This is a genomic window from Serratia odorifera (assembly GCF_041448735.1).
GTDB classification, from domain to species: Bacteria; Pseudomonadota; Gammaproteobacteria; order Enterobacterales; family Enterobacteriaceae; genus Serratia_F; species Serratia_F odorifera.
Map to the genome: position 1 here is coordinate 227423 of NZ_JBGMUT010000005.1, position 82678 is coordinate 310100.

Below are 82678 nucleotides of genomic sequence, written 5' to 3' on the forward strand. Positions count from 1 at the left end.
TAGCATTTTGTTTAGTATTTAGATCCGCATAGCATAGCTGATAAGGCCTGCCGGCAACAACTCCAAGCGCCCCTGTGCCGGCGTATTTAAATTTATGCCCACCATGATGCGCTTCACAACCTGGCAATCCCATTGCTTGCCACATGACATCAGTAATTTACGGCTAAAATGAGAACAGGTAGTTTAAAACGGCTTCTGTCGCAGACGTTCATCGAGGAGAGAATATGAACAAGGTTGCTCAGTACTATCACGAATTGCTGACATCACTGACCGAGCGTTTAAAGAACGGTGAGCGTGACATTGACCAGCTGGTCGCCAGCGCCGAACGACGGCTCAATGCGGTTGGCGAGCTAAGCCGTAGCGAGGTGGAGCAGGCAAAACAGGCGGTTCGACGCGATCTGGAAGAGTTTGCCCGCAGCTATGAAGAGAATCGCGACGATTTTACCGACAGCGTCTTCATGCGGGTGATTAAAGAAAGTCTGTGGCAGGAGCTGGCGGATATCACCGACAAAACTCAACTGGAATGGCGTGAAGTGTTTAAAGACGTTAGCCACCATGGGGTGTACCACAGCGGAGAAGTGGTGGGGCTGGGGAATCTGGTGTGTGAAAAGTGCCATCATCATCAGGCATTTTACACACCGGAAGTGCTGCCAAAATGCCCGAAGTGCGGGCACGATCAATTTCAGCGTCGGCCGTTTGAGCCGTAATCCGCACAACGGCCTGCACGCCGCCTGCGCCGGGATGACGCCGGCGGTTAACCTTGCACTGCCCGCCATCGGCGCCGCTCGGTAACTTAATAGCGGCGCAGGCAGCTTAGCAGCAGTTCGACGAAACCCTGGCGATCAATGCCGGTCAACAGCTGTACGTTGGCCGCGTTGCCGCTTTGCTGGAACTCATCCACCACGGTTTGACCAAGGGTATATGTACCTTGGGTTTCCACCCCCACCCAGCATTCGCGACTGTCGAACAGCTGCGGCGCCAGCAGCCAGGCAATGGCGCAGGGGTCATGCATCGCCGCACCCGGCAGCCCGCGCGCATGGCGCAGATAGACGGGCAGATAAAAATCGAGCATTTCACCCACCGCCTTGGCCACCGGATTGTCGATCGCTTTAACGCGTTCGACGTCTTGCGGCAGCATCAGCGCCTGATGAGTCACGTTCAAACCGGCCATGGTCAGGGGTACGCCGGATTGCAGCACCATCTCCGCCGCTTCGGGATCGACATAAATATTGAACTCGGCCACCGGCGTGGCGTTGCCGCCGTGCAGCGCGCCGCCCATAAACACGATGCGTTCGATGTTGGCCTTCAGTTGCGGATACTGAGCCAAAAGCAGCGCGATATTGGTCATCGGCCCGGTGACTACCAGCGTGATGGGCCGTGGGCTGGCGCGCAGCAGATCGGCGATCAGCGTCACGGCACTGGCCGCCGCTGGCTGGATGCGCGGCGTTGGCAGGCGGGTGTTGCCCATACCGGTTTTACCGTGTACCTGTTCGGCAATCACCAGCGGGCGCAACAGCGGCTTGGCGGCGCCGCCGGCGACCGGGATATCCTCGCGTTGCATCAGCGTCAGCAGGGCGAGGGCGTTATGCAGGGTCTTGTCCGGCGTCTGGTTGCCGGCTGAGGTGGTGATGGCTTTTACGTCCAGGTCGGGCGCTCGCAGCGCCATTGCCAGGGCTATGGCGTCGTCGAGGCCGGGATCGCAATCAATAATTATTGGGCGTGGCATGGCGTTATGTCCTCTGCGCGTCGGTTTTACCCTGAGCATCGGATCAAACTTGCCGATAAACAAGCGTTTTTAATGCGCCCACCGCGGGCGCATTGGCAGGGATCAATGCAGGATTTTCGCCAGGAAGTCTTTGGCGCGTTCGGATTGCGGGTTATTGAAGAAATCGTCTTTATTACGATCTTCAACGATTTTCCCCTCGTCCATAAAGATCACCCGGTGTGCCACCTTGCGCGCGAAGCCCATTTCGTGCGTGACCACCATCATGGTCATGCCTTCGTGAGCCAGTTCGACCATCACGTCCAGCACTTCATTGATCATTTCCGGGTCGAGCGCCGAAGTCGGTTCGTCGAACAGCATGGCGATGGGATCCATACACAGCGCACGGGCAATGGCCACACGCTGTTGCTGGCCGCCGGAAAGCTGCGCCGGGTATTTGTCAGCGTGGGCGGTCAATCCGACGCGCTTGAGCAGTTTCAGGCCTTTTTCGCGCGCCGCGGCCTTATCACGCTTGAGCACTTTGACCTGGGCGAGGATCAGGTTTTCAATGATCGACAAATGCGGGAACAGTTCGAAATGCTGGAACACCATGCCGACTTTGGAACGCAGCTGCGCCAGGTTGGTTTTCTTGTCGTTGACCGGGGTATCGTTGACCAGGATCTGGCCTTGCTGGATCGGCTCCAGGCCATTGACGGTCTTGATCAAGGTCGATTTGCCCGAGCCTGAAGGACCACAGACCACGACTACCTCACCTTTTTTTACCTCTGTGGAGCAGTCGGTCAGCACCTGAAAGTGACCGTACCACTTCGAAACATTTTTCAGGGAAATCATCAAACAGTCCTTTTCTTCAAATAGCTGACCAGCGCCGAGGCGGCGATGCTGATCACAAAGTAGACAAAGCCGGCGAACAGGATCATTTCGACCTGCGTACCGTCACGCTCGCCGATGCTAGAGGCCGTACGGAAGAAATCAGCCAGGCTCAGCACGTAAACCAGCGACGTATCCTGGAACAGCACGATGCCCTGCGTCAGCAGCAGCGGCACCATGGCGCGGAACGCCTGCGGCAGAATCACCAGCTTCATTGATTGCCAGTGGGTCATGCCCAGCGCCAGCGCCGCGGAGGATTGGCCGCGCGACACGCTTTGAATGCCGGCGCGGATGATTTCCGAGTAGTAGGCGGCTTCAAACAGCGAAAAGGCTACCATAGCCGAGATCAGGCGAATATCGGTTTTCGGCGAGATGCCTAGAACCTGTTGTAATAAGCTTGGCACCACCAGATAGAACCACAACAGCACCATCACCAGCGGTACCGAGCGGAACAGGTTGACGTACAGCGTGGCGAACCAGCTGATCGGCTTGAGCGGCGACAGGCGCATCACTGCCAGAATGGTGCCCCAAACGATGCCGAAGACCACTGCGGTGACGGTGATCTTGAGCGTAACTATCATGCCCTGCATCAGATATGGGAGGCTTGGGACTATCGATCCCCAGTCAAACTCGTACATTATTTACTCCCCATATTGCCAGGCAACTGCACTTTTCGTTCAACGACACGCATCACCAGCATAATCACGGCGTTGATGCCGATATAGGCCAGGGTAATGGCAGTGAAGGACTCATAGGCATGCGCGGAGTAATCCAGCAGTTTGCCGGCCTGAGCGGCCATGTCCACCAGCCCGATGGTCGAGGCGATGGCGGAGTTTTTCACCAGGTTGAGCATTTCCGAGGTCATCGGCGGTACAATCACCCGGTAGGCGTTCGGCAACAGCACATAGCGGTAGGTTTGCGGCAGCGTCAGGCCCATCGCCAGGCCAGCGGCCTGTTGGCCACGCGGCAGCGACTGAATGGCGGCACGTACCTGCTCGCACACTCGGGCGGCGGTAAACAGGCCAAGACAGATGGTGGACGACACGAAGAACTGCACGTTGGGATCGAGCTCGGCCTTGAACCACATGCCGATGTCTGGCGGCAGCAGTTCGGGGATCACCAGATACCAGGTAAAGAACTGCACGATCAGCGGCACGTTACGGAACAGTTCGACGTAGGCGGTGCCGATGGCAGCCAGAAAACGGTTCGGTACGGTACGTAAAATCCCGAACAGCGAGCCGACAAAGAAAGCGATAATCCATGCACAGACGGAGAGGGCAATCGTCACCTGAAAGCCGGACCAGATCCAGCCAAGATAGGTGGTGTTGCCAAACGGGGCCTGCTGCAAGAAGATACCCCAGTTCCAATCTATTGACATAACAAACTCCGATAAACACGCGTCGGGCGCGCTAAATATTGATGGTTGCATGACGCAAAACGCCGCAGCGCCAGTCGGGCTGGCTTGGATGTGCGGTGACTGCGTTGGGAAATGCGGCAGGGGAACGGCCTGCCGCATCGGTTACCTGTCTGTCGCGACCATCAAAGGGCGGGGCGGCGTTCAGCGCACCCGCTCTATTGTTATTAGTTCAGTGCCTTGTCGTTTGGTTCTTTGAACAGTTGCTTCATGTCATCAGACAGATCGAAGTTCATGTTCAGGTTTTTTGGTGGGATAGGCTGTTTGAACCACTTGTCAAACCATTTGGCGGCCTCGCCAGAGGTTTGCGCTTGTGCGATGGTGTCATCAACCAGTTTCTTGAATTGCGGATCGTCTTTGCGCAGCATACAGCCATAGGCTTCCTTGGACTGTGCAGTACCGATGATTTGCCATTGATCCGGTTTTTTGGCCTTGGCGCGTTCACCGGCCAACAGCGCGTCATCCATCATGAACGCCACCGCACGGCCGCTTTCCAACGTGCGGAACGAGTCGCCGTGGTCTTTGGCGCTGATGATGCGCATGTTCATTTTGTCTTTGTCGTTCAGCTTGTTGAGCAGCACCTCAGAGGTGGTGCCCGAGGTGACGACCACCGCTTTACCGGCCAGATCCTTGAAGTCCTTGACCTCAGACCCCTTTTTCACCAGCAAACGGGTACCCACCACGAAGATGGTGTCAGAGAAGGCGGCCTGTTTCTGACGCTCGATGTTGTTGGTAGTGGAACCGCATTCGAAGTCAAAGGTACCGTTTTGCAGCAAAGGGATACGGTTTTGCGAAGTGATCGGCATCATTTTGACCTGCAGATCGGGCGCATTGAGCTGCTTTTTGATCGCTTCAACGATCTGGTTTGAATAATCCTGGGAATACCCCACCACTTTCCGCTGGTTGTCGTAGTAGGAGAACGGCACGGAGGATTCGCGGTGGCCGACAACGATCACGCCGTTGTCTTTGATTTTCTTCAGCGTACCGGTCAACTCTTCCGCATGGGCTACGCTACTTGCCATTCCGATCAGCAGTAACGATAACGCCAGTTTACGCATTTGCATGGTCCAACTCCTTGCTGTTGTGGTGGCTCTGACTAAAGAGCGTCAGGGTAAAAATGGCTATCTGTTGCTCACATTATAAAGATAGTCTTGGTACAGATTACCGTTAGAAAATAGCCGATTGTGAACAGGTTGAAACTAAAATGTTTCATAATTTGAGACATCACGCGCACCAAATGAATGCAATAAAACGCCGGTGCACCATTAAGGTGCTGCTGATGCACGCAGGTTGTGCGCAGGTGCGAGCAAAGGTCTCTAAAAGTAAATCAGCGATTGATTACAGGGGGATTAAAGCAAGGAGTGTGCCAAAAACGTTGATTTGCCGGCGCTTGAGCAACCGGAAGCGGGGCGCAGCGGGCTGCGCCCCGGTGGGTTATTTGCGACGCAGACTGCACACCAGTGCCAGACCACCGAACAGCGCGGTGATGATCCACCACGGCAGCGAACCGAAGCGGGCATACGGCGTGACCCCGGTGGTCGGCGTCACTTTCACTTCCAGCACCTGACGGGTGAACTGCGGGATCTCGGCAATCACCTCGCCGGTCGGGCCGACCGCGGCGGTAACGCCGTTATTGGTACTGCGCAGCAACGGGCGTCCCAGTTCCAACGCCCGCATACGCGCCATTTGGAAATGCTGCCACGGGCCGATGGAATGGCCGAACCAGGCGTCATTGGAAATGGTCAGCAGGAAGTTGGTGTCCGGGCGGAAATTGTCGCGCACCTGCTGGCCGAGCACGATTTCATAGCAGATCGCCGCCGTCAGGTTGAAACCGTGCACCTTCAGCTGTGGCTGCACATAGTCGCCGCGACTGAATGACGACATTGGTAGATCAAAGAACGGCGCCAGCGGTCGCAGCAGGGTTTCCAATGGCACGAATTCGCCGAACGGCACCAGGTGATGCTTGTTGTAGCGATCGGCAGCCGGATAACGGTAAGGCTGTTGCTCGCCCAGCACGATCACGCTGTTATAAAACTCGGTGCCCCGTCCGGTGGCGCGTGCGTCAACGATACCGGTAATCAGGCTACTGTTCTTGGCGCGCATCAGCTCGTCCATCATGGTCAGGAATCCGTTCTGGTTGCTTTCCACGTCGGGAATGGCGGACTCGGGCCAGATAATGATTGGTGCTTTGCCGACGTAAGGGCGGCTGGCGTCCAGATAGGTTTGCAGCGTACCGATCAGCGCTTGTGGATCCCACTTCATCGACTGCGCGATATTGCCTTGCACCATGGCGACGTTGACCGCGCGTGCTGGCTGTGGGGTAAACCAGTGCAGCTGGCGCAGTGGCCACGGCAACAACAGCATCGCTATCGCGATCGCCGCCGGCACGATACGCCGCTGATTGAGGGCGTAAACCAGCAGGCCACTCAGCGACATTAGAATAAAGGTAATGGCGTCAACGCCGAACAGGGGCGCGAGGCCTTTCAATGGGCCGTCGATCTGGCTGTAGCCGAATTGTAGCCATGGGAAGCCGGTCAGCACCCAACCGCGCAGAAACTCGGTGACCTGCCACAGCGCCGGCGCGGCAATGGCCAGCCGCAGCCAGCCGGTTTTCGGCCACAGTCGCGTCAGCACGCCGGCAAACAGACCGGTGTAGAGCGACAGATAGGCGGCCAGCAGGATCACCAAAAAGATGTTGACCGCGAACGGCATGCCACCGAAATCAGCGATGCTGACATACACCCAGTTGACGCCGCTGCCAAACAGACCCATCCCCCAGGCAAAGCCGAGCAGGGCGGACTGTCTGACGCTGCGATTCAAGGTGACGGCCAGCAGGCCGAACAGGGAAACAATGGCCGCAGGCCAGAGATCGTAAGGGGAAAAGGCCAGCGTTCCGCTGGCACCGAACAACAGCGCCAGCAGGGTTCGGACCCACTGGCGTTCAAGTAAAGAGGCTTTGACCATGTGAAGTTTAGTCTTCCAGTTTCGGTTGCGGAGCGTCGTCCGGAATTTTTACATGAACCTGGATGATACGTCGACTGTCGGCCATGGCAACTTTAAACAGGTAACCTTCGATTTCAATGGTTTCCCCGCGTGCCGGCAGATGGCCGAAGGCTTGCATGATCAGGCCGCCAATGGTGTCGACCTCGTCATCGCTGAAGTGGGTATCGAAGGCATCGTTGAAGTCTTCGATCGGCGTCAGGGCGCGCACGGTGTACATGTGGCGGCTGAGCTGGCGGATATCACGATCTTCCTCATCGTCATATTCGTCTTCGATTTCACCGACAATCAGTTCCAGAATGTCTTCGATGGTAACCAGGCCCGACACGCCGCCGAACTCGTCAATGACGATAGCCATATGATAACGCTGGGAGCGGAACTCCTTCAGCATGCGGTCAACCCGTTTGCTCTCCGGGACCACCACCGCGGTACGCAGCACCTTGTCGATGCTGAACGGCTCGGACTCGGTGCGCATAAACGGCAGCAGGTCCTTGGCCATCAAAATGCCTTCGATATGATCTTTATCTTCGCTGATCACCGGGAAACGTGAGTGGGCGGATTCGATGATCACGTCCAGGCACTCTTCCAGCGTCTGGTTACGCTTAAGCGTCACCATCTGCGAACGCGGGATCATGATATCGCGCACGCGCTGCTCGGCGATATCCATCACGCCTTCCAGCATGTCTCGGGTATCGGGATCGATCAGATCGTTTTGCTCGGAATCACGGATCAGCTCTACCAGATCGCCACGGTTTTTGGGTTCGCCGTGGAACAGCTGGTTAAGGATAAGAGTAAAGAACCCCTTTTTGGGACTGGGGCTGTCATTGCTTGATGAATGGTCGTCGCTCATGGCGTTTTAGTTAATATCACTCATGTCAGAGTAAAGAAGTTAGCGACAGCCCGTTGCCGGGCTGCGGGGGACTCAGCTAACGCGTTTAGGCGGGGTCTTTTTCCGCAAGGTACGGGTCCTGGTAGCCAAGGCCCTGCATAATTTCGGTTTCCAAAGACTCCATTTCTTCGGCTTCATCGTCTTCGATGTGGTCATACCCTAGCAGATGTAAGCTGCCGTGAACAACCATATGCGCCCAGTGGGCTTCCAGCGCCTTGCCTTGCTCAACCGCTTCCTGTTCAACCACCTGCCGACAAATGATCAAATCGCCCAACAACGGCAGTTCGATGCCCGGCGGGGCTTCGAACGGGAACGACAGCACGTTGGTCGGTTTGTCCTTGCCGCGATAGGTCAGGTTCAGCTGATGGCTTTCCGCTTCGTCCACCAGGCGAATCGTGACTTCGGCCTCGGCCTGAAACTGTGGCAGCACACCCTCCAGCCAACGCTGGAAGGCGGCTTCGTCAGGCAGGCCGTTGGCGTGTTCACAGGCAATTTGCAAATCCAGAATCACCTGGCTCATGGTGTCTCCTGCTCAGAGGCGATCTGCGCCTCGCGTTTGCGCTGTTCGGCGACGGCATCCTTGCGTTTTTGTTCAGCCGCTTCCCAGGCTTCATAGGCAATAACCACGCGTGCGACCACCGGGTGGCGCACCACGTCTTCGCTATGGAAGAAGTTGAAACTGATTTCTTCCACTTCCGACAGCACTTCTACCGCATGACGCAGGCCGGACTTCTGGTTGCGCGGCAGGTCAATCTGCGTCACGTCGCCGGTGATCACCGCCTTGGAGTTAAAACCGATGCGCGTCAGGAACATCTTCATCTGTTCGATGGTGGTGTTCTGGCTTTCATCAAGAATGATAAAGGCGTCGTTCAGCGTGCGGCCGCGCATATAGGCCAGCGGTGCGACTTCGATCACGTTGCGTTCGATCAGCTTTTCTACCCGTTCAAAACCGAGCATTTCAAACAGTGCGTCGTACAGCGGACGCAGATATGGGTCGACCTTCTGGCTGAGATCGCCCGGTAGAAAGCCCAGTTTTTCGCCGGCTTCCACCGCAGGGCGGGTCAGCAGGATACGGCGGATCTCCTGGCGCTCCAGCGCGTCGACCGCGGCGGCAACCGCCAGATAGGTCTTGCCGGTACCGGCCGGGCCGATGCCAAAGGTAATGTCGTGATCGAGAATATTGGCGATATATTGCGCCTGATTAGGCGTGCGCGGTTTCACCATGCCACGCTTGGTCTTGATGTTTACCGCTTTACCGTAATCCGGCACGCTGTCGGCCACCTGCTCCAGCACCCGGCTCTCTTTGATCGCCAGATGAATCTGTTCCGGATCGATATCCGGGACTATGCCGCGGATTGGCGCGGTATCGACATACAGATGGCGCAGGATATCGGCGGCAGCCACCACGCAGGGGTTCTTGCCGACCAGCTTGAAACGGTTGTCACGGCGGTTGATTTCGATGCCCAACCGGCGCTCCAGCTGTTTGATGTTGTCATCAAACGGGCCGCACAGGCTCAGCAAGCGCTTGTTGTCTGCGGGCTCTAACAGAATTTCTTGTGTTGCGACGTTCAAACGATTCCTCAAGGCTCGCACAGGGCCTGGTTGATGGTTCACGGTATAGGTCACCGACGGGCGCTTGCGGGGCAATCCCGCGCGCCAATACAACGCAGCAGGTTTGCGTTGCAGCGCGGTGACCGGCGCTGCGCCCCGACAGCCTGGACCATCGGGCTGGGGGAGCGCGAGCGGCTAACGCACCAGCGACTCGCCGCATGACGGCTATAAAGTGAATTATTCATGGTGCGCGGCCGACGCGCAAGTTTACCCCTGATCTATCTGTGCGCCAGCGGTGGAATTCAAGGCCTGATGGCTAAAAAATGCACGTTGGGCCCACCTGACTATCGGCCCAACCGCCAGCGGCTCAGTTTTTCTTCACAAATTCCGATTTCAGCTTCATCGGGCCGAAACCGTCGATTTTGCAGTCGATATTGTGGTCGCCTTCCACCAGACGAATGTTCTTCACCTTGGTGCCGATCTTCAGCATCGATGAGCTGCCCTTGACCTTGAGATCCTTGACCACGGTGACCGAGTCGCCGTCTGCCAGCAGGTTGCCGTTGGCGTCTTTTACCGTCAGTGTTTCATCGTCCTGCGCGGCGCTGCTGTCGTTCCATTCGTTGGCGCACTCCGGGCAAACGTACATGTCGCCGTCCTGGTAGGTGTATTCGGAGTTGCACTTCGGGCAGTGTGGGAGTTGCATGATGCTGTAGCCTCTTGATAAAAAATAAAAAACATCGCCGGACGCGGACGCCCGGCGGCGAAATAAAGGGGAGTAATCCCCGAAGGGCGCCAGAATGCCTGGCGTTACCTCGGGGGTTCAGCGATGGAGGGAGGGCTGGTAGCTGCCGACACCCAGGGCATCTTCCTTGCGGGTACGGGCAATCACCGACTGTGGGGATTCATGTACGCGCAGATCCATCTGCTGTTCGGTACGTATCACCAGGCCACGCAGCGAATTGGTCAGCACCTCGGTAATTTCCACATCGACAAACTGGCCGATCATGTCCGGCGTGCCTTCGAAGTTTACCATCCGGTTGCACTCGGTGCGTCCGGCCAGTTCCATCACGCTTTTGCGCGAGGTGCCTTCGACCAGAATGCGTTGCACCGTGCCGAGCATCTGGCGGCTGAAGCGCATTGCCTGCTGCAGGATGCGCTCCTGCAAAATGTACAGCCGCTGCTTTTTCTCGTCTTCGCTGACGTCATCGACCATGTCTGCCGCCGGCGTGCCGGGGCGTGAAGAGTAGATGAAGCTGAAGCTGGTATCGAAATTGACCTCGGCAATCAGATTCATGGTCTGCTCGAAGTCAGCCTGGGACTCTCCCGGGAAACCAATGATAAAATCGGAGCTTATCTGGATATTCGGCCGTGCCTTGCGCAGTTTGCGAATGATGGCCTTGTATTCCAGCGCGGTGTGGGCGCGTTTCATCATGGTCAGAATGCGGTCGGAACCGCTCTGAACCGGCAAATGCAGGAAACTGACCAGCTCCGGCGTATCTTCATACACGGCGATGATGTCATCGGTGAATTCAATCGGGTGGCTGGTGGTGAAGCGAATACGGTCGATACCGTCAATCGCCGCCACCAGGCGCAGCAGTTCGGCAAACGAACAGACGCCGCCATCGTAGGTGGCGCCGCGATAGGCATTGACGTTCTGGCCGAGCAGGTTGACTTCACGCACGCCCTGTGCGGCCAACTGGGCTATTTCGAACAGCACGTCGTCGCTCGGCCGACTGACTTCTTCGCCACGGGTGTACGGCACTACGCAGAAGGTACAATATTTGTTGCAGCCTTCCATGATCGACACATAGGCGGTCGGCCCTTCGGCGCGAGGTTCCGGCAGACGATCGAATTTTTCGATTTCCGGGAAGCTGATGTCGACGATCGGGCTGTGAGTGCCCTGCACGTGGTTGATCATTTCCGGCAGGCGGTGCAGGGTTTGCGGCCCGAAAATAACGTCGACGCACGGTGCGCGCTGGCGAATGTGCTCACCTTCCTGCGAGGCGACGCAGCCGCCGACGCCGATAATCAGGTTCGGGTTTTTTTCCTTCAGCAGCTTCCAGCGGCCCAACATAGCGAAAACTTTTTCCTGCGCTTTTTCACGGATCGAGCAGGTATTCAGCAGCAACACATCCGCCTCTTCGGCGTTGTCGGTCCATTGGTAACCGTGCGTGCTTCCCAGTAAGTCGGCCATTTTCGATGAATCGTATTCGTTCATCTGGCAACCCCAGGTTTTGATATGTAGTTTCTTGGTCATTGAATAGCCATTAATCAGTGCGGAGCGAAAAAAGGTGCATTAGCGCCATTGCAGGGCGCTTATTGTAAACACTTGATGCGGTTGTGACCAGCATCAGGAAAACGCCCTGTGACCTGAAGCCGGAGAAAAAATCCGGTACACTGACACAAAACGCCGTTAGCGGTTGAACGGCGGCAATCAACCAACAAGCATAGTCAAACATGAAGACATCTCAAACACGGGTTGACGTCGTTGTCGTGGGCGGCGGAATGGTCGGCGCAGCAGCGGCGTTGGGACTGGCACAGGCGGGTTTTGACGTGGCGTTGCTGGAGCACCAGCCGCCGCAGGCGTTCGAGCCGCACAGCCCGCCGGATTTGCGTATTTCCGCGATCGGTTGCACCTCGGTCGGCTTATTGAAACAGCTTGGCGCCTGGCCGGCGGTTGAGCAGATGCGCTCGGCGCCGTATCGCCGGTTGGAAACCTGGGAGTGGCAGTCTGCGCGGGTGGCGTTTGACGCTGCGGCGCTTGGCCTGCCTGAGCTGGGTTTTATGGTGGAAAACCGTATTCTGCAGCTGGCGCTATGGCAACAGCTGTCGCACTGTAACAACCTGACGCTGCATTGTCCGGCCAGACTGCAGCATCTGCAACGCGACGCCGAAGGCTGGCTGGTGACGCTGGACAGCGGCGAAGTGCTGGCGACGCGGCTGGTGATCGGTGCCGACGGTGCACATTCGCAGGTGCGCCAACGGGCGGCGATCGGCACCAGTGGTTGGCAATATCGCCAGTCCTGTATGCTGATTACCATACAGACCGGTGCCGCTCAGCAGGACGTTACTTGGCAGCAGTTCTTCCCGTCCGGACCGCGGGCCTTTTTACCGTTGTATGAGGACTGGGCTTCGTTGGTGTGGTACGACAGCCCACAGCGGATCCGCCAGTTACAGGCGATGCCGATGGCTCAGTTGCAGCGTGAGATTGTCGATGCCTTCCCGGCGCGACTTGGCGCGGTCAGCGCGCATGCTGCCGGCGCCTTTCCGCTGGTGCGTCGACATGCGCAGCGTTATGTGCTGCCGGGACTGGCGCTGATCGGTGATGCGGCGCATACCATCAACCCGCTGGCGGGGCAGGGCGTCAACCTCGGCTACCGTGACGTGGATGCGTTGCTGGCGGTGTTGAGCGCGGCGCGTGAACAGGGTGACGACTGGGCCAGCGAGGCTGTACTGTTACGCTATCAGCGCCAGCGGCGTACCGATAACCTGCTGATGCAAAGCGGCATGGACCTGTTCTATACCGCGTTCAGTAATAATCTGGCTCCGCTCAGCGTGGCGCGCAATCTGGCGCTGATGGCGGCCGAACGCGCCGGCGTATTGAAACAGAAGGCGTTGAAATACGCTCTGGGACTGTAGCGCAGACGTGCAGATACGGGTCGGTTACAAACCGGCCCGTTATTTTTGCAGGCGCAGAAAAGCGAAAAGCCCACCGAAGTGGGCTGTTCTGAAGATGGCTGGGGTGCCAGGATTCGAACCTGGGTATGCTGGTATCAGAAACCAGAGCCTTACCGCTTGGCGACACCCCAATAGTATGTCAGTAAAAATGGTGGCTACGACGGGATTTGAACCTGTGACCCCATCATTATGAGTGATGTGCTCTAACCAGCTGAGCTACGTAGCCATGCTAATTTTTACTGCGTTGATTTGCAAGTTGTTTGTATGGCTGGGGTACCTGGATTCGAACCAGGGAATGCCGGTATCAAAAACCGGTGCCTTACCGCTTGGCGATACCCCAACAACTTAACAAATCTTCTGCCTTGACCCCTTCCCGAAGGAAAATGGCTGGGGTACCTGGATTCGAACCAGGGAATGCCGGTATCAAAAACCGGTGCCTTACCGCTTGGCGATACCCCATCAGCAGAGTTAACTCAGATGAAGAGAGTGGTGCGGGAGGCGAGACTTGAACTCGCACACCTTGCGGCGCCAGAACCTAAATCTGGTGCGTCTACCAATTTCGCCACTCCCGCAAAAAAAAGATGGTGGCTACGACGGGATTCGAACCTGTGACCCCATCATTATGAGTGATGTGCTCTAACCAACTGAGCTACGTAGCCATCTTTTTGCGCGCTGCCTTCATCTGCGTTGCGGGGCGCATTATGCGTATATGGCCGTTTTGCGTCAACAAGTTTTTTGCCGAAAAACCCCAGCGATGTGCCGTTTGTCTGGGTTGTGAACAGGTTGGCGATAAAATCGACAATTCATGCAATTAATGGTTGAAAACATCAACAAAAAGGCGAGCCCGGAGGCTCGCCAATCAGCAAAAAGCGGCGCTTATTGATATGCGGATTGATGCACGCCGACGGCACGGCCGGAGGGATCGTCCATTTTCTTGAATGACTCGTCCCATTCGACGGCCTTGGCTGACGAGCAGGCGACGGAAGGGCCGCCCGGTACGCATTCGGCCGCGCTTGGCAGCGGGAACAGCTGTTCGAAGATTTCGCGGTACAGGTAGCCTTCTTTTGACGTTGGCGTATTGTACGGGAAGCGGAAACGGGCGGTTTCGAGCTGTTGATCGCTAACCTGCTGCGCAGCGACTTCTTTCAAGGTATCGATCCAGCTATAACCCACGCCGTCGGAGAACTGCTCTTTCTGGCGCCAGGCCACGCTGGCCGGCAGATAGGATTCGAAACATTCACGAATGATATGTTTCTCCATTTTGCCATTGCCGCACATTTTGTCTTGCGGGTTGATGCGCATTGCGACGTCGAGGAAGTTTTTATCCAGGAACGGTACGCGGGCTTCAACGCCCCAGGCCGACATCGCCTTGTTGGCGCGAGCGCAGTCGTACATATGCAGTGCCAGCAGTTTGCGCACGGTTTCTTCGTGGAACTCTTTGGCGTTTGGCGCTTTGTGGAAGTACAGATAGCCGCCGAACACTTCATCGGCACCTTCACCAGACAGCACCATCTTGATGCCCATCGCCTTGATTTTTCGTGACATCAGATACATCGGCGTTGAGGCGCGAATGGTGGTGACGTCATAGGTTTCGATGTGGTAAATCACATCGCGAATGGCGTCCAGCCCTTCCTGTACGGTGAAATGAATCTCATGGTGCACGGTGCCCAGATGGTTGGCCACTTCCTGCGCGGCGCGCAGATCCGGCGAACCTTGCAGACCGACGGCGAAGGAGTGCAGCTGCGGCCACCAGGCTTCGCTGCGCTCGTCGTCTTCAACGCGGCGTGCGGCGTATTTCTTGGTAATGGCGGAGATCACCGAGGAGTCCAGCCCGCCAGACAGCAGTACCCCATAAGGCACGTCGGACATCAGATGGCTTTTTACCGCGTCTTCCAGCGCGTTGCGCAGGGCGTTGGCGTCGGTAACGTTATCCTGCACGTTGGTGTAATCGAACCAGTCGCGTTGATAATAGCTGCGGATCTCGCCGTCCTGGCTAGACAGATAGTTGCCGGCCGGGAATTCTTTAATGGTACGGCACACCGGCACCAGCGCTTTCATTTCCGAGGCGACGAACAGGTTGCCATGCTCGTCGTGGCCCATATACAGCGGGATAATACCCAAATGGTCGCGGCCAATCAGGTAGGCGTCCTTTTCTGCGTCATACAGCGCAAAGGCGAACATGCCTTGCAGATCGTCGAGGAAGTCTGCGCCTTTCTCCTGATACAGCGCCAGGATCACTTCACAGTCGGAACCGGTCTGGAATTGGTAGCGGTCGCTCAGTTTCTGACGCAGCGCCTGGTGGTTGTAAATCTCACCGTTGACCGCCAGAACGTGGGTGTGCGCAGCGTTGTACAGCGGTTGAGCGCCATTGTTGACGTCGACGATCGACAAACGCTCATGGGCCAGAATGGCTTTATCGCTGGCATAAACGCCAGACCAGTCCGGCCCGCGATGGCGCATCAGGCGCGACATCTCCAGCGCTTTCTTGCGCAGCTCTGTCGGATCGGACTTCAGGTCGAGCACACCAAAAATAGAACACATACAAACTCTCCTAAACGACTTTTATTAGACTGTGATGTTGTCTTGCTGTTATGGGCAGCGTGGCCGGCGGGGCAATGCCGACGCGGCTTTGCTGCGCTGTTGATTATGAAAATGCGTCAAAAGCGCAGGCAGATGCAAGCGTTTTAACGCCAGGCTGAAAAATAGTTGTTTGTCGAGGTTGGAAACTTAACGGATGTTCAGTTTTAGCGTCATAAAATTATGGAATATTCAAAAAATGGGCCTTGCCGTCTGTTTTATAAACGACAAAGCCCGTCTGCATTACATTTATCGTTGCTGGTGCCAATTACGACATTGGCAGCCATAAGGCGAGGGTGGTATCCGGCGTCCAGCCGATGTTGGAAGTGTGCGTCTGGCGGCAGGTGTATAGCTTGCCTTGGTAGCTCACCCGCTCGCCTTCCTGATAGGCATGGTTGACCTCCCATTCACCCACTACCGGATCCGGCGGCGTGGTGCCATCCGCGGCGGTGGTGATCGCTAACGCCACGCTTGGCGCAGAGGCGTTGTTTTTGCTGTCGATGGCGATAACGGTGTAGCTGTAACGACTGTCTGGCGTCAGGCCACTGTCATGCAACAACGGCGCATCAGGTTGAGCAATGACGCTGCCATTGCGCAATACGCGGTAGCTGACGATCGGGTTGGGGCCGGTGGCTGGTGCCCAGCCGAGCGTCAACGAGGTGGCGGTGAGTTCGCTAACGTTCAACGCCTTGGGGGGCTGTGGATTTTCTACCGGTGGCGTAACCTCGCCCTCGATCAGCGCGGCATAACGTGTGCTGAACTCCCCGTTGTACGGCACGCCGTTTTTGTTGTTGCCGTTATCCCAGTTCACCGACCAGGTCATCAGGCCCTTGATCGACAATCCCTTGGCATCCAGGCGTTTGAACGCGTTGTACACCGCCTGTGGATCGACGACATAACCGGTGGCCGCCGCATCGACGTTGCTCGGCAGGCCAATGGCGAATTTTGCGGCAGGAATGCGAGCGTAGTCGCGGGTGCCGCTGACCAGGCTTTCGGTCAGGTAGTACAGGAAATCCTCTTTCATGGCGTCGTTGTTTTGCGAGATCCACGCACCGGCACCGCCGTTGGCCTCATCCACCCAAATGCCGTCGCCACCCTGGTTATAATATTGCGGCGCAATAAAATCGTAATAACCTTCGAGAGCGGAAATATATTCCAGGTAGCTGCCTGAAGTGCGCAAATAAGGGAACTCCGGCGCCATACTGATAATAAAGTTTTTACCCTGCTCGGCATAATGCTGTTTTACGCTCTTCAGCGCGGCGGGCAATACCGTTTTATTATTGGCGGCGTCAATAGCGGTCTGTTCCAGATCGATATCCAAACCGTCAAAGCCGTAGGTTTCCACCAGACGGATAATTTCGTCTTTCAGTCTTCCTTCGTCGCCGGTTGTTAGTTCGATATGGGCATCGGCGCCACCGAGCGAGATGAGCACCGCGCGCCCCTGGGCGTTCAGCACGCCGACCTGACGGCGGAACTCGGTGTCGCTCAGGTTGTAGGGCTTGAAGGTCGGAATGCCGGCGCCTTTCATAAAGGCCACCGCCACCACGTTGTAGGCCGGCGGGATATCCGTCAGGTTCATATTGGCGAACTGGCCATGCTGGTAACCGTCGCTGGTGCCGGCCTGCCAGTTGTGCCAAAAGCCCATCATGATTTTTTTGCCGGACATATCCGGCATTGCCGATGCGTCATCATTGGCGGCGGTGGTAACTGTGTTTGAATTTAATGAATTCATTATGGCCTCGTCATCGCGTAATAGAAATAGAGTGTTGCTTACCGGCAATATTTGTTGCCGGTGAGAATCATTCTGCGCGAATTAATGCCGGGTATAATGAAAGTTTAGCCGGGCATAAATAAATTAAATTCATCAACAGCGCGGCTCGGCGTTTTATTGGCGTGGCGAAGTAAAAAATGGCGGCATTAACGGCCGCCAGCGTGAACTAGAACAGGTTGATATCGGCAACGGAGGGGAAGATATAACTCGGTCGGAACGGCATGGTTTCAATATCGTTGAGGGTCGATACCCCGGACAGTACCAGAATGGTTTCCAGCCCGGCCTGGAAGCCAGCCAGTATGTCGGTGCGCAGGTTATCGCCGACGATCACCGTTTCTTCCGAATGCGCCTGCATTTTGTTCAGGGCGGCGCGGATGATCCACGGGCTGGGTTTGCCGACGTAAAACGGTTTGCGGCCGGTTATTTTTTCGATCGGCGCACAGAGCGCGCCGCAGGCCGGCACGTAGCCGTGGCCATGGGTGTCAGGATTGGTGGCGATAAAGCGTGCGCCGTTGTTCACGAAATACGCGGCCTTATGCATCATATCCCAGTTGTAGGAGCGTGTTTCACCAACGATAACAAAATCAGGGTTGATATCGGTGATGGTGAAACCGGCTTTATACAGTTCGTGAATCAATGCGCCTTCGCCGACCACGTAGGCTTTTTTACCTTCCTGGCGCCGCAGAAAATCGGCGGTGGCCATTGCCGAGGTGTAAAAGGCGCTTTCCGGTACCTCGAGACCGGCCGCAGCAAAGCGGTTGGCCAGATCCTGCGCGGTTTGCGACGGGTAGTTGGTCAGCATCACCAGCGGCATGCCCTGCTGCTGAATCCGTGCCAGAAACAGATCGGCGCCGGGAACGGCGGTGTTGTCATGCATCAGCACGCCGTCGATATCACAGATAACGTTTTTAATGGTCATTGGTGCAGTGTCTCATGATGGCGGCGAGCAAAAGCGACAGCGGCCTGCTCGCCGAAATGCGTTTTAGCTTTCCAGCAAACGCTGTAACAGAACGCCGTTGAGCATTGCGCGTTTCGCCAACGCAAACGCCCCGATCGCCGAGCGATGATTCAGTTCGGAGGTGACAATCGGCAGGTTCTTGCGGAAGTCCTTCAGTACCTGATTATTGATGCAGCTCTGGATGGCCGGCAACAGCACTTTTTCGGCTTCGGTAATTTCGCCAGCGATCACCACTTTTTGCGGATTAAACAGGTTGATGGCGATGGCGACGGCCTTGCCGAGATAACGACCAACGTGCTCGAGCACCTCGCTGGCCAGCAAATCGCCACGGTTGGCGGCTTTGCAAATGGCGTTGATGCTGCAGTCATCGAGCGTCAACTTGCTGGGATAGCCCTGGGTCAGTAACTGGCGCACGCGCTGTTCAATGGCGGCGTTGGCGGCCACGGTTTCCAGACAGCCGAAGTTGCCGCAGTGGCAGCGCTCGCCGAGCGGGTCAATCTGGATATGGCCAATTTCGCCGACGTTGCCGTTGTTGCCAAGAAAAATCTGGCCGTTAACGATAATGCCGGCGCCGGTGCCGCGGTGCAGTCGAACCAGAATGGAGTCTTCGCAGTCGCGTGTGGCGCCGAAATAATGCTCGGCCAGCGCCAGGCTGCGAATATCGTGGCCGACAAAACTGGTGACGTTAAAACGCTGCTGCAGGTTATCGACCAGCGCCCAGTGATTGACGCTGATGTGCGGCATATAGCGCACCACGCCCAATGCCGGATCGACCAGGCCAGGCAAAATCACGGAAATGGCGATCAGCTCGCGCAGTTTGCGTTGATAGCTCTCGATAAACTGGGCAATGGCGTTGAACAGTGCATTTTCCAATGTCTCCTGGGTACGCTCCGGCAAAGGGTAGTGCTCTTCGCCGAGTGATTTGCCGCTCATGTCATACAGCGTGATGGTGGCGTCGTGCCGGCCAAGACGCACGGCCACGGTATGAAAATGACGGGTTTCGGTGACAATGGAAATGGCACGGCGACCGCCGGTGGAGGCTTGCTGATCGACTTCCTTGATCAGCCCGCGCTCCAACAGCTGGCGAGTAATTTTGGTGACGCTGGCGGGAGCTAACTGGCTCAGTTCGGCAATTTGAATGCGCGAAATCGGACCCTGTTGGTCGATAAGGCGATACACTGCTGCTCCATTTAGTTGCTTGACTAAATCAACGTTGCCAATCTGTGCCTGCCCGCCAGTGCTCATCAATAAATTTACTCGCTGTTTGATTAAACCTCGTTGCCGTTAACGAGAGTTTTGGTGATGTTGAATTCTCGGTCAAAGGCGGTGAGGTTCGCCACCTTACCGGCTTCAATACTGCCCAAATGCTGGTCGACGCCGATGGCGCGCGCCGGATACAAGGTTGCCATACGCAGCGCTTCATCCAGGGCGATACCTACATGTTCGACGCTGTTCTGCACCGCTTCGATCATGGTCAGCGCAGAACCGCTCAGGGTGCCGTTTTCATCAACGCACAGCCCGTCACGATAGTATATTGTTTTACCAGCGAAAATAAATTGGTCAATATCTGCACCTGCCGGCGCCGTGGCGTCGGTGACCAGCACCAATTTATCACCTTTAAGGCGTTTGGCGTTACGGATACTCGCCCAGGCGACGTGATGACCGTCGGCGATGATACCGGTATAGACTTCCGGCGTATCGAAAATCGCGCCCATCAGGCCCGGTTCGCGACCGGTGATGTACGGCATGGCGTTATACAGGTGAGTGGCAAAACTGATGCCGGCGGCGAAACCGATGCGCGCCTGATCGTAGCTGGCATTGGAGTGGCCAGCGGAAACCACGATGCCTGCGTCACGCAGCTGCTTGATAAAGTGCGGTTCGACCATTTCCGGTGCCAGCGTCACCTTGGTGATCACATCGGCGTTGGCGCACATGTAATCGACCATTTCACGGTCTGCTTTTCGGATAAATGCCGGGTTATGGGTGCCTTTTTTGGCCGGGCTCAGGTAAGGCCCTTCCAGATGCAGACCAAGTGCCTGATTGGCGTGTTTTTTCAGATAAGCGCGCATCACTTCGATGCTGTGCTTCATAAATTCATCGCTGCTGGTGATAAGCGTCGGCAGGTAACTGGTACAGCCCGACTTTTCATTGGCGCGCTGCATGATATCCAGCGTTTCCTGCGAAATGGCTTCCAACGAATCGTTGAACTGTACGCCACCGCAGCCGTTAAGCTGAACATCGATAAAACCTGGGGCTAGCATGGCACCACCCAGATCGCGCGTTTCGATACCGGCAGGCAACTCGGCCAGCGGGCAAACTCGTTCAATCAGACCATCGGCAATGATTACGGCGTGGTCATCAAGCACGTCGTGGCCGGTATAAATCCGACCGTGGGTTAAAGCGAACATGTAGCCCCCTACAAAAAATTAAATATTCTTCATGCTTTCCGCTTCTAACTCGCGGAAGTACTTAACGGTTTTGACTTTCAGTTCCATGGTGGACGGCTCATCGCACACGACCACGGCCTTGGCATGCAGTTGCAGACAGCTGATGGTCCACATGTGGTTGATATTGCCTTCAACCGCGGCTTCCAGCGCCTGCGCCTTGCCGTGACCGGTCACCAGGATCATCACTTCTTCCGCGTCCAGCAAAGTGCCTACCCCAACGGTCAGCGCATATTTAGGCACCTGATCGACATCGCCTCCAAAGAAACGGGAGTTGGCGATACGGGTATCTTCGGTCAGCGTTTTGATGCGGGTACGCGAAGCCAGGGACGATGCCGGTTCGTTAAACGCGATGTGGCCGTCAACGCCTACGCCGCCCATAAACAGGTGGATTTTACCGTAAGATTTGATTTTCTCTTCGTACTGACGGCATTCGGCATCGACATCTGCGGCATTACCATTCAGCAAGTTGATATTTTCACGCGGAATATCAACATGATCAAAGAAATTACGGTACATAAAGGTATGATAGCTTTCCGGGTGTTCCTGCGGCAGGCCAACGTATTCATCCATGTTGAAAGTCACCACATGCTTAAAGCTTACTTCACCTGCTTTGTGCATCGCAATCAGATGTTTGTACGCTTCGAGCGGCGTGCCGCCGGTTGGCAGACCCAGCACAAACGGACGATCGGCCGTTGGCTTGAACGCATTGATGCGCTGCACGATATGGCGCGCCGCCCATTTGCCAACTTGTTGGGTATCTTTCAGTGGGATAAGTCTCATCATACACCTCTTGGGTAAGTAAACTATGGCTATACTGTACGGGCTTTGGCAGACGCCTTAAGCGTAACTCAGCTTTGTGCTTTGCGTGTGAAAGGCCATCCGCTTTGATTTTTTGAATGATAAAATAAGTTTTGTGTGATGGCTAGCAATGTGACAGATAAAGGCACATTTTTGGTGATATAAATCACAAAAAATGAGGTTTTAATTTGCGATACGAAATAATTTTTTTACACTCCGCATGAACAGACTGCATCCCACCATTACAGCTGGGAGTGGCTGGTGGTGATTTGAGCGCACTGCAAGACGTGAACCATGAAATCTGCGGGGTCAAACCCGCGGTCAGGTACGCACCGAGGTGTTCAAATGAACCAACCCGCAGGGGCGCGCACCCCAAGAGTCCGGCGGTCATGGTGGGATACAGTCAGTCAAGTGTCATACGTTATTTCTAAAAGGTAGTGAGCTGGTCTCAATAAACTACCAATAGGGTCCGTCCGCGGACGAATAGGGGGAAAAGGTGAACATTCTTAGTTACTTGCAAAAAGTGGGGCGGGCCTTGATGGTTCCGGTCGCCACGCTGCCTGCCGCCGCCATCTTGATGGGCGTCGGGTATTGGATTGACCCTGTTGGTTGGGGCGGTGACAACGCTCTCGCTGCTTTCTTTATCAAATCTGGCTCAGCCATCATCGACAATATGTCGGTGCTGTTTGCCATTGGTGTGGCTTACGGGATGTCAAAAGACAAGGACGGTGCCGCGGCATTGACCGGCTTTGTCGGCTTCCTGGTGTTGACTACGCTCTGTTCACCGGCCGCGGTGTCGATGATTCAAAAAATCCCCCTCGATCAGGTGCCAGCTGCGTTCGGTAAAATTCAGAACCAGTTCGTGGGTATCCTGGTCGGTATCATTTCCGCCGAGATTTACAACCGCTTTAGCAGCGTGGAGCTGCCGAAGGCGCTGTCATTCTTCAGCGGCCGCCGTCTGGTGCCGATCCTCATTTCCTTCCTGATGATCCTGGTGGCCTTCATTCTGATGTACATCTGGCCGGTGATTTTCAACGGTCTGGTGAACTTCGGTGAACATATTCAGAAAATGGGCTCGACCGGCGCGGGTATTTACGCATTCTTCAACCGTCTGCTGATTCCGGTTGGTCTGCACCATGCGCTCAACTCGGTGTTCTGGTTCGACGTGGCCGGCATTAACGACATCCCTAACTTCCTTGGCGGCCAGCAGTCTATCGAAGCCGGTAAAGCGGTGGTGGGCATCACCGGTCGTTATCAGGCGGGCTTCTTCCCGATCATGATGTTCGGCCTGCCGGGCGCGGCGCTGGCGATTTACCACTGCGCACGCCCAGAGAACAAAGCCAAGGTCGCCGGTATCATGATGGCAGCCGCCTTTGCCGCCTTCTTTACCGGCATCACCGAACCGCTGGAATTCTCCTTCATGTTCGTGGCTCCGGTGCTGTACGTGATCCACGCGGTACTGACCGGCATTTCGGTATTTATCGCAGCCAGCATGCATTGGATCGCCGGCTTCGGCTTCAGCGCCGGCCTGGTGGATATGGTGCTGTCGTCACGTAACCCGCTGGCGACGCACTGGTACATGCTGATCCCGCAAGGGCTGGTGTTCTTCGTTATTTACTATGTGGTGTTCCGTTTCACCATCAACAAGTTCAACCTGATGACCCCAGGCCGTGAGCTGGCAGTTGCCGGTGATGAAAGCGACGGTTATGACGTCAACGTTGATGCCTCTGCTGGCAAAGACGAAAACGAAACCACCACTATCGCTCGCCGTTACGTCAGTGCGATTGGCGGCTCCGACAACCTGACTGGCATCGACGCCTGCATTACCCGCCTGCGTCTGAACGTGAAAGACTCGGCGCTGGTCAATGATGCACTGGCGAAGCGCCTCGGTGCATCCGGTGTCATTCGTCTTAACAAGCAAAGCGTGCAGGTTATCGTTGGTACCCGTGCCGAACTTATCGCCAGCGCCATGCGCAGCGTGGTGGCTGCCGGTCCAGTGCCTGCCGCTGCCGCCGCGACCGCCGTGCCGGCAAGCGAAGCCAAGCCGCAGGCGGTGCCAAACGCGCCGAAAGCGGTACTGGAAGCGCTGGTCGCACCGGTCACCGGTGAAGTGATCGCGCTGGATCAGGTGCCGGATGAAGCCTTCGCCAGCAAAGCGGTAGGTGACGGCGTGGCGATTCGCCCGACCGACAAAACCGTTGTGGCGCCGGCTGACGGCACCGTGGTCAAGATCTTTAACACCAACCACGCTTTCTGCCTGGAAACGGCCAACGGTGCGGAAATCGTGGTGCATATGGGCATCGATACCGTAGCGCTGAACGGCCAGGGCTTTACACGACTGGTGGAAGAGGGGGCCGACGTCAAAGCTGGGCAACCGATTCTGGAACTGGATCTGGCGTTCCTCAATGCCAATGCCCGTTCGATGATCAGCCCGGTGGTGGTCAGCAACGCCGACGATTATGCCGGTTTGAGCGCGCTGGCCAGCGGCACTGTGGTTGCCGGCCAGACCATCCTGTTCGAGATTCAAAAATAAGACAGTTTTTCCTGAGTAGTACCTTGGGGGCCAGCGAGTCATGACGTGACGCTCCCAGACGTTGGCGGGAGGAGAGCAATCTCTTCCCGCTTTTTTTTGGCCACTCGCCGCCGCCCGCTGGCGACAGGGTGGAGCGCGCTGGGGCATAGCCTTATACTTTTTGATGAAACTAACGGTTGTTTCCGCGCGTGGGTTGTTGGATCATAGGCGGTTATGTGAAGCACTCTGGCATTTGAGGAATAGTGAAATGAGTGAGGCTGAAGCCCGCCCAACCAATTTTATCCGTCAAATCATCGACGAAGATCTGGCATCAGGGAAGCATTCAACGGTTCATACCCGTTTCCCGCCTGAACCTAATGGCTATCTGCACATTGGCCATGCGAAATCCATTTGTCTGAACTTTGGCATTGCCAAGGATTATCAAGGCGAGTGCAACCTGCGTTTTGACGATACCAACCCGGTAAAAGAAGACATCGAGTTCGTTGAGTCGATCAAGCGCGACGTTGAGTGGCTGGGTTTCCATTGGAGCGGCAATGTCCGTTATTCCTCTGACTATTTCGATCAACTGCACCAGTATGCGGTTGAGTTGATCAACAAGGGCCTGGCCTACGTTGACGAACTGACGCCGGAACAGATCCGCGAATACCGCGGCACCCTGACTGCGCCGGGTAAAAACAGCCCGTACCGCGATCGTACGGTGGAAGAAAACCTGGCGCTGTTTGAAAAAATGCGTAACGGCGAATTTGCCGAAGGTACGGCGTGCCTGCGCGCCAAGATCGATATGGCTTCGCCGTTCATCGTGATGCGCGATCCGGTTCTGTACCGGGTTAAATTTGCCGAACACCACCAGACCGGCAAAAAATGGTGCATCTATCCGATGTACGATTTCACCCACTGCATTTCCGATGCGCTGGAAGGCATTACCCATTCGCTGTGTACGCTGGAGTTTCAGGACAACCGTCGCCTGTATGACTGGGTGCTGGATAACATCAGCATTCCATGCCATCCGCGTCAGTATGAGTTCTCACGTCTCAATCTCGAATACGCCATCATGTCCAAGCGCAAGCTGAACCTGCTGGTGACCGAGAATATCGTTGAAGGCTGGGATGACCCGCGTATGCCGACCGTCTCCGGCCTGCGTCGCCGTGGTTATACCGCAGCGTCAATTCGCGAATTCTGCCAGCGTATCGGCGTGACCAAGCAGGATAACAACGTTGAAATGATGGCGCTGGAATCCTGCATTCGCGACGATCTGAACGAAAATGCCCCGCGAGCCATGGCGGTTCTGGATCCGGTCAAGGTGGTGATTGAAAATCTGCCGGCAGACGCGGTGGAAATGGTCACCATGCCCAATCATCCGAATAAACCGGAAATGGGCGACCGTCAGGTGCCGTTCAGCCGCGAAGTGTACATTGACCGCGCTGACTTCCGTGAAGAAGCCAACAAGCAGTACAAGCGCCTGGTGTTGGGTAAGGAAGTTCGCCTGCGCAATGCCTATGTCATCAAGGCCGAGCGCGTGGAAAAAGACGCGGACGGTGAGATCACCACCATTTTCTGCAGCTACGATGCGGACACCTTAAGCAAGGATCCGGCCGATGGCCGCAAGGTGAAGGGCGTGATCCATTGGGTTTCCGCGGCGCATGCGCTGCCGGCGGAAATTCGCCTGTACGATCGTCTGTTCAGCGTGGCGAACCCGGGTGCGGCAGAGGACTTCCTGGCGACCGTCAACCCTGAATCGCTGGTGATCAAGCACGGCTTTGTCGAACCAAGCCTGGCGGCGGCACAGCCTGAGCACGCCTACCAGTTCGAGCGCGAAGGCTATTTCTGCGCCGACAGCCGCTATTCTTCGGCTGAACATCTGGTGTTTAACCGCACCGTCGGCCTGCGTGATACCTGGGCCAAAGCGGGCGTCTAAAGCGCGCGAGCCGATCTGAACAACAAGCGCAACGTCGGTTGCGCTTTTTTTTTGCTGCTTTCCCGCAGACCATTGCCGGCTGTTTTCTTCCGCGCCGATCAATCCGCAAACCGCCTGCCCGCTGTATATTCGCGTTGCGAATTAATGTCATTTGGAGAGCGCTCTCTAAACTGGTGATAATTCACGGCTTTACCCGCGCTGAATCCATTCAATTAAGATTCTTAAAACTGATTTATCAATAATTATTCTGATTTAATTGAATTTTTTATTCAAAATGACCGAATTCTGACGATGTAATAATTTCTCATCAATATGTGCTCTTTGTCATACTTTGACAAACCTATGGTAATTTTCAATTGATAATTCGCGTCGCGAAAAATAGTCTATCAGTAGCAATAAATGCTGTGGGGTTTTTCCCCCATGGCGAAAAACTTTTACCCGATTGGGTTTTTATTAGCGGCCGTGCAGGGCAGTGGTGAACACGGCGGCCGCACTTTTACGTTACGTCAAAGAGGAATTTTATTATGGCTACGCACGGTGCACAGCGTAAATCGCTGGCGCTCGCAGTCGCGGGTGCACTGTTGGGAACGGGTTTTACTATCGCCCCCGAGGCGAAAGCGGCAGGGTTTATTGATGACTCCACGCTGACCGGCGGTATTTATTACTGGCAACGTGAACGCGACCGTAAAGACGTAACGGACGGCGACAAATACAAGACCAACCTGTCGCATTCCACCTGGAATGCCAACCTGGATTTCTCCTCCGGCTATGCCGCGGATATGTTCGGTATCGATCTGGCGGCCTTTACCGCCATCGAAATGGCGGAATCCTCCGAAAGTGGTCACCCGAACGAAATTGCCTTCTCCAACTCCAACCATGCCTACGATGAAGACTGGTCCGGCGACAAGAGCGGTATCAGCGTTTACAAAGCGGCGGGTAAATTCAAATACGGTCCGGTCTGGGCGCGAGCCGGCTGGATCCAGCCGACCGGCCAAACGCTGCTGGCGCCGCACTGGAGCTTTATGCCCGGCACCTATCAGGGTGCTGAAGCCGGAGCCAACTTTGATTACGGCGATGCCGGTGCCCTGAGTTTCTCCTACATGTGGACCGACAAATACAAATCCCCATGGAACCTGGAAATGGACAAGTTCCGCCAGGGTGACAAGAAAACCGGTGTGTCTTATCTGCACTCGCTGGGCGCCAAGTATGACTTCAAGAACGATCTGGTATTGGAAGCGGCATTTGGCCAGTCGCAAGGCTATATGGACCAATACTTTGCCAAAGGCTCTTACAAATTTGACGTTGCCGGCAATCCGTTGAGTGCCAGCTACCAATTCTACGGCGCGCGCGACCGCATCCATGATGCCAAGGACGTCAATCCGGCAAGTACCAGCGATCTGTATGACGGCATGGCCTGGCTGCAAGCGCTGACGTTTGGCTACAAAATCGGCCAGGTCGATTTGCGGCTGGAAGGCACCTGGGTGAAGGCGGAAGGTAATCAGGGGTTCTTTTTACAGCGTATGACGCCAACCTACGCCTCCTCCAATGGCCGGCTGGATATCTGGTGGGATAACCGTTCCGACTTCAATGCCAATGGCGAAAAAGCGGTGTTCGCCGGCGCGATGTATGACCTTAGCAACTGGAATCTTCCGGGCTGGGCGGTGGGCGCATCCTACGTTTACGGCTGGGACGCCAAGCCGAGCACCAACCCGATGTATGACCAAAGCCAGCGTTTGAAGGAAAGTGCCTACAGCCTGGATGCACTGTACACCGTGCAGGAAGGGCGGGCGAAAGGCACCTTGTTCAAGCTGCACTTTACTCAATACGACAACCATACCGACATCCCAAGCTACGGTGGCGGCTACGGCAACATCTTCCAGGATGAGCGCGACGTGAAATTTATCGTGATTGCGCCATTTACTCTCTTCTAATGCTCCTTGCCCGGTGGTGACACCGGGCAAGCATGCTCAAGGAACAGCGATGAAAAACCTATTGTTGTTGGTGGCTGCGGTACTCGGGCTTAGCGCCTGCGTTCAGCCGCAAACCCCGCCGGAAGACGCCAAACTGCGTCAGGCCTACAGTGCCTGCATCAATACGGCGGAAGGTTCGCCAGAGAAACTGCAGTCCTGTCAGGCGGTATTGAACGTATTGAAACAAGAGAAACAGCATCAACAGTTCGCCGAACAGGAGACGGTCCGCGTACTGGATTATCAGAGCTGCATTCAGGCTGTACACACCGGCAATGGCCAGGCGTATGACAGCCAGTGCGGCAAGATCTGGCAAGAAATTCGCGCAAATAATCACTGATTACGGATGAGGTCGAAGATGAACATATTCAAATTGAGTGCCCTTGCCGCATTAACGGCCAGCGTTGGCATGTTCGGCAATATCGGCAGCGCCATGGCCGATCAACAGCTGGTGGATCAACTGAGCCAGTTGAAACTGAATATCAAGATGGTTGACAATCGCGCGGCTGAACATGGCGTTGATTGCGCCAAGCTGGGCGCAGACTGGGCATCGTGCAACAAGGTCCTGATTACGCTGGCCAACGACGGCCAAGATATCACCGGCAAGGACTGGGTTATCTACTTCCACAGCCCACGCCAGACGCTGCAGGTCGACAACGATCAGTTCACCATCTCTCACCTGACCGGCGATCTGTATAAATTGGTGCCAAGCGAAACCTTCAGCGGTTTCCCGGCTGGCAAAGCGGTGGAAATTCCGATCGTGACGGAATATTGGCAACTGTTCAAAACCGACTTCCTGCCGCGCTGGTATGCGACCTCTGGTGACGCCAAACCGAAAATGCTGGCCAATACCGATACCGAAGATCTGGATCAGTTTGTGGCACCGTTTACCGGCGATCAATGGAAACGTACCAAGGACGATAAAAACGTTCTGATGACGCCGGCCTCGCGCTTTGTCAAAAACGCCGAGTTGAAAACCCTGCCGACGGCGTCGTTGCGCGGGCAAATCATCCCGACGCCAATGGACGTCAAGGTTCATGCCCAGGACGTGGATCTGAGCAACGGCGTGGCGCTGGACCTGAGTGCGCTGGCCAAACCGTCGGCGGATGTGGTCAGTGAGCGTTTTACCCTGCTGGGGGTGGCACCGACACGCAGCGGTTATCCGATTAAAACCGACATCAAGCCGAACGCCTTCAAGGGCGACCTGGCGGTGGCAGGCGCCTATCAGTTGCAGATCGGCGCCAAACAGGCGGTGGTGACCGGCTTCGATCAGGCTGGGGTGTTCCATGGCCTGCAATCGATTCTGTCGCTGATCCCGACCACAGGCGACAAGAAAATCGCCACGCTGGATGTTAAAGATGCGCCGCGCTTTGAATACCGTGGCCTGTTCCTCGACGTTGCGCGCAACTTCCACCACAAGGATGCGGTGCTGCGTCTGCTGGATCAGATGGCGGCCTATAAGCTGAACAAGTTCCACTTCCACCTGACCGATGATGAAGGCTGGCGCATCGAGATCCCCGGCCTGCCGGAGCTGACCGAGATCGGCGGCCAACGCTGCCATGACCTGAGCGAAACAACCTGCCTGTTGCCGCAGTACGGTCAGGGGCCAGAGGTTTACGGTGGTTTCTTCAGCCGTCAGGACTATATCGACATCATCAAATACGCCCAGGCACGCCAGATTGAAGTGATCCCGGAGGTCGATATGCCGGCGCACGCGCGTGCGGCGGTGATATCCATGGAAGCGCGTTATAAGAAACTGCTTGCCGAAGGTAAGCAAAAAGAGGCCGAGGAGTTCCGTCTGCTGGATCCTACCGACAGCTCCAATACTACCTCGGTGCAATTCTTCAATCGCCAGAGCTATCTGAACCCGTGCCTGGATTCATCAACCCGCTTTGTCGACAAGGTGATCGGTGAAATTGCCCAAATGCATAAGGAAGCCGGTCAACCGCTGAAAACCTGGCACTTTGGCGGCGATGAAGCCAAGAACATCCGTCTGGGCGCCGGTTATACCGACATCAAACAGCCAGAACCGGGCAAAGGCATGCTCGATCTGAGCAAAGAAGACAAACCGTGGGCCAAGTCGCAGGTTTGCCAACAGATGATCAAGCAGGGCAAGGTTGCCGACATGGAACACTTGCCGAGCTACTTCGGTCAGGAAGTCAGCAAACTGGTTAAAGCGCACGGCATCGACAGAATGCAGGCCTGGCAGGATGGCTTGAAGGATGCCAAAGACGCCAAGGCGTTTGCCACGGCGCGCGTTGGCGTCAACTTCTGGGATACCCTGTACTGGGGCGGGTTCGATTCGGTAAATGACTGGGCCAACAAGGGTTACGAAGTGGTGGTTTCCAACCCCGACTACGTCTATCTGGACTTCCCGTATGAGGTCAATCCAAACGAAAGCGGCTATTACTGGGGCACCCGCTTCAGTGATGAGCGCAAAATATTCAGCTTTGCACCGGATAACATGCCGCAGAACGCTGAAACGTCGGTGGATCGCGATGGCAACTATTTCACCGCCAAGAGCGATAAACCGTGGCCGGGCGCCTATGGCCTTTCCGCCCAGCTGTGGAGTGAAGTGGTGCGCACCGATCCGCAAATGGAATATATGATGTTCCCGCGCTCGCTGTCGGTGGCGGAACGAGCCTGGCACCGTGCCAGCTGGGAACAGGACTATAAGGCAGGTCGAGAATACAAGGGCGGGGAAACCCACTTGGTCGATGACAAAAAGTTGCAGCAGGACTGGCTGCGGTTTGCCAACCTGCTGGGGCAGCGCGAGTTGGGCAAGCTGGATAAAGGCGGGATAAAATACCGCCTGCCGGTGCCAGGTGCGCGGATCGTCAACGGCAAGCTGGAGGCCAATATTGCTTTGCCGGGACTGGCTATCGAGTATTCCACCGACGGTGGCAAACAGTGGCAACGCTATGATGACAGCGCCAAGCCGGCAGTAGCCGGCGAGGTGCAAATTCGCGCGGTCAGCCCTGACGGCAAGCGCTTTAGCCGTGCGGAACCGGTGCAGGCGTAGTGACCAATGCCTCGCTGCGTGTCGGCGGCGGGGCGTTTGGGGTGTGGAGGGGGTAATACCCTGATGAAAGAGGTGGTTTGCCGCTGCATTGTTATCTTTTGTGACATGATTTCCCCGGCGCGTCCGGGGATTTTTTTGCCTGTCTGACAGGCATAAAAAAACCGCCGTCTGGCGGTTCCTTGCTTATTAATGCATCAGCATTATTTTTTGTCGTGCAGCGTATCGTCTTCGCGGCAATCACCGATGGCGCAATGACCGTACAGGTACAGGCTGTGGTTGGTGAGTTTGATGCCGTGCTGTTTGGCAATGTCACGCTGACGCGCTTCGATGGATTCATCGCTGAATTCGATCACTTTGCCGCAGTCCAGGCAAATCAGGTGATCGTGATGGTGCTGCTGAGTCAGTTCGAATACTGATTTGCCGCCTTCGAAATTATGACGGGTGACAATCCCGGCGTCGTCAAATTGGTTCAGTACGCGGTAAACCGTCGCCAGACCAATTTCTTCGCCCATATCAATCAGTTTCTTGTACAAATCTTCCGCACTGACGTGATGGCAAGCCGGATCTTGCAGTACTTCCAGGATTTTGAGTCGCGGAAGCGTGACTTTTAAGCCGGCCTTCTTTAATGCGGTATTGTTGTCAGTCATGCGGATTCAGTCCTGTTACTATGCTAATCAAGTTGAGGCATTTTTGCCTATGGCATCGGTCGGCACAAAGAATTTATTGCGTCTCATTATAGAACCGGTTGACCTAAATGGAAACCGCCGGTTGTTAACAAAGATATATTCGCACCGTTACATGTCACACATGTAACATCTTGATGGGTGGGATAAACCGAACCGCAGTCTACCGTGACGAGGGGGGAAGTTACAATTTTGTAGCTTCTATCGCTTCAATCCGTGATGTCGATAACGGCCCTGCGTTAATCATGCGTCTCGCAGGGCCTTGAACGGCGGGGAAATAACCGCTGCTTAACCTACGATGTCTGCCAGGCTCAGCTCTGCGCTGATTTGCGCCACCCAGCCCTGCACGCGTTCGTCGGTCAGTTCGGGTTGGCGATCTTCGTCAATCGCCAGGCCGATAAAGTGATCGTCGTCTGCCAGACCCTTGGAGGCTTCGAAATGATAGCCTTTGGTTGGCCAGTGGCCGACAATCGCTGCGCCGCGAGGTTCGATGATGTCACGAATGGTCCCCATCGCATCACAGAAATATTCCGCGTAATCTTCCTGATCGCCGCAGCCGAACAGCGCGACCAGTTTGCCATTGAAGTCTATTTCTTCCAGCGTAGGGAAAAAGTCGTCCCAGTCACATTGTGCTTCACCGTAATACCAGGTTGGGATACCGAGCAGCAGAATGTCGAATGCGTCCAGATCTTCTTTGCTGCTTTTGGCAATGTCATGCACCTCAGCCACATCGTCGCCAAAGCTCTGACGAAGAAGTTTTTGGATCATCTTGGCAATGTTTTCGGTATTGCCGGTGTCGCTGCCAAAGAAAATGCCTACGTTAGCCATATCGCGTATAACCTTTAAATTCAATTAATTACAATACTCGACGCCCGGCTTTCGCACCGGTATCGTTTAAAATATCGCCATGGTGAGGAGCCAGCTCCCACCGCTAAACGCGTATCATGCCAGAAATTTGCCCCGGGGTTTTATCGCGTTTATGCGATGCCCGAAGAATAAAATGCGGAGTTGATCCGGCGTCATCCTTAACGCCGCGCCGCGCGTGCGGCTGATAAGATCATTGTTCTGGCTGTTCTTCCGCCAGTTGCGCCAGCAGCATTTGCTCAATGAGCTCGCTGCGACTGATATTACGCTGTTCCGCCAGTTTGTTCAGAGCGTCCACCGCATCCGCGTTGATTTTCAGCTCCACACGCCGCAAACCACGTACTTTATCGCGCCGTAGCTGATTCCGCTTATTGATTCTAAGCTGTTCATCACGGGATAGCGGGTTGGTTTTCGGGCGCCCCGGACGGCGTTCATCTGCGAACAGATCCAGCGTCGTGCGATCCGTTTGTTCTTTTGCCATAGGTAGCGGTACTGCAAGGGAGTTTGCATCAAAAAGCGTTTCACGCTTCCGGACGGTTCGGTTAATACAGTTCAGGTCGATAAAACCTAACCCAAATTTGCCCCCATTCCGGCGTTTTACACCACGCTGGCGACGGCGGCAAAATTATAGCGCGCCATATTACCCCAGCAGATGGAGCAACGACAATGCTTTACTGCGTTGCAAACGCGCTAAGCCGTTATCTTTAGCGCGTTTTTTCGCCAACTGGCCGTCAGGCCTGGTCGATGAAGCGATGAATGGCACGCAGTACCGCATCCGGTTTCTCGGCGTGTACCCAGTGGCCACTGCCAGCCACTTCATACGCCCGTGCCTGCGGGAACTGGCGGGCGATGTCGTCGCGGTAGTCGTTTTTTACGTAAGGCGACAGCCCGCCACGAATAAACAGAATCGGCTGCGGCCAGGCCGGCACCGGTTGCCAGCCAATGATGGTTTCATATTGCTCGATCAGCACCGGCAGGTTGAAACGCCATTCGCCCTGATGGAACGATTTCAGCAGAAACTGAATCACCCCTTCTTCATCCAGCATGGTGCGCATCAGCGCCGCCGCCTGCTGACGCTGAGTCATGCCGGCGGCGCTCACTGCCTGCAAGGCGGCGAAGATTTCATCATGGTGTCGGGTCTGATAAGCCACCGGTGCGATATCGATAACCACCAGTTTGGCAATACGCTCGGGAGCAATCGCCGTCAAGGCCATTGCTGCCTTGCCCCCCATGGAATGGCCGATGACGATGGCACGCTCGATATTCAGGCTGTCCAGCAGCGTAAGCAAATCCTGCGCCATCACCGGATAGTTCATTTCGGCGGCGTGCGGCGAAAGCCCATGGTTGCGTAAATCGACTTTCACCACTGGATGCTGGCGGTGCAAATCGCGCGCCAGTACGCCGAGGTTGTCAAGGTTGCCGAAAAGCCCGTGTATCAGCACAATCGGCAGCGCGTTTGTCTGTTCGGCCTGGGCGGCCAATAATTGATAGTGTAATTTCATGGCGAAGTTCATGACCTGAAAACATTCTGTTAGGGTATCATACCCATCAGCAAAGAGGTGGGCGGGTGATGCCGGCTATAGGTAATAGTCTGCTTTTGCCCCCAGAGGGCACTTTGTTATGTTTGCTCTCGTGCTTTTAACCTTATAATCCCATAGCTTGAATGCAGAACCCGGTTTCGGATTCTACGTAGAAAAATACAGTACTGGATAAAGATGAAAACTATTGAAGTCGACGAAGAACTTTACCGCTATATTGCCAGCCACACGCAACATATTGGGGAAAGTGCGTCTGATATTTTACGGCGTATGTTGAAGTTTACCGCAGGGCAGCCAGTGCGCCCCGTGTCTACCGCTGCGAGTGGCAGCGCGGAGCCGGAAAAAGCCACCGCGTCGCGCCCACGGGATCGCGTCCGCGCCATGCGTGAACTGCTGCTGTCGGATGAATACGCCGAGCAGAACAAGGCCGTAAATCGTTTTATGCTGGTACTGTCAACGCTGTACACCCTCGATGCGGCCGGCTTCGCTGCCGCGACCGACGCATTGCATGGCCGTACACGCACCTATTTTGCCGGCGATCAGCAAACGCTGCTGGCAAACGGAACGCATACCAAACCGAAACACGTTCCCGGCACCCCTTATTGGGTGATCACCAATACCAATACCGGCCGCAAGCGCAGCATGATTGAACATATCATGCTGGCGATGCAGTTCCCGGCGGAACTGACAGAAAAAGTGTGCGGCACGATCTGATTTAGCGAACCGCCCGTCATAGTGGTCGCGCAACCTTTCGCCCGGCCGCTGGACAGAGGAAAGGGAGAAAAGTTGATGGCGAACAATCCACGCGCCGGGCAACCGGCTCAGCAAAGCGATTTGATCAATGTGGCTCAGCTGACGTCGCAGTACTACGTGCTGCAACCGGAAGCGGGCAACGCCGCCCATGCGGTGAAATTCGGTACCTCGGGTCACCGTGGCAGCGCGTTGCGCCACAGTTTCAATGAAGCGCATATTCTCGCCATCGCGCAGGCGATTGCCGAAGTACGCCGCCAGCAGGGCGTCAGCGGTCCGTGTTACGTCGGCAAGGACACCCACGCGCTGTCTGAGCCAGCGTTTATTTCGGTGCTGGAAGTGTTAACGGCCAACGGCGTCGACGTGGTGGTACAGGAAAACAACGGCTTCACGCCGACGCCGGCGGTTTCCCATGCCATCCTCAGCCATAACCGCTCGGGCGGCGCGCTGGCTGACGGTATTGTCATTACGCCGTCGCACAACCCGCCGGAGGACGGCGGTATCAAATACAACCCGCCGAACGGCGGTCCGGCTGACACCAACCTGACCTCAGTGATTGAAAAACGCGCCAATGAACTGCTGGTGCAAGGGCTGAAGGGCGTACAGCGCCAGTCGCTGGACCAGGCCTGGCGCAGCGGCCACCTGCACGCGCAGGATTTGGTGCAACCGTATGTCGAAGGGCTGGCGGATATCGTTGACATGCCGGCTATCCAACGTGCCGGCATGAAGCTTGGGGTCGATCCGCTCGGTGGTTCCGGTATCGCCTACTGGCAGCGTATTGCCGAGCATTACGCGCTGGATCTGACGCTGGTTAACGATTCCATCGATCAGACCTTCCGCTTTATGCACCTTGACCACGACGGCATTATCCGTATGGACTGCTCGTCCGAGTCGGCGATGGCCGGCTTGCTGGCATTGCGCGACAAGTTTGATCTGGCGTTTGCCAACGATCCGGATTATGACCGTCACGGTATCGTGACGCCTGCCGGTCTGATGAACCCGAACCATTATCTGGCGGTGGCGATCAACTACCTGTTCCAACATCGTCCGCAGTGGGGCGCCGACGTTGCCGTGGGCAAAACGCTGGTTTCCAGCGCGATGATTGACCGGGTAGTGGCCGATTTGGGTCGCAAGCTGGTGGAAGTGCCGGTCGGTTTCAAATGGTTCGTTGATGGCCTGTTCGACGGCAGCCTGGGGTTCGGCGGCGAAGAAAGCGCGGGAGCGTCGTTCCTGCGTTTCAACGGCACGCCGTGGTCTACCGATAAAGACGGCATCATCATGTGCCTGCTGGCGGCGGAAATCACCGCAGTGACCGGCGACAATCCGCAGCACCATTACGACCATCTTGCCAAGCGTTTCGGTGCGCCAAGCTACAACCGCATTCAGGCACCGGCCAGTCACGCGCAGAAAGCCGCGCTGGCCAAGCTGTCGCCGGAAATGGTCAACGCCAGTACGCTGGCTGGCGACGCGATTACCGCGCGCTTGACCGCCGCACCGGGCAACGGCGCGTCGATCGGCGGCCTGAAGGTGATGACCGATAACGGTTGGTTCGCTGCGCGTCCATCCGGCACCGAAGAAGCCTACAAAATATACTGCGAAAGCTTCCTGGGGGCGGAACACCGCGCCAAGATCGAACAGGAAGCGGTAGAGATCGTCAGCGAAGTGCTGGCTTCTGCCAAGTAATCTCCCTGTCTCCAAACAAAGCGCTGTTTTTACAGCGCTTTTTTTATGCCTGCAATTTAGATATATCTAAATTTGTTTTTCCGCTTGCTCATTTCGATATATCGATCTAGATTAGATATATCGAACCAGATTCGATATATCTAAAACTGAGCATGAGGTAGACATTATGTTTCATCGTTTTCGCGCCAGTCGTTGTAGCGATCGCTACGCCGATCACGGCGAAGATCATCATCGCTGTCATCACCAGCGCGCCGGCCGCCATCATTTTGGCGCGCACGGCGAAGAGCACGGGCGTGGCCGCGGCCGCGGCAATAAACTGCACCGCCTGTTTGAACACGGCGATTTGCGCATGGTGCTACTGGCACTGGTCGAACGCAAACCGAGCCATGGTTACGAACTGATCAAGGCGATAGAAGAGGCCTCCTCCGGCCTGTATGTGCCGAGCCCGGGGGTAATTTATCCCACCTTGACGCTGCTGGAAGAGCAGGACTTTCTTGACGCTACCACCACCGGCAAGGGCCGCAAGAGCTATCACATCACCGATGCCGGCAAGGCAGAACTGGCGCAGCACCAGCCGGCAGTGGACGTGATCTTTGCGCGTCTGGCGGACGTGAGCCGTCGCCGCGAAGGCAATCTGGCCGAAGGTATCGCGGAAACCATGCAGCGACTGAAACGTGTACTGCGTGGCAACATGATGCGTGCTGACTTGAGCCAGCAGCAGGTGGAACAGATCAATCAGGCGCTATTGACCGCGGTGGAAAGCATCGAAACCACCGTGGCGCAGGCGGAACAGCCAGAGGAGAACCGCTGATGCCGGGACACCGTTTTCGTATTACCGTTGAAGCGCTGACCGATCGCCAGGGTAAGCCGGTAGAAAAAACGCCGCTGGTGTTTGAAGTGGAAAACCATGATGACATCCTCGGCATCGTTGAACGGATCCAGCCGCGCCAGGATCTGAACTTTGGTGAGGAAAAAAGTGCGGCGTTCGCCGTTGGGTTAAAGCTGTTTTCTGAAGTGATGATTGAAAACCGCAAACATCCGCTATTTTTGCCGCTGCGTGACGCGTTCAAGGATTTCATGATCGGTCTGAAGAAAGGCCCCGATGCGCCGTAATGCCCGCGGCCTGCAGCAAACGGTTGATAGCCAATGAGCCTCATAGGCGAGGCTCATTGTATCGCATTGCCTAGAAGGTATAGCCTAACCCGACGCGAAAACGCGTTTGGCGTTCATCGGTGGTGCTGCGTACCGAAACGTTGCCGATTTCGATAAACGGCGACCAGGCGTCGATGTGATAAGCCGTTCTAAAATTGTATTCATAGTTATAGGTGTGGTTATCATATAAATTATATTTTTCCGCTTTTTTATAGATACCTTCCACAGAAAAATCCCAACTATTAACCTTATAACCAGCCCATAAATCAATACGGTTTATTTTATCATCTTCGCGCTGATCGGAAGAACGGCGGAAATACTCAAAACGATAGCGTCCCGCAATCCACCAGGACTCATTCAATACCTTGGTGGCACGAATATACGGTTTGTAAACCGAATAACCATTGCCGGTTTCCAATACCAGGCCAGGTTGAATATCAACGCCGTGGTATTTAAACTGGTAATTGGCCGTGTATTCATTTCCCTGGCTTTCCATATCGTTGAATGGCTTATTGGTGTCGTCGCCGCCAGACTTTGAGATGGCTTCCAAGGCGAAACCAAAACCGCTGTCAAAACGGTGCGAGATATAGACACGATCGTAGTTGGCTTTGCTGTCATCTAAATATTCATGTCGAATATCCACATAGGTTGCGAATGCAGAGGACGAGAAAAAAGGCAATAGCAGTACCGAGAATTTCTTCATGTAAAATTCCTTTCAATAATTATCATTGTTTATTTTTATTGAACCCAGAGGGAAGTGCCTGTTTAAAATGGGCGCTACATCACGCCCAGTATTCTTGGTAAAAATAACGTGAGCTCAGGAATATAGGTAATCAACAACAGCATACTGACGATGGCGACATAGAAGGGCATCAGCGGACGGACCAGTCCCTCGACCTTTACATTACCGACGCTGGCACCAACGTAAAGGCCGCTACCGACCGGCGGAGTGATGGTGCCAAATGCCAGGTTATACACCATAATAATGCCGAAATGGACCGGATCGACGCCGACCTTGACCAATATTGGCAGCAGAATAGGCGTGAATATCAGAATGGCGGGCCCAATATCCATAAATGCGCCGATAATCAGCAGAAAAACGGTGATGATTAACAAGATAACCAGCTTGTTTTCCGAAATACCCAATATCATATTGCTGAGCGCTTCCGGGATACTGGTGATCGCCATGGCAAATGACATTGCCGACGATGTGGCAAGCAAAAACATGATGATGCCGGTCATTAATGCCGTCTGAACCAAAATGGCGGGAATATTTTTCAGCTTTAGCGTCTTGTAAACCAGCATGGTTAAAAACAGGGTATATACCACCGCAACCGCCGAGGCCTCAATGGCGGTAAAAATACCCAATACGATCCCGCCAATGATAATGACGATCAGCAACAGGCTGGGTAACGCTTCCCAGGTGACTTTCCAGAGCAGTCCCTTTTGTACGGTGAAGAAATTAATATAATTATGGCGTTTGGCGACAAACCAGGTCACCAGCATGCAGCTGATGCCCCAGAGCAGCCCGGCGACCAGACCGCCGGCAAACAGAGCTGCAACCGAAGTGCCGCCGCTGGCCAGGGCATACAGGATAAAAGCCGTGGTTGGCGGGATCAGCATGCCGGTCGGCGCCGAGGCAATATTCACCGCGGCGGCAAATTCGCGGTTATAGCCTTCCCGCGCGCTCATCGGCACCAATACGCCGCCGATTGAGGTTGAAGCGGCAATCGCCGAGCCGGAAATGGCGCCAAACATCATATTGCCGGCAATATTGGTATAAGACAGCGAGCCCGGCAATTTACCGGTAAACAGCTTGGCAAAATTGACCAGCCGAGCCGCGATGCCGCCACCGTTCATAATCACGCCGGAAAGAATGAAAAAGGGCACCGCCAACAGTGAAAAACTGTCGAGGCTGGAAAACATTTTTTGCGCCGTCGCGAACATCGAAATGTCAAAAGGCAATACCAGCAGCATGGTACAGCAGGACGCCACGACAATACATAAGCCTATTGGCGCGCTCATTGCCAGTAACACCATGAAAACACAGACCATTACGCCAGAGGCCAATACCGGGTCAATCATAATGCCTCTCCGTTGCTGTTATTGTGTGACACAGTGACTCGACGCTTTTCATGCATCAGATCATAAATATTGAGTACGCTATAGACGATGATCAGCAGCCCGCTAATTGGCAAGGCGTAATAAACCCTGCCCATCGGAATATTGAGCGCTGGCGATAATTGCTGCATGGAAATAGATGATATTTTTAACCCGCCAATAATCAGTATGTATATTGCCAGCAGCGCAAAGCATACCTGCAATAACGACACCCATAAAAAATGCAGCGAGCCCGGGATCTTGTCGAGGAAGAACGTCAGGCTGATGTGCTGCTGTTTGCCCGCGGCGTAAGCCATGCCGAACATCGACAGCCACACCAGTGAAAAACGCAATAGCTCCTCGCTAAAGGTACTGGGCTGTCCCAGTGCATAACGGCTAATCACCTGCCAGCATGAAACGATCACCATCATGGTGAGCAATAAACAGCAGATGGCTTCAAGTAATTTATCAAGTCCTTGTCGGATGGCGTGCATAATATGCCTCTGAGTTAATTTTTTGCTGCTTCGATCGTCTGGTAAAGCTGATAAAGCACCGGAGTGCTTTTCAGGCTGTCATAGATAGGCTGGACGGCGTCTTGAAACGGCTTTTTATCGATGTCAAAGAATTCGACGTTGAACTGTTTGATTGCCAGCGCTCTGGTTTTTTCTATTTCTTTATCCCAGGCGGCTTTTTCAAAAGCAATTGACGCCTTCACTGCATCACTGACGATACGCTGCTGCTCGGGCGTCAGTTTTTCCAGCGTCAAGGCGCTCATCAATAAGATATCCGGAATACGCGTATGCATATCATAGGTATAATAACGGGCTACCTCGCCATGACGGGCAATGGTCAAGGCAAACTCGTTATTTTCCGCGCCGTCTAAAATACCTTGCTGCAACGAGGTATAAACTTCCGCCTGCCCCATGGCAATTGGCGACGCGCCGAGCAGTTTCATGGTGCGTATTGCGGTAACGCTCTGCATGACACGAATCTTTTTGCCCTTCAGATCGTCAATGGTGCGGACAGGCCCTTTGGACATGTAAAAGTTACGCGATCCGGAATCATACCAACCGATGCCGATAAAGCCTTGCGCTGCGGTAGATTGATATACCGTATCCATAACATCAGGATTATCCATCACACGATAAAATTCTTCTTTCGATGAAAAAAGATAGGGCAGGGAGAATACGCCGTATAAAGGTGAAAAACTCTCCATTAACCCGGAAGAGACCTTGGTGATATCTACCACTCCGGTCTGAGTGAGTTCCACCAGTTCGCGTTCGCCGCCTAACTGACCGTCCGGGAAATAGGTAACCTTGACTTGGCCCTGGGTTTTTTCCTCGATTTCCCTGCCGAGAAAATGTAAGGCATCTTTTATCGGTTGGCTATTTTCAGCATACGCCAGCCGTAAAACGGTTTGCGCCTGACCGCCAAGCGATAAGCTAAAAAATAATGCGATGGCGAGCGTGGTTTTTATTATTGTCTGCGGTTTCATAAGCACTCGTATGTACTTTATTCCAGAGGGAGTATCATACGAGCGCCCGAGGGGGCAAACCTTTTGGATTTTGCCTTTAAACGCCTTTTATTGGCTCTGGCAGAAAGGTTTTACCAACCAAGATCACATATTTATCATTGTGACGACGGAGGGGAGTGATGCCAATAGCACACCGTATCAGGGCATAAAACGATAGCCGACGCCGGTTTCGGTCAGGAGGTGCCTAGGTCGCGCCGGGTCGCTTTCCAGTTTTTGGCGCAAGTGTCCCATATAGATACGCAGATAATGGCTGTGTTCGACGTAATTCGGCCCCCAGACGTGGTTCAACAATTGGCGTTGCGTCAGCACTTTGCCGGCGTTGGCCAGCAGCTCGGTGAGTAGGCGAAACTCAATCGGCGTCAGATGCAGTTCTTCACCGCTGCGCAGCACCCGGCGGTTGATCAGATCGACGGTGATCTCCGAAAAGGTGACCAGCGGATTTTCTTGCTGGCTGCTGGCGTGGCGGCGCAGCGCCACTCGCACGCGAGCAAGCAGTTCGCCGATGCCAAACGGTTTGCTGAGATAATCGTCGGCACCGGCATCCAGCGCCGAAACCTTGTCTTCTTCCGCATTGCGTGCCGACAGCACGATCACCGGAATGGCGCTCCACTGGCGCAGATCGCGGATAAAACTTAAACCGTCACCGTCCGGCAACCCCAAATCGAGAATGATCAAATCCGGTTTGCGGGTGCCGGCCTCAATCAGCCCGCGTTGCAGCGTTTCGCTTTCAAACACCCGCAACCCTTCGCTTTCCAGCGCGGTACGCACAAAACGACGAATTTCTTTTTCATCTTCAACGATCAGGATGTTGGTTGGCGTAGTGGTCACATTACCTCAATATTGTTTTGGCAGATCAAAAGCATCGCTGTCCATCTCCGGCATTTTTTCCAGCGGTAGCAGGAACTTGAAACTGGCTCCGCCCTGGCTGGCATCATCGGACCAGATACGGCCGCCGTGCACTTCAATAATGGCACGGCAAATTGCCAACCCCAAACCGACGCCGGGAATCGGTGATTCTTTATTGCCGCGAGCAAACTTGTCAAAAATGCGCTGTTTCTGTTCTTGTGGAATGCCCGGGCCGTTATCCCAGACTTCAACTTCCAGCCAGTCCGGCAAGGTGCGAGCACGAATGCCGATAATAGCATCGTGCCCGGCATATTTATTGGCATTTTCCAACAGGTTGGTGAATACGCGTTCCAACAGGCTGCCGTCACAATTGATCAATACCATGTCGTCGGGCAGCTCGACCCTGATGTCATGCTGGCTGAGGATCGGCTCGAGCATATGCAGCGACGCGCCAACGATCTCCTCCAATGATTGCCACTCTTTACGCAGGCTGAAACCGCCCGACTGAATGCGCGCCATGTCCAGCAGGTTGTTCACCAGCCGGGTAGTGCTCAGCACCTGCTGACGGATCTGGCTGGCCTGCTGCGCATGTTGGGAACCTTCGCTGGCCAGATCCAGCGTGAGGATTTCCGCCTGGCCGAACAGCACCGTCAGCGGGGTACGCAAATCATGGGACAGGGCGGCCAGCAGCGAATTGCGCAGCTGTTCGCGTTCAGCGTCCAGTTTGGCTTCGGCGGCACTGCGCGCCAGTTGCAAACGCTCGAGGGCGCTGGCGATCAGCACGGTGAAGGTTTGCAACAGGCGTTGTTGCTCCGGTACCATCAGTTGCCGCAGGTTATTCGGCTCAATCGCCAACAGGCCAAAGGTCTGCTGTGAGGCGGTCAGCGGCAGCAGTTGGTAGGGTACACCGGGCAGCGTATCGGTGCCGGCACCGGCAGGTAGGCCTTTGTCGTAACTCCAACGAGCGATGGCGTCGTCCACCGTCAACAGGCCACCTTCTTCACCGACCATCTGCCTGAGATGGCCGTCGTCCTGTGGCAGCAGCAGAACCGCTTTCGCCTGGAAACTGCTGGCAAGAAAATGACGACTGGCGCTGGCGATGTCCTCGATAGTCAGCGACTGGCTCAGACCTCGCGACATTTCATACAGATGACGCGCCCGCTGCTCGCGATAGCGCGCCACCCGCGCCTGATAACGCACGCCGGCGGTCAGGTTACCGACGGTGATGCCGACGATCAGCATCACCGCAAACGTCAGCAGATACTGCACGTCGCTTACCGCGAATGACCAGTGCGGCTGGACGAAGAACAAATCGAAGCTGGCGACATTGATCACCGCCGCCAGCACCGACGGCCAGCGGCCGTAAAACAGCGCCACGATCACCACGCCCAGCAAATAGACCATCACCAGGTTGGCCTGATCGAAGCCCGGCAGCAACCATTGCGAAAGCAGCGTAATTGCCGCACACAGCGCAAAGGCCACCGCACAGCCACGTAGCTGGATGCGCCATTTGTCACTGAAATTGCGGCCGTCGGCCTCTTTGGCGAGGGGCGACGGCGGTTCATGTTCCAACGCCACGATCACCAGATCGAGATCCGGCCCCAGTTGTCCCAGCCGATCGGCAAAGCTGCTGCGCCATTTCCAGCGCTGTTCGCCGTGGCGACCAATGATGATTTTGCCGAGGTTATGCTCGCGCGCGTAGCGCAAAATGGCACGCTCCTCACTCGGATCGGACAGCGTAGCGGTTTCCGCTCCCAGTTCCTGCGCCAGACGCAGCGCGCGTAAAATGGCGCGTCGCCGATTTTCCGGCAGCCGGTGCAGCGTTGGCGTTTCGACATACACCGCGTGCCAATCACATCCAAGGCGTGCCGCCAGCCGTGCGGCGATGCGCACCAGTTTTTCGTTGCCGCTGTGATGGCCAACGCACAGTAGGATGCTGTCGCGCGTATGCCAGACTTTTTCGCGCCCTTGGGTATCGCGAAAGGCGCGCATTTGATCGTCCACCCGGTCTGCGGTGCGGCGCAAGGCCAATTCGCGCAGGGCAATCAGATTGCCTTTGCGGAAAAAGTGCTCGATAGCGCGTTCAGCCTGGCCGGGAATATACACCTTGCCTTCGTGCAGCCGCTGGCGCAGGTCATCCGGCGGCAGATCCACCAGCACCACTTCGGTCGCTTCGTCAAATACGTGATCGGGCACGGTTTCACGTACGCGCACGCCGGTTACGCCGCCAACGATGTCGTTCAGGCTTTCCAGATGCTGCACGTTGACGGTGGTCAGTACGTCGATACCGGCGTCCAGCAGTTCTTCCACGTCTTGCCAACGTTTGGGGTGACGTGAACCGTGGGCATTGCTGTGCGCCAGCTCGTCCATCAGCACCAGCGCCGGGTGGCGCGCCAGCGCGGCGTCCAGATCGAACTCATGCACGGCCCGCCCGCGGTGCTGGATACGTTTTTGCGGCAGTATTGGCAGGCCGGCCAACAAAGCGGCCGTTTCGCTACGGCCGTGGGTTTCGACCACGCCGATCAGCACGTCCAGCCCCTGGGCGCGCTGGCGCTGCGCCTCCTGCAGCATGGCGTAGGTTTTGCCGACGCCGGCGCAGGCGCCAAAAAACACCTTCAGCCGGCCGCGAGGCTTTTCGTTGGCGGCGGCCAGCAGGCTATCGGGGTCGGGGCGCTGTTGTTCATCAACCATGTCGGATCCTTGTCACTCAACGCAAAACGGGTCCGGCACGCCGGACCCTTGATGTTATCGCGTAACCTGCGATTACTTTAGCGCATCCAGCGCCATATTCAGTTTCAGCACGTTAACCACCGGTTCACCGATAAAATTCGGCATCGGGCGCTCGCTATTTTGTTCGATCAAATCGGCGAGCCGTTGCGGCGGCAAGTGGCGCGCTGCCGCCACCCGCGCCAGCTGATAGTGCGCCGCTGCCGGGGAAATCTGCGGATCAAGCCCGCTGCCTGAGGCGGTCAGCAGATCGACCGGGATCGGCCCGTGCATGGTAGGATTGGCCTGGCGCAACTGTGCGGCGCGTTCGGCGATGGCCTTATCCAGTGCCGGATTGGAAACCGCCAGATTGCTGCCGGCAGAGGCTTCGGCATTATAAGCCGAATCAGCGGTGGCAGAAGGGCGTCCCCAAAAATACTGCGGCTGGCTGAAGTTCTGGCCGATCAGCGCGGAGCCAACCAGCTTGTCCCCTTGATATAAGAGTGAACCCGCGGCGCGCTCGGCAAACAGCAGCTGTGCCAGTCCGGTGGTCAGCAGCGGATAGGCAATACCGGTGAGCAGCGCCAGTAACAAAAGCATCACCAATGATGGGCGTAAATAAGACATAACTATCTCCTCTCGAGCTTAGCCGGCAACGTGCAGCACGGTGAGCAGCAGGTCGATCAGCTTGATGCCGACAAACGGCACCAGCAGACCGCCGACGCCATACAGCCACAGGTTGCGGCGCAACAGAGCCGCCGCGCTCAGCGCCTTGTAACTGACGCCCTTCAGCGCCAGCGGGATCAGAAACACAATCACCAGCGCGTTAAAAATCACCGCCGACAAAATGGCCGAAGCGGGTGAATGCAGATGCATCACGTTAAGCGCATTCAACTGCGGATAGGTGGCGGCGAACGCTGCCGGAATAATGGCGAAGTATTTCGCCACGTCGTTGGCGATACTGAAGGTCGTCAGCGAACCGCGCGTCATCAGCATCTGTTTGCCGATATGCACCACTTCGATCAATTTGGTCGGGTTGGAGTCCAGATCGACCATATTGCCGGCCTCTTTGGCCGCCTGGGTGCCGGAGTTCATCGCCACCGCGACGTCAGCCTGCGCCAGCGCCGGGGCGTCGTTGGTACCATCGCCGGTCATTGCCACCAGTCGGCCTTCAGCCTGATACTGGCGAATCAAGGCCAGCTTGGCTTCCGGCGTCGCTTCCGACAGAAAATCGTCTACCCCGGCCTCGGCAGCAATGGCGGCGGCGGTCAAGCGGTTGTCACCGGTGATCATCACCGTTTTGATGCCCATTTTGCGCAATTCGGCAAAACGTTCCTTGATGCCGCCTTTGACAATGTCCTTCAGCGCGACCACGCCCAGCACTCTGGGGCCTTCCGCCACCACCAGCGGCGTACCGCCGGTACGCGCCACGCTTTCCACCAGCGCATCTACCGCCGCCGGGAAGTGGCCGCCGTTGGACTCCACGTGGCGACGAATTGCGTCCACCGCACCTTTACGGATCATGCGGTCCTGCACGTTGACGCCGCTCATCCGCGTTTGCGCCGAAAACGGCACAAAGGTGGCATTCAAGGTCTGCAGGTCGCGTTCGCGCAGATTAAAGCGCTGTTTTGCCAGCACCACGATGCTGCGACCTTCCGGCGTTTCATCCGCCAGTGAAGACAGCTGCGCGGCATCGGCCAGTTCCTGTTCTTTTACGCCGGGAGCCGGCAGGAACTCCGAAGCCTGTCGATTGCCAAGGGTGATGGTGCCGGTCTTATCCAGCAGCAGCACGTCGACGTCGCCGGCCGCCTCAACGGCGCGGCCGCTGGTGGCGATGACGTTGGCGCCGAGCATGCGGCTCATGCCGGCGACGCCGATGGCTGACAGCAACCCGCCGATGGTGGTCGGGATCAGACACACCAGCAGCGCCACCAATACGGTCACGCTGACGACCGAGCCGCTGCCGGCGGCATTGACGCTATATTGCGAGAACGGCAACAGCGTGGCCACCGCCAGCACGAACACGATGGTCAGTGCCACCAGTAAAATGGTCAGCGCCACTTCATTCGGCGTTTTACGGCGTTTGGCGCCTTCGACCATGGCAATCATGCGATCGAGGAAGGTCTCGCCGGGGTTGACGCTGCATTGCACCACCAGCCAGTCGGACAGCACGCGCGTCCCGCCGGTAACCGAGGAGAAGTCACCACCGGATTCGCGGATCACCGGCGCCGATTCGCCGGTAATGGCGCTTTCATCCACCGACGCGCCGCCTTCCAGCACTTCGCCATCGCAAGGCAGGGTATCACCGGCTTCCACCAGCACGATGTCGCCTTTGCGCAAGCTGTCTGCGGCGACCTTTTCCGTCGCGCCATCGCGTTTCGCCGCGGCCAGCTTTTTAGCCCAAATGGTTTTCCTGGTGCCCTTCAGACTGGCAGCCTGTGCCTTGCTGCGGCCTTCGGCCAGCGCTTCGGCAACGTTGGCGAACAGCACGGTAAACCACAGCCACAGGGCGATACTGCCGGTAAACGCGGCGCTGCCGTCAGTTTTACCGGCCAGCAGACTGAGCCAGATCAGGGTGGTCAGCACGCTGCCGATATACACCACGAACATCACCGGATTGCGCCACTGGACGCGAGGATCCAGCTTCTTCACCGCGTCGAGCAGCGCGGCCCGTACCAGAGCCGGTTCAAAAAGCGCACGTTGTTTGCGAGTCATACGATTTCTCTCTTTATGCCGGTTAGTGTGCCAGCCAGACCTGTAAATGCTCGGCCACCGGGCCTAGCGCCAGCGCCGGAACGAAAGTCAATGCGCCAATCAGCAGTACGGTGCCGATCAACAAGCCGATAAACAGCGGCCCGGTGGTCGGCAGCGTGCCGTTGCCCGCCGGTTGGCGCTTCTTCACGCACAGCGAACCGGCGATGGCCAGCACCGGCAGGATCACGCCAAAACGGCCGACAAACATGGCAAATGCCAGTAACAGGTTGTAGAACGGGGTGTTGACGCTCAGCCCGCCAAATGCGCTGCCGTTGTTGTTGGCGGCGGAGGAGAGGGCGTATAGCACTTCGCTAAAACCGTGTGCGCCAGGGTTAAGGATCCCGGCGCGGCCGGCGGCGGTGCCGATGGCCAGCGCGCTGCCCAGCAGCACCAGCGTTGGCGTCACCAGAATCGCCAACGCGGTCATCTTCATATCGTAAACGTCAATTTTCTTGCCGAGGTATTCCGGCGTGCGGCCGATCATCAACCCGGCGATAAACACCGTCAGCAACACGAACAGCAGCATGCCGTACAGGCCGGAACCGACGCCGCCGAACACCACCTCGCCGATCTGCATCAGCCACAGCGGTACCATGCCGCCGAGGGCGGTGAACGAATCATGCATGGCGTTAACCGCGCCACAGGAGGCGGCGGTGGTCACCACCGAAAACAGGCTGCTGGCGAGAATGCCAAAGCGCGACTCTTTACCTTCCATATTGGCGTTGCTGGCGCCACCCAGGGCGCTCAGATGCGGGTTGCCTGCCAGTTCGGCATACATCACCACCACTACCGCCACCACGAAAATCAGCCCCATTGCCCAGATCAGCGCATGGCCCTGACGGTTTTCGCCCGCCACCTGGCCAAAGGCAAAGCACAGCGCGCATGGGATCAGGAAGATCGCCAGCATCTGTACGAAATTGCTCAATGCGGTCGGGTTTTCAAACGGGTGCGCCGAATTGACACCAAAGAAGCCGCCACCGTTGGTACCGAGCATTTTTATCGCCTCTTGCGACGCTACCGGCCCCATGGGCAGGATCTGCTGCGCGCCTTCCAGCGTGTGCAGGTGCAGGTATGGCGACAGGTTCTGCAGCACGCCCTGGCTTACCAGCAACAGCGCGATAATCAGCGATAGCGGCAGCAATACATACAGCGTGATACGCAGCAGATCTACCCAGGCGTTGCCAATGGTGGCGCTTGAACGGCGAGCGAAGGCGCGAATCAGCGCGAACGCGACGGCGATGCCGGTGGCGGCGGACAAGAAGTTTTGCACCGCCAGACCTGCCATCTGGCTCAGATAGCTCAGGGTGCTTTCACCACTGTATGCCTGCCAGTTGGTATTGGTGACGAAGCTGACGGCGGTATTCAGCGCCAGATGCCACGACAATCCCGGAAAGCCTTGCGGATTGAGCGGCAGCGCGCCTTGCCCCATCAGCAGGGCAAACAGCAGTACGATACCCAGCAGGTTGAACATCACGATCGCCAGGGCATATTGCCGCCAGTGCATTTCTGCGCCGTTGTTGCCGCAGCAGCGCCAGACGCCGGCTTCGAAGCGGCGTAATATCGGCAGTGGTTCGCCTTCTATAAGACGGGCCAAAACGCTGCCCAGCGGGCGGGACAGCACCAGAAGAACCAGCATGAAGCTGGCGATAAGTAGAAAGGCCGACGCAGCCATCAGAAATCCTCCGCATTAAACAGCGCGTAAACCAGATAGCCCAACAGCAGCAGAACCAACAGCGCACCACTTATGACGCTGAAACTCACGGGACACCTCCACAGGTGTAGGTTTGGATAGCGGGAGTGTAGAGAGGGCGGTAGAAAGAAGATGAAAAAATAGGGTGGGCCGGTGTAAAAAAAGTATAAAAACGCCGACGTGCGCGGCAAAAAAAGAGGGCGATGCGTTACGCAAGGTAAACTTGCCATTAACGTAGCCTTGGTTGTTAGTTAACCTTTATGTAACAAACTTTCAGTATAAGCAGTAAATGAGTGATTTTTTGTGCGATCTGGTGGTCGGATGAGTAGTAAACTTTCAGCCGATGCGCTAAAATTTTGTCCAGTTAACACATTATCCCGTTTTCTTTTACGCTGAGCTGTTCCTGACCGTTGTGCCCCGCAGCCGGCGTTATATTAACCCCGCAATTTGTTGGCATCGTATCAAGCCGGCCATTCGGTAAACGCGGGTTTACCGGCTGAGGCCGTGCGGCAGCGATGTTAAACAATAGGGTCAAAGGAGGTTCGCATGTCCCTGTATCACGCTTATCCATTGCATCGGATTCTCCTGCGCCGCAGCGCAGTAGTCCTGCTCGGCATATTGGCTTTGCCGATCATGCTGTTCCGCGCCGATCGCGCACGGTTCTACAGCTATTTGCACCGCGTCTGGTCCAAGACCAGCGATAAACCGGTGTGGCTGCAACAGGCGGAGCTGGCGTCTGGCGATTTTTACTAAACCGCGCTGCCGTGTCTGCAACCCTCGCATTGACATGCGGGGGTTTTTTTTCGCCATTTTTTAGCGTATTACCTTCGGTAGGTCGTATTAACTCACGAATTATTCTACACTTTTAGCATAATCCATCCTGCAGGGAACCAACATGAGCGATAAAATTCCGATCGGTATCAGCGCTTGCCTGTTAGGGGGCGCAGTGCGTTTCGACGGCGGCCATAAACGGCTGGCCTTTGCGGTGGAACAGCTGGCGCCGTTCGTGCAATTTGAGGCTATCTGCCCAGAAATGGCGATGGGATTGCCAGTCCCTCGTCCAGCGTTGCGGCTGGTCAAAAAGGGCCAGCAAACGGCGTTGTGCAACAGTAATGACAGCACGGTGGATGTTACCGATGATATGCAGCAGTTTTCCGCCCAACGGGTCGCGGCGCTGCAGCATTTATGTGGTTACATCGTCTGCGCCAAGTCGCCGAGCTGCGGCATGGAACGGGTCAGGGTGTATGGCGAACACGGCGAGGGCGCACGCAAAAGCGGCGTTGGGCTGTTTACCGCCGAACTGATGCGGCAGATGCCCTGGCTGCCGGTAGAAGAGGACGGCCGACTGAATGATGCGCAGCTGCGGGAGAATTTTGTCGAACGCGTCTACACGCTGTACGAACTGAATATGCTGTGGCAGCAGGGTTTGACGCGTGGCGCGCTGATGGCTTTTCACAGCCGTTACAAACTGTCGCTGCTGGCGCATTCACAGATGGAATATCGCCAGTTGGGGCGCTTTGTGGCCGCCATCGACCAATGGTCGTCGCTGGACGCCTTTGCACAGGAATACCGCAGCCGGTTGATGAAATTGCTGGCGCATAAGGCCACGCGGCGTAACCACACCAACGTACTGATGCACGTGCAAGGCTACTTCCGTCGTCAGCTCAGTGCGGCACAACGGCAAGAACTGGCGCAACTGATTGACCGTTATCGTCAGGGAATGCAACCGCTGTTGGCACCGATCACCCTGTTAAAACATTATATGGCGGAATATCCCGACAGCTATCTGGCGCAGCAACGTTATTTTGAGCCCTATCCGGAAGCGCTGCGGCTGCGTTACGGCCATTGAGCGCTCGGCGATGGCCGGGATCTGCCAGCCGATATTATCAACCCGCAAAGGGATAGCTCACCATAAAGGAGTGTTATGACCACCCATCTGGTCTGGTTGCGTAACGATTTGCGTGTCACCGACAACCAGGCGCTGTATGCCGCCTGTCGCGATCCCCAGGCCACGGTGATGGCGGTATTTATCGCCACGCCGCAGCAATGGCGGCAACATCATATGGCTGCGCGTCAGGCGGCGTTTATTCACGCCACGCTGCGGCAGCTGCAACAGGCGTTGGCGCAGCGCGGCATCCCGCTGGTCACCCAGCAATGTGACGATTTTGCCGCCGCCGTCGATTGGCTGGTTGATTTCTGTCAGGCTTCGCACGTTGATGCGCTGTTTTACAATCGCCAATACGAATTGAATGAACGACGGCGCGACCGCCAGCTGGAACAGCGTCTGAACGGCATGGTGAACTGCCAGGCGTTTGATGACAGTCTGTTGCTACCACCCGGCAGCGTACTGAGCGGTAACGGCGAAATGTATAAAATGTATACGCCGTTTCGCCGGGCGTTTCTGGCGCGTTTGGCGGAGTCTGACATTGCCAGTCTGCCGGCGCCCGCGCAGCGGTCCTGCGGTCAGTGGCAGGCCATCACGCCGCCGGCGCCGTTCGATTATCCTGCCGCTGAGCTTGACGACGGGTTCCCGGCGGGAGAGGAGGCGGCGCTGCGCCGGCTGCGCCATTTTTGCCGGCAGCAGGTGCAGGACTACCATCATCAACGCGATATTCCTGCGGTTGATGGCACCAGCGTTCTGTCACCCTATTTGGCGGTCGGCGCGCTGTCACCACGGCAATGTGTCAATCGTCTGCGTGCCGAATGTCCAGATATGCTGGCCAATCCGCACGGCGGTGCTTTCTGCTGGTTGAACGAGCTGATTTGGCGCGAATTTTACCGTCATTTGCTGGTGGCGAATCCGGCGTTGTGCCGCCACCGTCCCTTTATTGCCTGGACAGACCGGGTACGCTGGAACCCGGCGGCTGACAATTTCCTCGCCTGGCAGCAGGGGCGCACCGGTTATCCGATCGTCGATGCCGCCATGCGTCAGCTCAACCAGACCGGCTGGATGCATAATCGTCTGCGGATGATCGCCGCCAGTTTTTTGGTGAAAGATTTGCTGATCGACTGGCGTGCCGGCGAACGCTACTTCATGTCGCAACTGCTGGACGGCGATCTGGCCGCCAACAACGGTGGTTGGCAATGGGCAGCATCGACGGGCACTGACGCCGCACCGTATTTTCGCATTTTCAATCCCACCACCCAGGGCAAACGTTTTGATCCACAAGGCAGTTTTATTCGCAAGTGGTTGCCCGAACTGGCGGATGTGCCCGACAATGAACTCCATCAGCCCCACCGTTGGGCGGAAAAACAGCAACGAGTGCTGGATTATCCGTTGCCGATTGTCGATCACCCACAGGCCCGGCTGGCCACGCTGGCAGCGTTTGACGCGGCGAAGCGAGGAGCAGGGTAACGCGAGCAAGGAGCGAAGTATGTTGAAGAAGGTGTTGGCCGTTTGTCTGAGCGGTTACTCGGCGCTGGCGATGGCCGGTTTTGACGTGGTCGCACTGGGGGTAAACGGTGGCATCAGCGACGGCAATCTGACGTCCTACCTGATCCGCAGCGACGGACAGACACAGTATGTGGCGCTGGACGCCGGCTCATTGCTGCCCGGCATCGCCAAAGGGCTTGAAAAGGGCAGTTTCCCCCAGGTCACATCTCAACTGGCTGCGCCCTATACGCCGCAGGGGTACGTGTTTCGTCAATTGATTGGCGGCTATTTTATCAGTCACGCGCATCTCGACCACCTGGCGGGCCTGGTGCTGGCGGCGCCGGAAGATAACAAGAAAACCCTTTATGCCTCTTCAGATACCGTACTGACGTTGCGTAATCACTACTTCAACTGGAAGGTCTGGCCCAACTTCACCGATTCCGGCAACGGCGCCCGGCTGGGAACCTACCGTTTGCAGCCGGTGCGGGAGCAGCAGCGTTTCACCTTCGGCACTACCGGGCTGAGTGGCGTACTTTACCCCCTCAGTCACGATCGTTACCCTTCGTCGATGGTGTTGCTGTCCGATCGCAGCGGCGCATTTGCCTACTTCGGCGATACCGGGCCGGACGCGGTGGAGCAGTCGCGTCATCTGGATACCGTCTGGCGTGCGTTAGGTCCGCTGATCCAGCAAAAAAAGCTGAAGGGGATGATTATCGAAACCTCTTACCCAAACGGGGTGGCGGACAATCAGCTGTATGGTCATTTGACGCCGGACTGGCTGCTAAAAGAGCTGCATAACCTGCAAAAGTACAGCGGCGGCGACGGTTCGCTGCAAGACCTGCCGGTAGTGATAAGCCACGTCAAGCCGAGCATCAGGCAAGGTGACGATGTGCGCACCACCATTAAACGACAGTTGGATCAGGGGAACGATCTCGGCGTGAAATTTATCATGATGGAACAGGGCGATCGGCAGACGTTTTAATTTTAAAGAGAGAAATCCATGCATAACCTCGATCTGGAAAAACTGATCAACAACGAACTTAACTGCGCGGCGTTCCAGGACTATGCGCCCAACGGCCTGCAGGTGGAAGGGCGGCCACAGGTGCAGCGCATCGTCACCGGGGTAACTGCCTGTCAGGCGTTGTTGGACGCGGCGGTTGAACAGCAGGCCGACGCCATTGTGGTGCACCATGGCTACTTCTGGAAAAACGAAGCGCCGGCGGTGCGGGGCATGAAACGCAACCGCTTGAAGACGCTGCTCTGCAATGATATCAATTTGTACGGCTATCATCTGCCGCTGGATGCGCATCCGGTATTGGGCAACAACGCACAGTTGGCGCAGATGCTGGACATTGGTGCGATCGGTGAAGTGGAGCCGTTGGTGCCGTACGGGGAGCTGACTCAGCCATTGAGCGGTGAGCAATTGCAGCAGCGGATAGAAAGCCGCCTTGGGCGTACGGTGTTGCACTGCGGTGACAACGCCCCGGCGCAAATCCGTCGGGTGGCCTGGTGTACCGGCGGCGGACAGGGCTTTATCGACAGCGCGGCGCGCTTCGGCGTTGACGCCTTTATCAGTGGCGAAGTGTCTGAACAAACCATTCACAGCGCACGGGAAATGGGCGTGCACTTCTTTGCTGCCGGCCACCATGCCACCGAGCGTGGTGGCGTCAAGGCGTTGGGAGAATGGCTGGCGCAGCAGCATGGTTTTGACGTGACCTTTATCGATATCCCTAATCCCGCCTGATTTTTTCTCTTCAGGATCAGCCCGGCCACCGCGCCGGCTGAATCCTTTTACCGGCCTATCTCCTTATTTTCTCAATGGTTGCGTTCTATTGACAGCCAGAGCCCTGTCGAGCATAACTGATACGCAGACAAATAATAAATCCCCTGATGGGTTTCAAACGGCAGCCGTGCTGCGGTTTGCAATACTACGGGTACAAGGAGCATAAGGGTGCAACGAGCACGTTATTACCTACTGGGTGAAAGAGCGGTAGTGCTTGAACTGGCGCCACCGGTGACGCTGACCAGCCAGCAGCGCATCTGGGCGCTGGCGGAAAAACTCAACCACCATCCTCAGGTTCGCGAAGTGGTGCCAGGCATGAATAATCTGACCTTGATGCTGGATACGCCGCAGGCCGATGCCGAAGCGATGCTGGCATTATTGCAACAGGGGTGGGAAAGCAATGAAACGCTGGTACCGGAATCACGCCAGGTGGATATTCCGGTGGTTTACGGTGGCGAACAGGGGCCGGATCTGGCCGACGTGGCGCGCCATACCGGCATGACGATACAGCAGGTGGTCGAATGCCATGCCTCGGCAGACTATATCGTGTATTTCCTGGGATTTCAGCCGGGGTTCTCCTACCTTGGCGGCATGCCGGAACGCCTTGCCACGCCGCGTCGTGCCGAGCCGCGTCTGTCGGTACCCGCCGGTTCGGTGGGCATCGGCGGCAGCCAGACCGGCATTTATCCGCTGGCGACGCCGGGCGGCTGGCAACTGATTGGCCGTACGCCGTTGGCGCTGTTCAATCCGCTTGAAATGCCGCCTACGCTGCTGCGCCCCGGCGACAACGTGCGCTTTGTGCCGCAAAAGGAGGGCGTATGTTGAATATTTTACGCGCCGGCATTTACACCACGGTGCAGGATCTGGGCCGTAATGGCTTTCGTCGTTTGGGTATCAGCCAGGGCGGGGCGTTGGATACACCCGCGCTTAAAATTGCCAACCTGCTGGTGGGCAACGCGCCTGACGCCGCCGGCCTGGAAATCACCCTGGGCCAGTTCAGCGCCGAATTCACCCGCAGCGGCTGGATAGCGCTGACCGGGGCGGGTTGCGATGCGCAACTGGATGGCAAACCGCTGTGGACCGGATGGCGTTATGCGGTCAAAAAGGGTCAGAAGCTGGTATTGAGTCAGCCCAAACGCGGCATGCGCAGCTACCTGGCGCTGGCCGGTGGCATTGCGGTTGCAGAAATGCTCGGTTCACGCAGCACCGATCTGAAAGCCGCCTTTGGCGGGCTGGAGGGACGGCTGTTGAAAGATGGCGATCGCCTGCCGTTAGGCAAAAGTGCCTCGTTGCCGGCCACGTCGGTTGGGGTGAAGCAACTGCTGTTCAACAACCGCATTCGCGCCATGCCGGGGCCGGAATACGACGAGTTTACGCCGGAGGCACAGGAGGAATTTTGGCGTACCGCCTGGCAGCTCAGTCCACAGAGCAACCGCATGGGCTATCGACTGCATGGCAGCGGGATGCTGGCGCGTACCACCGATCGCGAAATGCTGTCGCACGGCCTGCTGCCGGGCGTGGTGCAGGTGCCGCACAACGGGCAGCCGATCGTATTGATGGCCGATGCGCAAACCACCGGTGGCTATCCGCGGATTGCCTGCGTGATCGAAGCCGATCTCTACCATTTGGCGCAGATCCGCCTGGGCGAACCGATCCATTTCATTCCTTGCAGCGTGGCGCAGGCGCAGCGCGCCAAAGCCGAGCAGGATCATTTTATCCAACAAATTGCCTGGGGGTTGAATGTTCGTTGATTTAAACGCCGATCTCGGTGAAGGCTGCGCCAATGACCAGGCGCTGCTGCAATTGGTCAGCTCCGCCAATATTGCCTGCGGCTTCCATGCTGGCGATGCGCAAACCATGCGGCAGTCGGTACGTTGGGCGCAGCAATACGGCGTAGCCATCGGCGCGCACCCGAGTTTCCCCGATCGCGAAAACTTTGGTCGCACGCGTATGCAACTGCCGCCGGAAACGGTGTTTGCACAGGTGGTGTATCAGTTGGGGGCGCTGGCCGCCATTGCTCGGGCGGAAGGCGCAGTGATGGTACATGTGAAGCCACACGGCATGTTGTACAACCAGGCGGCGGTCGAACCTGCACTGGCGGAGGCGATAGCCCGCGCGGTGCAGGCGGTTGACCCGGCGCTGCGGCTGGTAGGCCTGGCCGGCAGCGAGCTTATCCGCGCCGGGGAACGACTCGGGCTGGCAACGCGGCAGGAGGTGTTTGCCGATCGTGGATATCTGGCTGACGGCACGCTGGTGCCGCGTGGTCAACCGGGGGCGCTGATCGATAACGATGAGCACGCGTTGCAACAAACGCTGGAAATGGTGCGCCATCATCGCGTGCGCAGCGTGGAGGGTAAGTGGGCCGCCGTTCAGGCCGAAACCGTCTGCCTGCACGGTGACGGCGAACATGCGTTGGAATATGCAAGAAAATTGCGTGAAAGCTTTAAAAAACATAATATTAGCGTTAGCGCAGAATAATAATAACGCCAGATTGATGACCAGGTTGCCGTCGGGTACGACAGCCTGGCGGCTGGCGTAGCGAAAGCTGCTACCGGTGATTATCCTGCGGGGCAGGCCAGGGGATGCCAGGGGAACATTTGATTTGTCGGCGCTTTATGCCGCCACTTCAACGGCATGTTTTCGCTACGTTCTGCCGTTGTCAGCAGTCAGCACACAACATTACTAACATCATAAAAGGGAAACACTATGGAACAGGTGGTTAATCTCTGGCCACTGATCGGCATTGCCGTCATCGTGGTTGGCTTTGTTTTACGCTTTAATCCGGTATTGGTGGTGATCGCCGCCGGTATCGTCACCGGACTGGCGGCATTTATGCCGCTGGCGCAGATTCTGGAAAAGCTGGGGGAGGGGTTTCTCAATACCCGCAACCTGCCGCTGATATTGCTGTTGCCGCTGGCGGTTATCGGTTTGCTGGAACGCCATGGACTGAAAGAACGCGCACAGGCATGGATCGCCAAGATCAAAAGTGCCACCGCCGGTCGTTTGCTGATCGTCTATCTGTTTGTACGTGAAATTACCGCGGCGATGGGGCTGACCAGCCTGGGCGGGCACCCGCAAATGGTGCGTCCACTGCTGGCGCCGATGGCAGAAGGTGCGTCGGAGAACCGTTACGGCGAACTGCCTGAGCGCGTGCGACATCGCCTGCGTGCCATGTCGGCGGCAACCGACAACGTCGGGCTGTTCTTTGGCGAAGATATTTTTGTGGCGTTCGGCGCCATCATCTTTATGCACAATTTTATGCTGGAATCGGGGGGGATTCAGACCGAGCCGCTGCATATCGCTTTGTGGGGGATTCCGACGGCGATTTTTGCCTTCCTGATCCATTCCTTCCGTCTGTATCGCATGGACCGGCAGCTCAGCGCCGAACTGGCGCAGCTTAATCAGGCGGCGCTGCAGAGCAAGGGAGACGCATGATGCATTTTCAGCAGCAATATCTGTATTGGTTGGCCGGCGTGGTACTGGTGATTATCGCCGCGATGTCGCTGCGCGATCGCGCCAATCCGCGGCGTGTGACTACCGCACTGTTCTGGGGGCTTTATGGCCTGGTGTTCCTGGTGGGCGACTGGACTTACGCGCTGTTCGGCAGCGGGGCAGAGGCCAAGCGTTATCTGCATATCGCCATCGGCGGCCTGGTGGTGGTGATGGCATTGATTGCCGGCTTCGGCGGTGTGCGCCTTGGCAGTTATCATCAGCGTACGCCGCAGGAGCGTGAGGTTAGCGCCAAGCGGCTCGGTAACCGATTGTTTATTCCCGCGCTGGCGATACCGGTGGTGACGGTCGTCGGCGTACTGCTGTTCAATAATATTCCGGCGTTGCAAATGGCGGTGTTTGGCCCGGGCAATCACTCCACCCTGATTACGCTGTTTTCCATGGCATTGGGGGTAGTGCTCGGCGGTATCATTGCGGTGAGGATGACCCGTGAAAGCGCGACGCAGCCGTTGCAGGAGGCGCGACGTCTGCTGGATTCGATCGGTTGGGCGTTTATCCTGCCGCAGATCCTGGCCACGCTCGGTCTGCTGTTTACCGTGGCGGGCGTCGGCACGGCGATTTCACACCTGACGCAGGAGTATCTGGCGGTGGATAACCGCTTTATTGCGGTAGCGGTATACGCTATTGGCATGGCGGTGCTGACCATGGTAATGGGCAACGCCTTTGCCGCTTTCCCGATTGTCACCGCCGGTATCGGTATTCCCATCTTAGTGTTGCAGCACGGCGGTAATCCGGCGGTGATGGCGGCAATTGGCATGTTTTCAGGCTATTGCGGTACGCTAATGACGCCAATGGCGGCTAACTTTAATATTGTGCCGGCAGCACTGCTGGAGTTGCCGGACAAAAATGCGGTGATCAAGGCGCAGATCCCGACCGGTGCCTTGCTGTTGCTGGTCAACGTATTCCTGCTGTATTTCTTGATGTTCCTGTAGGAGAGCGCATGCAAAAAGTATTGATAACCGGCTTTGAACCGTTTGACGGCGAGCGTGTGAATCCTTCATGGGAAGTGGTCAGGCAACTGAACGATATGCAACTGGCCGGCATACGGGTAGTGGCGCGTCAGTTGCCGTGCGTGTTTGGCGCGGCGCGTGAGGCGCTGAACGCGGCGATTGACGAGGTCGAGCCGCTGCTGGTGCTGGCGATCGGTCAGGCCGGCGGCCGCAGCGATATTTCGCTGGAACGGGTGGCGATCAACGTCGACGATGCGCGCATCCCGGATAACCAGGGGCAGCAACCGATCGATGAGCCGATTGTCGCCGACGGCCCGGCGGCCTACTTCAGCAGTCTGCCGATCAAGGCAATGGCAACGGCAATGCGCGAGGCGGGTATTCCGGCGTCGGTATCGCAGACCGCCGGTACCTTTGTCTGCAACCATGTGATGTACGGTCTGCTGCACCATTTGCACCATCGGCCACACATCAAGGGCGGGTTCATTCATATTCCCTACCTGCCGGAACAGGCGGCGGCGCATCCCGGTGCGCCAAGCATGGCTGCCGGCACCGTGCTGTTTGCCCTGGAGCTGGCGATTTCCATCGCCCTGCAGGTGGAGCATGATTTGAAAATCGGCGGGGGCGCTACGCATTAACCCCCGTATCAGGAGACGTTAGCATGCCGGAAGGACCGGAAATTCGCCGGGCGGCAGATAGCTTGGCGGCGGCGGTGCTGGAGCAGCCGCTGACCGAGGTTTGGTTCGCCTTTGCGCAGTTAAGGCACTACCAGCCAGAGCTGATCGGTCAGCGGATCGTGGCGATTGAACCGCGCGGCAAGGCGCTATTGACGCATTTTTCCAATGGGTTAACGCTGTACAGCCATAACCAGCTGTATGGCGTATGGAAAGTGGCGAAGGCCGGGGAAACCCCGACGACCAAGCGCGATCTGCGGGTGAGGTTGCAAACGGCGCAGCAGGCGATTCTGCTGTACAGCGCGTCGGATATCACCCTCGGCCCGCGGGAAGAGATAGCCATGCATCCGTTTTTACAGCGCATCGGCCCGGATGTGCTGGATATGGCCTTGACGCAACGGCAGGTTACACAACGTTTGCTTGCGCCAGCATTTTGCCGGCGGCAGTTGGGCGGGCTGTTGCTCGATCAGGCATTTTTGGCGGGGCTGGGTAACTACCTGCGGGCGGAAATCCTGTGGCTGGCGCAGTTGGCGCCGCAACACCGGCCGCGGGATTTGTCTGCCGATGCGCTGCAACGTCTGGCGCAGGCAATATTGGCATTACCGCGATTATCTTATCAGACGCGTGGTCAGGCCAATGACGATGTGCATCATGGGGCGTTGTTCAGCTTTAAGGTGTTTCATCGCAGCGGCGAGCCGTGCCTGCGCTGCGGAGCGATGATCGTGAAAACCACGCTGTCGTCGCGGCCGTTTTACTGGTGCCCAAATTGCCAGCATTAACCGCTGGTGGCGGGTGTTGATAATGACTGTCTTGCTTGACGGTGGCCCAAATTGCCAGCATTAACCGCTGGTGGCGGGTGTTGATAATGCCTGTCTTGTTTGACGGTGGCCCAAATTGCCAGCATTAACCGCTGGTAGTGGTTAATAAAAAAACGCCGCCCTGATGGGCGGCGTTGTCAGATTCAATCTGGGTCAATGCGGCGTTATTTCTTCAACTGGGAATTGAAATCACGCTCGGCGTAGCCGGTATACAGCTGGCGCGGACGGGCGATCTTGATGCCTTCGTCGTGCATTTCGTTCCAGTGGGCGATCCAGCCTATGGTACGCGCGATGGCGAAGATCACGGTGAACATCGAGGACGGAATGCCCATTGCCTTCAGAATAATGCCTGAATAGAAGTCGACGTTCGGGTACAGTTTCTTCTCGATGAAGTACGGGTCGTTCAGCGCGATGTGTTCCAGCTCCATCGCCACGGCCAGCAGGTTATCGTCTTTCTTGTTCAGTTCTTTCAGCACTTCGTGACAGGTTTCACGCATCACCGTGGCGCGCGGATCGTAATTTTTGTACACCCGGTGGCCGAAGCCCATCAGACGGAACGAATCGTTCTTGTCTTTGGCGCGCTTGATGAACTCTGGAATGTGTTCAACGGTTTTGATTTCTTCCAGCATCTTCAGTGCGGCTTCGTTGGCGCCACCGTGCGCCGGCCCCCACAGGGAAGCAATACCGGCCGCGATGCAGGCAAACGGGTTGGCGCCTGAGGAACCGGCGGTACGCACGGTAGAGGTGGACGCGTTCTGCTCGTGATCGGCATGCAGGATCAGGATGCGATCCATGGCGCGTTCCAGCACCGGGTTCACCACGTACTCTTCACACGGGGTGGCGAACATCATGTGCAGGAAGTTACCGGCGTAAGACAGATCGTTGCGCGGATACACGAACGGCTGGCCAAGAGAGTATTTGTAACACATCGCCGCCACGGTCGGCATTTTGGACAGCAGGCGGAATGCGGTAATTTCACGGTGGCGTTCATTGTTGACGTCGAGCGCATCGTGGTAGAACGCCGCCAGCGCGCCGGTTACGCCACACAGCACCGCCATGGGGTGCGAGTCGCGACGGAAGCCACGGAACAGATGGGTGATCTGATCGTGGATCATGGTGTGGCGGGTGACGGTGGTCTTGAAGGTTTCGAACTCTTCCGGCGTTGGAGTTTCGCCGTACAGCAGGATGTAACACACTTCCAGATAAGAAGATTGTTTCGCCAGCTGCTCGATCGGGAAGCCACGGTGCAGAAGAACACCTTTGTCACCGTCAATGAAGGTGATTTTGGATTCGCAAGAAGCGGTGGAGGTAAAGCCGGGATCGAATGTGAAATAACCTTTGGAACCCAGGGCGCGGACGTCGAGGACATCGGGACCCAGCGTTGGGGTTAGTACGCCCAGTTCGATCGGAGCTTCGCCGCCATTGATGGTTAGCGTCGCTTTCTTATCAGTCATTTACAGTCTCCTTAGCGCCTTATTTTAAAAACCTCTAACAACTGAAATACCTTAAATCTCCGCCAGTTGCCCACAAATGAGCAAAACCGGCGCCAACTCTGTGAGCGACTGCGCAATTGCGCTGGTAGGGTACAGAGTGTCAAACCGTTCGTCATTCATGTCGCAGCGGTGTGGCCGCGTGCCGACCCCGATGGTGTATGCCGTTCAGGCAGTCGGGGACATACGCTTGCCTCCTGGCTACAATGTGACATCCATTGGGTTTGACCAGGCGAACGAGACGGGTGACCAGTTGTTAACGATTCGTTGAATTCGTTATTTTCTGTTAATCATTACCTACGACGTGTTCGGGGGTTTTAACCAAATACACTGTTGCATAACTTGTGCGTAGGGGGAAGTGTATCTGCTGACCTATAGCGCATCATAGGACCGTTTGTGCCCCTATATGTAATGGAAATGTTGATCTCTTGTCAAATCAGATAATTAATTTTGTACCAATTGTGAAAATCGTGATCTAAATCACTGTTCGGGGGAAATGTTATCAAAGGGATTGTACGGGAATTGTAATCAGAATGTGATCCTCCTATACTGCCGCCAGGTCTCCGGATTACCCTGAAGTAGGAGCACCCAGCGTTATAACTACGCGCCGTTTAAGCACAGAGGATGTTGATGTTTGAGCGCGTGACGTGTAAGGGTTTTGGCTCTTAACGCTGTCTGATCCCCACCCAGGCCCGGAGGAAGGAAAATAATAAGAGCTGTGTGGGCAAAACCGTGAAAAAACAAAGACCTGTCAACCTGGATCTGCAAACGATCCGGTTTCCCGTAACTGCGATAGCGTCCATCTTACACCGAGTCTCTGGCGTAATTACCTTCGTTGCCGTGGGTATCCTCCTCTGGCTGCTGGGCATGTCACTCTCCTCCCAAGAGGGTTTCCTGCAGGCTGCCGCCATCATGAATAGCTTCTTCGTCAAATTCATCTTCTGGGGGATCCTCACTGCGTTGGCCTATCACATTTGCGGTGGCATTCGTCACTTGTTAATGGATTTTGGCTATATCGAAGAGAGTTTAGCCGCTGGCCAGCGTTCTGCCCAGGTGGCGTTCGTTCTGACCGCCGTGCTGTCAATTCTGGCTGGAGTCCTCGTATGGTAAGCAATGTTTCTGCATTAGGACGTAACGGCGTACACGACTGGTTGTTACTGCGTGCTTCCGCCATCGTCATCACCCTGTATGTTCTCTATATCCTGGGCTTTGTTGCCACGGCTCCGGACATGACCTATGAAATCTGGCGCGGTTTCTTCGCAACCAGCATTACGAAAGTATTCACCCTGTTAACGCTGTTGTCGATTCTGGTGCACGCCTGGATCGGTATGTGGCAGGTGCTGACGGACTATATCAAGCCACTGGCGTTACGCCTGATGCTGCAACTGGCGATTGTCGTCGCGTTGCTGGTCTATTTACTGTACGGAACAATCGTAGTGTGGGGTGCGTAAACAATGAAACTGCCAGTCAGAGAGTTTGATGCAGTGGTTATCGGTGCAGGCGGCGCAGGTATGCGCGCGGCACTGCAAATTTCCCAAGCGGGCTCAACCTGTGCCCTGCTGTCAAAAGTATTCCCGACCCGTTCCCATACCGTGTCTGCCCAGGGCGGTATCACCGTTGCGCTGGGTAACAGCCACGAGGACAACTGGGAATGGCATATGTACGATACGGTGAAAGGCTCCGATTACATCGGTGACCAGGACGCCATTGAATATATGTGTAAAACCGGCCCGGAAGCGATTCTGGAACTGGAACACATGGGCTTGCCGTTTTCCCGCCTGGACGATGGCCGCATTTACCAACGTCCATTCGGTGGCCAGTCGCTGAACTTCGGCGGCGAGCAGGCGGCACGTACCGCGGCGGCGGCTGACCGTACCGGTCATGCGCTGCTCCACACCCTGTATCAACAGAACCTGAAGAATCACACCACCATCTTTTCCGAGTGGTACGCGCTTGATCTGGTCAAAAACCAGGATGGCGCGGTGGTGGGCACTACCGCCATCTGTATTGAAACCGGCGAAGTGGTGTACTTCAAGGCCAAGGCGACCGTGCTGGCCACCGGCGGTGCGGGCCGTATTTACCAGTCCACTACCAACGCCCACATCAATACCGGCGATGGTGTCGGCATGGCTATTCGTGCCGGCGTGCCAGTGCAGGATATGGAAATGTGGCAGTTCCACCCAACCGGCATCGCCGGAGCCGGGGTACTGGTTACCGAAGGTTGCCGCGGCGAAGGTGGCTACCTGCTGAACAAGCACGGCGAGCGCTTTATGGAGCGTTATGCGCCAAACGCCAAGGATCTGGCGGGTCGCGACGTGGTTGCCCGTTCGATCATGATCGAAATCCGCGAAGGCCGCGGCTGCGAGGGTCCATGGGGTCCGCATGCCAAGCTGAAACTGGATCACCTCGGTAAGGACGTGCTGGAATCTCGCCTGCCGGGCATTCTCGAGCTGTCGCGTACCTTTGCTCACGTCGATCCGGTTAAAGAACCGATCCCGGTTATCCCGACCTGCCACTATATGATGGGCGGTATTCCGACCAAAGTGACCGGTCAGGCGCTGACGGTGAACGAAAAAGGTGAAGACGTCGTGATTCCGGGGCTGTTCGCGGTGGGTGAAATCGCCTGCGTATCGGTACACGGCGCCAACCGTCTGGGCGGTAACTCGCTGCTGGATCTGGTGGTGTTCGGCCGTTCCGCCGGCATGCACCTGCAGGAATCGTTGGCAGAGCAGGGTGAAAGCCGTGACGCCAGCGACTCTGACGTCGAAGCTTCGCTGGACCGCCTCAATCGCTGGAACAATACCCGCTCCGGTGAAGATCCGGTCGAAATCCGCAAGGCACTGCAATCCTGTATGCAGCACAACTTCTCGGTGTTCCGCGAAGGTGATGCGATGGCGAAAGGATTGGAAGAGCTGAAAGTGATCCGTGAACGCCTGAAGAACGCCCGTCTGGACGATACCTCCAGCGAATTCAACACCCAGCGTATTGAATGCCTGGAGTTGGATAACCTGATGGAGACTGCGTTTTCCACCGCCGTTTCGGCCAACTTCCGTACCGAGAGCCGTGGCGCGCACAGCCGCTTCGACTATCCGGAACGTGACGATGCCAACTGGCTGTGCCATTCGCTGTATCTGCCGCAGTCGGAAAGCATGACGCGTCGTGAAGTGAACATGCAACCGACACTGCGCCCGGCATTCCCGCCGAAAGTGCGTTCTTACTAATTTCGCGGAGATCGATTGATGAAACTCGAATTCTCAATATATCGCTATAACCCGGATGTCGACGACGCTCCGCACATGCAGGATTACCAGCTTGAGGCGGAAGAAGGGCGCGACATGATGCTGCTGGACGCGCTGATTCTGCTGAAGGAAAAGGATCCGACGCTGTCGTTCCGTCGCTCATGCCGTGAAGGCGTGTGCGGTTCCGACGGTCTGAACATGAACGGTAAAAATGGCCTGGCGTGTATCACCCCGGTGTCGTCGCTGAGCAAAGGCAAGGGTAAAATCGTCATTCGCCCGCTGCCGGGGTTGCCGGTAGTACGCGACCTGGTGGTCGATATGGGGCAGTTTTATACCCAGTATGAAAAGATCAAGCCTTACCTGCTGAACGACGGAAAAACGCCGCCGGCGCGCGAGCACCTGCAATCGCCAGAACAACGGGCTAAACTTGATGGTTTGTACGAGTGCATTCTGTGCGCCTGTTGCTCCACCTCGTGTCCGTCGTTCTGGTGGAACCCGGACAAATTCGTTGGCCCGGCTGGCCTGTTGGCGGCGTATCGCTTCCTGATTGACAGCCGTGACACCGAAACCGCAGCACGTTTGGATGATCTGGACGACGCTTTCAGTGTTTTCCGCTGCCATAGCATTATGAATTGTGTCAGTGTATGTCCTAAAGGCTTGAACCCGACCCGCGCTATCGGTCACATCAAGTCGATGCTGCTGCAACGCGGCGCATAATCGGATGGTGCGCCGGGCTTGCCCGGCGCACCATTGGCAGGAAACCTCTAAAAACTGACCCGTGATTGTGGCAGCAGACAATCAGGTTCGTCCCGCCGGTTTTTAGAGGTTCCTTGTAAGGGACCGCAAGGTCCATAGCAGAACGTAAATAGATACCCGAAGTCGCCGATGCCCTGCATTGGCAGCCCAGGGGATACGTCCAGTGAACCGTTTTTACGGCAAACCGTTTCAATCACGGTAATTATGTTAACCACGGCGAAAACTAAAGCTTTAAAGCTTAAGGGATCATAATGCAGAACGGCGCAATGAAGGCCTGGCTGGATTCCTCCTATCTGGCGGGCGCGAACCAGTCCTACATAGAGCAGCTCTATGAAGACTTTTTAACCGATCCGGGCTCCGTTGAAGATAGCTGGCGTTCCATTTTCCAACAGCTACCAACTGCGGGTGTCAAACCCGATCAACTCCACTCCCAAACTCGTGAATACTTCCGCCGGCTGGCGAAGGACTCTGCGCGTTATAACTCCACCATCACCGATCCTGAAACCGATGCCAAGCAGGTCAAGGTATTGCAGCTGATTAACGCCTTCCGTTTCCGCGGACATCAGCATGCCAACCTCGATCCGCTCGGGCTGTGGAAGCAGGAAGCGGTTTCTGACCTCGATCCGGCATACCACAACCTGACCGAGGCGGATTTCCAGGAAAGTTTCAACGTGGGTTCATTTGCCATTGGCAAGGAAACCATGAAGCTGGCGGATCTGTACGCCGCGCTGAAGCAGACCTATTGCGGTTCGATCGGTGCGGAATACATGCACATCACCAACACGGAAGAAAAACGCTGGATCCAGCAGCGTATTGAGTCCGTGGTCGGTCATGCCAGCTTCACCACTGACGAAAAGCGTCGTTTCCTGAACGAGCTGACCGCAGCGGAAGGGCTGGAGCGCTATCTGGGCGCCAAGTTCCCAGGGGCGAAACGCTTCTCGCTGGAAGGCGGCGACGCGCTGGTACCCATGCTGAAGGAAATGGTGCGTCATGCCGGTAAGAACGGCACGCGCGAAGTGGTGCTGGGCATGGCTCACCGTGGGCGACTGAACGTGCTGATCAACGTGCTGGGTAAAAAACCGGCCGATCTGTTCGACGAATTCGCCGGCAAGCACAAAGAGCACCTCGGTACTGGCGACGTAAAATATCACCAGGGCTTCTCCTCCGACGTTGAAACCGAAGGCGGCATGGTGCACCTGGCGCTGGCGTTCAACCCGTCACACCTGGAGATCGTCAGCCCGGTGGTCATGGGCTCGGTTCGCGCACGTCGCGATCGTCTGGACGAAGCGCGCAGTAACATGGTGCTGCCAATCACCATCCACGGTGACGCTGCGATTACCGGTCAGGGCGTGGTGCAGGAAACCCTGAACATGTCTCAGGCGCGCGGCTACGAAGTGGGTGGCACGGTGCGTATCGTCATCAACAACCAGATTGGTTTTACCACCTCCAATCCGCAGGATGCGCGCTCGACCCAATACTGTACCGACATTGCCAAGATGGTGCAGTCGCCTATCTTCCACGTCAATGCGGACGATCCGGAAGCGGTAGCCTTTGTTACCCGTCTGGCGTTGGATTTCCGTAACACCTTTAAACGTGACGTGATGATCGATCTGGTCTGCTACCGTCGCCATGGGCACAACGAGGCCGATGAGCCAAGTGCAACCCAGCCGGTGATGTATCAGAAGATCAAAAAGCATCCGACACCTCGCAAGATTTATGCCGACGTGCTGACCGAGCAAAAAGTCGCCACGCTGGAAGATGCCACGGAAATGGTCAACCTGTATCGCGATGCGCTCGACCGCGGCGAATGCGTGGTGGAAGAGTGGCGGCCGATGAATCTGCACTCCTTTACCTGGTCGCCGTACCTCAACCACGAGTGGGACGAAGAGTACCCAAGCAAGGTTGAAACCAAACGCCTGCAGGATCTGGCGCGCCGTATCAGTACGGTGCCGGACGCGGTAGAAATGCAGTCGCGGGTAGCAAAAATCTATGGCGATCGCAGCGAAATGGCCGCCGGCAACAAACCGTTCGACTGGGGCGCGGCCGAAACGCTGGCCTATGCCACGCTGGTAGATGAAGGCATCCCAATCCGCCTGTCCGGTGAAGACGCCGGTCGCGGGACCTTCTTCCACCGCCATGCGGTGGTGCACAACCAGAAAAACGGTTCGGTGTACGTCCCGCTGTCCAATGTGCATTCCGGCCAGGGCGAGTTCAAGGTATGGGACTCGGTGCTGTCTGAAGAAGCGGTGCTGGCATTCGAATACGGCTACGCCACCGCAGAACCGCGTACCCTGACCATCTGGGAAGCGCAGTTCGGTGACTTCGCCAACGGCGCGCAGGTGGTGATTGACCAGTTCATCAGCTCTGGCGAACAGAAATGGGGCCGCATGTGTGGTCTGGTGATGTTGCTGCCGCATGGTTACGAAGGCCAGGGCCCGGAGCACTCCTCCGCACGTCTGGAACGTTATCTGCAGCTGTGTGCCGAACAGAACATGCAGGTGTGCATCCCGTCTACGCCGGCGCAGGTTTATCACATGTTGCGTCGCCAGGCGTTGCGCGGCATGCGCCGTCCGCTGGTGGTGATGTCGCCGAAATCCCTGTTGCGCCATCCGCTGGCCATATCCTCGCTGGATGAACTGGCCAACGGCAGCTTCCTGCCGGCGATCGGTGAAATCGACGAGCTGGATCCGAAAGCGGTCAAGCGTGTGGTGATGTGCTCGGGCAAGGTGTATTACGACCTGCTGGAACAACGCCGCAAAAACGACAAGAAAGACGTCGCCATCGTCCGTATCGAACAGCTGTATCCGTTCCCGCACCAGGCGGTGCAGGCGGTACTGGAACAGTATGCGCACGTGCATGACTTCGTCTGGTGTCAGGAAGAGCCGCTGAACCAGGGGGCCTGGTACTGTAGCCAGCATAATTTCCGTGAAGTGATTCCTTTCGGGGCCTCTTTACGTTACGCCGGGCGTCCAGCCTCTGCCTCGCCGGCAGTGGGTTATATGTCCGTACACCAGAAGCAGCAACAGGCTCTGGTTAATGATGCGCTGAATATTGATTAAAAATTTAAGGGAAAGCTAATGAGTAGCGTAGATATTCTGGTTCCTGACCTTCCTGAATCGGTAGCGGATGCGACCGTGGCGACCTGGCATAAAAAACCGGGTGATGCGGTAAACCGTGATGAAGTGCTGGTAGAGATCGAAACCGACAAAGTGGTACTCGAAGTACCGGCCAGTGAAGCGGGCATCCTGGATGCGATCGTTGAAGACGAAGGTGCCACGGTGCTTTCTCGTCAAATCCTGGGGCGTATTCGCCCGGGCGACAGCGCGGGCAAACCGACCGCAGAAAAGAGCCAGAGCACAGAATCCACCCCGGCCCAGCGCGCTACCGCCAGCCTGGACGAAGAGAGCAATGACGCGCTCAGCCCGGCGATTCGCCGTCTGATTGCCGAACACGATCTCGATGCTGCCGCCATCAAGGGCAGCGGCGTGGGTGGCCGTATCACCCGTGAAGACGTTGAAGCGCACCTGGCGAACGGCGGCAAGCAAGCCGCCAAGCCGGCGGCAGCGGCAGAGGCCGCACCGCAGCCAGCCTTGAGCGCACGCTCCGAAAAACGCGTGCCGATGTCTCGTCTGCGCAAACGCGTGGCCGAGCGTCTGTTGGAAGCGAAGAACAGCACGGCCATGCTGACGACTTTCAACGAAATCAACATGCAGCCGATTATGGATCTGCGCAAGCAATACGGCGAAGCCTTCGAAAAACGCCACGGTGTACGTCTGGGCTTTATGTCCTTCTACATCAAGGCGGTGGTTGAAGCGTTGAAACGCTATCCGGAAGTGAACGCCTCTATCGACGGTGAAGACGTTGTCTATCACAACTACTTCGACGTCAGCATCGCGGTTTCTACCCCGCGTGGCCTGGTAACGCCGGTTCTGCGCGACGTGGACACCATGAGCATGGCGGACATCGAGAAGAAAATCAAAGAGCTGGCGGTCAAAGGTCGTGACGGCAAATTGAAAGTGGAAGAACTGACCGGCGGTAACTTCACCATTACCAACGGCGGCGTCTTCGGCTCGCTGATGTCTACCCCGATCATCAACCCGCCACAGAGCGCGATCCTCGGCATGCATGCCATCAAGGATCGTCCAATGGCGGTGAACGGCCAGGTGGTCATTCAGCCGATGATGTATCTTGCGCTCTCTTACGATCACCGCCTGATCGACGGCAAAGAGTCCGTGGGTTATCTGGTGACGGTGAAAGAGATGCTGGAAGATCCGGCTCGTCTGCTGCTGGACGTATAGTAACGCCTACCTGGGCGCGGCAATGTCGCGCCCGCACTCTGTGCTATGTGGCCGATACGTCACGCGGTTTTTCCGCAACGGTGACCCGGCTAAAACTTCAGACCTGAATGGATAGAACATCATGAATTTACACGAATATCAGGCAAAACAGCTGTTTGCTCGGTATGGTATGCCGGCACCAACCGGTTATGCCTGTACTACACCGCGTGAAGCAGAAGAAGCCGCCTCCAAAATCGGCTCCGGCCCGTGGGTAGTGAAATGTCAGGTTCATGCTGGCGGCCGCGGCAAAGCTGGCGGCGTTAAAGTGGTTAACAGCAAGGAAGATATCCGCGCCTTCGCTGAAGCGTGGCTGGGCAAACGTCTGGTGACCTACCAGACTGACGCGCTGGGCCAACCGGTTCACCAGATCCTGGTGGAAGCGGCGACCGACATCGATAAAGAGCTGTACCTGGGCGCGGTGGTTGACCGCGGTACGCGTCGTATCGTGTTCATGGCGTCTACCGAAGGCGGCGTGGAAATCGAGAAAGTGGCGGAAGAAACCCCGGAACTGATCCACAAGATGACCATCGATCCACTGGCAGGCCCACAGCCTTACCAGGGGCGTGAGCTGGCGTTCAAACTGGGTCTGACCGGCAAGCAGGTCAGCCAGTTCGCCAAGATCTTCATGGGTCTGGCCACGCTGTTTATCGAACGCGATCTGGCGATGGTTGAGATCAACCCGCTGGTGATCACCAAGCAGGGCGATCTGATCTGCCTGGACGGTAAACTGGGCGCTGACGGCAATGCCCTGTTCCGCCAGTCCGAACTGCGTGAAATGCGCGATCCTTCTCAGGAAGACGAGCGCGAATCACGTGCAGCGCAGTGGGAACTGAACTACGTCGCGCTGGACGGCAACATCGGCTGCATGGTTAACGGCGCAGGTCTGGCGATGGGTACCATGGACATCGTTAAACTGCACGGTGGCGAACCGGCCAACTTCCTGGACGTCGGTGGCGGCGCAACCAAGGAGCGTGTGACCGAAGCGTTCAAAATCATCCTGTCTGACGACAAGGTGAAAGCGGTTCTGGTTAACATTTTCGGTGGTATCGTGCGTTGCGATCTGATCGCCGACGGTATCATTGGCGCAGTGGCTGAAGTGGGCGTTAACGTCCCGGTGGTGGTGCGTCTGGAAGGTAACAACGCCGAACTGGGCGCCAAGAAACTGGCGGACAGCGGTTTGAATATCATTGCTGCGACCAGCCTGACTGATGCGGCTCAGCAAGTTGTTGCGGCAGTGGAGGGTAAATAATGTCCATTTTAATCGATAAGAACACCAAAGTAATTTGCCAGGGCTTCACCGGTAGCCAGGGGACCTTCCACTCCGAGCAGGCGATCGCCTACGGCACCAAAATGGTTGGCGGTGTAACGCCAGGCAAGGGCGGCACCACGCATCTGGGCCTGCCGGTGTTCAACACCGTGCGTGAAGCGGTAGAAACCACCGGCGCCACCGCGTCTGTTATCTACGTTCCTGCACCGTTCTGTAAAGACTCCATCCTGGAAGCCATCGATGCAGGCATCAAACTGATCATCACCATCACCGAAGGCATCCCGACGCTGGACATGCTGACCGTCAAGGTGAAGCTGGATGAAGCGGGTGTGCGGATGATCGGCCCGAACTGCCCAGGTGTGATCACTCCGGGCGAATGCAAAATCGGCATCATGCCTGGCCATATCCATTTGCCGGGTAAAGTGGGTATTGTTTCTCGTTCCGGGACGCTGACCTATGAAGCGGTGAAGCAAACTACCGATGCAGGTCTGGGTCAGTCCACCTGCGTGGGCATTGGCGGCGATCCAATTCCTGGGTCTAACTTCATCGATATCCTGAAAATGTTCCAGGAAGATCCGCAAACTGAAGCTATCGTCATGATCGGTGAAATCGGCGGCAGCGCGGAAGAAGAAGCGGCAGCCTATATCAAGGAACACGTGACCAAGCCGGTGGTTGGCTATATCGCTGGCGTTACCGCGCCGAAGGGCAAACGTATGGGCCACGCTGGCGCCATCATTGCCGGCGGCAAAGGCACTGCGGATGAGAAATTCGCCGCGCTGGAAGCGGCAGGGGTGAAAACCGTACGCAGCCTGGCTGACATCGGTGACGCCGTGAAAGCGGTATTGAATCGCTAATCAGTACGCGATAACACCATTTCGACATGTTTGGCCGCCCATTGGGCGGCCTTTTTTATGTCCAGTGATCAAAACGTGCCTTGCTGCGGCGTAAGAAAATAAAATTATAAAATTTGCGATCGACTCCGCAAACTGACGCTATAGTTAATTAGCCTATCCTTCATTTTGACTCAAGGCAGGATAAGTCTTGCAGGAAAATAAAAGGTTAATATTCGGTGCATTAAAATAGCCGTTTACTCTAATGTCAGCCTTTTCGGTCACAAGCCATTAACACAAAAATATCATTAAAAAACAATTAAACCATTAATTAACACGGCCTCAAGAAAATTAGACGAAATCGTGTGATGAATCTGGAAATAAACTCCAGTTAGGCTTAAATTGTTCCAGATCAATTTGCACCCGAGTACCACTTTTGGCTACGTTTTGACCTGTATCCAAATTTCCAACCCGCGTCACGTAAAAACCTATTTATTGTGTGGGTTTGGGCGAGTATCATCATAATGTAATTATGAATTGTTGATCTTGTTGCATTTGTTACCCGCTGTCGGTTTTCGGTGGTGCGTTCATACCTGGTCTGGTCCAGGTTGGAGTGCATAGCTGAAAGCCGAGAGGCTGGATCAAAATTGTTGTGTTTAGGGCATTCACTGCGGGGCGTTATTGGTTAGCTTTCTGGATGGGGTAATACCAATAATTGCAATTCGGAGTCTTCCTGCGAGGAGCAAGGAGTCAAGATGTTTGATATTGTCGAACTGTCGCGCTTACAGTTTGCTTTAACGGCGATGTATCACTTCCTATTCGTCCCATTAACGCTTGGCATGGCGTTTTTGTTGGCAATTATGGAAACGGTATATGTGCTGTCCGGCAAACAAATCTATAAAGACATGACCAAATTCTGGGGCAAGTTATTTGCAATTAACTTTGCCCTGGGTGTGGCCACCGGTTTGACCATGGAGTTCCAGTTCGGGACCAACTGGTCGTATTTCTCTCACTACGTCGGTGACATCTTCGGGGCGCCGTTGGCTATCGAAGGTCTGATGGCGTTCTTCCTTGAGTCAACGCTGGTCGGCCTGTTCTTCTTCGGCTGGGATCGCTTGAGCAAGGTCCAGCACATGGCGGTAACCTGGTTCGTGGCGCTTGGCTCCAACCTGTCGGCGCTGTGGATCCTGGTCGCCAACGGCTGGATGCAGAACCCCATCGCTTCAGACTTCAACTTCGAAACCATGCGCATGGAGATGGTCAGCTTCTCCGAACTGGTGCTTAACCCGGTTGCGCAGGTGAAGTTCGTTCACACCGTGGCGTCCGGCTACACCACCGGCGCGATGTTCGTGCTGGGCATCAGTGCCTATTACCTGCTGAAAGGCCGCGATGTCGCCTTTGCCAAACGCTCCTTCGCCATTGCTGCCAGCTTCGGTATGGCTGCCGTGTTGTCGGTTATCGTACTGGGTGATGAATCCGGTTACGAAATGGGCGACGTGCAGAAAACCAAGCTGGCGGCGATTGAAGCCGAGTGGGATACCCAGCCGGCACCGGCGGCGTTTACCCTGTTCGGCATTCCGAATCAGGACAAACAGGAAAATGCCTACTCCATTCAGATCCCGTATGCGCTCGGTCTGATTGCCACCCGTTCTACCGATACCCAGGTGACCGGTCTGAAAGACCTGATGGCGCAGCACGAAGTGCGTATCCGCAACGGTATGAAGGCCTACCAACTGCTTGAAGAGCTGCGCTCTGGCAACACGGACCCGACCGTGCGCGCCGAGTTCAACAAAACCAAGCAGGATCTGGGTTACGGCATGCTGCTCAAACGCTATACGCCGAACGTGGTTGACGCCACGGAAGCGCAGATTGCCCAGGCAACCAAAGACTCCATTCCACGCGTAGCGCCGTTGTACTTTGCCTTCCGCATCATGGTGGCCTGTGGGGTGCTGATGCTGATCATCATCGGTCTGTCGTTCCTGAGCGTGGTGCGCGGCCGCATCGGCCAGAAAAAATGGCTGCTGCGCGCGGCACTGTACGGCTTGCCGCTGCCATGGATTGCGGTAGAAGCCGGCTGGTTCGTTGCCGAGTATGGCCGTCAACCGTGGGCTATCGGTGAGGTGCTGCCAACGGCGGTTGCCAACTCATCCCTGACGGTGGGCGACATCCTGTTCTCGATGGGGCTGATTTGCGGCTTGTACACCTTGTTCCTGGTGGCTGAAATGTACCTGATGTTCAAGTTTGCGCGTTTGGGGCCAAGCAGCCTGAAAACTGGCCGCTATCACTTTGAACAACCGACTGCCGCCGTGCAGGAAGCGCGCTAAACAGGAGTCCATGTATGTTTGATTATGAAGTACTACGCTTTATCTGGTGGGTGCTGGTTGGCGTGCTGCTGATTGGTTTTGCCGTCACCGATGGTTTCGATATGGGCGTTGGCATTCTGGTGCGCATCATCGGGAAAACCGATACCGAACGCCGGGTGATGATCAACGCCATTGCCCCGCACTGGGACGGCAACCAGGTCTGGCTGATCACCGCCGGTGGCGCGTTGTTTGCCGCCTGGCCGATGGTGTACGCCGCCGCATTCTCCGGCTTTTATGTGGCGATGATCCTGGTGCTGGCCGCCTTGTTCTTCCGCCCGGTCGGTTTTGATTACCGTTCCAAACTGGAAAACAGCCGCTGGCGCAACATGTGGGACTGGGGCATCTTCGTTGGTTCCTTCGTGCCTGCGCTGGTGTTTGGCGTAGCGTTCGGCAACCTGCTGCAGGGCGTGCCGTTCCATATGGACGAATACCTGCGTCTGTTCTATACCGGCAACTTCTTCCAACTGCTGAACCCGTTCGGTCTGTTGGCGGGTGTGGTCAGCCTCACCATGCTGATTACCCAGGGCGCCACCTACCTGCAAATGCGTACCACCGGTGAAATTCACCTGCGTTCACGCGCTGCGGCGCAGATCGCTACGCTGATCATGGCGGTGTGCTTCCTGCTGGCAGGTATCTGGCTGGTGAAAGGCATCGATGGCTATGTGGTGACCTCGGCGCTGAACACCGCGGCGGAATCCAACCCGCTGCGCAAGGAAGTGGCACATCAGGCCGGGGCCTGGCTGATCAACTTCAACAACTATCCGGCGCTGTGGGCGCTGCCGGCGCTGGGCGTGGTGTTACCGCTGTTCACGCTGCTGTTCTCACGTCTGGAAAGGGGAGCGCTGGCGTTCCTGACATCGTCACTGACCATTGCCTGCGTCATTTTGACCGCCGGCGTGACCATGTTCCCGTTCGTCATGCCGTCCAGTACTAACCCGAACATGAGCCTGACCATGTGGGACGCCACCTCCAGCCTGTTGACGCTGAAAGTGATGACCGTGGTGGCGATCATCTTCGTGCCAATCGTGTTGGGCTACACCTGCTGGGCATACTACAAAATGTTTGGCCGGCTGGATAAGAACTTCATCGAAAACAACAAGCATTCGCTGTACTAAGAATAAGGAGCTAAACCATGTGGTATTTTGCCTGGATTCTCGGAACGCTTCTTGCCTGCGCCTTCGGTATCATCACGGCGCTGGCGCTTGAGCACAGCGAAGATGCCAAAGCCCAGCAAGACGGCAAGTGATGAGCTCGCTGACTGACAGGCTGTATGCCGTTGTCGACAAGGGCCCGATTCGGGCCCTTTCACTGGCATTGGCGCTGTTTATGGCCGGCAGCGTATTCTGGGATCCGACGCGTTTTGCGGCGCGCACCAGCAGTCTGGAGATCTGGCAGGGCATCCTGCTGGTTTGGGCGGTGTGTGCCGGGATGGTGCATGGCGTCGGTTTCCGGCCTCAGCGCCTGCTGTGGCGCGCTTTTTTTGCGCCATTGCCCGCAATTGTGATCCTTGCCGCTGGATTACTTTACGTTTCTTTATAATATGCGTTACACCCCATGATATGGGCTCTCGCGGCCCATAATTATTTTCGTTCCCCTCTTGTAACCCATTCCCAACCCGATCGCTCTTGCGTATAGTAGCAGCGTTAAATTGCATTGCTGGGAAGTCTAGTGAGTAATACGTTATTTCGATGGCCGGTCCGGGTTTATTATGAGGATACCGATGCCAGTGGTGTGGTGTATCACGCCCGCTACGTCGCCTTTTTTGAAAGAGCGCGCACCGAAATGCTGCGTCAACGTAACTTTCATCAACAGCAGCTGCTCAGTGAGAATATCGCTTTCGCTGTCCGGCGCATGACGGTGGATTACCTGCTGCCAGCTCGTCTTGACGACCAGTTGGAAGTACAGAGTGAGATCACCCAGATGCGCGGGGCGTCCCTTACGTTTGCCCAACGCATTGTCAATGCCGACGGGACTCTGTTGAGTCAGGCGGATGTATTGATTGCATGCATTGATCCACACCAAATGAAGCCCAGAGCGCTTCCTAAGTCTATTGTCGCGGAGTTTAAGCAGTGACTGACATGAACATCCTAGATCTATTCTTGAAGGCGAGCCTGCTGGTTAAGCTTATCATGTTGATTCTGATATGCTTTTCAGTGGCTTCATGGGCGATCATCATCCAGCGTACCCGCATCCTCAATGCGGCCACGCGTGACGCCGAAGCCTTTGAAGACAAATTCTGGTCTGGTATCGAGCTTTCCCGTCTGTATCAGGAAAGCCAGGCGCGTCGAGACAGCCTGACCGGCTCAGAGCAGATTTTCCATTCCGGCTTTAAAGAGTTTGCTCGCCTGCACCGCGCCAACAACCATGCGCCGGAGTCGGTGATTGAAGGTGCGTCGCGTGCGATGCGCATTTCAATGAACCGCGAGCTGGAAACGCTGGAAAACCATATCCCGTTCCTGGGGACCGTTGGTTCCATCAGCCCGTATATCGGCCTGTTCGGTACCGTTTGGGGCATCATGCACGCCTTTATCGCGCTGGGTGCGGTGAAACAGGCCACGTTGCAAATGGTTGCACCGGGCATCGCCGAAGCGTTGATCGCCACCGCGATCGGTCTGTTTGCCGCGATCCCGGCCGTTATGGCCTACAACCGCCTCAACCAGCGCGTCAACAAGCTTGAGCAGAATTACGACAACTTTATGGAAGAGTTCACCGCCATTCTGCATCGTCAGGCCTTCTCCAGCGACAGCAAATAAGTAGGAGGTTGTATGGCGAGAGTACGTGGCCGTAAACGGCGTGAGCTGAAGTCGGAAATCAACATAGTTCCATTGCTGGACGTACTGCTGGTGCTGCTGCTGATCTTTATGGCAACCGCGCCGATCATTACCCAGAGCGTGGAAGTTGATCTGCCGGACGCCACCGATTCCAAAACGGTATCCAGTGACGATAATCCACCGGTGATCCTTGAGGTGTCCGGCGTCGGGCAATACACCATGGTGGTTGATCACGATCGCATGGAACTGTTGCCGCCGGAGCAGGTGGCAGCGGAAGCAAAATCGCGCCTGGAAGCCAATCCGAAGACGGTCTTTTTGATCGGTGGGGCGAAGGAAGTACCGTACGATGAGATTATCAAGGCATTGAATATTCTGCATCAGGCGGGCGTGGCTTCCGTGGGGTTGATGACCCAGCCAATCTGACCGTAAGGCGAATGGCAACCCGGCTCCCGTTCTGCGGTTCGGGAGCCCCGTTTAAGCACCAGTTTTTGGGAATCTATTTTGGTAAAGGCAACTGAGCAAAACGATAAGCTGAACCGCGCCGTTATTGTTTCGGTGGTTCTGCACATTGTATTGATTGCCCTGTTGATTTGGGGATCGCTGCACGAAAACGCTGAAATGAGCGCCGGCGGTGGCGGCGACGGCTCGGTGGTCGGCGCGGTGATGGTCGATCCTGGCGCGGTGGTGGAGCAATACAACCGCCAGCAACAGCAGAGCAACGACGCGCAGCGTGCAGAAAAGCAGCGCCAGAAAAAAGCGGAGCAGCAGGCGGAAGAGCTACGGCAGCAGCAGACCGAAGAGCAACAGCGTCTGAAAGCGCTGGAGCAGGAACGTCTGGCGGCGCAAGAGAAAGCCGAAGCCGAAAAAGCGGCCCAGGCCGCGCAGCAAAAACAGGCCGCCGAGCAACAAAAGCAGGCAGTGGAACAGCAGAAGGCGGCAGAAGCCGCTGCAGCGAAGGCCAGAGAACAACAGAAGGCGTCTGAGCAAGCTGCCGCCAAGGCAAAAGCCGACGCGGACAAGATAGCCAAGGCTCAGGCCGATGCTCAGAAGAAAGCGCAAGCCGAGGCCAAGAAAGAAGCCGCCGCTGCCGCCGCCGCCAAAAAACAGGCGGAAGAAGCGAAGAAAGCGGCGGAAGCCAAAGCGACCGCCGAGGCCGAAAAGAAAGCCGCAGCGGAGGCCGAGAAGCAAGCCAAGGCCGAAGCCGCTAAAAAGGCCGCGGCAGAAAAAGCCGCCGCCGCCAAGAAAGCGGCAGCGGAAGCGAAGAAAAAGGCCGCAGCAGAAGCCGCCAAGCAGTCTTCCGAGGTTGAAGATTTGTTCGGTGGTCTGGCCGACGGTAAAAACGCGCCAAAAGGCGGCGGCAAGCAACAGGGCGACGGTAAGCCGGCCGGACAGGGCAATGCCAAGACCGCCGGTGCCAGCGGTGCAGAAATCAGTGGCTATCTGGGGCAGATTACCGCCGCCATCCAGAGCAAGTTCTATGACGCCGACCTGTACAAAGGTCGCCAGTGTGATTTGCGAATCAAACTGGCGCCGGACGGTCTGCTGATTAGCGTGAAGGCTGAAGGGGGCGATCCTGCGCTGTGCCAGGCGGCCATCGCCGCGGCGAAACAGGCGCGGATCCCTAAACCGCCAAGTCAGGCGGTCTATGAGGTATTTAAGAATGCTCCTCTTACCTTCAAGCCGCAATAATGGTTGTTTAGCCGAGTGAAACGGCAGGGATGTACTAAGGTAACCAACAGGGATTATGCCCCTTGGATTTCGAGCCGTCGCGTCGTCGACCGCGCGTATGCCCGCCGGTGGCTTGTTAGCGCAAGCGCCGGAGGAGCGCGTTTTTGACGCCCCGACTATCGCCTGAAATGCGTTGGGTAAACGTAGTTTTGTTTGCGTTGGTTTGTTAAAATTCTGCTAATTTATCGCAGGCATCCCGCCTGGATAAGGGAGATGAGATGAAGCAGGCATTTCGAGTAGCGCTAGGTTTTTTAATACTGTGGGCCTCCGTGTTGCACGCGGAAGTTCGCATTGAAATCACCCAGGGGGTCGACTCTGCGCGGCCGATTGGCGTGGTGCCGTTCAAATGGGCGGGTCCAGGCACGCCTCCGGAAGACGTAGGCAAGATCGTCGCCGCGGATTTGCGCAACAGCGGCAAATTCAACCCGATCGATGCGGCACGTATGCCACAGCAACCGACCACCGCGTCTGAAGTGACGCCGGCGGCCTGGACTGCGCTGGGTATTGATGCAGTCGTGGTCGGCCAGGTTCAACCGGGCGCTGACGGCGGTTATCTGGTTTCCTACCAGCTGGTAGACACCTCCGGTTCGCCGGGCACCGTGCTGGCACAAAACCAGTACAAGGTAACCAAGCAATGGCTGCGTTATTCGGCGCATACCGCCAGTGACGAGGTGTTTGAGAAGCTGACTGGCATCAAGGGCGCGTTCCGCACCCGCATCGCCTACGTGGTACAGACCAACGGCGGCAAGTTCCCGTATGAATTGCGCGTTGCCGATTACGACGGCTACAACCAGTTTGTGGTGCATCGTTCGCCGCAGCCGCTGATGTCGCCGACCTGGTCGCCAGACGGCAGCAAATTGGCGTATGTGACCTTTGAAAGCGGTCGTTCCGCGTTGGTGGTGCAGACGCTGTCTAACGGTGCCATCCGTCAGATCGCTTCGTTCCCGCGCCACAACGGTGCGCCGGCGTTCTCGCCGGACGGTAGCCGACTGGCGTTTGCGTTGTCCAAGAGCGGTAGCCTGAACCTGTATGTGATGAACCTGGGCTCTGGCCAGATAACTCAGCTGACCGACGGGCGCAGCAACAATACCGAACCAACCTGGTTCCCGGATGGCCAGTCTCTGGCGTTTACCTCCGATCAGGGCGGCCGGCCACAGATTTATAAAATTAGTGCAAGCGGCGGTGCCGCACAGCGTCTGACCTGGGAAGGTGGCCAGAATCAGGACTCTGAAGTCAGCGCCGACGGTAAATTCCTGGTGATGGTGACCACTAACAACGGTGTTCAACATATCGCCAAACAAGATCTTGGATCGGGAGCCGTTCAAGTATTAACGGACACGTTCCTGGACGAAACGCCGAGTATCGCGCCAAACGGCACCATGGTGATCTATAGCTCCACGCAAGGTATGGGCTCCGTGCTGCAATTGGTATCGACCGATGGGCGTTTCAAAGCGCGTCTTCCGGCAACTGATGGACAGGTCAAATTCCCTGCCTGGTCGCCGTATCTGTGATGCATGTGTAAATATGTATGGCAAACTATAAAAGGATCAAAGAAATGCAACTGAACAAAGTGCTGAAAGGGCTTCTGCTGGCACTGCCAGTTCTGGCTGTAGCAGCTTGTAGTTCTAACAAAAGCGCGGACAACGACCAATCTGGTGTAGGCGCAGGCGGCACTGGTATGGAAAGCGGCAGCAGCAACCTGTCTTCCGAAGAACAAGCTCGTTTGCAGATGCAAGAACTGCAAAAGAACAACATTGTCTACTTCGGTCTGGACAAGTATGACATCTCTTCTGAGTTCGCTCAGATGCTGGATGCGCACGCGACTTTCCTGCGTAACAACCCATCTTACAAAGTGACCGTTGAAGGTCACGCGGATGAGCGCGGTACGCCAGAATACAACATCGCCCTGGGCGAACGTCGTGCTAACGCGGTTAAAATGTATCTGCAAGGTAAAGGCGTTTCTGCCGATCAGATCTCTATCGTTTCTTACGGTAAAGAAAAACCTGCAGTACTGGGCCACGACGAAGCGGCTTACTCTAAAAACCGTCGTGCCGTTCTGGTTTACTAAGAGAATCGCATGAACAGTAACTTCAGACGTCACCTGTTGAGTCTGTCGTTACTGGTTGGCGTAGCGGTCCCATGGGCCGCTACTGCCCAAGCGCCAATCAGTAATGTCGGCTCCGGCTCGGTCGAAGACCGTGTCACCTCACTTGAGCGAATCACCAATGCTCAGGGTCAGCTGTTAAACCAACTCCAGCAACAAGCCTCCGATAACCAGCGTGATATCGACTCACTTCGTGGTCAAATCCAGGAAAGCCAATATCAGTTGAACCAGGTTGTTGAACGCCAGAAGCAAATCTATGAACAGATAGACAGCCTCGGGCAGGGCGGCGCTCAGAATTCTGCAGCTACGGCAGGCGCTGCCGCGGCGGCTTCTTCCGCCGCTAGCAGCAGTGCCCCGGCGGCTCCGGCCAGCACGGGCGACGAGAACAGTGACTACAATGCCGCTGTCTCTCTGGCGCTGGAAAAAAAGCAGTACGATCAGGCTATTTCCGCGTTTCAGGGCTTTATAAAACAGTATCCAAAGTCTACTTATCAGCCTAATGCCAATTATTGGCTTGGTCAGTTGTTCTACAACAAAGGTAAGAAAGACGATGCGGCATACTATTTTGCGGTAGTGGTAAAAAATTACCCGAAATCGCCAAAAGCGCCGGACGCGATGTACAAGGTCGGTATCATCATGCAGGAAAAAGGTCAGGCGGATAAAGCCAAAGCCGTATTCCAGCAGGTGATCAAGCAATACCCAACCAGCGATGCGGCCAAGCAGGCCAACAAGCGTATTGCAGGTTAATAGCAAAAAAGAGCCCGGAATTTGGCCGATCAGGCCGAATTTCGGGCTCATTCGTGTGAAGAACAAGCAGTTGAACCCGATGAGTCAAAATTTAGGTTGCGCTGCTGAGATAAATTAGTAATATATGCCGCCGTTGCCAAGACATCTTGCAAGGTGTTAAAGCAGCAAGGAAATTGGGTCGTTAGCTCAGTTGGTAGAGCAGTTGACTTTTAATCAATTGGTCGCAGGTTCGAATCCTGCACGACCCACCAATTCTTAACGGATTGGCAAGCGTTGAGTCGGAAAGGATGAGAACCGTCAAGGTTCGAGTCGAGCGTAAGCGAGACAACATCACCCAGTGATGGCCCGAAGGGCAAGGCGCAAGCCGCGTCATCCTGCACGACCTACCAGTTTTGGAATTGCAAGTTCAAAACGGTGAGTAAAATTTCCTGGTAGTTGGCAGTAACCACGTCAGTGGGTCGTTAGCTCAGTTGGTAGAGCAGTTGACTTTTAATCAATTGGTCGCAGGTTCGAATCCTGCACGACCCACCA

The 82678-nt window shown here is 56.1% G+C and carries 74 protein-coding genes, 8 tRNA genes and 1 other RNA gene; 45 read left to right on the forward strand and 38 right to left on the reverse strand.

All coding sequences use genetic code 11. From position 1 onward, the window contains the following. The first annotated feature begins 224 nt into the window (after positions 1-224). Positions 225-707, forward strand: coding sequence for a zinc ribbon-containing protein (locus ACCC84_RS15245; RefSeq protein WP_004965940.1), 483 nt, complete (start codon positions 225-227; stop codon positions 705-707). 86 nt (positions 708-793) lie between these two features. On the opposite strand, the gene rihA is transcribed toward ACCC84_RS15245, so the two are convergent. The 11 genes from rihA to miaB form a co-directional block, all read right to left on the reverse strand. Further along, entirely contained in the window at positions 794-1726 is a 933-nt protein-coding gene (gene rihA, locus ACCC84_RS15250) for a pyrimidine-specific ribonucleoside hydrolase RihA (RefSeq protein ID WP_273869048.1), read from the reverse strand. 102 nt (positions 1727-1828) lie between these two features. Further along, positions 1829-2554, reverse strand: a complete 726-nt coding sequence (locus tag ACCC84_RS15255; RefSeq protein WP_004965935.1) for an amino acid ABC transporter ATP-binding protein — start codon at positions 2552-2554, stop codon at positions 1829-1831. Then, on the reverse strand, positions 2554-3228 hold the full coding sequence (gltK, locus tag ACCC84_RS15260; RefSeq protein WP_004965933.1) for a glutamate/aspartate ABC transporter permease GltK: 675 nt from the start codon (positions 3226-3228) through the stop codon (positions 2554-2556). Before gltK ends, ACCC84_RS15255 begins: the two co-directional genes overlap by 1 nt. Beyond that, positions 3228-3968, reverse strand: a complete 741-nt coding sequence (locus ACCC84_RS15265; RefSeq protein WP_039992372.1) for an amino acid ABC transporter permease — start codon at positions 3966-3968, stop codon at positions 3228-3230. Before ACCC84_RS15265 ends, gltK begins: the two co-directional genes overlap by 1 nt. 203 nt (positions 3969-4171) lie before the next feature. After that, positions 4172-5068 carry an amino acid ABC transporter substrate-binding protein gene (locus ACCC84_RS15270; protein WP_004965929.1) on the reverse strand — a complete coding sequence of 299 codons (897 nt, stop codon included), beginning with the start codon at positions 5066-5068 and terminating at the stop codon, positions 4172-4174. A 370-nt stretch (positions 5069-5438) separates the two neighbouring features. Next, on the reverse strand, positions 5439-6968 hold the full coding sequence (lnt, locus tag ACCC84_RS15275) for an apolipoprotein N-acyltransferase (RefSeq protein WP_004965924.1): 1530 nt from the start codon (positions 6966-6968) through the stop codon (positions 5439-5441). A gap of 7 nt (positions 6969-6975) precedes the next feature. Further along, positions 6976-7854 carry a CNNM family magnesium/cobalt transport protein CorC gene (gene corC, locus ACCC84_RS15280; protein ID WP_004965923.1) on the reverse strand — a complete coding sequence of 293 codons (879 nt, stop codon included), beginning with the start codon at positions 7852-7854 and terminating at the stop codon, positions 6976-6978. Positions 7855-7939: 85 nt separating this feature from the next. Further along, positions 7940-8413 (reverse strand): rRNA maturation RNase YbeY, encoded by a 474-nt coding sequence (gene ybeY / locus ACCC84_RS15285; RefSeq protein WP_004965920.1) that lies wholly within the window; start codon positions 8411-8413, stop codon positions 7940-7942. Beyond that, entirely contained in the window at positions 8410-9465 is a 1056-nt protein-coding gene (locus ACCC84_RS15290; RefSeq protein ID WP_004965918.1) for a PhoH family protein, read from the reverse strand. The genes ybeY and ACCC84_RS15290 overlap by 4 nt, the downstream gene beginning before the upstream one ends. A gap of 346 nt (positions 9466-9811) precedes the next feature. After that, the gene (locus tag ACCC84_RS15295) at positions 9812-10147 is read right to left on the reverse strand and encodes a zinc ribbon domain-containing protein YjdM (protein WP_039992370.1); all 336 of its coding nucleotides are present in this window, start codon (positions 10145-10147) and stop codon (positions 9812-9814) included. A gap of 117 nt (positions 10148-10264) precedes the next feature. Next, positions 10265-11701: a tRNA (N6-isopentenyl adenosine(37)-C2)-methylthiotransferase MiaB gene (miaB, locus tag ACCC84_RS15300; protein ID WP_088499619.1), complete on the reverse strand. Its 1437-nt coding sequence runs from the start codon at positions 11699-11701 to the stop codon at positions 10265-10267. Positions 11702-11901: 200 nt separating this feature from the next. Here miaB and ubiF point away from each other — a divergent pair, with 200 nt between their 5' ends. Further along, the gene (gene ubiF, locus ACCC84_RS15305) at positions 11902-13083 is read left to right on the forward strand and encodes a 3-demethoxyubiquinol 3-hydroxylase (protein ID WP_004965910.1); all 1182 of its coding nucleotides are present in this window, start codon (positions 11902-11904) and stop codon (positions 13081-13083) included. Between the two features lie 95 nt (positions 13084-13178). Here ubiF and ACCC84_RS15310 read toward each other — a convergent pair. The 12 genes from ACCC84_RS15310 to nagB all read right to left on the reverse strand — a co-directional run bounded on the left by ACCC84_RS15310 (position 13179) and on the right by nagB (position 21655). After that, positions 13179-13253 (reverse strand) — tRNA-Gln (locus tag ACCC84_RS15310). 18 nt (positions 13254-13271) lie between these two features. Continuing rightward, positions 13272-13348, reverse strand: a tRNA-Met gene (locus tag ACCC84_RS15315). Between the two features lie 39 nt (positions 13349-13387). After that, positions 13388-13462: transfer RNA gene (locus ACCC84_RS15320), tRNA-Gln, on the reverse strand. A 44-nt stretch (positions 13463-13506) separates the two neighbouring features. Further along, a tRNA-Gln gene (locus ACCC84_RS15325) sits at positions 13507-13581 on the reverse strand. A gap of 28 nt (positions 13582-13609) precedes the next feature. Further along, positions 13610-13694, reverse strand: a tRNA-Leu gene (locus ACCC84_RS15330). Positions 13695-13704: 10 nt separating this feature from the next. Then, positions 13705-13781 (reverse strand) — tRNA-Met (locus ACCC84_RS15335). Positions 13782-13998: 217 nt separating this feature from the next. Beyond that, positions 13999-15663, reverse strand: a complete 1665-nt coding sequence (gene asnB, locus ACCC84_RS15340; protein WP_371902041.1) for an asparagine synthase B — start codon at positions 15661-15663, stop codon at positions 13999-14001. Between the two features lie 304 nt (positions 15664-15967). Next, positions 15968-17431 carry a carbohydrate-binding protein gene (locus tag ACCC84_RS15345; protein ID WP_039992369.1) on the reverse strand — a complete coding sequence of 488 codons (1464 nt, stop codon included), beginning with the start codon at positions 17429-17431 and terminating at the stop codon, positions 15968-15970. Positions 17432-17636: 205 nt separating this feature from the next. Next, positions 17637-18389: an HAD-IIA family hydrolase gene (locus ACCC84_RS15350; RefSeq protein ID WP_004965903.1), complete on the reverse strand. Its 753-nt coding sequence runs from the start codon at positions 18387-18389 to the stop codon at positions 17637-17639. A 63-nt stretch (positions 18390-18452) separates the two neighbouring features. Next, on the reverse strand, positions 18453-19673 hold the full coding sequence (gene nagC, locus ACCC84_RS15355) for a DNA-binding transcriptional regulator NagC (RefSeq protein ID WP_004965899.1): 1221 nt from the start codon (positions 19671-19673) through the stop codon (positions 18453-18455). A gap of 23 nt (positions 19674-19696) precedes the next feature. Continuing rightward, complete coding sequence (gene nagA, locus ACCC84_RS15360; RefSeq protein ID WP_004965896.1) at positions 19697-20836, reverse strand: N-acetylglucosamine-6-phosphate deacetylase; 1140 nt, start codon at positions 20834-20836, stop codon at positions 19697-19699. A gap of 18 nt (positions 20837-20854) precedes the next feature. Continuing rightward, complete coding sequence (nagB, locus tag ACCC84_RS15365; RefSeq protein ID WP_039992368.1) at positions 20855-21655, reverse strand: glucosamine-6-phosphate deaminase; 801 nt, start codon at positions 21653-21655, stop codon at positions 20855-20857. A 514-nt stretch (positions 21656-22169) separates the two neighbouring features. Here nagB and nagE point away from each other — a divergent pair. From nagE to ACCC84_RS15390, 5 genes are all read left to right on the forward strand, one after another. Next, on the forward strand, positions 22170-24206 hold the full coding sequence (gene nagE / locus ACCC84_RS15370) for an N-acetylglucosamine-specific PTS transporter subunit IIBC (protein ID WP_371902042.1): 2037 nt from the start codon (positions 22170-22172) through the stop codon (positions 24204-24206). A gap of 247 nt (positions 24207-24453) precedes the next feature. Further along, on the forward strand, positions 24454-26121 hold the full coding sequence (gene glnS / locus ACCC84_RS15375) for a glutamine--tRNA ligase (RefSeq protein ID WP_004965890.1): 1668 nt from the start codon (positions 24454-24456) through the stop codon (positions 26119-26121). Between the two features lie 524 nt (positions 26122-26645). Further along, entirely contained in the window at positions 26646-28052 is a 1407-nt protein-coding gene (gene chiP, locus ACCC84_RS15380) for a chitoporin ChiP (protein WP_004965888.1), read from the forward strand. A gap of 49 nt (positions 28053-28101) precedes the next feature. After that, positions 28102-28428, forward strand: coding sequence for a ChiQ/YbfN family lipoprotein (chiQ, locus tag ACCC84_RS15385; protein WP_004965886.1), 327 nt, complete (start codon positions 28102-28104; stop codon positions 28426-28428). An 18-nt stretch (positions 28429-28446) separates the two neighbouring features. Next, positions 28447-31110: a beta-N-acetylhexosaminidase gene (locus ACCC84_RS15390; RefSeq protein WP_371902043.1), complete on the forward strand. Its 2664-nt coding sequence runs from the start codon at positions 28447-28449 to the stop codon at positions 31108-31110. 200 nt (positions 31111-31310) lie between these two features. On the opposite strand, the gene fur is transcribed toward ACCC84_RS15390, so the two are convergent. The 4 genes from fur to ybfF form a co-directional block, all read right to left on the reverse strand. Further along, positions 31311-31757 carry a ferric iron uptake transcriptional regulator gene (fur, locus tag ACCC84_RS15395; protein ID WP_004965880.1) on the reverse strand — a complete coding sequence of 149 codons (447 nt, stop codon included), beginning with the start codon at positions 31755-31757 and terminating at the stop codon, positions 31311-31313. Positions 31758-32081: 324 nt separating this feature from the next. Next, on the reverse strand, positions 32082-32621 hold the full coding sequence (gene fldA / locus ACCC84_RS15400; protein WP_371902044.1) for a flavodoxin FldA: 540 nt from the start codon (positions 32619-32621) through the stop codon (positions 32082-32084). A 229-nt stretch (positions 32622-32850) separates the two neighbouring features. Continuing rightward, positions 32851-33138 carry a LexA regulated protein gene (gene ybfE, locus ACCC84_RS15405; protein ID WP_004965877.1) on the reverse strand — a complete coding sequence of 96 codons (288 nt, stop codon included), beginning with the start codon at positions 33136-33138 and terminating at the stop codon, positions 32851-32853. A gap of 250 nt (positions 33139-33388) precedes the next feature. Further along, positions 33389-34171: an esterase gene (gene ybfF, locus ACCC84_RS15410; RefSeq protein WP_004965871.1), complete on the reverse strand. Its 783-nt coding sequence runs from the start codon at positions 34169-34171 to the stop codon at positions 33389-33391. Between the two features lie 201 nt (positions 34172-34372). On the opposite strand from ybfF, the gene seqA reads away from it, so the two are divergent. The 4 genes from seqA to ACCC84_RS15430 all read left to right on the forward strand — a co-directional run bounded on the left by seqA (position 34373) and on the right by ACCC84_RS15430 (position 37741). Beyond that, the gene (seqA, locus tag ACCC84_RS15415; protein WP_004965869.1) at positions 34373-34909 is read left to right on the forward strand and encodes a replication initiation negative regulator SeqA; all 537 of its coding nucleotides are present in this window, start codon (positions 34373-34375) and stop codon (positions 34907-34909) included. 75 nt (positions 34910-34984) lie between these two features. Further along, positions 34985-36628, forward strand: a complete 1644-nt coding sequence (gene pgm, locus ACCC84_RS15420; RefSeq protein ID WP_371902045.1) for a phosphoglucomutase (alpha-D-glucose-1,6-bisphosphate-dependent) — start codon at positions 34985-34987, stop codon at positions 36626-36628. A 166-nt stretch (positions 36629-36794) separates the two neighbouring features. Continuing rightward, positions 36795-37439, forward strand: coding sequence for a PadR family transcriptional regulator (locus ACCC84_RS15425; RefSeq protein WP_039992363.1), 645 nt, complete (start codon positions 36795-36797; stop codon positions 37437-37439). Next, the gene (locus ACCC84_RS15430) at positions 37439-37741 is read left to right on the forward strand and encodes a DUF3861 domain-containing protein (protein ID WP_371902046.1); all 303 of its coding nucleotides are present in this window, start codon (positions 37439-37441) and stop codon (positions 37739-37741) included. Before ACCC84_RS15425 ends, ACCC84_RS15430 begins: the two co-directional genes overlap by 1 nt. A 70-nt stretch (positions 37742-37811) precedes the next feature. Here ACCC84_RS15430 and ACCC84_RS15435 read toward each other — a convergent pair whose 3' ends face one another. From ACCC84_RS15435 to ACCC84_RS15480, 10 genes are all read right to left on the reverse strand, one after another. Then, positions 37812-38483: an oligogalacturonate-specific porin KdgM family protein gene (locus ACCC84_RS15435; protein WP_004965857.1), complete on the reverse strand. Its 672-nt coding sequence runs from the start codon at positions 38481-38483 to the stop codon at positions 37812-37814. 74 nt (positions 38484-38557) lie between these two features. Then, the gene (locus tag ACCC84_RS15440; RefSeq protein WP_371902047.1) at positions 38558-39865 is read right to left on the reverse strand and encodes a TRAP transporter large permease; all 1308 of its coding nucleotides are present in this window, start codon (positions 39863-39865) and stop codon (positions 38558-38560) included. Continuing rightward, positions 39862-40374 (reverse strand): TRAP transporter small permease, encoded by a 513-nt coding sequence (locus ACCC84_RS15445; RefSeq protein ID WP_004965854.1) that lies wholly within the window; start codon positions 40372-40374, stop codon positions 39862-39864. The genes ACCC84_RS15440 and ACCC84_RS15445 overlap by 4 nt, the downstream gene beginning before the upstream one ends. Before the next feature lie 14 nt (positions 40375-40388). Then, positions 40389-41375: a TRAP transporter substrate-binding protein gene (locus ACCC84_RS15450; RefSeq protein WP_004965852.1), complete on the reverse strand. Its 987-nt coding sequence runs from the start codon at positions 41373-41375 to the stop codon at positions 40389-40391. A gap of 177 nt (positions 41376-41552) precedes the next feature. Then, on the reverse strand, positions 41553-42242 hold the full coding sequence (kdpE, locus tag ACCC84_RS15455) for a two-component system response regulator KdpE (protein ID WP_004965850.1): 690 nt from the start codon (positions 42240-42242) through the stop codon (positions 41553-41555). Positions 42243-42248: 6 nt separating this feature from the next. Beyond that, on the reverse strand, positions 42249-44951 hold the full coding sequence (kdpD, locus tag ACCC84_RS15460) for a two-component system sensor histidine kinase KdpD (protein ID WP_198773317.1): 2703 nt from the start codon (positions 44949-44951) through the stop codon (positions 42249-42251). Between the two features lie 72 nt (positions 44952-45023). Further along, positions 45024-45593: a potassium-transporting ATPase subunit KdpC gene (gene kdpC, locus ACCC84_RS15465; protein ID WP_371902048.1), complete on the reverse strand. Its 570-nt coding sequence runs from the start codon at positions 45591-45593 to the stop codon at positions 45024-45026. Between the two features lie 18 nt (positions 45594-45611). After that, complete coding sequence (gene kdpB, locus ACCC84_RS15470; protein WP_004965846.1) at positions 45612-47681, reverse strand: potassium-transporting ATPase subunit KdpB; 2070 nt, start codon at positions 47679-47681, stop codon at positions 45612-45614. Between the two features lie 22 nt (positions 47682-47703). After that, positions 47704-49392 carry a potassium-transporting ATPase subunit KdpA gene (kdpA, locus tag ACCC84_RS15475; RefSeq protein ID WP_004965844.1) on the reverse strand — a complete coding sequence of 563 codons (1689 nt, stop codon included), beginning with the start codon at positions 49390-49392 and terminating at the stop codon, positions 47704-47706. After that, positions 49392-49481, reverse strand: coding sequence for a K(+)-transporting ATPase subunit F (locus tag ACCC84_RS15480; RefSeq protein WP_039992361.1), 90 nt, complete (start codon positions 49479-49481; stop codon positions 49392-49394). Before ACCC84_RS15480 ends, kdpA begins: the two co-directional genes overlap by 1 nt. Positions 49482-49956: 475 nt before the next feature. Between ACCC84_RS15480 and ACCC84_RS15485 the strand changes: the two genes are divergently transcribed. The 12 genes from ACCC84_RS15485 (at position 49957) to nei (ending at position 60476) form a co-directional block, all read left to right on the forward strand. Then, complete coding sequence (locus tag ACCC84_RS15485) at positions 49957-50163, forward strand: YbfA family protein (protein ID WP_004965842.1); 207 nt, start codon at positions 49957-49959, stop codon at positions 50161-50163. A gap of 142 nt (positions 50164-50305) precedes the next feature. After that, positions 50306-51259 carry a YbgA family protein gene (locus ACCC84_RS15490; RefSeq protein ID WP_004965840.1) on the forward strand — a complete coding sequence of 318 codons (954 nt, stop codon included), beginning with the start codon at positions 50306-50308 and terminating at the stop codon, positions 51257-51259. A 75-nt stretch (positions 51260-51334) separates the two neighbouring features. Beyond that, the gene (phrB, locus tag ACCC84_RS15495; RefSeq protein WP_371902049.1) at positions 51335-52765 is read left to right on the forward strand and encodes a deoxyribodipyrimidine photo-lyase; all 1431 of its coding nucleotides are present in this window, start codon (positions 51335-51337) and stop codon (positions 52763-52765) included. 19 nt (positions 52766-52784) lie between these two features. Then, the gene (locus ACCC84_RS15500; protein ID WP_371902050.1) at positions 52785-53765 is read left to right on the forward strand and encodes an MBL fold metallo-hydrolase; all 981 of its coding nucleotides are present in this window, start codon (positions 52785-52787) and stop codon (positions 53763-53765) included. Between the two features lie 18 nt (positions 53766-53783). Next, entirely contained in the window at positions 53784-54527 is a 744-nt protein-coding gene (locus ACCC84_RS15505; RefSeq protein WP_004965833.1) for a type 2 GTP cyclohydrolase I, read from the forward strand. Between the two features lie 207 nt (positions 54528-54734). Continuing rightward, positions 54735-55391, forward strand: a complete 657-nt coding sequence (gene pxpB / locus ACCC84_RS15510; RefSeq protein WP_198773314.1) for a 5-oxoprolinase subunit PxpB — start codon at positions 54735-54737, stop codon at positions 55389-55391. Beyond that, positions 55385-56317: a 5-oxoprolinase subunit PxpC gene (pxpC, locus tag ACCC84_RS15515; RefSeq protein ID WP_004965828.1), complete on the forward strand. Its 933-nt coding sequence runs from the start codon at positions 55385-55387 to the stop codon at positions 56315-56317. The genes pxpB and pxpC overlap by 7 nt, the downstream gene beginning before the upstream one ends. Beyond that, a complete protein-coding gene (pxpA, locus tag ACCC84_RS15520) occupies positions 56307-57044 on the forward strand; it encodes a 5-oxoprolinase subunit PxpA (RefSeq protein WP_371902051.1) in 738 nt (245 codons plus the stop codon). The genes pxpC and pxpA overlap by 11 nt, the downstream gene beginning before the upstream one ends. Positions 57045-57272: 228 nt before the next feature. Further along, positions 57273-58001, forward strand: a complete 729-nt coding sequence (locus ACCC84_RS15525) for a DUF969 domain-containing protein (RefSeq protein WP_004965824.1) — start codon at positions 57273-57275, stop codon at positions 57999-58001. After that, positions 58001-59008: a DUF979 domain-containing protein gene (locus ACCC84_RS15530; protein WP_039992837.1), complete on the forward strand. Its 1008-nt coding sequence runs from the start codon at positions 58001-58003 to the stop codon at positions 59006-59008. Before ACCC84_RS15525 ends, ACCC84_RS15530 begins: the two co-directional genes overlap by 1 nt. Before the next feature lie 8 nt (positions 59009-59016). Beyond that, the gene (gene pcp / locus ACCC84_RS15535) at positions 59017-59661 is read left to right on the forward strand and encodes a pyroglutamyl-peptidase I (protein WP_004965820.1); all 645 of its coding nucleotides are present in this window, start codon (positions 59017-59019) and stop codon (positions 59659-59661) included. Between the two features lie 23 nt (positions 59662-59684). Further along, on the forward strand, positions 59685-60476 hold the full coding sequence (gene nei / locus ACCC84_RS15540; protein ID WP_004965817.1) for an endonuclease VIII: 792 nt from the start codon (positions 59685-59687) through the stop codon (positions 60474-60476). A 203-nt stretch (positions 60477-60679) separates the two neighbouring features. Here the strand turns inward: nei and ACCC84_RS15545 are convergent, their stop codons facing one another. Continuing rightward, positions 60680-61969 (reverse strand): citrate synthase, encoded by a 1290-nt coding sequence (locus ACCC84_RS15545; protein ID WP_004965815.1) that lies wholly within the window; start codon positions 61967-61969, stop codon positions 60680-60682. Positions 61970-62725: 756 nt separating this feature from the next. Here ACCC84_RS15545 and sdhC point away from each other — a divergent pair. The 22 genes from sdhC (at position 62726) to ACCC84_RS15655 (ending at position 82678) form a co-directional block, all read left to right on the forward strand. Next, a complete protein-coding gene (gene sdhC / locus ACCC84_RS15550; protein ID WP_004965813.1) occupies positions 62726-63115 on the forward strand; it encodes a succinate dehydrogenase cytochrome b556 subunit in 390 nt (129 codons plus the stop codon). Next, positions 63109-63456, forward strand: a complete 348-nt coding sequence (gene sdhD, locus ACCC84_RS15555; protein WP_004965811.1) for a succinate dehydrogenase membrane anchor subunit — start codon at positions 63109-63111, stop codon at positions 63454-63456. Before sdhC ends, sdhD begins: the two co-directional genes overlap by 7 nt. A 3-nt stretch (positions 63457-63459) precedes the next feature. Continuing rightward, on the forward strand, positions 63460-65226 hold the full coding sequence (gene sdhA, locus ACCC84_RS15560) for a succinate dehydrogenase flavoprotein subunit (protein ID WP_004965810.1): 1767 nt from the start codon (positions 63460-63462) through the stop codon (positions 65224-65226). Positions 65227-65244: 18 nt separating this feature from the next. Next, a complete protein-coding gene (locus ACCC84_RS15565) occupies positions 65245-65961 on the forward strand; it encodes a succinate dehydrogenase iron-sulfur subunit (RefSeq protein ID WP_004965808.1) in 717 nt (238 codons plus the stop codon). A gap of 290 nt (positions 65962-66251) precedes the next feature. Next, positions 66252-69059: a 2-oxoglutarate dehydrogenase E1 component gene (gene sucA / locus ACCC84_RS15570; RefSeq protein WP_273869107.1), complete on the forward strand. Its 2808-nt coding sequence runs from the start codon at positions 66252-66254 to the stop codon at positions 69057-69059. 18 nt (positions 69060-69077) lie between these two features. Next, a complete protein-coding gene (odhB, locus tag ACCC84_RS15575) occupies positions 69078-70298 on the forward strand; it encodes a 2-oxoglutarate dehydrogenase complex dihydrolipoyllysine-residue succinyltransferase (RefSeq protein ID WP_004965803.1) in 1221 nt (406 codons plus the stop codon). 121 nt (positions 70299-70419) lie between these two features. After that, the gene (gene sucC, locus ACCC84_RS15580) at positions 70420-71586 is read left to right on the forward strand and encodes an ADP-forming succinate--CoA ligase subunit beta (RefSeq protein ID WP_004965801.1); all 1167 of its coding nucleotides are present in this window, start codon (positions 70420-70422) and stop codon (positions 71584-71586) included. Next, positions 71586-72458: a succinate--CoA ligase subunit alpha gene (gene sucD / locus ACCC84_RS15585; RefSeq protein WP_004965798.1), complete on the forward strand. Its 873-nt coding sequence runs from the start codon at positions 71586-71588 to the stop codon at positions 72456-72458. The genes sucC and sucD overlap by 1 nt, the downstream gene beginning before the upstream one ends. 731 nt (positions 72459-73189) lie before the next feature. Beyond that, a complete protein-coding gene (cydA, locus tag ACCC84_RS15590; protein WP_004965795.1) occupies positions 73190-74758 on the forward strand; it encodes a cytochrome ubiquinol oxidase subunit I in 1569 nt (522 codons plus the stop codon). Between the two features lie 14 nt (positions 74759-74772). Beyond that, positions 74773-75912, forward strand: coding sequence for a cytochrome d ubiquinol oxidase subunit II (gene cydB / locus ACCC84_RS15595; RefSeq protein WP_004965793.1), 1140 nt, complete (start codon positions 74773-74775; stop codon positions 75910-75912). Between the two features lie 17 nt (positions 75913-75929). Then, on the forward strand, positions 75930-76043 hold the full coding sequence (gene cydX / locus ACCC84_RS15600; RefSeq protein ID WP_004965790.1) for a cytochrome bd-I oxidase subunit CydX: 114 nt from the start codon (positions 75930-75932) through the stop codon (positions 76041-76043). Continuing rightward, the gene (gene ybgE / locus ACCC84_RS15605) at positions 76043-76336 is read left to right on the forward strand and encodes a cyd operon protein YbgE (RefSeq protein WP_004965788.1); all 294 of its coding nucleotides are present in this window, start codon (positions 76043-76045) and stop codon (positions 76334-76336) included. The genes cydX and ybgE overlap by 1 nt, the downstream gene beginning before the upstream one ends. 129 nt (positions 76337-76465) lie before the next feature. After that, a complete protein-coding gene (ybgC, locus tag ACCC84_RS15610; protein WP_039992359.1) occupies positions 76466-76870 on the forward strand; it encodes a tol-pal system-associated acyl-CoA thioesterase in 405 nt (134 codons plus the stop codon). Continuing rightward, entirely contained in the window at positions 76867-77550 is a 684-nt protein-coding gene (tolQ, locus tag ACCC84_RS15615) for a Tol-Pal system protein TolQ (RefSeq protein WP_039992358.1), read from the forward strand. Before ybgC ends, tolQ begins: the two co-directional genes overlap by 4 nt. 12 nt (positions 77551-77562) lie before the next feature. Then, positions 77563-77991 carry a colicin uptake protein TolR gene (tolR, locus tag ACCC84_RS15620; RefSeq protein WP_004965781.1) on the forward strand — a complete coding sequence of 143 codons (429 nt, stop codon included), beginning with the start codon at positions 77563-77565 and terminating at the stop codon, positions 77989-77991. A gap of 78 nt (positions 77992-78069) precedes the next feature. Beyond that, positions 78070-79257 (forward strand): cell envelope integrity protein TolA, encoded by a 1188-nt coding sequence (gene tolA / locus ACCC84_RS15625; RefSeq protein ID WP_004965779.1) that lies wholly within the window; start codon positions 78070-78072, stop codon positions 79255-79257. A 257-nt stretch (positions 79258-79514) separates the two neighbouring features. Next, a complete protein-coding gene (gene tolB, locus ACCC84_RS15630; protein WP_004965777.1) occupies positions 79515-80807 on the forward strand; it encodes a Tol-Pal system beta propeller repeat protein TolB in 1293 nt (430 codons plus the stop codon). A gap of 44 nt (positions 80808-80851) precedes the next feature. Continuing rightward, positions 80852-81364, forward strand: a complete 513-nt coding sequence (gene pal, locus ACCC84_RS15635) for a peptidoglycan-associated lipoprotein Pal (protein WP_039992356.1) — start codon at positions 80852-80854, stop codon at positions 81362-81364. Positions 81365-81373: 9 nt separating this feature from the next. Further along, a complete protein-coding gene (cpoB, locus tag ACCC84_RS15640) occupies positions 81374-82147 on the forward strand; it encodes a cell division protein CpoB (protein WP_371902052.1) in 774 nt (257 codons plus the stop codon). 175 nt (positions 82148-82322) lie between these two features. After that, positions 82323-82398: transfer RNA gene (locus tag ACCC84_RS15645), tRNA-Lys, on the forward strand. 15 nt (positions 82399-82413) lie between these two features. After that, positions 82414-82536: non-coding RNA, RtT sRNA (locus ACCC84_RS15650), on the forward strand. Positions 82537-82602: 66 nt separating this feature from the next. Next, positions 82603-82678 (forward strand) — tRNA-Lys (locus ACCC84_RS15655).

What these genes read in the sequence shown, in the direction of transcription:
- ACCC84_RS15245 (WP_004965940.1), top strand. Translation starts at nt 225, where the DNA reads ATGAACAAGGTTGCTCAGTACTATCACGAATTGCTGACATCACTGACC.
- rihA (WP_273869048.1), bottom strand. Translation starts at nt 1,726, where the DNA reads ATGCCACGCCCAATAATTATTGATTGCGATCCCGGCCTCGACGACGCC.
- ACCC84_RS15255 (WP_004965935.1), bottom strand. Translation starts at nt 2,554, where the DNA reads ATGATTTCCCTGAAAAATGTTTCGAAGTGGTACGGTCACTTTCAGGTG.
- gltK (WP_004965933.1), bottom strand. Translation starts at nt 3,228, where the DNA reads ATGTACGAGTTTGACTGGGGATCGATAGTCCCAAGCCTCCCATATCTG.
- ACCC84_RS15265 (WP_039992372.1), bottom strand. Translation starts at nt 3,968, where the DNA reads ATGTCAATAGATTGGAACTGGGGTATCTTCTTGCAGCAGGCCCCGTTT.
- ACCC84_RS15270 (WP_004965929.1), bottom strand. Translation starts at nt 5,068, where the DNA reads ATGCAAATGCGTAAACTGGCGTTATCGTTACTGCTGATCGGAATGGCA.
- lnt (WP_004965924.1), bottom strand. Translation starts at nt 6,968, where the DNA reads ATGGTCAAAGCCTCTTTACTTGAACGCCAGTGGGTCCGAACCCTGCTG.
- corC (WP_004965923.1), bottom strand. Translation starts at nt 7,854, where the DNA reads ATGAGCGACGACCATTCATCAAGCAATGACAGCCCCAGTCCCAAAAAG.
- ybeY (WP_004965920.1), bottom strand. Translation starts at nt 8,413, where the DNA reads ATGAGCCAGGTGATTCTGGATTTGCAAATTGCCTGTGAACACGCCAAC.
- ACCC84_RS15295 (WP_039992370.1), bottom strand. Translation starts at nt 10,147, where the DNA reads ATGCAACTCCCACACTGCCCGAAGTGCAACTCCGAATACACCTACCAG.
- miaB (WP_088499619.1), bottom strand. Translation starts at nt 11,701, where the DNA reads ATGACCAAGAAACTACATATCAAAACCTGGGGTTGCCAGATGAACGAA.
- ubiF (WP_004965910.1), top strand. Translation starts at nt 11,902, where the DNA reads ATGAAGACATCTCAAACACGGGTTGACGTCGTTGTCGTGGGCGGCGGA.
- asnB (WP_371902041.1), bottom strand. Translation starts at nt 15,663, where the DNA reads ATGTGTTCTATTTTTGGTGTGCTCGACCTGAAGTCCGATCCGACAGAG.
- ACCC84_RS15345 (WP_039992369.1), bottom strand. Translation starts at nt 17,431, where the DNA reads ATGAATTCATTAAATTCAAACACAGTTACCACCGCCGCCAATGATGAC.
- ACCC84_RS15350 (WP_004965903.1), bottom strand. Translation starts at nt 18,389, where the DNA reads ATGACCATTAAAAACGTTATCTGTGATATCGACGGCGTGCTGATGCAT.
- nagC (WP_004965899.1), bottom strand. Translation starts at nt 19,673, where the DNA reads ATGAGCACTGGCGGGCAGGCACAGATTGGCAACGTTGATTTAGTCAAG.
- nagA (WP_004965896.1), bottom strand. Translation starts at nt 20,836, where the DNA reads ATGTTCGCTTTAACCCACGGTCGGATTTATACCGGCCACGACGTGCTT.
- nagB (WP_039992368.1), bottom strand. Translation starts at nt 21,655, where the DNA reads ATGAGACTTATCCCACTGAAAGATACCCAACAAGTTGGCAAATGGGCG.
- glnS (WP_004965890.1), top strand. Translation starts at nt 24,454, where the DNA reads ATGAGTGAGGCTGAAGCCCGCCCAACCAATTTTATCCGTCAAATCATC.
- chiP (WP_004965888.1), top strand. Translation starts at nt 26,646, where the DNA reads ATGGCTACGCACGGTGCACAGCGTAAATCGCTGGCGCTCGCAGTCGCG.
- chiQ (WP_004965886.1), top strand. Translation starts at nt 28,102, where the DNA reads ATGAAAAACCTATTGTTGTTGGTGGCTGCGGTACTCGGGCTTAGCGCC.
- ACCC84_RS15390 (WP_371902043.1), top strand. Translation starts at nt 28,447, where the DNA reads ATGAACATATTCAAATTGAGTGCCCTTGCCGCATTAACGGCCAGCGTT.
- fur (WP_004965880.1), bottom strand. Translation starts at nt 31,757, where the DNA reads ATGACTGACAACAATACCGCATTAAAGAAGGCCGGCTTAAAAGTCACG.
- fldA (WP_371902044.1), bottom strand. Translation starts at nt 32,621, where the DNA reads ATGGCTAACGTAGGCATTTTCTTTGGCAGCGACACCGGCAATACCGAA.
- ybfE (WP_004965877.1), bottom strand. Translation starts at nt 33,138, where the DNA reads ATGGCAAAAGAACAAACGGATCGCACGACGCTGGATCTGTTCGCAGAT.
- ybfF (WP_004965871.1), bottom strand. Translation starts at nt 34,171, where the DNA reads ATGAACTTCGCCATGAAATTACACTATCAATTATTGGCCGCCCAGGCC.
- seqA (WP_004965869.1), top strand. Translation starts at nt 34,373, where the DNA reads ATGAAAACTATTGAAGTCGACGAAGAACTTTACCGCTATATTGCCAGC.
- pgm (WP_371902045.1), top strand. Translation starts at nt 34,985, where the DNA reads ATGGCGAACAATCCACGCGCCGGGCAACCGGCTCAGCAAAGCGATTTG.
- ACCC84_RS15425 (WP_039992363.1), top strand. Translation starts at nt 36,795, where the DNA reads ATGTTTCATCGTTTTCGCGCCAGTCGTTGTAGCGATCGCTACGCCGAT.
- ACCC84_RS15430 (WP_371902046.1), top strand. Translation starts at nt 37,439, where the DNA reads ATGCCGGGACACCGTTTTCGTATTACCGTTGAAGCGCTGACCGATCGC.
- ACCC84_RS15435 (WP_004965857.1), bottom strand. Translation starts at nt 38,483, where the DNA reads ATGAAGAAATTCTCGGTACTGCTATTGCCTTTTTTCTCGTCCTCTGCA.
- ACCC84_RS15440 (WP_371902047.1), bottom strand. Translation starts at nt 39,865, where the DNA reads ATGATTGACCCGGTATTGGCCTCTGGCGTAATGGTCTGTGTTTTCATG.
- ACCC84_RS15445 (WP_004965854.1), bottom strand. Translation starts at nt 40,374, where the DNA reads ATGCACGCCATCCGACAAGGACTTGATAAATTACTTGAAGCCATCTGC.
- ACCC84_RS15450 (WP_004965852.1), bottom strand. Translation starts at nt 41,375, where the DNA reads ATGAAACCGCAGACAATAATAAAAACCACGCTCGCCATCGCATTATTT.
- kdpD (WP_198773317.1), bottom strand. Translation starts at nt 44,951, where the DNA reads ATGGTTGATGAACAACAGCGCCCCGACCCCGATAGCCTGCTGGCCGCC.
- kdpC (WP_371902048.1), bottom strand. Translation starts at nt 45,593, where the DNA reads ATGTCTTATTTACGCCCATCATTGGTGATGCTTTTGTTACTGGCGCTG.
- kdpB (WP_004965846.1), bottom strand. Translation starts at nt 47,681, where the DNA reads ATGACTCGCAAACAACGTGCGCTTTTTGAACCGGCTCTGGTACGGGCC.
- kdpA (WP_004965844.1), bottom strand. Translation starts at nt 49,392, where the DNA reads ATGGCTGCGTCGGCCTTTCTACTTATCGCCAGCTTCATGCTGGTTCTT.
- ACCC84_RS15485 (WP_004965842.1), top strand. Translation starts at nt 49,957, where the DNA reads ATGTCCCTGTATCACGCTTATCCATTGCATCGGATTCTCCTGCGCCGC.
- ACCC84_RS15490 (WP_004965840.1), top strand. Translation starts at nt 50,306, where the DNA reads ATGAGCGATAAAATTCCGATCGGTATCAGCGCTTGCCTGTTAGGGGGC.
- phrB (WP_371902049.1), top strand. Translation starts at nt 51,335, where the DNA reads ATGACCACCCATCTGGTCTGGTTGCGTAACGATTTGCGTGTCACCGAC.
- ACCC84_RS15500 (WP_371902050.1), top strand. Translation starts at nt 52,785, where the DNA reads ATGTTGAAGAAGGTGTTGGCCGTTTGTCTGAGCGGTTACTCGGCGCTG.
- ACCC84_RS15505 (WP_004965833.1), top strand. Translation starts at nt 53,784, where the DNA reads ATGCATAACCTCGATCTGGAAAAACTGATCAACAACGAACTTAACTGC.
- pxpC (WP_004965828.1), top strand. Translation starts at nt 55,385, where the DNA reads ATGTTGAATATTTTACGCGCCGGCATTTACACCACGGTGCAGGATCTG.
- pxpA (WP_371902051.1), top strand. Translation starts at nt 56,307, where the DNA reads ATGTTCGTTGATTTAAACGCCGATCTCGGTGAAGGCTGCGCCAATGAC.
- ACCC84_RS15525 (WP_004965824.1), top strand. Translation starts at nt 57,273, where the DNA reads ATGGAACAGGTGGTTAATCTCTGGCCACTGATCGGCATTGCCGTCATC.
- ACCC84_RS15530 (WP_039992837.1), top strand. Translation starts at nt 58,001, where the DNA reads ATGCATTTTCAGCAGCAATATCTGTATTGGTTGGCCGGCGTGGTACTG.
- pcp (WP_004965820.1), top strand. Translation starts at nt 59,017, where the DNA reads ATGCAAAAAGTATTGATAACCGGCTTTGAACCGTTTGACGGCGAGCGT.
- nei (WP_004965817.1), top strand. Translation starts at nt 59,685, where the DNA reads ATGCCGGAAGGACCGGAAATTCGCCGGGCGGCAGATAGCTTGGCGGCG.
- ACCC84_RS15545 (WP_004965815.1), bottom strand. Translation starts at nt 61,969, where the DNA reads ATGACTGATAAGAAAGCGACGCTAACCATCAATGGCGGCGAAGCTCCG.
- sdhD (WP_004965811.1), top strand. Translation starts at nt 63,109, where the DNA reads ATGGTAAGCAATGTTTCTGCATTAGGACGTAACGGCGTACACGACTGG.
- sdhA (WP_004965810.1), top strand. Translation starts at nt 63,460, where the DNA reads ATGAAACTGCCAGTCAGAGAGTTTGATGCAGTGGTTATCGGTGCAGGC.
- ACCC84_RS15565 (WP_004965808.1), top strand. Translation starts at nt 65,245, where the DNA reads ATGAAACTCGAATTCTCAATATATCGCTATAACCCGGATGTCGACGAC.
- sucA (WP_273869107.1), top strand. Translation starts at nt 66,252, where the DNA reads ATGCAGAACGGCGCAATGAAGGCCTGGCTGGATTCCTCCTATCTGGCG.
- odhB (WP_004965803.1), top strand. Translation starts at nt 69,078, where the DNA reads ATGAGTAGCGTAGATATTCTGGTTCCTGACCTTCCTGAATCGGTAGCG.
- sucC (WP_004965801.1), top strand. Translation starts at nt 70,420, where the DNA reads ATGAATTTACACGAATATCAGGCAAAACAGCTGTTTGCTCGGTATGGT.
- sucD (WP_004965798.1), top strand. Translation starts at nt 71,586, where the DNA reads ATGTCCATTTTAATCGATAAGAACACCAAAGTAATTTGCCAGGGCTTC.
- cydA (WP_004965795.1), top strand. Translation starts at nt 73,190, where the DNA reads ATGTTTGATATTGTCGAACTGTCGCGCTTACAGTTTGCTTTAACGGCG.
- cydB (WP_004965793.1), top strand. Translation starts at nt 74,773, where the DNA reads ATGTTTGATTATGAAGTACTACGCTTTATCTGGTGGGTGCTGGTTGGC.
- cydX (WP_004965790.1), top strand. Translation starts at nt 75,930, where the DNA reads ATGTGGTATTTTGCCTGGATTCTCGGAACGCTTCTTGCCTGCGCCTTC.
- ybgE (WP_004965788.1), top strand. Translation starts at nt 76,043, where the DNA reads ATGAGCTCGCTGACTGACAGGCTGTATGCCGTTGTCGACAAGGGCCCG.
- tolR (WP_004965781.1), top strand. Translation starts at nt 77,563, where the DNA reads ATGGCGAGAGTACGTGGCCGTAAACGGCGTGAGCTGAAGTCGGAAATC.
- tolB (WP_004965777.1), top strand. Translation starts at nt 79,515, where the DNA reads ATGAAGCAGGCATTTCGAGTAGCGCTAGGTTTTTTAATACTGTGGGCC.
- pal (WP_039992356.1), top strand. Translation starts at nt 80,852, where the DNA reads ATGCAACTGAACAAAGTGCTGAAAGGGCTTCTGCTGGCACTGCCAGTT.
- cpoB (WP_371902052.1), top strand. Translation starts at nt 81,374, where the DNA reads ATGAACAGTAACTTCAGACGTCACCTGTTGAGTCTGTCGTTACTGGTT.